Source organism: Xylanibacter ruminicola 23, from assembly GCF_000025925.1.
GTDB classification, from domain to species: Bacteria; Bacteroidota; Bacteroidia; order Bacteroidales; family Bacteroidaceae; genus Prevotella; species Prevotella ruminicola.
Window position 1 is genome coordinate 978,062 of sequence record NC_014033.1, and the last position, 115,343, is coordinate 1,093,404.

Below are 115,343 nucleotides of genomic sequence, written 5' to 3' on the forward strand. Positions count from 1 at the left end.
GAGTGGGGTAGATGTGTTGGCGCTGAACAGAAACGAAACCCTGTCGCAACCATTTACGCCCAGCTCGATAGTGGTAAGTTGGATGCTGAACCTTACGTGTGGCATACCCAGTGGTACCAGGCGCTTCTGCATCTCGTCCTCAATCTTCTTGACAGCCTTGGTGCGCAGTTTGGTAAGTGCCTCGGCCTCCTTACGGGCCTGGGCTTCCAACTGGCTGACGCGTGCCTTTACCTCGTCGAGCGATTCGTCGCCGTTCTCGATGGCCTGCAGCTGCTGGTGCAACATTTCGCGTTTCTCAATCAGCGCCTCGATAGCGTCAACGTGGTATTTCTTCTCTAACTCGTAGATGCGGTCCAAGCGGTTGTTAACCTGATCCAGTTCGGCAGGATCGAAATCAACCGACTCTAACAGGCTGCTGATTTCGTGAGCCACATCCTTCAGATCGATATAACTGCTGTCGATACGCTGAATCAAATCGCCCACCTCGGGATAAACAGCCTCGATGCTGCGTAAGGCCGAGAGCGACGAGCGCAACTGTTCTATCACACCGTTCTGATCGGCCGATAGGGCATTGTCGGTGGTATAGAGGGCGCTCTTGATATCCTCGGAGTGCTCCATCGTGTCGCTGCGCTGTTCCAACTCTTCCTGCTCGCCTTCAACCAGGTGCGCATTCTCCAGCTCCTCATACTGGAACTGCAGGAAATCGCGGTTCTCGCGGTTACGCTCGATAGCTGCCTGCAGCTCTGCCAGTTCCTTTTCGGCAGCCTGATAAGCAGTGTATGTCTGCTGGTATTTGGTCAACTGGGCGGCATCGTCGGCAATGATATCTACCACCTCTAACTGGAAGTCTTGCTTGTTAAGCAACAGGTTCTGGTGCTGCGAGTGAACATCCATCAGCTGGTCGCCTAACTCCTTGAGCATCGAGAGTGCCACGGGCGTGTCGTTGATAAACGCACGACTCTTACCGGCTGCTGTCAGTTCGCGACGGATGATACAGTCGTCGGCATCGTACTCGATATCGTTCTCATCAAAGAAAGCCTGCATGTTGTAACGCGACAAATCAAAATGCGCCTCAATCACACATTTCTCGGCTCCCTGTTTGATGGTCTTCGAGTCGGCACGCTGTCCTAATAGCAAGGCGATGGCGCCCAGGATAATACTCTTTCCGGCTCCGGTCTCACCGGTAATCACCGAGAAACCTTCGTAGAGCGAGATGTCCAGCTCGTCGATCAGCGTAAAGTTCTTGATATATAAATGCTTAAGCATAGCCTTATTTTACTATTTGACAATTTACGATTTGACAGTTATTGTTTGATGGCTTCCCAACTATTGTTCTGGGATGCATTCAATCCCATCAGAATATCGTAGATACGTTGTTTCTCTTTTTGTGTACCTTTACCTTTGTAGATATTGGCCAGCTCATCTTTCTTGTAGTCGGTCCATGTCTGCGGCAACAAACTCAGCGGTTTGTTTTCGTGGGCCTGCTTCAGGTCGTTCTCGAGTGCTGCCGATATTTCTGTTCGGCCACGTTCGGCGTTATTGGTCATCTCGTCCAGCCCCTTGCGATAATAATCGTATTGCAACTGGCGGAAGGGCTTCATGCCTTCGTCCATATAGTCGTTGATAACGGCAAAGCGGTTGCGGTTGTCCTCGAACGATTTCCAACCCGTAAAGCCCAGGTTCTGAGCGTTGTTTACCAGCACCAGGCAGCGCTGCAGCACATCGGTTCCACCCATGGGCGCAAAGCTGTCGAGATCTAAACCAATCATCAGCAGGGCGTAGTAGGCTAGGAGAGCGGTCAGTTGGTTGTCGATGTTCTCTTCGGCAAAGCTCAACTGGTCGAACTGCTGGAACACGAAGTTAAAGTTGGCATCCCTATTATTATATAATGTAGTGTTATAGGCTGCATTAAAGACAGGGCGGTTGGCTTGTATAAGGGCGGTACACTCAAAGCGGTTCTCATCGCGAAGATACTTGTTTACGGTCAGGTTCAGGTTGCACTGGATACGTTCGTTTTTCTGAAACTGCAGGTCGGTCCATGCGCGCTCGTTCATAAACTGCTCGATGGTTTGCTGCAGGTTCTCAAACACGCTGTTATCGGTGCCTTGTATCTGACTGTGGTTCACACTAACCTTAACTTGCAGCTCTTGGGCATGTACGCCAAGAACTGCAAGTAGTGCTAGTATGGTTAAACAAGTATTCCTGATCATCCGTTAAGTTTTGACTCGCGAAGACGAATTCTTGTAAGTATTTGCTTGGTGTTATACGTGAAGTCGCCCGACAGAATCCAGCTGTAGTAGCCTGGGTCGATATGCAGCACGTCGGCTACAGGAATGCCCTTGTGCTTACCGAAGTTGAACACCTCGGTGAGGCGTGGGTTGCCCTGTTCGTCGAGTAGGGTGTTACCGTTGCGGTCCTTCATCTCGCCCCAAACGATACGACCGGCAAAATCCACGTTGTTGTTTACACGTGAGAATTCGGCCAACTTGTTCATATCGTTCTCAAGCACCTTCTCGGGATCCTCGTTAGCACCTGGTGCATACTTGTCCAGCTCGCCCATCAGCACACGGTAGGTGGCTTCGGTATCCTGGTCGGCACGGTGTGCTTCGAAGTCTTCCTCCATCTTGCGTCCGCAGTAGAACTTGTAGGCAGCAGCCAGATTACGGCGCTCCATCTTATGGAAGATGGTCTGTGCGTCGATCATCTTGCACTTGCTGAAATCAAAATCTACGCCAGCACGCAGGAATTCCTCAGCGAGTAGGGGAATATCAAAGTGGTTTGAGTTAAAGCCCGCAAAGTCGCAGCCAGTAAACTTCTCGGCCAGCACGGCGCCCAACTGCTTGAATGTGGGCTTATCCTTTACATCGTCGTTCGAGATACCCGTAAGCTGGGTAATCATCGGCTCGATGGGCTTTTCGGGGTTTACCAACTCGTTGCCACGCTCTTCGTGTCCGTCGGGATATACTTTTATATACGAGATCTGGATAATACGGTCCTTAACCAAGTCAAGGCCCGTAGTTTCCAGATCAAATATTACCAGAGGTTTAGTTAAATTCAGTTTCACCTTTACTTCTCCCGCTTTTTAGTCGTTAATAAGCATAGGCATCATCAGCATCACAACCTCCTGATTCTCAGGCTGCTCTGAAGGCAGAACCAAACCGGCACGACTTGAGTCGGCCAACTGGATAATCACGTCAGAACACTCGATGTTGCCCAGGATCTCGATAAAGGCGTTACCCTTGAAACCAATGCTCATTGGTGTACCGTTATACTCACAGGTCATGCGCTCTGTAGCGGTCTTCGAGAAGTCGTAGTCCTCAGCATCCAGCTGGAATGTAGAGCCTTCAACGTGGAAGCGTACCAGATTGCTCGAATCGTTAGCAAATGGCTGTACGCGGCGCAGGGCAGCCAGCAATGACAGACGATCCAGACGAACCTCGTTAGGATTGTTCTGTGGGATTACTGAGTTATAGTTGGGGTAGCGACCCTCGATCAGGCGGCACAGCAGCACACCATCGCCGTAGTTAACCTCGGCGTTGCGCTCGTCGAAGCGGATAGTAACATCGCCACCATCTTTACCCAGCAGGTTCTTCAGCAGGTTAGCGGGCTTCTTAGGCAGGATAAATGCCGATGGCTCCTCGCTCTTAATGGTGAATATCTTGTTGCGAACCAGCTTGTGCCCGTCAGAAGCAACTACTGCCAGGTGATCGGGAGTAAGATCGAAGTAGATACCGTTCATTACAGGGCGAAGCTCGTCCTGAGCGGTAGCAAAGATGCTGCGGTTGATATTCTCGGCCAGGATGGCATTAGGCAGAACGATGCTCTTAGCAAAGTCGCTAACTGGCTGTGCCACAGGGAATTCGTCGGCGTTGTCGACAGGCAGAGAGAACAAACCGTTTTGGTAAGTGATCTTTACCAGATTCTGCTCCAGATCCACGTCGAATGTGATGGGCTGCTCAGAGAAGCCTTTTACGGCCTCAAGCAGGTCGTGGTTGCCGATAGCAAAGCGGAAGTTGCCATCGCTTTCGGTCAGCTCCAGCTGTGTCTTCATCACGTTCTCTGAATCTGATGCAGTCAGATGCAGAACATTGTTTTCGATCTCGAATAAAAAGTCACCCAGGATGGGTAGAGCATTTTTACTGTTAATCACTCTCGAGAGTGCAACGAGCTTAGAGCTCAGTGCTGTGCTTGATAATGTAAAACGCATAGTTTATAGTTATTTTATTATTCTACATATTATATTATTGGTTACAAAATTACAAAAAAAAGTTGTAATGAGCAAAAAAAAGAGCAGAAATGTGCGTTATTCAAACTATTTTTAGTAATTTCGCACTCTGAAAACGATAAATTCAACAAAATAAAACAAAAAAGATAATGGAATTAACAGGTAAAATCATTGCGGTAATGGAAGCCCGCGGAGGTGTTTCGGCCCGTACAGGCAATTCATGGAAGACTCAGGAGTACGTTTTGGAGGTTCCTGGTCAGTATCCTAAGCGTTGCGTATTTAACGTATTTGGTGAGGACAAAATCAATCAGTTCAATATCCAGAATGGTGACGAGCTTACCATCCAGTTTGATATTGATGCTCGCGAATATAACGGTCGTTGGTATAACGATGTACGTGCTTACAGCGTTATTCGTGGTCAGCAGCCTGTAGCCGGTGCTCCTGTAGCAGCAGCTCCTTCAGCAGCTACATCGCCATTCCCACCAGCACAGGAGCCCGCTAGCGAGGGTTCGTCTGACGATCTGCCATTCTAAGAGATTTATTCCAAGAAATAAGGCGATAGTCCTCACGTTTGTGGGGACTTTCTTTATTTTACGAGAATCGGCATTATGATAAATAGGGGTTTAGTGGAGGGATTGGGAACCAGAATTGGATGCCGAATGTTTGGTGCCTGAAATGAGGCGCCTTATTTGAAAGATGATTTAGGGCACGAAATGGCGCTTTATTTCTGCGATATTTCGAACCAATGGTCAGGTTGGTTCAAAATATCGAAGTTTTGAAGCATTGTTAGATTATTTGATGTAGAAATCCTTAGTAAGATTATGATACCAATCGCTGCGCTGACCTGGGCATGATTCTAATACTTGCTCCTCGAAATTAACTTGTTCTACGGGATGCTTTCTGAATTCTACCAGATGACGTTTCGGGAGTTTATTGGGCGTAGTTTTAATCAGACAGATTCTAGTTAGGAATAATCCCTCGAAAGCTGCGGCAGACTCTACGTTATCCTGATTGTCGGCAGGAATAACCAGCGACAGAATGCCGTTTGGTTTCAGCAGTTTGCTGGCAGCGTGCATTAAGCTTTCGTACGTTAAACTTACAGCGTGACGGGCCAGTGTGCGCTGATCCTGCGGACACGTGAGAGAATCAACGAAATATGGCGGATTGCACACGATGGCATCATACCCTGCTTTGTCGTCTATTTTTGTAGCATCTTCTCTATTTATCATAATCCGGTCGGAAAATGGAGAACCTACTACATTTTCCTGGGCTTGCTGGGCGGCATCTTCGTCGATGTCAATGCCTGTAACCTGCGCCTCGGGAAAGCGCTGAGCCATCATCAGGGCTACCAGTCCGGTGCCCGTTCCAATGTCAAGAATACGTGCTGCTGCAACGGGTGCATTTGCCCATGCGCCCAGCAGTGTGCCATCAGTACCCACCTTCATGGCGCAACGGTCCTGATAAACAGTGAATTGTTTGAATTGAAAGCTGTTTTTTGCCATAATCGCGGCAAAGTTACTAATAATTTGTTAATTCTTGCCCCTTTCGTACGTATTTCTTAATTTTTATTAGTAACTTTGCACCCCGATTTAATAAATTTGAAAATGAGTAATCAGAATAACAATTCAGCATTTCAGATGATTGCTGATGTAGATGGAGATTTGAAGGATTTTTTGAATGTTCACACGCCCGACCGTGTGCCCATTCTGGCTTTGCGCAATATGGTTCTGTTCCCCGGTGTGGTAACGCCGATTCTTATTGGTCGTCAGACCAGCAAAGCTTTGGTTGAAAAAGCTGAGAAGAAAGGTTTGATAATTGGCGTTGTAGCCCAGCGCGATCCTGATGTGGACTATCCCGATAAGCACGACCTGTATGAGGTGGGTGTTTATGCCAAGGTGATGAAGCTCCTCACTCTACCCAATGGCAATATTACCGCCATTCTGCAGGGTCTGGGACGTTTGGAGCTGAACGAGATTGTATCTACCTCGCCTTATCTTGAGGGTGATGTAACTGCACTCGAGGAGGATCTGCCCGATCCAAAGGATCGTGAGTTTAATACGGCTGTGGCCGATCTTCGCGATATGGTTAGCAAATACGTTACGGTCTCGGATGAGATCCCCGACGAGGCCAGCTTTGCTATCAAGAATATCTCGAACACGGTGATGATGCTCAACTTTGTATGCACCAACATGCCGTTCAACTACAAGGAGAAGCAGAAACTGCTGGAAATCGGTCTCGTAAAGGAGCGCCTGTTTACCACCATGAAGATGCTGAACCGCGAGATTAACCTGCAGAACCTGAAGGCTGATATCCGTAACAAGACCCGTGAGGATATCGACGAACAGCAGCGTAACTACTTCCTGCAGCAGCAGATTAAGAATATGCAGGCCGAGATGGGTAACGGTGAGTCGCCTGAGAAGCACGAACTGCTTACCAAAGGCCGCTACAAGATGTGGAAGTACGAGATGGCCAAGTATTTTCGTAAGGAGTGCGATAAGCTGGATAACCTGAATCCACAGAGTCCTGAGTATAACGTGCAGCTTACTTACCTGCAGACGCTGGTAAACCTGCCTTGGGGCGAATATACCGTTGACGACCTGAACCTGAAGCGTGCCAAGCGTATTCTGGATAAGGACCACTATGGTATGGAGAAGGTTAAGGAGCGTATCCTTGAGTATATGGCTGTGCTGGCCCTGCGTGGCGATCTGAAATCGCCTATCCTGTGCCTCTATGGCCCTCCAGGCGTTGGTAAGACATCGCTGGGTAAGTCGATTGCCGCTGCCATGAAGCGTAAGTACGTACGTGTTTCGCTTGGTGGTGTACACGACGAGGCTGAGATTCGCGGTCACCGTCGTACCTACATCGGCGCCATGCCCGGACGTATCATCAAGAGCATCCAGAAGGCTGGCTCTAGCAACCCCGTGTTTATTCTCGACGAGATCGACAAGGTAACACAGAATACCCATAATGGCGACCCTGCATCGGCCCTGCTCGAGGTGCTCGATCCTGAGCAGAACAATGCCTTCCACGATAACTATCTGGATGTGGATTACGACCTCTCAAAGGTGCTGTTCATCGCAACAGCCAACAACCTGAGCACTATTCCTCGTCCCCTACTCGACCGTATGGAGGTTATCGATGTAAGTGGTTATATTACAGAGGAAAAGATTGAAATCGCAAAGCGTCACTTGATACCACGCGAGCTGGATAATACCGGTTTGAATATCAATTCAAGCCTGAAGCCTTCGTTCAATAAGGCTGCCATCGAGATGATTATTGAGCGTTATACCCGTGAGAGCGGTGTGCGCCAGCTCGAGAAGCAGATTAACAAGGCCCTGCGTAAGATTGCCTTCAAGCGCCAGATTGAGGACGGTGCCGAGTACAAGAAGATTACCCCCAACGAGCTGGAGGGACTGCTTGGCAAGCCACCTTTCTATCGCGATATCTACCAGGGCAACGATTATGCCGGTGTGGTAACTGGTCTGGCCTGGACTGCGGTTGGCGGCGAGATTCTGTTTATCGAAACCTCGCTCTCAAAGGGCAAGGGCTCTAAGCTCACACTTACCGGTAACCTGGGCGATGTGATGAAGGAGTCGGCCATCCTGGCTGTTGAGTACGTAAAGGCCCATGCCGAGACGCTCAACATCGACTACCGTGTGTTCGACAACTGGAACATCCACATCCATGTACCCGAGGGTGCTACACCTAAGGACGGTCCTTCGGCAGGTATCACCATCGCCACTTCTATCGCCTCTGCCCTCACCCAGCGTAAGGTGCGTAAGAACACCGCTATGACCGGTGAGATTACCCTGCGCGGAAAAGTGCTGCCCGTAGGTGGTATTAAGGAGAAGATTCTGGCCGCTAAGCGTGCCGGTATCACCGATATTGTGATGTGTCAGGAGAACGAGAAGGATATCCTGGAGATTCCTGATATGTACCTGAAGGGCGTTAACTTCCACTATGTGGAGAACGTGCAGGATGTATGGGATTTTGCCCTCACCGATGAGGTTGTAAAGAATCCGCTTGATTTCACCATTCCCGAAGAAAAAGAAAAGAAATAAATGAAGTTTGAAGTACAACATACCGATGCAGCCAGCGACGCCCGTGCGGGATTGATTACCACCGATCACGGACAGATCCAGACCCCTATCTTCATGCCTGTGGGCACAGTAGGTAGCGTAAAGGGTGTGCACTTTAGCGAACTGCGCGAGCAGGTTAAGGCACAGATTATCCTTGGTAACACCTATCACCTGTATCTGCGTCCCGGTCTCGACATTCTGCGCCAGGCTGGCGGTTTGCATAAGTTTAATACTTGGGATCGCCCTATCCTTACCGATTCGGGTGGTTTCCAGGTGTTTTCATTGACAGGCATTCGTAAGCTTCGTGAGGAAGGTTGTGAGTTCCGTAGTCATATCGATGGTTCGAAGCATATTTTTACCCCCGAGAACGTGATGGACACCGAGCGTGTGATTGGTGCCGATATCATGATGGCGTTCGACGAGTGCCCACCGGGACAGAGCGACTATAAGTATGCCGAGAACAGCTTGCGACTCACCCAGCGATGGCTGGAGCGCTGCGTAAAGCGTTTTAACGAAACCGAGCCCCTGTATGGCTACAACCAGACGTTGTTCCCCATTGTACAGGGCTGTACCTATAAGGATCTGCGCCAGGATGCTGCCAAGCACGTGTGCGATGTGCTGGCCAAGCTGAACGACGGCGGTGGTGCCTCGATTGGTGGACTGGCCGTGGGCGAGCCTACCGAGGTGATGTACGAGATGATCGAGGTGGTTAACGAGATTCTGCCTAAGGATCGTCCACGTTACCTGATGGGTGTTGGTACACCTCAGAACATCCTGGAGGGTATCGAGCGCGGTGTGGATATGTTCGACTGCGTAATGCCTACCCGTAACGGTCGTAATGCCATGCTCTTTACTTACGAGGGTACGATGAACATGCGTAACAAGAAATGGGAGAACGATTTCTCGCCTATCGATCCCGATGGCTGCGAGATCGACCGCATACATAGCAAGGCCTACCTGCACCACCTGTTCAAGGCCCAGGAGCTGCTGGCCATGCAGATAGCCTCGATTCATAACCTGGCATTCTATCTGCGCTTGGTGGGCGACGCCCGACAGCACATCATTGCAGGCGACTTTGTACAGTGGAAACGTTCGGTTATCGATCAATTAGGAAGAAGACGATGAAAGAAGCATTTCGTAAGATAAAACATTGGCTGCGATGGCTGCGCTGGCTTAAATGCCTGAGATGCCTGAAGGTGCTGAATCCGTTCAGATACCTTAAAAGGCTCGACCGCTACATCATAGCCAAGTTTATTGGTACTTACATCTTCTCGATTATCCTCATCATCTCTATCTCGATAGTGTTTGATGTGAACGAGAACCTGGCTAAGTTCTCTACCTATAACGCACCGCTCAAGGCGATTGTATTTGATTACTACGCCAACTTTGTGCCCTACTTCGCTAACCTGTTCTCACCGTTGTTTGTGTTTATTGCCGTCATCTTCTTTACCAGTAAGCTGGCGGGCAATAGCGAGATTATAGCCATGCTGGCAGCCGGTGTAAGCTTTAAGCGCCTGCTGCGCCCTTATATGATATCGGCGGCATTGATTGCTGCCGTTAACTTTTATCTGGGTGGCTATGTGATTCCTAAGGGCAACCAGGTTAAGATGGATTTCGAGGCCAAGTACAAGAACAAGGAGCGTAACCTTTCGGCCAGCAACGTGCAGCTGATGGTGCAGCCGGGTGTGATTGCCTATCTGCAGCAGTACGACGATGTGACCAAGACGGGTTACGGTTTCTCGCTCGATAAGTTCGAGAACAAGAAGCTGGTGAGCCACATGACGGCTTCGGTTATCCGCTACGATTCTATCAGCGACAGCCGTTACCACTGGAAGGCTCAGAGCTATAAGATACGTACGCTGAAGGGCCTGCGCGAGGAGATCGAATCGGGTGCCGTTATCGATACCCTGATACAGATGGAGCCTATGGACCTGGTGTTCTCGAAAGGACAGCAGGAAACCCTTACCTCTACCGAGCTGAGCGATTATATCTCGAAGCAGGTTGAGCGCGGATCGGTTAACGTGGTGCAGTACGAGGTTGAGTACCACAAGCGCATAGCCACCTCGTTTGCATCGTTTATCCTCACCATGATTGGTGTGTCGCTGTCAAGTCGCAAGCGTAAGGGCGGCATGGGTATGTACCTGGGTATAGGTCTGGCCCTGTCGTTCGGTTACATCCTGCTGCAGACTATCAGTGCCACCTTTGCCATCAATGCCGACACGCCTGCGCTGTTGGCTGCATGGATACCTAACTTATTATATGTAATCATAGCATACTTCTGCTACAGACAAGCCCCTAATTAATGAAATTTGAAGAAACATATTTGAACGATAATATTCTCGATGCGCTGTACGACATGCACTTCGAAGATATGACACCCATCCAGGAGCAGTGTATACCTGAGATTTTGGATGGATACGATGTGCTGGGTGTGGCCCAGACTGGTACCGGAAAAACCGCAGCCTACCTGCTGCCAATCCTTTCAGAACTCGACGATGGCGACTATCCCAAGGATGCCATCAACGCCGTCATCATGTCGCCAACCCGCGAGCTGGCACAGCAGATCGATCAGGCCATGCAGGGCTTTGGTTATTACCTCGATGATGTGAGCAGCGTGGCTGTTTACGGTGGTAACGATGGTAACCGCTACGATCAGGAGCTGCGCTCGATGCGTATGGGTGCCGATGTGCTGATTGCCACACCAGGCCGATTGCTCAGTCACCTCAAGGTGGGTAATCTCGACCTCTCTCGTTGCTCGTTCTTTGTGCTCGATGAGGCCGACCGCATGCTGGATATGGGCTTTATCGAGGATATCATGAAGATTGTAAAGGAGTTGCCTGCCAGCTGTCAGCGCATCATGTTCTCGGCCACCATGCCAAAGAAGATACGTGAGCTGGCCGTACAGCTGCTGCACAACCCCGTTGAGATACAGATTGCCGTATCAAAGCCCGCCGAGAAGATTCACCAGATGGCTTACGTGTGCTATGAGCCACAGAAGCTGAAGATTATTCAGGACATCTTTAAGAAAGGCGACCTGCAGCGCGTCATCATCTTCTCAGGTAAGAAGGAGCGTGTAAAGGAGGTTACCCGCAAACTGAAGTCGATGCACATTAACTGCGACCAGATGCACTCCGACCTCTCGCAGGCCGAGCGCGATGAGGCTATGTATCGTTTTAAGGCCGGACAGACCGATGTGCTGGTGGCTACCGATATTGTGGCCCGTGGTATCGATATCGACGATATCCGACTGGTTATCAACTACGATGTGCCTTCTGATAGCGAGGATTACGTACACCGTATCGGTCGTACCGCCCGTGCCGATCGCGATGGCGAGGCCATCACTTTTGTGAGCGACGATGACATGTACCGCTTCCAAAGCATCGAGCACTTCTTAGGTAAGGAAGTTGAGAAGCTGCCCCTGCCCGAAGGTTTGGGCGAGGCTCCCGAATATAAGAAACGCGAAAAGAAACCTACCAGTCGCCGCAACGGTCGCTGGCACTCCAAGGGCCACGGCGGTCACGGAGGTGGTGGCAAAGGCCACGGCACTGGCAAAGGCAAGGGCCAAGGCAAGCAGGGCCAAGGCAAACCCCAAGGCCAAGGCAAACCACAAGGTAAGCCCAAAGCCCCTAAAAATAATGTTTAATGTTTAATCTTTAATCTTTAATGATAACATTTCCTATAGCAAAGATCAATCTCGGTCTGAACGTTGTCGAGAAGCGTGCTGATGGTTATCACAACCTGCAGACGGTGTTCTTCCCCGTGCCCCTGCTCGATGCGCTCGATGTGCAGGAGATGGGCGCCGAGTTCCCCTCGCAGTATGATTGCGACCTGAAGGTGTCGAACATCCATATCGATGGCGACGAGCAGCGCAACCTGGTAGTTCGTGCCTACAACCTGTTGAAGCAGGATTTTCCTGATATGCCTCGCGTGCACGCGCACCTGTATAAAGGTATCCCCACGCAGGCTGGTATGGGTGGCGGATCGAGCGATTGCGGCTTTATGATTACGCTGCTTAACAAGATGTTTAACCTAGGGCTGAGCGATGAGCAGATGATACAGTATGCCGCCCGTCTGGGTGCCGACTGCGCCTTCTTTATCCTCAACAAGCCTTGCTATGCCGAGGGTATCGGCGAAAAACTGCAGCCCATACAGCTCTCATTATCAGGCTGGTATCTCTCGTTGGTTCGACCAGACATTCCGGTTTCTACCCGCGAGGCCTTCGCGCTCATAAAACCCCACTACCCCGAGTTTAACTGTAAAGAGGTAGTACAGTTGCCCGTTGAAGAGTGGCGTGGCAAACTAACTAACGATTTCGAGGACAGCGTGTTTGCTGTGCATCCCGAGTTAGGTGCCGTTAAGGATCGCCTGTATCAGCTGGGTGCCACCTATGCTGCCATGTCGGGTTCGGGCTCTACCCTGTTTGCCCTGTCAAAGCAGCCGCTTAATCTCGATGAGTTCGCTCAAGAGGGAACATTTATTACAACTATATCAATATAATTTAAAACATTATGAAACAAACAATCCTTGTTACTGGTGGAACCGGTTTTATCGGCAGTCACACCACTGTAGAGCTGCAGGAAGCAGGCTACGAAGTTGTTATCATCGACAACCTGTCGAACTCAAACGCAAATGTAGTGGATGGTATCGAGAAGATTACCGGCATTCGTCCTGCTTTTGAGAAGGTTGACTGCTGCGACATGGAGGCTCTCGAAGGCGTGTTTAAGAAGTACCCCAAGATCGAGGGTATCATCCACTTTGCAGCCTCGAAGGCTGTGGGTGAGAGCGTTGAGAAGCCACTGATGTACTATCGCAATAACCTCACATCGCTCATCAACCTGCTGGAGCTCATGCCTAAGTACGATGTCAAGGGTATCATCTTCTCATCAAGCTGCACCGTTTACGGTCAGCCTTCACCCGAGAACCTGCCTGTTACCGAGAACGCTCCTATCCAGAAGGCTATGAGTCCTTACGGCAACACCAAGCAGGTAAACGAAGAGATTATCCAGGATTACATCCACTCTGGTGCACCTATCAAGAGCATTATCCTGCGTTACTTCAACCCCATCGGTGCCCACCCATCAGCACTCATCGGCGAGCTGCCTAACGGTGTGCCCATGAACCTCATTCCTTTCGTTACACAGACTGCCATGGGTATCCGCGAGCAGCTGAAGATCTTCGGTAACGACTACAACACACCTGATAAGACCTGTATCCGCGACTATATCTATGTAGTTGACCTGGCTAAGGCTCACGTAAAGGCTATGGAGCGCGTGCTTGATAAGCCAGAGTGCGAGGCTGTCGAGGTATTCAACATCGGTACCGGTAAGGGTCTTTCAACCCTCGAGGTTGTAGAGGGCTTCGAGAAGGCCACTGGCGTAAAGGTTAACTGGACCTACGCTCCACGTCGCGAGGGCGATATCGAGCAGGTTTGGGGTAATGTCGACAAGGCCAACAAGGTACTTGGCTGGAAGGCCGAGACGCCTACCGAGGAGATTCTGCGCACCGCATGGCGCTGGCAGCAGCAGCTCCGCGAGCGCGGCATCCAGTAACTTCAAGATCCAAAGGAAGAACATCAGTGTTCTTCCTTTTTTAAATCCATTTCTTTTTTTTGCATCCCGGTAATGCGGTGCGCCTATTTTTGCAGGTTTCACCTGCCGGGGGATACCCCCGTACCCCAGTGCAGGGTTCACCCTGCACTCGTCCCAACCTCCTTAGTCCTCCTTATCTTAAGGAGGATCTCAAACCACTCCCCAAACCCCTCGCCAATCTTTGGCAAGGGGCTTAACCGCTCCTCCTGTCGCTCTTTCATTAAGGTACGCTCAGGGCATCAAAGCCCTGGCGTGATTGTTTTTTAATAGGGGCTCTGCCCCTAAAAACCCGTACGATTATGGCGGTAGCGTGAGCGAAGCGAACAAAGCAATATATGGCGAACCCAGAATTGGGTCGACGAAGTCAACCTGTAAGGGTGACGTAGTCAACCCAATTTTGGGCAAAGGCTCGAGAGCCATACCAAAACTTTGACGGAGAGGGTCTTCCCTCGTAGTCAACTACATCCCCTCCATATAGGGAGGGGCTTGGGGAAGGTGGATGTTTCTTTTAGTTCTTTTCTTTGCGCCAAAGAAAAGGACAGACTCGTGGCTGGGAGGGTTGTGAAGAAAGGTAGATGGTATTGGAGGAATTGAAAATGAAAACGACAAGGTTATTTAAAAAAACACCATAAATTTTCATTATATTTAAAATAATTTGTATATTTGCAGCAAAATATATAAGTATTACCGATGAAACGATTTATCTATACCTTACTGCTAAGCCTTATTGGCACTTGCAGCATACAAGCACAAAAACAGTTGGTGTTCACACCTACGTGGACAGCCCAGGCACAGTTTGCCGGGTTCTACGTGGCTGATGCCCTTGGATTCTTCAGGGACGAGGGACTGGATGTGATTATCAAGCATCCGTCGGCTTCGAACACCAGTCTTAACCGTCTGAAGAGCGGCGAGAGTCATTATGTGGCCCTGCATCTGGTGTCGGCACTCGATATGATTGATAAAGGCGACGAGCTGATTAACGTGATGCAGTGCTTTCAGCAGAGCGGCGAGATGATAGTATCACACAAGCCCCTGCGAGGTCTGAAGAGTCTCGATCGCAAGCGTGTGGGCTGCTTTAAGTCGGGCATCTCCAAGCTGCCCATTGCCCTGGCACGCCGCGAGAAGGTTAACATCGAGTGGATACCGTTTATCTCTCACACCAACCTGTATGTCTCGGGGGCCATCGATGCTACGCTGGCCATGAACTACAACGAGTATTACCAGCTGATTATGGCCGGACAGCGCCTGAAGAGGAATCAGATTATATACATGCGCGACATCGGTTGCAACGTGCCCGAGGACGGCGTCTATGTTACCAGGGAGTACTTCACCAAGCACAAGGCCGAAGTAGATAAGTTTGTGAAGGCCTCGAAGCGCGGTTGGGAGTATGCCATCAGTCATCCCAAGGAAACGCTGGATATCGTGATGCTGTACATGCGACAGGCAGGCATTTCGGGCAATGAGGACGCACAGAAGTGGATGCTGAAAGAGTGCCTGCGCCTGCTGGTAAGTCCCAGAACCGGCAAACGCACCTATAAGCTTGAGTCCGAAGGTCTGAACCAGGCCAACAGCATTCTGCTGCAAGGCGGCGAGATAACTAAACCTATCACTTACAAACAAATCACCGAACCATGAAGTACAACAGTTATATCAAACCTTTCCGGACCCTCTACGCCCGCATCACCATGTGGATCATGTTAACGGTGCTGGTGGTGTTCGTCATCATCACCTATCTGGTTACCTACTTTGGTGCCAAGGGTGTGCTGTTAGGCTCAACCGAGAATGCCAAGAGCCGCATGGAGATCACTAACCAGCGTATCAACACCGTGATGCATGCTGTAGAAGTGGCCGTTTACAACACCATCCCCGAGGTGGAGCTATCGCTGGACAAACCCGACGATATGTATCGCATCGTGCGCCGATTGCTCGAAATCAATCCTTATATCGTGGGCTCAACAGTGGCGTTCGAACCCTACTACTACAAGGAGAAGGGCGAGCAGTTCTCGCCTTATGCCTACAGGAGCGTCGACAACAATATCCAAACCAAACAGCTGGGTACGTCCGACTACGAGTACCACTATATGGACTGGTATCAGATACCCAAACTGCTGAAGAAGAACTACTGGAGCGAGCCTTACTACGATCGCGGTGGCGGCGAGCAGATGATGACCACCTTCTCGCACCCGCTCTACGACAAGAAGGGCACCCTGTATGCCATCATCACGGCCGACATATCGCTTGAGTGGGTTTCCGACCTGCTCCGTAAGAGCGATATCGATTTCAACAATAAAGCCCTGGAGCTGAATATCAATAGCGAAGCTGAACTGCAGGCCGAATTGGAGAACGACAGCGATTTCTTCTATCACTACGCCTACTCGTATATCATCGGCAAGGGTGGCACCTATATCGCCCACCCCATGCGCGAACGCATTCTGAACGATACGTATTTCAACCACTCGATGAAATACAACGACAGTATCGACAACCTGATAGGCTACGAGATGATCGACGGTAAGAGCGGCATGCGCACCATCAATCGCGACGGCACCGATTTCATCGTCAGCTACAGTCCGATAGAACGTACAGGCTGGTCGATGGCTACGGTCATCCCCAACAACCTGATTACCAACCGTTCCTTCAAGTATGCCACCATCATCGTGGGCGTCATGCTGCTTGGCTTACTGGTGCTGTTCATCATCTGTCGCAGCATCCTCAAGCGTGCTACCCGTCCGCTGGCCTTGTTTGCACACTCGGCCGACAATATCGCCAAGGGTAACCTGAACGCCTCGCTGCCGGTGATACGTACGCACGACGAGATGAAGCAGCTGCACGACTCGTTTGCCATGATGCAGACGTCGCTGAAACAGCAGATCGAGGAGTTGAAGACGGTGAATGCCCAGAAGGGACGTATCGAAGGCGAGCTGAAGGTGGCGAGCGACATCCAGATGTCGATGCTGCCCAAGATATATCCGCCTTATCCCGACCGCCAGGATATCGACATCTTCGGCAGTCTGACCCCCGCCAAGGCCGTGGGCGGCGACCTGTTCGATTTCTATATCCGCGACGAGAAGCTGTTCTTTGTTATCGGCGACGTGTCGGGTAAGGGTGTGCCGGCATCACTGGTAATGGCGGTATCGCGCACGCTGTTCCGCATCGTGTCGTCGCACCTCGAAGAGCCTAGTGGGATCATGCATCAGATGAACGAGGCGCTGTCCGACCAGAACGACTCGAACATGTTCGTCACCCTGTTCATCGGTTCGCTCGATTTGAGAAACGGTCATTTGCAATACTGTAATGGTGGTCATGATGCTCCGTTGCTGGTGAACCTGAAGGAGAAGTCGCACCAGCTGTTGGATTGTAAGTCGAACCTGCCTGTAGGTGTAATGCCTGGTTTCGACTTCGAGTCGCAGGAAACGGATATCGATACCGACACGCTGATATTCCTGTATACCGACGGACTTACCGAAGCCGAGAACATCCAGCATCAGCTGTTTACCGAGGCCCGCATCTTCGAAGTGGCCCAGCAGCTGTTGACCGACGGAACGGCATCGGCTGATGGCGAACCCGTTTCGGCTCAATCGGTTGTTGAGCGCATGGCGCGGGCTGTGCATCAGTTTGTCGGCGATGCCGAGCAAAGTGATGATCTCACCATGCTAGCAATAAAAAGGAAGAACATCTAACGTTCTTCCTTTTTTAAATCCATTTTCCAATTTTCCTTCAATAACCATTACCTTCTTTTTTCACAACCACTCTTTTTTCTTCACAACCACCCAACCCTCCTTATCCTAAGGAGGGCCTCAAACCACTCCTAAATCCTCGCCAATCTTTGGCAAGGACTTAGTTGACTACGAGGGAAAACCCTCTCCGTCAAAGTTTTGGTATGGCTCTCGAGCCTTTGTCCTCAGCTACGCTTCGGATTCGCCATATATTGCTTAATGGGGGCTCGCCCCCATACCCCGCACTTCGTGCTACATGTTTACTCACTACGTTCGAAAACATTCTTCGACAAGCGAAGCGAGCAGAGCTCGTAACCGCACTTCGTGCTTCATGCTTTCTCGTGATAAATCACTCGAAAACATTCCGCACGAGGAGGTCTTTAGAGGAATGCAAATTCTTTGAATCGATATTGAGTCTCGGATTGCGGTACGCAATCTGAGCAACGAAATGCGAAATGCTGTTTGAGCGTAGCGAGTTCATTGAGCGATTTGAAGAATTTGTGTTCCGGCCTCCGAGCTCAGGACGTTTTCGCACTCTTTCTTTTGTTTCGGTTTTCTTTCTGGTGACAGAAAGAAAATGAAAAGCCCTCCTTAGGATAAGGAGGGTTGGGTGGTTGTGAAAAAAGATGGTGGTTATTAAAAGAAGAATTGGAGGGTTGTGAAATAAAAAAACCTCCTTAAGACTAAGGAGGGCAAGGGTGGATTTGAAAAAGAATTATTGACTATTTCTTTTTGCTTTCTTGAACTTCGCCATGTACCCGTAGGTGTACGACAGGATGATATACGATATTAATCCTGTCAGGATTCCGTCACAGATACTGCCCGTAATCGACATGAGCAGGATGGTGAGGAACGCCGGCATCGACTCGAGGTAGAACGTTACCTTGATGTGTCGTACCACGGCAAACATAAAGAATCCCGCTACTACCATGGCTGGTGCTGTGGCCGATGTGGGGATGGCCAGGAAGATGGGCGAGAATACCAGACTGACGGCAAAGCACAGGGCTGTTACCAGTGCCGATACACCAGTGCGACCGCCCTCGGCAAAACCCGTTGAGCTCTCAACAAACGTGGTTACGGGACTGCAACCTAAGCAGGCACCTGATACGGTGGCCAGGGCATCGCTCAGCATAATGCTACGCATATGGGGAATTCGTCCGTTCTTACGGATGATACCCGCACTGGCCATCACACCTACCACGGTGCCCAGAGTGTCGAACACATCGAAAAACAGCATCGTTGTTACACATACCCAGAAGTCGGGCCACATCAGATACTCAAAGTCGAACTGACATAACAGTGGTAGTGGCGATGCGGGCATCGAAATCAGCTCTTCGGGTATCATGGTAACGCCAGCGGGCAGTCCTACCACGGTTACAATCAGGATGCTCAACAGCAGTCCGCCTTTGATGTGCATCACGGTAAACAGTCCCGTCAGCAGCAGTCCCAGCAGGAACAGCAGCGATGTGGGTGTGGTCAGCGTCTCCATATGGTTAAAGATGGTACCCTCGGCCAGGATGCCGCTGTTCTTGAAACCAATCATCGCTACAAAGAAGCCTATACCGGTGGCAAAGGCATATTTCAGCGTGGTGGGCACCATCTCGAAGATAATCTGTCGCAGGTTGCTTACGCATATCAGCACAAACAGCAGTCCCTCTACCAGTACCGCCGTCAGTGCAAACTGCCACGAGTAGCCCATGGTCAGGCATACCGTCTCAACAAAAAAGGTGTTCAGTGTCAGTCCAGGAGCCAGTCCGAAGGGGCGCTTGGCGATAAACGCCATGAACAGCGTGCCTACGATGGCCGAGAGGGCTGTGGCGGTAAACAGCGACTGTATGGGGAATCCCTGTTCGCTCAGGGGGGCAAAAATCACCGGCATCAGTGCCAGGATGTAAACCATGGTGACAAACGTGGTGATGCCCGATATGATTTCGGTCTTCAAACTATCTCTCTGCTGAGAGAATCCTAAGAGGGTGAAGAATTTTTCTTTCATGCTTTGGGTATGTAGGGGATAATCAGGTCGAACTTAGCGCCCTGGGTGTATGTGGTATCGAGTGTGAGCGTGCCGCCCATGTGCTGGGCCACCATGCGGGCTATCGACAGACCGAGACCGGCACCCTGACTAAAGCTATCCAGCTTGGTGAAACGCTCAAATATCAGCTCGCTCTTGTCGGCTGGAATACCGCAGCCGGTATCGGTTACGGCAAAATGCATCTTGTCGGCCTCGTGGTCCAGACTCAGTGTGATGCTGCCCTGCTTGGTAAACTTGGCGGCATTGTCTAACAGTTTGGCCAGGATGATGCCTACCAATCGTGGGTGGCACATCACCTTCTCCTCGGCGGGGATGTTACATTGGCTGTCTACCTTTACGCCCTTCTCTACAACCGTTGCGATAGCATCTACGGCACCTGCCATCGTCATCAGTGGCATGCACTCCTCGGCTGGTGGCAGCTCGGTGTCGCCCTCCATGTGCGATATCAGTATCAGGTCGTCAAGAATGTTTGTCAGCAGTCGGGTGTTCACCTGTATGCGCGTGCTGTAATCCTGTCGGTCCTGTTCGGGCAGCTCCATGCCGGGCATGGTAAGTATCTGCGTAAAACCGCTGATGGCGTTAAGTGGCGTGCGTATCTCGTGTGTCATGCTCTGCAGGAATGCCGTTTTGGCTTTCGATGCCGCCTCGGCACGGTCGCGCTCGATAGACAGCTGCTTGTTTTGTGCCACCACCACGTTACGTTCGCGCTCCAGCTGTCGGTTTTTTATCTCCAGGGTGTGGCGCCAACGGTTGTTGGCCGACAGGAACAGCAGGAAACCGATAATGCCCAGAATCATCACCACGCCACCCGATGTGAATCGTGATCGCTGCTGCAGCTGTTGGTTCTGTCGGCGCATCGCCTCCATCTCTTCGTGCGAAATCTGCTCCTTTATAGGCGCTTGTTGTATGTTGTTGGCAGCTGCCTTTTGGGGCACACTATAAGTCTGAGGTTGAACATTCGGTGCTTGATGTTCAAACTTACATGCCGATAAAGCGATGATAATCAACAGCATAGCTATAGTAGCCGTTGTAGCCGTTAGTAATTTCTTAAGTAATTGTTCCATTGGTCTGACTCTTTTCGAGTGCAAAGGTACAAAAAAAAGATGGCACGAACAAATATCCGTGCCACTTTTTTAAGCGTTATTTTGGCTTAGATTCCAGCCTTGTAACATGGGGATGGGATTGATGTCGGTGGTGCCGTTTTCGTGGATGGCCATGGCTGCGGCGACGGTTATCCAGCGCAGTGGTTGCTCTGCTGGGTTGCCCAGGCACTCCAGGGCTCCGATACCCGATAGCTGTGCCACATGATCGATATACGCGCGGGTGTTGTTTTCGGCCACCGGTGCCCATTTATGGATGATGTCGCGGATGTTGTACAACCGGTATTTATGATAGTACGTGCGCGTAAGCAGTCTGAAGGCGGCGCGCCACCCCCACTCCATACTCTCAAACTGGCAGAAGTCGCCATCCTGTTGCTGTGCCTTCATGCCCTTCCACTTATCGCCGCTAAGTCGGATGTTAAGTGGGTTGCAATTACGTAGTCCTCGTGGTGTGCTCATGATGGTAGTCGTTTGCTGATGATGTTTACATAGTGGTTAAGCCCGAAGATAGAGGCGGCAAACAGGAATGCCTGTGCCACGTAGAATAGCAGTCCGGTGGCCACATCGTTGATGCTCACCACCTGATACGTCACCAGCCCGATGCTGCTCACAATGAGCAGCACGGCACTGGCATACTGAGAGGTTTTAAAACTTGTGTTTTCCATGGTACTTAGATTTAGTAAGTGCTGCAATGACATAGATTACAACCCTGACGATTACTTTTACTGTTTTGTTCATAATTCTGTGTGTTTAATGAGTATCTGTTTACGTTACAAAGATACGAAAAATAATCGAAACGGCCAAGGGTTTTATGATAAATTTTTGTGCAAAAACTTTATTTAAAGTAACACTATAGTTTACATATAATAAAATATTGTTATCTATGTGTTTACAATGTTTATATTTTTGTTTCTTTTGTACATATTGATACACCAAACACTTGTACATATCAATATTTTTTAGTACCTTTGTTGCTGGTTGGGATTTAAGCCTGAGCACGGGCCCCAGCAATCGCTGAAAAAACGTCTATGGCGATTGTAGTGCAAGACACAAAACTAAACCAAATGTAACAATCATTATGACCCAAAACTTATTAGAGAAAATCTACGACCATTCAAATAATGGTCTAGATATCATTTTCGACGTATGCCCTCAGGCCGTCGATGCAGTAGCCAACAAGCGTAAGTTCCGTTTGCGTAGCAACGAGCACACCCCTTCGGCTTGTGTTTATCCGCCTACAGGAAACGTCGCCTACTGGCACGTAAAGGACTTTGGCATGGGCGAAGGCGAAGGTTACTTCTCGCCTATCGACCTGTACATGTGGGATCGCGGCTACACGCAAGCCCAGTTTGCAATAGCTGTTCAGGAGTTGGCCGAGCAGTATGGTGTACAGGACGAACTGAAGCAGGGTGCTAACAAGCCCGAGGTGATTAAGCGCCCCGCCCTGCCCTGCGAAATTGGCAAGCCCGTTAGGGTTACCTATGGCGATGGTTTTACTGCTGCCGACCTGAGTGTTTGGGGACCTTGTGTAAAGGCCGAACACCTTATGGAATTGGGTTGGCGTACAGTGGCGGCCATTACCCGTACCAGCGATGGCACCACTACCATTAAGAAACCCACCGACACCTATCCTATATATGCGCAGGTATGCATGTATCAGGATGACGATGGCAATATGCAGTCGTTTATCAAGGTTTACGAACCCAAGAACTTCAACAAGTCGTTCCGTTTCAGTATCATCGGGCATAAGCCCCAGCACTATCTCTTCGGACTGGCAGCCCTGCGCCGCAAGTACGAGGAACGTGGCGAAGTTAAGCTCGACGAGGTGGTGATAGTTTCGGGTGGCAGCGATGCCGCAAACTGCTTAAGCTTGGGCTATCAGCCCGTATGGCTGAGCAGCGAGACCGAGACACTGCAGGAGTCCGATCTGAAGTTGCTAATGAAATACGCCAAGCGCGTGGTTAACATCCCCGATATCGATGATACCGGCATGAAGGCAGGTCGCCGACTGGCACTTAGCCTGCCCACAATTCATACCGCTTGGATGACTGCCAGCGACATGCACCTACTGCACGACAACCGTGGTCGCTATCGCAAGGACCTGAAGGATTATATCCAGCTTAATCCCCATCGTGCTGCTATGCGACGCCTGATTAGTCGTGCCCAATGTGCACAGTATTGGATAGAGCGCCACGATAAAGATGGCAACATCTCCTATTCCATCTCAGCTGCCCGGCTTAACTATTATCTGGCACTTAACGGCTACTACACGTTGAAGGACGACGCGCACAAGGACCCCGTTTACATTCATATAGATGGTATTAAGGTTACGCGCGTGATGGCCAAAACGATTACCAACTTCCTGTTCACTCAGGCGCAGCGCGAGGGATTAGACGAGGCATTACAGAATCGACTGCTGCGCAGCCACGATTTGCCAACAAACAGCGTGAGCCATCTAATAGAGTGCGACAACCTCGACTTTAATAATTCCACACCCACATCACAGCGATTTTATTTCCGTAATGGTTGGGTTGAAGTAACGGGCAGTGACATCACACGGCATCCCTACTCTAATCTGTGCGACAGTTATGTGTGGGCCGATAATATCGTGGAGCATGATTATCGTAACATGCCGGCGATGTTCACGGTTGATAAGAATAGTGAGGGGCAGCTTGTGGTAGCTATTACCGAAAATCAACCTAGCAAACTGTTTCAGTTTGTGATAAATGCCTCCAGGCTGTACTGGCGCAAGGTTGATGAGGGCCATCAATCACTTACCCTCCAGGAGCGCAACGACGAGAATCAATGCCTGCTGGCCAAGCTGGTTAATATTGGTTATCTGCTGCATGGCTATAAGTCGGAGTCGGCTGCATGGGCCACATTCTGTATGGACTCTACGATGGGCGAAACCGAGGACGAGTGCAATGGGCGTAGCGGCAAGTCGTTCTATCTCAAGGCACTAGGCCAACTGCTTAACACTTTTAGCATCGAGGCGCGTGTAAAGTCGGTGGTCGAGAACCGATTCTTGTTTGATGGTGTGAGCGAGAAAACCGATCTTATCATTGTAGATGAGTGCCACAAGGCCCTGAACTTTGATTATTTCTTTGGCAGGATCACCGGCACCTTCCGTGGCGAGGCCAAAGGCGATCACCCGTTCGAGATTCCATTCTCCAAGAGTCCTAAGTTTGCCTTTGGTACCAACTATACCATCCGCAAGAACGATCCCAGCACCATGGGACGTGTTTGGCCGCAGATATTCTCCGATTACTATCACGAGAAAACCAAGCAAAACGACTATCTGCAAACACGTAAGATTAGCGACGACTTTGGTTGCAACCTGATGGGCTCAGAATATCCCGAGAACGACTGGCAGGCCGATATCGCCTTCCTCATGCAGTGCGTAAAGCTTTACCTGTCGTTGCCCGCAGCTGAGCGCAAGATAATGCCACCAATGCAGCAGGTTGAGCGCCGTGCTGAGCGTGCCGCTGTGGGTAAGGACTTCGAGGAGTGGGCCGAGGTGTATTTTGCGCCTGATGGCGGTAATCTCGATCGCGAAATTAAGCAAGACGAGATGTATGCCAACTTTAGTCGCGAGATAACATATCGTGTATCCAAGAACGTGTTTACCAAGCGCCTCAAAGCCTACTGCGATTATGCCTCGCACATCCATTGCCTTAATCCCGCATCAATTACTGGTAAACCTAAGGATGGCGAACGTATTCTGCGCCGCGCCGATGGAGTGCTTTCGTACTTTTACTATGTGCAGTCGACTGAGGAATATGAGGCTAAACTAGCCGAGAGAGCGCAGAGAGGATCCGAGTCCGAAGAGCAGGTCATCATATTCTAACGGTACTGTTTTTGTGCTTTTTTGTTTCAGGCCTGCCCCGTTTGGGGCGGGCTTTTTTATGGGGTGTTGCAAATATTGCAGTTGCAATAGCAAATATACTATCTTCATACTCATTTTTAGAATACTATATATACCCTGTTTTTTAGATTTTAATTGCAACACCGCAACAGATAGTCATTCTAGAAATCTATCTATTTGTTAATCAGACGTATATGCAGTCGTCTTGGTATTGCAAATAGGTGTTGCAATTGTGTTGCAGATAAAAACCGCCGCATATTTGCAACACCCAATCCCCCTTTTCAGCGCCTCTGCGCATCCCCTTTTACCCTAACACTAACCCCGCTCTACTATCATAGTAAAGCGGGGTTAGTATTAGTGGGGATGTTATTTTATTCTTAAAATAAGCGTTTCGGGGTTCATCCTTACGTCCCAGATATCAACTACATGTACTGTGTCTGCTGCTTCGTCGTAGTAATGAATAAGTTTAAAACGGCGATTCATAAGATGTCTACGACGATACGATACCGATTCGTTGGCCAACAGTTCTTCGGGGGGATATGATTCGGGGAATAACTTTACACGCTCTTCAAAAGCGGCTATTTCTGTTTTCCAACGTAAGGCTGTTGATTTTCCGAATTCTAAGTATGCATAGTTAATGTGCTCATCAAGCAGAATCAGCACATTTTCGTGCCAGATTATCTTAGCCATGGGTATTTTTTCGAAAGGCGGTTCCACATCTGTTCCGACGTAGCCCATTTACTGGGATTGTTGCGATCCTCCCATGCCTGATTAATTCTGGCTTTAGCTTCGTCAATGTTCTTAGCTCCGAATACGGGCATGCTATCCCAATTCATATCATCAATCTCGTCGTGTACATAATGCACACCGTCATGATGCTGCGTAGCTAATTCTGCAGCGGGTTCGCTGGCAGTTTGGCATTTAGTTTCTATGTCTTTTATGTCTTCACTCATTTTTTTATGCTGTTGAGTTATCTTTCGTGTGCAAATATACGATTAAGTATGCAAACTACAAAATAAATCACGATTTTTTTTAGTTTCTGCTGAAACTAGCACCCCCGCTCTACCATGATAGTAAAGCGGGGTTAGTGTGATTGGGCGGGGAGTCATCGCCTGGGGGCGATGGCTGGGTGATTAGGGCACCTTAGGGGGTAAGCGTCCAGGTAAGGTTGTTGCTACCAGTACTTGAGCTGGCGAAATTCAGGTCAGTCAATCCCGTGCCATCCCATGTGTTGCTGGTTACGGTTACGCCGTTAATGGTCACAGCGCCAGTGCTGCCATGGTCATAATGTCCTTTTCCTATCGGCCAGGCAGCAAAGTGGTTTCTGGTAGCCTGAACCTGGGTGATGCCTGCGGTAATGGTGATACTGCCAAAGGTGCTACTTACTCCGCTGCCGATGCCAGCGCCATGACCATATGAAATGGCAATAATAGTGCCGCCACTGATGGTGATAGCGCCACATGAGGAGCCACTGAAACCGCTGCCGATGCCGGCACCTTCCCCACTATTGGCATTAACCGTGCCGCCACTGATGGTGATAGCGCCACATGAGGATTTAAAATCACCGCTGCCGATGCCGGCACCATTCATACTAGAACTGGCATTAACCGTGCCGCCACTGATGGTGATATGGCCGCATGAGGCGCCATCGTAACCGCTCCCAATGCCGGCTGCCAAATCACCACCGGTGGCAGTGAGAGTGCCTGTGCCATTAATGGTGAGCGTTTTGCCTATGGGGCCTGCCTGGATGGCGGGATATTCCCTGTAGAAGCCCTTAACAGTGTTGGTGCCTGTAATGGTGATGGTGGCATTGCCATCACAGGTAAGGCCTGCCCAATTGGTGCTGGAGTTGTTACCGCCATTGATGGTAACATCTTTCAGCTCTACGCTGGCACCTGCGGCTATGCTAATCTTGTAATTGCCGGTCAGAGTGCCCGTAAGCACATCGCCATTCTGGGCTATGTAATCACCACTCAAAGCTGCAAGATTGATAGCTGGATCCACTGTCAGCGTATAGCTGACTGTCTTTGTGTTATAAGTGTATTCGTCGCTGTCGGTAATGATGGCTGTAATAGTAGCTGTTCCAGCACCTTTTATTGTTACATCGCCGTTTGTGGCATTAACTTCAGCCACTGTTATATTATTCGAAGTGTATGATACCACTCCATCACCCACAATGGTTAGAGGGTTATTAAATGCAACATCGTTAATATACTTGGGTACGCTGGCAGTAGCAAAGCTGATGCTACCCTCCTTCTTGGTGACCGTTACTTCTACCGTGGTGGTGTTCTCGCTGAAGATTTCGGTGCGGTAGTAGTCGTCCTCGCCTTGGGCCTTGATGGTGATGCGGGCGGTGCCGGGGCTGACGGCGGTGATGAGGCCGGTGGCGTCGACGGTGGCTACGGCGGGGTTATCGGATGAGTAGAGCAGCACTACATGAGCCTGTGTAGAAGCCTGTATGGGCTTGCTCTCACCTACTTTCAGCGTTAACTGGGCTCTTAGCACCTGCAAGGCAGGGGTAATGGGATTGTCGAGCATGTCGAACAGCTCGCCGCAACTGGTCATCACAAGGGGCAACGTGAGCATCATGCCCCACCCCAAAATCTGTCGGATAATACGTTTCATGTTGAAATTTAGTAATATCTTAATAAGTTAATTAATTTTGCCTGCAAATTTACGAAATAGTTGATAATCAGCCAAATAAAATCGGGAAAAAGTTTGGTAGTTTGGCAATTTTTTTGTATCTTTGCAATGGTAATAATACCACAAAACACATTTAATAAAAACACACAATTATGGCAACAAACGAAATTAAGTTGGGCATCAACTTGCGCCAGAACAAGAATGCCCGCAACTCGGGGTACGGTAAGTACTATCCCGAAATCGACACGCAGACCACTCTCTCGCTGCGAGGCTTTGCCAAGCACATGAGTGATCATGGTTCAATCTATTCGCTCGACATCATCGAGGGCGTGTTGAAGAAAATCACCCAGTGCCTGCCCGAACTCATCAGTCAGGGCGTGCCAGTACGCATGGAGCCCCTGGGCACATTCCTGCCCACCTGCGATGTAGAGAAGCCCATTCTGAACATCGCGGCCATGGAGAATGCCGACCCTAACGAGGTGGTAAAGGGCGTGCACATCCGATTCCTGCCCTACGGTGTGGAGGACGACAACATCACCTCGCGCCGATTCAAGCAGGAGTTCTGTTCGCTCGAGTTCCGCAACATTGTGGATACGGTTAAGGTTACCGTGGATGGCAAGGAGAAGAAGGTTACCACGCTGAAGCCTATCGCCACGGCCATAGCCGAGTATAAGTCGGGGCACGAGGCCAGCGCGCCATCAACCGGCGGTGGTAGTCAGCCATCAACCGGCGGCGGTAACACCGGTGGCAATACCGGTGGCGGCAGCAGCCATGAGCCTATCGGTGATTAAAAAAAAAGAAGGCCGGGAGCTTATATAGCTCTCGGCCTTCGGAAGTAAATACTTAAACAATTAGAAGAACAGGTAGCGGTTGTCTACCACACCAGCCTTCTGATACAATTCCTGCATGAAGATGCGAGCAGCCTGAGTGGCCTGCATCTGGAGCTGAGCCTCGGTCTGAGCAGCGTCGAACTTAGCGCCGGCGCGGTTGCTCTTCTTAACTACCTTGAACAGGTAAGCACCACCGTTACCCTTAACCACGTGCTTGCTGAACTCGCCAGCCTTAGCAGCTGCAACGGCACCAGCCAGAGCGGGCTCTGAAGCACCTGTGGCCTGTACGAATACAGGAGCCGAGAATGTGATCTGATTAACCGCGTCGATGCGAGCACCCTTAGCCTTAGCTGCAGCCAGGTCGTTAACACCGGCCAGCTTAGCCTTGATCTGCTCGAACTTCTTATCGCGGATAACCTCGGCCTTAAGAACATCCTTCAGGCTGCTCATGTCGCGGTAGCCTACAGGGTTGATCTTAGTGAGGGCTACAACCAGCAGGTGATCGTTGTTACCGCACTCGTACAGTGGGCTAACCTCGCCTGGCTTAGCGTCGAAGATCCACTTCATAGTCTCACGGGTAGAACGCAGGTTGGCTACGTTGTGCTCGTAGTTGAACAGATCCTGACGTGGAGTAACCTTGAAGCCGAACTTAGCAGCGTTCTTCTCCATATCCTCGATAGTCTTGTTCTCGCTTACAAACTGGCTGAACTTGTTGTAAGCCTCAGAGTATGTCTGCTTAGAGAAATCGATAGTGTGCTTGATAACAGCTGCATCGTACTTGTCAACCATAGCCTTGCGAGCGGTAACCTGCAGGATGATGTTGCCCTGAGTAAACTCGAGGTTCTTAACATCGTTTACAGCCAGGTTGTTGATAGCTGCGAGGTAGGTCTTCGACTCCTCGTCGATAGAGCTGCTGTTCTCGTACATAGCTGATGTGAGCCACTGCTTGGTGCCTGGCTGACCGTACTTCTGAGCCAGCTGCTCGAAATCAGCACCAGCCTTCAGAGCTGTGTAGATGCTGTCGGCAGTCTTCTTAGCGGCCTCTACGGTAGCACCGCCAACCTGAATCTGGCGATACTCGATAGAGTCAGGAGCCTGAGTCTTGGCAATCAGCTTAACAACGTTGAGAGTGTTATCGAAAGCGGTCTCGAATACAGCTGAAGTCTGACCTACAGCCATTGAATCGAGCTTAGCAGCGATGTCTGATGGATAAGCGCGCTTGGTAGCAGCCATGCCAGTGTAGGCAAACTGCGACTGGGCCTTGCGAGCCACCTCGGCAGCGTTAGCACCGCTCTGCAGCTTCTGGGCTGCGTCGGTCATAGTCTTCATCAGCTCCTTGCGGTCGGCTGCTGAAGCTACTACCTGGAAATCAACATACTTAATATCGCGGCTCTCAACGTCCTGCTTAAACATCTCCTTCTCCTCGTCGTACTTAGCCTTCAGATCCTTGTCGTCAACCTTTACATCGTTGTCGTTGATTGAAGAGTAAGCGATAGAAGCCAGCTGGATGTCGCTCTCGGTGTTCTGACCCTCGAAAGCCATCTTAGCTGAGATGGGGTTAGAGAGCAAGCAGTTGCTGAGCAGAGCCTGGTACTTCTGAGCCAGGGTGTTGGTGCGCAGCTGCTTCTCGATGAACTGCCAGTACTTGTAGATGGTCTGGTAGCTCTCAGCCAGCTGAGGATTTGAGCCTGCCTTCTTGTAATCGTCCAGGAACTTGGTGAGCATGGTAACGTCGAAACGACCAGTCTGCTGGTTTACGAATGGGCTCTGCATCAACATGGGGTTTGTACCCTCCTTCATGATGTTCTGCAACTCCTCGTCGGTAACTGTCAAACCAAGCTTCTCTGCCTCGTTGGCAATGATCTGCTCGTTAACGTACTGACTCCAAACCTGATCCTTAATCTGGTTCAGCTCCTCCTCAGAGAAGTTCTCGCGGTTCTGAGTAATCTTCAGAACGTCCTGATACTCATCAACCAGGGCCTGGAAGTCCTGAACATTGATTTTGTTTCCTAACACTTCGCCAATCTGCTGTCGCTGCTGGTTCTTGGTTGCTTCGCAAGAACGGAAAGCTTCCTCAGCAATGAAGGCGAAAAGGCCTAAGCCGATAATGCAAACGAGGGCTACGCCTCTTTTACGGATTTTTCCTAATGCTGCCATAATGTATTTAAATTTTTAATTATTATTCATAAAACGGGTGCAAAATTAATAAATTTGTTCGAAACGACCTAATTTTTTCGTATAAATTTTGGCTATTCGGTAATGATTAATCGCACCAATTCGATTTTTGTTGCCGTATTCTTGATGATTTTAAACTCGTAGCGGCCCATTTTTACTACCTCGTTCAGTTTTGGGAACGACTGATACTCGTGCAGAATCAGGCCTCCAAGGGTCATGTATTCATCGCTTTCGGGCAGGTCGAGATCAAACATCTCGTTAATCTTGGCTATCTCCAGTCGGGCTGATAGCATGTATTCGTGGTCGCTCAGTTGTTTGGCCACGTGGTTAGTATTGTCGTGCTCGTCTTCAATCTCGCCTGTAATCTCCTCCATGATATCCTCGAGCGATACCAGTCCGCTGGTGCCGCCAAACTCATCTACCACCACGGCCAGCGAGCGTTTCTGCTGCATCAGCTGGGTCATCAGCTTCGATGCCAGCATGGTCTCGGGTACGAAAGAAATCTCACGTACCAATTGGCAATTTACAATGGACGATTGATAATTGTTTTTGTCCAGTCGGAACATGTCGCTGGAGTGTACATAACCGATGATATGGTCGATATCCTCGTGATACACCAGAATCTTTGAGTGGCCGCTCTCGATAAACACCTGTCGCAGCTGTTCGATGGTGTCGGTATCCTCTACCGCATCAATCTCGGTACGGGGCACCATACAGTCGCGAATCTTCGTCTCCGAGAAGTCGAGCGCATTCTGGAAAATCTTTACTTCTTCCTCGATTTCATCGTCATTATCGGCGTTATCGATACTGGTCTGAACCAGGTAGTCGAGGTCTACTTTCGTAAACTCCTTTTCCTCGCCGGCACTCTTCATGCGGATGCCTATCAGGCGCAACAGTCCCTTCGACAGCAGCGTGGCAAAGCGCGATATGGGGTAAAGCACCACATAGCATATCCACGCAGGCACGGCAAACACCGTGAGCAATGTGTTAGGATTGTTCTTAAAGATAGATTTAGGCAGGAACTCGCCTGTAAACAGCACTACCAGTGTAGATAGCAGCGTATCGGCCGTAACCCTCACCCCGTCGCTTAGTGGCGCAAACAGTGTGGCGTCGAACAGCTGGGCAAACAGGATACCGTAGATTACCAGTGCGATGTTGTTGCCCACCAGCATGGTTGACACAAAGTTGTTTGGATGCTGGTAGAACACATGGATGATGCGCTGCGAAAAACGGTTCTTTTCGCGATCCATCTCGGCACGCAGGCGGTTGGACGAAATAAAGGCTATCTCCATACCCGAAAAGAAGGCCGAGAACAGCATCGAAACCAGTAGCCAGATAATCGTTGTAGTCATATCATCCGTTCTTTCTATGTTTCTGCAGCTGTGGGCGCAGCGATGGCTGTACCTGTGCGGTATCGGGCTGGGCGCCTGGTTTCTGCGTGGTGGTATCGTTCTGCTCGCCGGTCATATCCTCGCGCTGGAACGATCCCTTCGAGTTGCTGACGGTATAGTGCGTCATATGCTCGTCCGACAGGAAATAGGTGCCCTCCATGCTGCGTTCGGGGGTGGTAACCTTCGAGTATACGTTAGAGTACAGTTCGTGGCGCATACCGTCCCAAAACAGCTCCTCGCTCTCGAACAGCAGGCCGTTAATGTTACGTATGCGTACGCGACCGCGCAGATGCCACAGCTTCTTCTGATCGTAATACTTGGCTGAGTCGGCCTGGATATAGGCTTCTACGTGGAATTTCTCGTCGAACTGCTCGAAGAAAACACCCTTTTCGAACAGCCAGTACGAGGGATTCTTAACCACGTTCACATCCCAGCGCTCGGTTACAATCTTGTATTTGATCACGCCGCTGTCGCTAATCAGCGTATTAACGCCATACGACGTCATCACCGACACCGAATCGCGGTCGTGTATAGCAGCTGCCGTGTGCTCGTGCACCTCGGTACAGCCGCCTAATATCATTGCTGCAAACGCGGCTACGGCTATTATTCTACCTTCCACTTTGCAAACCATCTCTCGTTGAATGTCAGACCGATGTTCAGGCGGAACATCGTTTCCTTAATCATATTATCAGCCGAACGGTTTACAACCTGTCCGCTGATATTCAGATACGAACGGCCGTTGTAACCGTTCATGATGGGAATACCGAAACCAAGACTGGCCGAGAGCTCTTTGGGGCCCTCTTTTCCGTTAATATAATAATAAGGTGTGGCCATACCTACACCCGCACGATAGCGCACGCGCTGCAGGAACTTACGACCCATAGGGCGTGGTGTCCACTCGGCACCCAGGTTAAAGCGATAGCTGTCTTTCAGCAGGCCCGACTTCATGGTATAGGTCTTGGCCTGTGAGTCGAACGAAGGATAATCTACGCTACCCCACTTCTGCATGGTAAAGTCGGCACCCATACGGAACTGCTGTCCGTGGTTGTAAGCCAAACCAAAACCAAAGCTGGTAGGAATGCTCAGTGCATCGGCAAGCTTATAGGCAGTGGTATCGGCCTTGCTGATAGTAGAGTTGCTGTTGATGACCGAGCACTTGGCATCGGCCTTCAGTGAGTGGCCTGGTGTCCAGGTAGCACCCAGGGTGATGTTATCCTGCTTGCTCAGAGGCAGTTCCAGCTGCATACCAAAGTCGAGCTTGTAGCTGCTGATATCGGCAGTGTACAGCATCTGCAGGGCGCTTACGTTGCTGGCACTGCTACTGCTGGTAATGCTGCGGTTGTAGTCGCCCCAAAGGTACGACAGGTTGGCACCGATGCTCAGGGGCTTGAACAGGCGGATACCGGTACCGATAAACAGCTGGTGTATACCGCCATCACCCTTGTTGGTGGTAGTCATCTTGGTGATGCTGGCATCGTTCAGATATTCGCTCTGTGAGTAGTTATAGCCGATGTTAGAGTAAGGCAGTACGCCGAAGGTAACACCCACGCCCTTAAAGGCACGGAACTGACCTACCACGTAGTCGAAACCGCCACTCTTACCATTCATTTTCTTGCCGTTTTCCTTATAGTTGGTAATCTGACCCGACAATCCGGCATCGAACAGCATGGTAAGTGAGTCGACAGCCGAATACGAAGCGGGGTTCATGGTGTTAACCTCGTTACCGCGACGCATGGCCAGGCCCACGCCGTTCATACCTTTATTAAAACCTACACTCTGATCAGTCAGATCACCTAAGCCGAACTGGCTATAGGGAGAATTAGTGTTGCTCTGGGCAAAAGCCGATGTCGTCATGGTTGCTAAGACGAAACTGGCGAGAATTTTATTCATATTTAATCTTTTAATTCAGTTGAAAATCTTTTCAGCGTGCAAAATTATCAAAAAAAAACGAAGAAATGGCTTTTTCTTCGAAAATATAAGTTATTTTTGCATCGTGAAACATTTAAAAATGAAAATTAAGAGCCTGCTAACCGCAGCTATCCTGCTGAGTGTCAGCTATATAACGCCAATTTATGCGCAATCGGCACCAAATGCCGAAAATGGCGCTTTTGTGGCCGTTGAGTCGAATATCGACCCGATGGACTCGGTTGAAGTGAGTTTACTGACCTGTTCGCCCCACGAAGAGATTTACAGTTTGTATGGTCATGCAGCCATCCGTTGGCATCAGGGCGACACCGATCTGGTGTTTAACTGGGGTATGTTCAGTTTCAGTAAGCCATACTTTGCCCTACGCTTTGTGTTCGGACTAACCGATTACGAGCTGGCCGCCTACCCCTTTGAGCGTTTCTGGCCCTACTACCAGCAATGGGGCAGCAGCATTACCGAGCAGGTGCTGAACCTGACCAACGACGAGAAGCGTACCCTGCAGCGCCTGCTGGGCGAAAACCTGCAGGAAGAGAACCGCGTGTATCGCTATAATTTCTTCTACAACAACTGTTCAACCAAACCTAGAGATGTAATCGAGAAAAGTATTGATGGACAGGTAGTTTACGAAGAGCGAAGTGACTATCAGCCAACCTTCCGCGAGATGGTGCGCGAGTGCAATCGCAACCACCTGTGGTCGAAGTTTGGAAACGATATGCTGCTGGGTGTGAAAGCCGACCTGGCTACCACCCGCGAGGAGCAGGAATTCCTGCCTATGAATCTGATGACCGACTTTGCGCATGCGCAGATTTATAAGGATGGCGAATACCGCCCCTTGATAAAGGAGCAGCGCCTGCTGGTAGCACCGGGCGTACAGGTCATCGAACAGGACTTTTTCCTCACACCCACCGAAATAGCCGTACTGCTGCTCATCATATCCGTATGTATTGCCCTCTACGAGTGGAAAAGCAGTCGCGTTGTGAAATGGTGGGATGTAGCGCTGATGACCGTTCAGGGACTTGTTGGTATCGTGCTTACGGTGATGATATTCTCGCAGCACCCCACTACATCGCTTAATCTTAACCTGCTGCTGTTCAATCCTCTGGCGCTGGTGTTTATACCCGCCGTTATCAAAGGCAAGCGCAACCTGTGGACCAAACTGCTGCTGGTAATGCTGATACTGTACGGACTGGGTGGCATACTGCAGAGCTATTCGGAGGGTATGTGGATTGTGGCACTATGTTTGCTGATACGTTGTAAGAAATGAAGAATAGATATCTATACGTTACGCTGCTTACGATGCTGGCGCTCAGCTCGCAAGCGCAGCAACAGAAGGGAGTAAGCCCCCGGCTGGTGGTAAATATTACCATCGACCAGCTGCTTACCGACTATCCCGCTCTGTTCGACGATGGATTAATCTATGAGCAAGGTTTCTATCCCTACAGTCAAGTTGACCTGTCGTCTGCCATTTCGTCAGTCGTAACAGGCACATCGCCATTCTATCACACCATTACGGCCGATAAATGGCTCGACCGTCAGTCGTTGCAAACCGTAGCGGCTACCCCCGATGAAATCGCCGTTTCTACCCTGGCCGATGAGCTGAAGATAGCTACCAAGGGTGCCGGTAAGGTATGCGCCGTGGCTGCAAAAAAAGAGACAGCAGCGCTGCTTGCAGGGCATAACGTGGACCGCCTGGCATGGAACGATGACAAGCGTAGAAATCAGGATGCTACCAGCCTGACGGTTAAGGCTTTACAACTGGTTGTTGAAGAAAGGCTTGGGCAAGATTCTATCCCCGATCTGCTATTTCTGCAGTACGAGAAAGAAGATTACCAATCGGCCCTGCAAAAGCTGGTGGTTGAGATACAGCGCATGGTGGGCAAGCAGCACGCCCTGTTTGTGCTCACCTCTACCGGCTATCGCGATCTGAATACCGATGAATACGCCAAATATCACATCCCCACGGGTGTATATTATACCAACCGCACTGCCAACCTGCTGAACATGTACCTGGGTGCCCTGTGGGGCCAAGGCAAGTACGTTGAGGGCAGCTACCGTAACCAGCTGTACCTGAACCACCAGCTGTTGGAACAGAAACGCATCGCCCTGTCCGACGCCACACAGAAGGCTAAGGAGTTCCTGCTGCAGATGGCAGGCGTAAAGCGTGTAAACATCCATCTGTACGAGGCCCACATGGGCGATCTGCAGGTAGAGTTGGCACCTGGCTGGCAGATGCAGAACGACGACACTCACGAGCAACTTAAAACCAAGCAGCCACTGGCCTGCTTCCCCATTATATTCTATGGTGCCGATATACCCGCACAGAAGGTGCAGGCACCCGTTAGCATAGAGCGTATTGCCCCCACAATTTCGAAGGCAATCCGCATTCGTGCCCCCAATGCATGTATGGCTACACCTCTTTTTTAATAAAAAGGCTTGGTGGTTAAAAATTTTTTTTGTAATTTTGCCGCCGTTTTATAACGACATACATCAACAATAAGTAAAAAAATAAAAATTAAATATGAATTTCAACAAGTTATTGAAGTCGCTGTTTGGTGACAAATCCAGCCGCGACATGAAGCTTATCCAGCCACTCGTTGAGCAGGTAAAGGCTGTTTACCCCGAGGTACAGAAGCTGGATAACGACGCACTGCGCCAGCGCACTAAGACACTGCAGCTGCAAGTACAGAACTCTGCCCAGGAGCAGAAAGCCCGTATCGAAGAACTGAAGGCTACAATCGAAAACACCCCTATCGATGAGCGTGCCGATATCTTCGCTCAGATCGATAAGATCGAGAAGGAAGTATTGGAGATTTACGAGCAGGCCCTGAACGAGGTAATGCCCGAGGTATTCGCTATCGTAAAGGAAACCGCACGCCGCTTTGCCGAGAATGAGGAGGTGGTTGTTACAGCTACCGATTTCGACCGCGAGCTGGCTGGCGATCCTAAGAAGGACTTTATTACCATCGATGGCGACAAGGCTATCTACCACAACCACTGGACTGCTGGTGGTAACGACCTGAAGTGGGAAATGGTACACTACGACGTACAGTTGTTTGGTGGTGTTGTACTGCATCAGGGAAAGATTGCCGAGATGGCTACTGGTGAGGGTAAGACCCTGGTGGCTACCCTGCCTGTATTCCTGAACGCACTCACCGGTAACGGTGTACACGTGGTAACCGTGAACGACTATCTGGCTAAGCGTGACTCAGAGTGGATGGGTCCTCTCTATATGTTCCATGGCTTGAGCGTGGATTGTATCGATAAGCATCAGCCTAACTCTGAGGCCCGTCGTAAGGCTTATCAGGCTGATATCACCTTCGGTACCAACAACGAGTTCGGTTTCGACTATCTGCGTGATAACATGGCCGTATCGCCTGCCGATCTGGTACAGCGCGCACATAACTACGCCATCGTCGATGAGGTCGACTCAGTATTGATCGACGATGCCCGTACACCTCTGATTATCTCTGGTCCTATCCCCAAGGGCGACGATCAGATGTTCGAGGAGTATCAGCCACTGGTTGAGAAGCTGGTAGGTGTTCAGCGCCAGTTGGCCACCCAGTATCTGGCCGACGCCAAGACCCTGATTACCGAGGGTAACAAGCTGATGGAGGCTGGCAACAAGAAGGAGGCACAGGAGAAGCTGGATGCCGGTTTCCTGTCGCTCTACCGTTCGCACAAGGCCATGCCTAAGAACAAGCCACTGATTAAGTTCCTCTCGGAGGAAGGTATCAAGGCTGGTATGCAGAATACCGAGAATATCTACATGGAGAACAATAACCGCCGCATGCCTGAGTGTGTTGAGCCTCTGTACTTCGTAGTAGATGAGAAGATGAATAGCTGCGACCTGACCGATAAGGGTACTGCCTGGCTGGCTAAGCAGGTAAACGATAACGAGCTGTTTGTGCTGCCCGATATCACTACCGAGCTGTCGGCTCTCGAGGCTGAGACCGGACTCACCGATCAGGAGCGCCTGGATAAGAAAGATGAGCTGATGAGCCACTACGCTGTACAGAGTGAGCGTGTGCACACCCTTCAGCAGCTGCTGAAGGCTTACTGCATGTTTAATAAGGACGACGAGTATGTGGTTATCGACGGCGAGGTGAAGATCGTTGACGAGCAGACTGGTCGTATCATGGAGGGTCGTCGCTGGAGCGACGGACTGCACCAGGCTGTTGAGGCCAAGGAGCACGTAAAGGTAGAGGCTGCCACACAGACATTCGCTACCATCACCCTGCAGAACTACTTCCGTATGTATCACAAGCTCTCAGGTATGACCGGTACCGCTTCTACCGAGGCTGGTGAGTTCTGGGATATCTACAAGCTGGATGTGGTTGAGATTCCTACCAACCGCCCAGTAATCCGTAACGACCAGGACGACCGCGTTTACAAGACCGCTCGCGAGAAGTACAAGGCTGTAATCGAGGAAGTAGTAAAGATGAGAAATCAGGGCCGTCCAACACTGATTGGTACCACATCGGTGGAGATTTCAGAGTTGCTGAGCCGTATGCTTGATATGTATGTGAACCCTGAGACCGGTAAGCGCGAGGGTATCCCCCACCAGGTGCTGAATGCTAAGCTGCACCAGAAGGAGGCCGACATCGTAGCATTGGCCGGACAGAGCACTAACGGTAAGGGTGCCGTTACCATTGCCACCAACATGGCCGGTCGTGGTACCGATATTAAGCTTTCGCCTGAGGTAAAGGCAGCCGGTGGTCTGGCTATCATCGGTACCGAGCGCCACGAGAGCCGTCGTGTTGACCGTCAGCTGCGTGGTCGTGCCGGACGTCAGGGCGACCCAGGTTCATCTGTATTCTATGTATCGCTCGAGGATAAGCTGATGCGACTGTTCGCCTCTGAGCGTATCGCATCGGTCATGGACCGTCTGGGATTCAAGGATGGCGAGATGATCGAGAGTCCTATGATCTCTAAGAGCATCGAGCGCGCCCAGAAGAAGGTTGAGGAGAACAACTTCGGTATCCGTAAGCGTCTGATCGAGTACGATGACGTGATGAACAAGCAGCGTACCGTGATCTACGAGAAGCGTCGCCACGCCCTGATGGGTGAGCGTATCGGTATGGATATCGCCAACATCATCTGGGACCGCGTAGTAAATATCATCGAGAACTCTACCGATTACCAGAGCTGTAAGGAGGAATTCCTGCACATCCTCTCGATGGAGGTGCCCTTCAGCAGCGACGAGTATCTGAACCAGCCACGCGAGGTACTTACCGAGAATGCCTTCCAGGCTGCCATCGGTAACTTCAACCGCAAAACCGAGCGTATCCAGACTGTTGCCCAGCCTATCATCAAGCAGGTGTACGAGGCTCAGGGACAGATCTACGAGCGTATCATGGTGCCCATCACCGACGGTCGTAAGATGTACAACATCCCTTGCAACCTGAAGGAGGCTTACGAGAGCGACTGCAAGAGCATTGTGAAGGAGTTTGAGAAGAGCATCCTGCTGCATATCATCGACGATAGCTGGAAGGAGAACCTGCGCCAGTTGGATGAGCTGAAGCACTCTGTACAGAATGCCAGCTACGAGCAGAAGGATCCACTGCTGATCTTCAAGCTTGAGAGTGCCAAGGTTTGGGACGAGATGATTAACGATATGTACAACCGTATCTGCTCGATCCTTACACGCAGCGGTATCCCCGAGATGCAGCAGCAGGAAGTACAGGAGGCTGCCCCCGAGCAGCCCGCCCAGCGCCAGCAGTACGTAGAGACCAAGCAGGAAGTTGAGCAGTTGGTTGACCGCAACCAGCAGGCCGCTGCACAGCACGACACACGTGCCCAGCAGAGCCACGAGCCCATCGTAAAGGATAAGCTGCCCGGACGCAACGATCCATGTCCCTGTGGTTCAGGTAAGAAATTCAAGAATTGTCACGGTAAAGGAATAGTATAATACGATTATGATTACAATCAACCATTTGAAGAAGGCGTTTGGCAACACCGTTGCCTGCGACATTGAACAGTTCAAAATCAACGACGGCGAGATTCTCGGCCTCGTAGGTAACAATGGTGCAGGTAAGACCACGCTCTTCCGCATGCTGTTAGACCTGCTGAAACCCGATGAGGGTGATGTAGCACTCGATGGCATTAACCCCGCCCAGAGCGAGGAATGGAAGGCCGCTACAGGCTCGTACATCGACGAGGGTTTCCTTATCGATTTCCTCACACCCGAGGAGTACTTCGCATTTATCGGTAAGATTACTGATAAAACGCAGGAAGAGGTTGACGAGCGACTGAAGGACTTCGAGAAGTTCGCTGCCGGTGAGATTTTCGGACAGAAAAAACTGATTCGTAATCTCTCGGCTGGTAACAAACAGAAGGTAGGTATCATCTCTGCCCTGTTTAACAACCCCAAACTGGTGATTCTCGACGAGCCATTCAACTTCCTCGATCCTTCGAGCCAGAACACGCTCAAGCATGTGCTTACCGAGTACAACAGGCGTACTGGCGCTACTATTCTGGTTTCGAGTCATAACCTGGCACACACCATCGACATCTCTACACGCATTGCGCTGCTGGAGAAGGGTCACATCGTTCGCGATCTGGCCAATGCCGACGGAAGTGCACGTGCCGAACTCGAAAATTACTTTGAGACAGAATAACCTATCATCATTTTTAGGTATTTTATAAAAACTTGCGACCTTTGCAATCGGGTTGCAAGTTTTTTTTCGTACCTTTGCACTCAAAATAAATAAGTTATGAAACTGTCGGAACTGAAAACAGGCGAAAAAGGTATAATAGTTAAGGTGCTGGGACACGGCGGATTCCGTAAGCGCATCATCGAAATGGGTTTTATTCGTGGTCAGGAGGTTGAGGTATTGCTTAACGCCCCGCTACAGGATCCCGTGAAGTACAAGCTGATGGGGTACGAGGTGAGTCTGCGTCACCAGGAGGCTGATAACATCGAGGTGGTGTCGGCCGATACCCCATTCGAGGCTACTACCTTTAATCTGGCTACCGACAGTAATCGCCATGAGGATGATTATATCCGTCATGAGGCTATGAAGGAGCGCCGTACCATCAACGTAGCGCTGGTGGGTAATCCTAACTGTGGTAAGACCTCGCTGTTCAACTATGCATCGGGTGCCCACGGCCATGTGGGTAACTACAGCGGTGTAACGGTGGATGCCACCGAGGCCCATGCATCGATGTTCGGTTACGAGTTTAACCTCACCGACCTGCCTGGCACTTACTCGCTTTCGTGCTACTCGCCCGAGGAACTCTATGTACGCGAGCATCTGACAGAGAAAATGCCTGATGTGGTGATTAACGTCATCGACTCGTCGAACCTGGAGCGTAACCTGTATCTCACCACCCAGCTGGTTGACATGAACATACGTATGGTGTGCGCGCTGAATATGTACGACGAGTTTGAACGCCGTGGCGACCAGATTAACCTCGACACGCTGAGTACGCTGTTTGGTATGCCAATGATTCCTACATCGTTTAAGAGCGGACAGGGCGTAAAAGATCTGTTCCGTGCCGTCATCCAGGTGTACGAGGGTACCAGTAAGTTCTCGCGACACCTGCACATCAACTACGGTCATGAGATCGAGGACGGTATCTCGCATATCCAGAAGTACCTGAAGGCCGACGAGCATATCACCCAGCACTACTCTACCCGATACCTCTCACTGAAGCTCCTGGAGCACGATAGTCAGGTGTTGGAGTATCTGGGCAACCACATGGCTGGCGAGCAGCGTATTCAGGATTTCCGTAACCTGACAACCGAGCGCGATAAGGCATCGGCCCGTGTAAAGGAAGAGACAGGCAGCGATAGCGAGACAGCGATTATGGACGCCAAGTACGGTTTTATTAACGGTGCACTGAAAGAGGCCGACTATAAGACCGGACATAAGAAAGATACCTATAAAGCTACACATAGGATTGATGGGCTGCTGTCGCATAAGTATCTGGGATTCCCCATCTTCTTCTTCCTGCTTTATATCATGTTCCAGACTACCTTTACACTCGGTCAGTACCCCATGGACTGGATTGAGGAAGGCGTACAGTGGTTAGGCGAAAAGATTAGCGAAGGCATGACCGACGGACCACTGAAGGCCATGCTGGTAGATGGTGTTATCGGTGGTGTGGGTTCGGTTATCGTGTTCCTGCCACAGATTCTGATACTCTACTTCTTCATCTCGTTGATGGAGGATTCGGGCTATATGGCGCGTGCTGCCTTTATCATGGATAAGCTGATGCACAAGATGGGACTGCACGGCAAATCGTTTATCCCCCTTATTATGGGCTTTGGCTGTAACGTACCTGCCGTGATGGCTACACGTACCATCGAGAGTCGCCGCTCGCGTATCATCACCATGATGATTCTGCCGTTTATGAGCTGTTCGGCCCGTCTGCCTATCTATATCATGATAGCCGGAACGTTCTTCTCGTTGCAGTACCGCTCGTGGGTTTTGCTGTCGCTCTATGCCATCGGTATAGTAGTGTCGGTAGTTGTCAGCAAAATCTTCTCATCGCTTGTTATCAAGGGCGAGGACACACCATTTGTGATGGAACTGCCACCTTATCGCTGGCCAACACCAAAGGCCATCTGGCGCCATACCTGGGAGAAAGGTAAGGAATACCTGAAGAAGATGGGAGGCATTATCCTGGTGGCCAGTATCATTGTATGGGCATTGGGCTACTTCCCACATAACGAGGACCTGCCACGCGAACAGCAGCAGGAGCAGAGCTATATCGGACGCATGGGTAAAACCATCGAGCCCATCTTCACCCCACAGGGCTTTAACTGGAAACTGGACGTATCGCTGTTGGCTGGTGTAGGTGCCAAGGAGATTGTGGCTTCTACCATCGGCGTACTGTATAGTGGCGACGACAGCTTTGGCGACGACGACAGCTTTAGCGACGACACCGAGAAATACACCCGTCTGCGCCAGATGATGCTGAACGAGGGTATCACCCCACTGGCAGGCTATGCCTACCTGATATTTATTCTGCTGTACTTCCCCTGTATAGCTACCATTGCCGCCATCAAGCACGAAACAGGCTCGTGGCGCTGGGCCAGCTTTGCAGCCGTTTACACCACTGTGGTGGCCTGGATAGCCAGTATGCTGGTGTTCCAGATTGGCAGTTTGCTGATATAAGTAGAATAAATTTGGTACTTTCGATATTTCTTTGTATCTTTGTCGCCGTTAAAACAATTTTACTAACGATGAAGAAAAGATTACAATGGTTATTGGCAGCACTCTTGCTGGGCACGCCAAGCATCGGCTATGCCCAGAAAGGAAATCTGCAGAAAGGTGACTATGGATTCCTGTATTGTCACATGAACGATCATGGGCGCGCATGGACAGCCTATGCCTTGAGTCGCGATGGTTTTCATTATAAGGACCTGCTGAACGGCGACTCTATCTTCAGCGATGCTGAGCATGCCCGTATCGAAGGCGCCACACGCGATGCTTACATCTGTCGTAAGCACGATGGCAAAGGTTATCTGATGGTATGCACCGATATGAACGTAGGTGCCCGTAAACGTCTGGGTAAGGTTGAAACCTGGGATAACTACGGTATCGACCTGCTGCGTAGCGACGACCTGATTCACTGGAAGTCGGTTACGTTCGACTATCGTAAGGGTACGCAGATATTCTCGGATCCCAACGCTCCCAGCGTATATAAGGACTGGAGTACCATCAACCGCGTATGGGCACCACAGATAGTATGGGACGAGGATTATGTATGGCCTAACGGTAAGAAGGGCGGCTATATGGTTTACTACTCGATGCGTAACCGTGGCGAGGACCATTACGACCGCATGTACTACTCGTATGCCGACGAGACCTTTACTACCCTTACCCAGCCTAAGCTGCTGTTCGATTGGGGCTATGCCACCATCGATGCCGATATCAACTGGGTTGAGGCCGACCAGAAGTGGCACATGATGATTAAGAAAGAAGGTGGTAAGGCCGGTTTGTTTACCGCTACAGCACCAAAGCTGACTGGACCATGGAGCGAGCCGGTAGAGGACGATTACGTGAACTTTGAGGGCAACAAGGCTTGTGAGGGTGTTAGCGCCTTCCAGTTGCCTGGACAGAAAACCTGGGTGATTGCCTACATCGAGTACTCGTCGAACCCACGTAACTACCGTCTGTGCCTGGCCGACGAGTACATGCGCAACTTCCACTCACCCCGTAATATCGAGGGTGTGAAAGCGCCACAGCACGGATCGTTTATGCGCCTGACTAAGAAGGAGTACAAACGACTGGAGAAACTGTTGAAGTAATCGTTGTTATCCGAATACAAAACGCAACGAGGCGTACAGCTGGATAGCAAAGAAATAGATGATAATCAGGGAAGAGCCCTGACGTAAACCATAGGAGAGGATGTCGAGCACATCTTCTCCTTTTTGTTTGTTGCCCGAGATAATGCCATACACCACCGAGAACAGTGTAATGCCAAAGCAGATGATAGGCACCAGACCACGACTGAATGCCGATGGGAACAGATGGCCGCTGAACGACAGAAGTATGGCATGGGGCATCAGGGTAAGCATGGAGATAACCAAGGCGTAGAGCACCACAAAAACGATGGCTACACGCAGTGCCAGACGGTTACGGAACGATGCCTCGCCCCTGGCGGTGAAATGCCGCAACACCCCACTCTGCTTTAAGCTACCGCCAGCAATGAGTGCTAACAGTAGCCAAGCCAGCAGTGGATTGGCAATGATGTTGGAGAACCCGCCAAAAAACCAGCGTATGCCCTCGGATGAGAGCATAGAGCGTACACCCTCGATACGGGCTGCGGAGAGCAACCACGACACGATGACCAGCACACACTCGGCCACCAACAACCCCATGCATACACGACTACTCTTCATCGGCTTCGAGATTATCGATATCCAGAATACGCAGCTCTAAAGCACGTACCACCAAACGGGTGGCGTTGATACCGCTGGCACCCTCGGGGAACAGCTTCTGAATCAACTCGTTCTGACGCTTTTCCAGGCTCTTCACGCCAAAAGGCATGCCGCGCAGGTTGGTAATCTGCTCCTTGGTAAAACCTAAGGCTAGATGGCGCAGGAATCGCTCGTCGTACTCGTCTATCTCGTAGTTTACCAGGGCCTCCTGCTTAACCAGTTCGCCACTAACGGCACGCTTAAAGCGCTCTACAATCTTTTCGAGGATAGGCTCGTTGAACACCAGCTGTTTGCCATCCATCACGGCCGATACATCGCGACGTGTGAGCAGCTCGCCTGTCTTCAGGATGATACCATCGGCACCAGCATCGAGCACATCAACCCACAGCTTCTCGTTCAGTATCTCACCAGTAAAAATCAGCACCTTTACATCGGGATGTACCTCCTTGGTGTGGCGGCAGATTTCTACACCTACGGTAGTAGAACCACCCAGACCCAAATCGAGCAGCACCAGGTCGGGCTTCTGCTGCTTGATGAGGCGCCAGTAGGCCTGCTCGTTCTCGGCTGTTCCAATCACTTCGGCCTCGGGAATATCACTCTTCACGATGCCAAGGGTGCCCTTAAGCTCCAGGGGCACATCTTCTACTATTATTACTTTGAAGTTTTCCATACGCTTGGTAATGTTATAATCATATTTGTTGTATTGTCTTGTATAGTGGCATAGATACCGCAGCCACGGCGGTTGGTGGCTTCACCAAGGTCGCGTACTATCTGGCGGCACAGCAGGTAAGGCAGATGATCCTTCGAGGGCGTGAACAGATCGGCAGCCTGACTCTCGGTAAGCTTGAGTTGAGGCATGGGCACACGCACCTCGATATAACCGCCATCGCGTGGCGTATATTCGGGCTGCAGCTTGGCACCGGCCTGTTTGCGCAGGATATCAAAGAGATAGCGCACCAAAGTTTCGTCGCCTAGGATACTATGATGCAACGGCTTGAGATGCAAGCGGGTGCGCTCGGTTTGGCGTAAGGCCTGCTGCGACAGAACACCGTAAAGCTCACGGTAATAGGTGGTTACCTCGCCTAACGATTCCATGTCGCCCGTATCAAGCAGCTGCTGGATGCGCGAGGGATAGTACATGGTTTCGTGCTTAAGAGCCGACAAGCAGTTGTCGAGTACGGCATTCGATACATGCAGGTTGCTATCGTCAAGCTCGGCACGGCGCAACTCATCGTCGAGCAGTTCCAGATCGGTAATACGCTGCTGTTCGCGTAAGAACCTGTCATACAGGCGGTGACGGTAATACAGCAGGTAATAAGCGGGCACGATGGATATCATCAGCAGTATCAGCAGGATGATAGCTATCGTTTTGTTGGTTTGCGACTGCTGCATGTTTCTACAGTAATCGCCCAATGTATTATCGGCCGACATCTCCTTAAACAGCTGTGTGTAGATGCGGTTGTTGTAGCTGTAAAGCTGCCACTCGTGCAGTGCCAGGGCTGCCACAGCACTCTCGTTACGGATGTCGAGAATGATGTGATAGTTGGTGTTGAGGCTATCGTGGAACCACTTGATTTCGGGTGGCATGAGCGATGGGTTACCCATCCGTCGCATCAGGTATCTACCACGTGGCACTTGCTGACGGTAATGCAGGTTCAGGTAGTATCTACAGGTATCGGCAAAGCGCAGTGTACGCTCGTAATTGCCGTTGATATTGCTGAAGTAAGCCGAATCGGAATAGATACTGGCCATACCTAAGGCGTCAATCTCAGGCTGCTGGGCCATCATCTGCATGGGCAGCATCGACAGCAGCACAATAATCAGTCGGGCTATGCCGCGTGGCAGTCTGAAGAACAGTCGTGAGCCCTTGCCCAAACTGCTGGTAGCACCAATTTTGCACACAGAGAATATCTGACTGATCTTACGGTACTTCTCGATGATACCCTTACAGTTAAGCAATCCAAAGCCATGACCTTCGACTATTTTATGATCGAAGAGATGATCAAGCTGCTCCTGAGTCATACCCATACCGGTATCCTCAACAGCTATCTCAACATAATCATTGGTTTGTGTAGCTGATACATTCACCCTACCCTCACGGTCGGTAAACTTACGGGCGTTATCGGCCAGGGTGTTCAGCATAAACAGTGTCAGCACGCGGTCGGCCTTTACAACGGCCTCTGTGGACTCTACGTTCAGTTCTACGCCCTTCATTTGGAACGAGGTGCGCCCCTTAAGCAGCACATCAAACAAAGGCTGTAACGGGAAACTCTCGATGTGTAGACTGAGTTCGCCCTGGCGTAGCTGTATCCAGTACGTCAGCACATCGTTGTAAGAGTTAATCTGATTGATGAGCTCACGGATATAAGTTAATCGTTCCTCGCGGTTAGAACTATCAGTTTCCAGCCTAGAAACCTCGTGGATGATGCGATCGATGAATGGTGTGGTATTGCATACCAACGACACCTTAGCGCGCTGCTCCAGGTTGCGGCGCTCGTTGTTCTCAACCTGCAACAGCTGGGCAGCCAGTTGCTCGTTCTTTTGCTCAAACAGGTTATCGGGCTCATCAGGCTGCGATTTCTTCTTGTTCAGGTAGTTAAACAGCCACAACGAGAATAACAGCAGGATGATGGCCGCTACAACGAGTATGAGCATCAGGTTAAGCTGTGTAAGCTGTCGTTCGTACTGGTAGGCACGGGCCTCAAGCTGACGGTCCTGACGGGTAGTCTCCTGCAGGTCGAGGTACAAATTGCGGTTCTCGTCGCTCTGCTGCTTATCATCAATGGCAGCGTAAGCCACACTGAGCTGTTCGCGGATAGATGCCACCAGGTCAGGAGCCTGATTGATGATGGAATCCGACAGAGCCTGCTCCAGATTAAAAAGTGCCGAACGGTAGTCGCCTATCTGTCGGAAACACGATGCCAGCGTACGGTAGGCACCGGCTATCTGGTACACATCGCCATAGCGCTCAAAGATATTCAAGGCATTCTCGGCCAGGAAGCCTGGCAGTACCTCCTCTTCTACCCCTAAGGGATTGATAAACTTGAAAGCAGGCAGGTTATCGTCGATCAGTTGACGACGATATGTGGGATCCATCAGATGCTCTGAAAGGGCCTCGAGGGCATTGGCGGCAAAATATGGGTAATCGCCTTTACGTGCCGTGAGGAAGCAGCGCATCAGCTTATCGAACTCCTCTTGGTTAATCTCCTGTTGGGTTCCCTGCGTGATAATACCACCGGCACCGATGTTATACAGATAGTTGAGGTATTGTGCTGTATCGCGCTGTACTTCTTCGGGATTGATGGCATTAAGTGCATCAATCGACTGCTGCTCGAGTCCTACATAATAATAGTAGGTAGAGTTTACGATGGCATATTCGGTTTCGGCATACAGCAGCAAACGTTCATCGCGCTCGGTAAGCTGGTTGCGCTCTTCGTTGATACGCTGCATGGTACGGTCGGCCATCTCACGGAACTCGTGGAAAGCACGGTTGTTGGAGCGGCGCTGACAAAGGCGCATCTGCTGAACGTAAGCTATCAGGTGCTGCAGCTGGTTATCGGTTGTTTCGATAACATCGTTTAATTGCTGTTCGGCATCATTGTAACGCATACGTACAATGTTGACGAAAGCCATATTGTTGAGAGCCTCTGCACGACCAGCTGGATAATTGGCTGCCAGTTCGTACGAACGGCGTGCAATGGCTTCGGTAGAGTCGAGATTACGATAGTGATAGGCATAGGATTGAGAATTCAGCTTGTCGACCGCTTGCCTATCAGGGCGTGCACAAGCTGAGATCAAGATGGTTGATAATATGAATAGCCAGAATTTCATGTTAGTTAAAAAACGAATCCCCCTCGCTCACTTTTTCGGAGCGAGAGGGATGATATTGTATTAAGCACGGGCCTTAGCGATGTAACCGAGTGCCTCTTTGCACTTATCGGTAACATACTGCCAATCGCCGGCCTTAACCTTATCGCTTGGGAAGAGCTTTGAGCCCATTCCAACGCAGTAAACACCTGCCTTGAACCACTTAGTGAGGTTCTCCTCCTCAGGAGCAACACCACCAGTAACCATGATCTTCGACCAAGGCATTGGAGCCTTCAGACCCTTAACCATGTTAGGACCTACTACATCGCCAGGGAATACCTTGGTGAGGTCGCAACCCAACTCCTGAGCCTTACCAATCTCGCTAACGGTCATACAGCCTGGGCAGTATGGAACCAGACGACGATTACATACAGGCGCAATCTCGGGGTTGAACAGAGGACCTACAACGAAGCAGGCACCCAGCTGCAGGTACATAGCTGCTGTGGGGGCATCAACAACTGAACCGATACCCAGAGCCAGCTCAGGGCACTCCTTATCGGCCCACTTTACCAACTCGCCAAATACCTCCTGAGCAAAGTCGCCACGGTTAGTGAACTCGAAAGCACGAACACCACCCTCGTAGCAAGCCTTTACTACATTCTTACAAACTTCGACGTCCTTGTTATAGAAAACAGGAACCATAGGTGCTGCGGCAATCTTTGCCATCACCTGCAATTTATCAAACTTTGCCATAATTGTCAATCTTCAATTTTCAATTTACAATTAACGCTGTACACGTCCATTGGCATTACCACCAGCCAAACTCTCAACCTCGTCAACTGATACCAGATTGAAGTCGCCATTGATAGTGTGCTTCAGAGCCGAAGCAGCAACAGCAAACTCGAGAGCCTCGCCCTGAGTAGCCTTGGTGAGCAGACCATGAATCAAACCACCTGAGAAAGAGTCGCCACCACCAACACGGTCGATGATTGGATTAATCTCGTAGCGCTTGCTCTGGTAGAACTCCTTACCATTATAGATAAGAGCCTTCCAACCATTGAAGGTTGCGCTGTAGCTCTCGCGGAGTGTAGAAACAACATACTTGAAACCAAACTCCTGCATCATCTGCTTGAAGATGCCCTCGTAACCGGCTGCATCAGTCTGACCACCCTCTACATCAGCATCGGGCTTGAATCCGAGACAAAGCTCAGCATCCTCTTCGTTACCAATACAAACATCAACATATTTCATCAATGGGCGCATGATTGAAATGGCCTTCTCGCTGGTCCACAGCTTCTTACGGAAGTTCAGGTCAACTGATACTGTTACACCATGGCGCTTTGCAGCCTCACAAGCCAGCTTGGTGAGCTCGGCAGCCTTATCGCTGATAGCTGGGGTGATACCACTCCAGTGGAACCAGGCAGCACCCTCCATGATAGCGTCGAAATCGAAATCTGAAGGATCGGCCTCGGCGATTGATGAATGAGCACGGTCGTAAATAACCTTTGATGGACGCATTGAAGCACCTGTCTCAGCATAGTACAAACCTACACGGTCGCCACCACGAGCAACGAACTGGGTGTTTACACCATAACGACGAAGTGCGTTAACTGCAATCTGTCCGATTTCGTGCTTAGGCAACTTAGATACGAAGTAAGCCTCGTGACCGTAGTTGGCCACCGAAATTGCTACGTTAGCCTCACCACCACCAGGGATGATGCGGAATGACTCACTCTGAATGAAACGGTCGTTGCCCTGAGGCGAGAGGCGAAGCATAATTTCGCCCAAAGTTACAATTTTTGCCATTGCTTTGTTTGATTTTTTTGATATATTTTCAACTTATTTTGTTCGTTTGTGAGGCAAAGATAGGAAGTTTTTTTGAGCCACGCAAATTTTTAGCAGGTTTTGTGCTAAAAAACTTACGGAAACGATTTCGAAGCAAATAAATGACTAAGAAATTTGGAAAATCAGAAATTATTTGTACCTTTGCACAAAAATCTGAGATTATGGCAAAGGAGAATATTACGATTAAGGATATTGCTGCACGCGCAGGTGTATCGACAGGTACCGTTGACCGTGTGCTTCACAATCGTCCTAATGTGTCTAAAGCAGCATTGGAAAAGGTAAACAAAGCCCTGGAGGAAATGGACTACCGTCCCAATATGTATGCCTCGGCTTTGGCATATAATAAGGAATATACATTTTATTGTGTATTGCCTAAACACGAACAGGAAGCTTACTGGGATGAGATCGAAGAAGGTGCAATGGCTTGTACCGAATTCCGTCGCGACTTTGGTAGCAAGCTCAAGTTCATTTATTATGAGCGATTCAATCCACCTGCATTCACCAAGATGGTTCGCGAATTATTTACCGCCAAGATTGATGGCGTGATTATCGTACCAGCCACATTGGAGCAGACTGCCCGTTTTACCGAAAAACTAATCGAAAGAAATATCCCCTATGTGCTGCTCGACTCGTATATGCCTGATTTGAAACCACTGTCGTTCTTCGGTCAGGATTCGTTTGCCAGTGGCTATTTCGCAGCTAAGATGCTGATGCTGATTGCCAATAAGGAAAAGGAGATTGCCCTGATGAAGCAGACACGCGATGGTATCGTGGGTTCTAAGCAGCAGGCTAACCGTGAGACAGGGTTCCGCCATTATATGGTCGATCACTTCCCTAAGATTAAGATTACCGAAGTGGATCTGCCTCTGGATGAGGATCACAAGGATTATGATGGCATCCTCGAGAAGTTCTTCTCTACCCACCCTCACGTACACCATTGTATCACCTTTAACTCGAAGGCCCATATCGTGGGTGAGTTCCTGCAGAAGAGCAACCGCCGCAATGTACAGATTATGGGATATGATATGGTGGCCAAGAACGAGGAGTGTGTACGTAAAGGAAGCATTTCGTTCCTGATAGCCCAGCATGCTTACCAGCAGGGATATGCTAGTGTTGATGCACTGTTTAACGCTATCGTGATGAAGCGTGCCGTGAATCCCGTGAATTACATGCCTATCGAGATCCTGACCAAGGAAAACGTAGATTTCTATCGTAGAACAGCAATATAAACTAAAACAAAACAGTAAATAAAAGAATGAAACAAGCTACATTTTTAAAGATTAACCCTGCCGATTCGGTAGTGGTTTGTTTGCAGCCCAAAAAGAAAGGAGAGATTATTGAAGTAGATGGTAAGCAGATTACCGTGAATCAGGATACACCAGCAGGCCATAAGGTACTGATAAAGGACGTGGCAGCTGGTGCCGACATTATCAAATATGGCTATCCCATCGGTCACGCTATGCAGGATCTGAAGGCTGGCGACTGGGTGAACGAGAATAATCTGAAGACCAATCTGGCTGGTACTCTCGAGTATACATATAATCCTGTAAACGAGCAGCTTAATATCAAAAACGACAACCGTAGCTTTAAGGGCTATGTACGTAAGAATGGCGACGTGGGTATCCGTAATGAGATTTGGATTGTGCCCACCGTTGGTTGTGTGAATGGTATTGCCGAACGTCTGGTTAAGGAGTTGAAGAAAGAAACCAACGAGCAGGGTGTGGATGCTATCTATGCCTGGCATCATAACTATGGTTGTTCGCAGTTGTCGGAGGATCATGAGAACACTCGTAAGGTGCTGCGTGATATCTGCTTGCACCCCAATGCTGGTGCCGTATTGGTGCTGAGCTTAGGTTGTGAGAACAATCAGCCCGAGGACTTCATGAAGATGCTGGGCGATTATGATAAGGATCGTATCAAGCTGCTGGTAACCCAGCGTGTCGACGATGAGATGGAGGCTGGTATGGAAATGCTGCGCGAACTATATCAGCTGGCCAGCAAGGATGTGCGTACCGAAGTGCCTGTTAGCAAACTGCGTGTAGGTTTGAAGTGTGGTGGTTCCGACGGATTCTCTGGTATCACCGCTAATCCACTGGTTGGCGAATTCTCTGACTGGCTGGTAGCTCAGGGTGGTACATCGGTTTTGACCGAGGTGCCCGAGATGTTTGGTGCCGAGACTATCCTGATGAATCGTTGTACAACCGAAGAACTGTTTAACCAGACAGTTTCGATGATTAATAACTTCAAGAACTATTTCCTGTCGCATGGTGAACCTGTTGGTGAGAACCCAAGTCCTGGTAACAAGGCTGGTGGTATCTCAACCCTCGAGGATAAGGCGCTGGGATGCACACAGAAGTGTGGTAAAGCCCCTGTGAACGGTGTGATGGAATATGGCGACAGACTGCAGAACCCAGGCTTGAACCTGCTTTCGGCTCCTGGTAATGATTTGGTAGCAGCTACTGCTCTCGCCTCTTGTGGTTGTCATCTGGTATTGTTTACTACTGGTCGCGGTACGCCATTCGGCACATTTGTACCAACCATGAAGATTGCCACCAATCCTGATCTGGCTTCGCGCAAGAAGAACTGGATTGACTTCTCGGCAGGTCAGCTCATCGAGGGTCGTACCATGCAGGAGCTGGTACCTGAGTTTATCGACAAGGTATTGGCTGTGGCAAGTGGCGAGAAAGCCAAGAACGAAGAGAACGATTATCGTGAAATATCAATCTTTAAAAACGGTGTAACACTGTGAAGAAAGGAATCATCGCATTATCACCCATCGTGGTGTTTATCTTATTCTACTTAGTCACCAGCATCATTGCTGGTGACTTTTACAAGATTCCCATTACTGTAGCCTTTATGGTTTCGAGCATCTACGCCATTACTGTATTTACCGGTAGGCCACTGATGCACCGAATCAACAGCTATAGTCGTGGAGCCGCCACCGAACAGATGATGCTGATGATTTGGATATTTGTGTTAGCAGGTGCCTTTGCGCATTCTGCCAAGCAGATGGGTAGTATCGATGCTACCGTAAACTTGGCATTAAGTCTGCTACCACCACAGATGATATTTGCGGGTATGTTTCTGGCAGCCTGCTTTATCTCGCTTTCTATCGGAACAAGCGTGGGTACTATTGCAGCCCTGACACCCATTGCCGTAGGTCTGGCCCAGGAAACAGGGGCCGACTTGGCTATGATGACCGCTATTATTGTGGGTGGTTCGTTCTTTGGCGATAATTTGTCGTTTATCTCCGATACCACTATTATGGCCACCCAAACGCAAGGATGCCGGTTGAGCGATAAGTTCAGGGTTAATGCATTTATTGTGATGCCTGCTGCATTGGTGATACTGGTTGTATATTATTTCCTTGGTCAGGATACCATTGCTCCACAGCAGATTCCGGCTGTTGAATGGGTAAAGGTAATACCTTACTTAACGGTGCTTGTAACGGCTGTATGCGGCATGAACGTGATGGCTGTATTAACTATAGGTATCGTGCTGTGTGGTATCATTGGCATGTTTACAGGTTCTTTCGATATCTATGGATGGTTTGGCGCCATGGGCGACGGTATCATGTCGATGGGCGAGCTGATTATTGTAACGATGATGGCAGGCGGTATGCTTGAGCTGATTAAACAGCAAGGCGGTATCGACTTTATCATTAATATGCTTACACGTCGTGTTAGCAGTAAGCGCGGTGCTGAACTGAGTATTGCCACACTGGTATCGCTGGTAGATGTTTGTACTGCTAATAACACGGTTGCCATCTTGACTGTAGGCGATATCGCCAAACAAATTGGCGATCGCTATGGTGTAGATAATAAGAAGTGTGCCTCGATATTAGACACATTCTCATGTACGGTTCAGGGGTTGATACCTTATGGTGCTCAGTTGCTGATTGCAGCTGGTTTGGCATCGGTTAATCCTGTTGCCATCCTACCCTATCTTTACTACCCATTTGCACTGGGTATTGTAGCCATTCTATCTATCTTACTGCGTTATCCCAAAAGATACTCATGAATATTATTCAGCGAAACTTTTTCAGACTACTTCGATGTGGTGCTTTCCAGACAACTGAGGTGCTGGAGCCGATGTCGGTACATAAATGGAACAAACTGTATCAGCTTGCCACTGTGCATAGTGTTCAGTCGTATGTATATCAAGGTCTTAAGAGCTGTCAGGATCAGTTCGCTCTTCATTTAACCGATGCGCAGTGGAAACAATGGCTTACGGCTAAAGAGAACGATGAGGATAACGACGAAGATGAACTGTTGCGCCCCGATAAGTTGACTAATCCTTTGCTGAACCGACAGCTGCAGAATATTCTCGACGATGAACAGTCGGATATTAATACGCGTAGAATGTTAATCCGTATTATCAGTATAGCACGAAGAATCTTGAACGAGGGTCTGCCTTTGAAACTGCTGATTGAATTAGGTTTGACGCTTCGTGCAAACAATAGCAAAGCGGATTACGAGGTGTTGGGTAGCTGGCTGAAGAAATTGCATTTTGAGCAGATGGCACAGCTTGAGGCTACACTGCTGATGGATTTGTTTGGTTTGGAAGCAAAGGATATTCCTTTTGCCGAAAGTGATGCCGACCGCAAAACAATTGTTGTAGCAAAGGAACTGGCCGAATATACTAATATCCGTCAGGACTTTTATTTCTCACAAGGCTCGGATAGTATTTTTGTACACACCAGCAACGGCGGTGCCTTGATTAATCATATCAAGCGCTCTGCCCGTTATATGCGTTTCATACCTTCAGAGGCATTTACCAATTTCTTTGCATCATTTGCCCATTCGCTTACGCATATCGAAGAATGATACATTCTTCCCTACATGGCGTATGTGATTGAACCTGATTTCGCGCAATCCATGATTGCCCATGAATCGGCTTTTATCCACGCTTCCACGGATACCTACAATGCGTCCATGACTGGTGTATTGCCACATGGTGATATCGCGTCCGTCGGCCAATACGGGCTCTTCTTCGGTGTACATCGCAATCATCAGCTTGTAATCATTAATCTTGCCTACAAGATGCTTATTGTAGAAGTTGCGGAACGTATATATCAGTGGTTGCTGATGATAGGCTTCTTCGATTAAATCCAGAAAAGCATACAGCGAATCGCAGAATTCCTCAGATGATAGTCCGCCTGTGGTCTCAACATCAATCATCGGTATCAGGTCCTGTTCGCCTGGTCGGCATTGTGTCATAAAGTTTTCAAGCTGAGTCAATACAGGCGTTTTAGGACGGAAGAAGTGATAGGAACCAACTTTCAGTCCGTGGCGATGAGCTAAGTCGATATTGCGCTCGTATTGGGCATCTATGCGGTCGCCGCCCTCGGTAGCTTTCAGATACACATAAGCCATCTTGGTGTTCTCGCCTACTGTCTCCCAGAATACTTCGCCCTGGTAATGCGACAGGTCGATACCATGCACATGGCTGCACGTATCCTCGCATTGTAAGAATGGATCGTAATTAGGATCGGTAAGCAAACGTGGATCAGGACGGTATTGGGCTACCGCACGTTTCTTTGTTTTCTTACCTTTTTTATGCTTGCTCACCACTCTCTGTGTTCTGTGCTTAGAGTGGTGTTTGTTGTATCTTGAACGTTGAGCAAATCCGTCGTTGGCGCCGAGCATTAACATGCATAATGTCAGCAATATATATAGTTTCTTCATTATAATCCTTGTTTTGCGATGCAAAGATACTAAAAAAACAAATAAAAATGTAGGATATTACATATTTCTTTGTAACTTTGCCGCAAAATTTGATTATATGCATAAGACTATTATAGGACTTTTAGGGATAGCGTTACTATGCTCGTGTAATAAAAAAGACGATCCGGAACCTACACCTGAACCAACGGTTTACGACCGAACTGTACTTGTATATATGTCAGGCGAGAACGACCTGACAACAAGCGGCTTTATGGCTGATGATTTGCTGGAGATGGACGAGGGCTCGTATCAGTTGAACGATAACCAGCATCTGATTGTATTTATCGATTCGGTAGGAACAACCAATCCGCCACATATTATTGAGATTGCAAAAGGTAAAAGAAAGGTGCTGTATCAATATGACAGCGAATTTGCTGCCAGCGATCCCAGTAAATTCCGTGAAGTAATACAATGGACGATAGACAACTATCCGTCGAAGGATTATGGCTTGGTACTCTGGGGCCATGCTACAGGATGGGCAGTAGATGCCGATTCTGTTGCCAATGTTCAGCGAACCAGAGCCTATGGTTACGATTACGGATATGATTCGTATATCGGTAGAAAGGCCATGAATATTACGCAGATGGCTAAAGCGCTCGAGGATATGCCAAAGTTTAAGTATATCTTTGCCGACTGCTGTTGCTTTATGTGTGTAGAGAGTGCCTACGAACTCCGTAATGCAGCTGATTATCTGATTGGTTCGCCTGCCGAGATTCCTGGCGCTGGTGCACCATATGATAGGATCATGTCGTCGCTTTTCTCTAACTCAAATTCTTTCTATCAGAATATCTGCGATATATATTACGATTTCTATCTTGATGCTTATAATTCAAGTACTTATGATTACTTGAACTTAGATGGATACAGTGTACCTATGTCGGCAGTAAAACTCTCAGAGATGGAATCATTGGCTCAGGCCACAAATCAGATCCTGGCTACCATTTCTTCGGAAATAACCAGTCCTGCGGTATTAGACCTCTCTAAGTTGCCATTCTACTTTGCAAGTACTACTTACACCGATATGAAGGTGATGTACGATATGTCGTCGGTATTCTACAAATATGCTTCAGTAAGTGATTATACCCAATGGTTGACGACATATAATAAGGCTGTGCCCTACTCTCTCGTATCAACCAAATGGCAAACAGTTTATAATACTCTTTATAATAGCTTTGATAGTTTTCCTGATAACAACGCTATGTGGGGAGGCTTGAGCATGTATTTCCCTCAGCAGGGATACGATAATTTTAACTACAAATTCAATACACGCATAAAAAACTACCAATGGTATTATAGCGTGAACTGGAGCAAATACGGCTGGTAGAAAGATTGCTAAAATAGATGTTTTTGCAAAGTACCTGAAGAATTTTTGCGCTTTAGGTACTTTGCATATGAAAAGTACTTAGGAAATATTCTCATGGATTACAACTTTAATCTTCGAAATACGATGACCATCTAACTCCGTAACCTCGAAGGTAAAGTTCTTGTAGTCCAAACGCTCGTGCAGTTCGGGGAAATCACCCTTTATCTCAAGCAGCAGTCCTGCCAGCGAATCTGCATCACCCTCAACATCTTCGAATGTCTCGTCATCGATGTCCAGAATCTTGTAGAAATCGCTTAGCAAGGTCTTTCCCTCGAATATATAGGTGTTGGCATTAATACGTGTGTACGACTTCTCTTCCTCGTCGTACTCGTCATTAATTTCGCCTACAATTTCCTCCAGGATATCCTCGAGCGTAATAATACCGCTAGTACCGCCAAACTCATCTACCACAATAGCAATGTGTACCTTGTTCTCCTGGAAATCGCGCAGCAAATCGTCGATTTTCTTTGTCTCTGGTACAAAATATGGTGGACGTATCAATGACTGCCAACGGAAAGTGGCAGGCTTTGACAGGTGTGGCAGCAAATCCTTGATATAAAGGATACCGCGGATATTATCAATGGTATCCTGATAAACAGGAATACGCGAATAATTATTCTCGATAATACATTTCAATACTTCGGGGAAAGGCAGACTAAAGTCGAGGTCAACCACATCCTGACGACTGGTCATTACCTCTTTGGCAGTTTCATCGCCAAAGCGCACAATACCCTCAAGCATATTCTTTTCGTCCTTCAACTCCTCTTTATCGGTAAGTTCCAGAGCCTGCTCCAGGTCGTCTACGCTCAGTGCACGATTCTCCTTCTGTACCACCTTCTCGGCGATGATACCCGAGCGGATGAGTACCGATGATAATGGATAGAACAACTTGCGCAGCACCATGATGCTACCTGCTACCCTACGGCAGAAAGATAAGGCACGCTGACCTGCATAAACCTTTGGCATAATTTCGCCAAACAGCAACAACAGGAATGTGAGCAATACAGTAATGACTACAAACTGCAGCCAATAGGCACCGCCGAAATCCACTACATGTGCAAAGAAATAGTTGCAGAGCATGATAATGGTTACGTTTACCAGATTGTTAGTAATCAGTATCGTAGCCAGTGTACGCTCCGAATCCTCGCGTAATTGAAGAATATTCTTATCCGAATCGTTCTTCTCGTCGTTCAGCTCATTCAAATCGTTAGGCGACAGTGAGAAGAATGCAATTTCAGAGCCAGAGGCAAAACCGGAAAACAAAAGAAGTAAACCTGCTATTATAATAGCTATCACAGCACCCATGGTTGGTGCTGTGACAGTTACTTCACTCAGGATTTGTTGAAGATAGTCCATTGTCTGATTTTGGTGAAAGCATTTCCATATTATCCGCCCATATCTCGGTGGCATAACGACGCTGACCTTGTTTGTCATCGTACGTAGTATAGCGGATGCGGCCCTCTATATAAAGCTTATCTCCCTTATGTACGTATTTCTCTACAATCTCAGCCAGTCGACGCCAAAGAATTACATTATGCCAATCTGTATGATCGGGCACCTGTGTGCCATTCTGCAGCGTATAACCACGTTCGGTTGTTGCTAATCTGATACGAGCAACTGCTACACCTTGGTCAACATATCTTACTTCGGGGTCTTGGCCAACATTGCCAATAAGCATTACCTTATTCATAATAGGAGCGTTTATATAGATTGATTACTTAGCTTTGCCGAGAAAACGGAACTTAAAGTTCTTACCCTTAGGTGATGGGAACTGACTACGCGAGTCAACACGGTCGCGCAGATAGTCGATCATGCGCTCATAGCACTCCATACCCGAGAATGCCTTTACACGAGCAGCAAACTGGGTGTCGCGATACTGGAACTTACCAGTACCAGGTACTAAAAGAACGCGCTTAAAGTCTAAATATCCTTCGTACCATCCTTCGTTAATCTCATTCAGTCGCATCAAGGTAGGTGTTACCTTCGAAGGTTGTTCGTTCGACTCTGCCGAATGAACAGCTTTCTTATCTTTGAAGTCCTGCATGGTAGCAGCTTCGGTCTTTATAATGATAAAATAAACACGAGGATGAACTTTATATCTTTTGGGATAGAAAACGTCGCTTGATGCATACTCACGAATATCTGCTTCAAGAAGCGGATTCATCTCAATCTCGTCTATCGAACTTAAAAATTCTATAGCCTCGTCTACGGTTGGTACGAGAGTTTCTCGATCAAAATATCTTAAGTATAAATTCATGTTTGTTTTGAAAAAGATGTTGTTTTCCTATAAAGAAGAGCGGAAAACGGGACTCGGACCCGCGACCCCAACCTTGGCAAGGTTGTGCTCTACCAACTGAGCTATTTCCGCAAGAATATCAATTAAAAAATGGTGAAGAGGAGGAGACTCGAACTCCCACGTCGCAATTGACACTACCCCCTCAAAGTAGCGCGTCTACCAATTCCGCCACCTCTCCAACATACGCTGAATAAAAAAGAGTGCCCAGAACAGGACTCGAACCTGCACGCCTTGCGGCACACGCACCTGAAACGTGCGCGTCTACCAATTCCGCCACCTGGGCATTTTGTCATTAAGGCCATTCCTTAACGTCTCTTTTTTGTTCAACAAGTGAGCGGAAAACGGGACTCGGACCCGCGACCCCAACCTTGGCAAGGTTGTGCTCTACCAACTGAGCTATTTCCGCGTTGTTCTCTTTATCAGAGGCATCTCTCTTGATTGCGGGTGCAAAGGTAATGCTTTTTTTTGAACTGACAAACTTTTCAGCGATTTTTTTTTGAAAAAAGTGCCATTTTATCGATTTGTTTACAAAAACAGCACTAATCCATGCGATTTCGGTAGTCTTCGTACCCAAAACTGCGTAAAATCTCTAATTTGCCATTTGCATGCAACATACCTATAGCTGGATGTGAAATTCCGTTAAAAGTGCAAGTTTTTACGGTTGTGTAGTGAATCATATCCTCGAAAATAATTTCTTCACCAACTTTTAATTCGTGATCAAAAAGCCACGAACCCATAAAATCGCCACTCAAACAACTGTTACCTCCCAAACGATAAGTCATAGGTTCGGTAGCTTTTTCCATCTCTACTATCTCGGCACCTCGTACTTCGGGCATGTATGGCATCTCCAAACAGTCGGGCATGTGGCAGGTAAAGCTTACATCAAGAATGGCAGTTTTAATACCTTTGTCTTCTACGATATCTACTACGTGCGATACCAAAGGGCCGGTTTGCCATGCAAAAGCACTACCTGGTTCCAGAATAATCTTCAACCATGGATAGCGTTTCTTAAAGTCGTGTATGATTTTAATAAGCAGTTCTACATCGTAATCTTTGCGAGTCATCAGATGACCGCCACCAAAATTAATCCATTTGAGTTGTGGAAACCACTTGGCAAATTTCTCCTCGATGTGTACCAGTGTGCGTTGGAATACATCTGGTCCGCTTTCGCAGAGTGTGTGACAGTGGAAGCCTTCGATGTCGGCAGGTAACTGCTCGGGTAATTTGTCGGCAGTAATACCAAAACGGGTACCAGGTGCGCATGGATTATATAATAAGGTACTAACCTCGGAGTATTCGGGATTAACACGCAAACCTAATGATGCCGATTTGGCTTGCTCGTGGAATCGCTCATATTGCGAAAGCGAGTTGAATGTGATATGCGATGAACATTTCACAATCTCGGGGAACTCCTCTTCGGTATAGGCTGGCGAGTATGTGTGGGCGGGTGCCTTAAACTCCTCGAATGCCAAACGGGCCTCCGACAGCGAACTTGCTGTGGTGCTGTTAATGTACTCACGGAAAATGGGGAATGTCTTCCAAAGGGCAAAAGCCTTGAAAGCAAGTATAACCTCAATATCGGCTTTCGCCGCAACTTCAGCAATCAAACTGAGGTTACGGCGAAGCTTTGTTTCTTCTATAATATAAATAGGTGTATTCATTATTTCTTTAGTGGAACAGTAAAACTAAAAGTACTACCTTGACCTTCGATAGATTCTACATAACAATCACCGCCATTCTTACGGGCAAAGTCCTGACAGAGTTGGAGTCCAAGTCCCGAACCTTCTTCGCCGCCGGTTCCGTAGGTGGTGTCGCCCTTGCGGAAAATAGAGCCGATACGATCGGCTGCGATACCCACACCATGGTCGGTTACGCTGATCTTTGCGAAATCACCTTCGGCAACCATGCTGATCTCGATGGTAGAATTCTCTGGTGAGAACTTGATGGCATTCGACAGAAAGTTACGCATCACTGTTTTAAGCATATCGTTATCAGCAGTTACAATCAGATTGCTTGCTGATGGCTGAAGAACTAACTTGATGTGCTTGGTTTGTGCAATCATCTCGAATATCTCAACCACACCAGGAATGATATCGTTCAAATCCAGATCCTGAACTACCACGCTCAAACGACCTGTCTGACTCTTAGTCCATTTCAGCAGATTGTCCAGCAGGTCGTGAACATCTTCTGATTCACGATTGGCTTTATCAAGCAGTTCGTAAAGTTCGGCGCCTACGGTTTCGGGCGAAGTTGATGCAACTACCAGATTCAATACCATTCGGATGCTGGCCATTGGCGAACGAAGATCGTGAGCAATTACCGAGTACATCTTATCGCGGTTCGAAAGTGTGGCGCGCAGGTCGCGGTTCTGCTGCTCGATGATACGCTTGGCGGCTACCAGCGAAATCTGCTGCATCACACGCATAACCAGTTCTTCCTTATTAAAAGGCTTGGTCAGAAAGTCGTTAGCACCTACCTGGAATCCATGTACCAGATCCTGAGGTGTATTCAATGCCGTGAGGAAGATAATGGGAATATCCTTTGTCTCTTCGTCTTTCTTCAGGATTACTGCTGTATCAAAACCGCTGATATCGGGCATCATTACATCAAGCAGAATCAGGTCGGGATGTTCCTTCTTGGCCTGCTCAATACATGTGGTGCCGTTATTGGCGGTACATACCTGAAATTTCTCGTTTGTCAGCAATATCTTCAAAAGTAAGACATTACTAACAACGTCGTCTACAATAAGTACTTTGTACTCACTGCGGTTTATTTTGGATTCAAGTGTATCTGCTACGTCCATGCCTGTAGGGTCAGTAATTGTTGATATTAACTTTGCAAAAATAGTGCAATAATTTGAAATAACCAAATTATTACACCATTTTTTTGCGTTTTAGGGCGAATATAGGCCTTTTAGGCCCCTATTCTACCTATATTCTGACCAAGATTTGATACCAATTTCGTTCAGTTTAATGCTACAGAATGCATGGATAAATGCACTTGCCAGTCGACTGTTGGTAATCAGTGGTACGTTCAGATCGATGGCTGCACGACGAATCTTGTAGCCGTTGGTAAGCTCATGGGTAGTAAGATTCTTAGGAATGTTCACTACCATGTCGATCTTGTGCTCATGCAGCAGATCGAGTGCCTGTGGCTGGGCGTTGTCAGATGGCCAGTGTACCAGTGTGTTGGCAATGCCGTTGTCGGTAAGGTACTTTGAGGTACCGCCTGTAGCATACAGCTCGTAGCCGTTTTCAACCAGCTGTCGGGCGGCATCCAGCATCTCTGCCTTCTGCTTGGCCGAACCTGTTGAGAGCAGAACTGTCTTCTTTGGAATGCGATGACCAACGCTGAGCATAGCCTTGAGCAGTGCAGTGTTGGTGTTATCACCGATACAGCCTACCTCACCGGTAGATGCCATATCTACACCCAGTACGGGGTCGGCCTTCTGCAGACGGTTAAAGCTGAACTGCGAAGCCTTGATACCTACATAGTCGAGGTCGAACAGGTTTTTCTTGGGCTTCTCTACAGGCAGACCGAGCATAACCTTAGTGGCCAGATCGATGAGGTTCAGCTTGAGCACCTTGCTTACGAATGGGAAACTACGCGATGCGCGCAGGTTACACTCGATAACCAGGATGTCGTTCTCGCGAGCCATATACTGGATGTTGAACGGACCATTGATGTGCAGGGCCTTGGCAATCTGGCGTGAGATACGCTTGATACGGCGAACGGTCTCAACATACAGTTTCTGTGGTGGGAACTGGATGGTAGCGTCGCCTGAGTGTACACCGGCAAACTCGATATGTTCGCTGATGGCGTAGGCCATAATCTCACCGTCCTTAGCCACGGCATCCATCTCGATTTCCTTGGCGTTCTCGATGAATTTCGAAACCACTACAGGGTGATCCTCTGATACGTTGGCTGCCAGCTGCAGGAACTTCTCAAGCTCCTCCTTGTTTGAACAAACGTTCATGGCAGCACCCGAGAGTACGTATGATGGACGAACCAGTACAGGGAATCCTACACGGTCAACAAAGTTGTCGATATCCTCCATCGATGTGAGTGCGCTCCACTCTGGCTGGTTTACACCAATCTCGTTCAGCATCTGCGAGAACTTGGCGCGGTCCTCGGCGCCATCGATATCAACGGCCTGTGTACCGAGAATGTTCACGTGCTGCTCATCCAGATATACTGCCAGGTTGTTAGGAATCTGACCACCGGTAGATACAATCACACCGTGAGGCTGTTCCATATCGATGATATCCAATACACGCTCGAATGTAAGCTCGTCGAAGTACAGACGATCACACATGTCGTAGTCGGTAGATACCGTCTCGGGGTTGTAGTTAATCATCACGCTGCGCCAGCCTTCCTTGCGGATAGTGTTCAGAGCCTGAACACCGCACCAGTCGAACTCTACCGACGAACCGATGCGATAAGCACCTGAACCAAGTACGATGATACTCTTTTTGTCGTTCTCAAACTGTATGTCGCTGGCTACACCGCTGTAGGTTACATACAGATAGTTAGTTTGCGCGGGGTATTCGGCAGCCAAAGTGTCGATCTGCTTTACTACAGGCAGGATACCGAACTGCTTACGACGGTTGCGAACCAGCAACGAGGCTTCGTGCATGTTGCGGCTCTCGCCCTCCAAACCAATAGCGCGGGCAATCTGGAAATCGGTAAATCCGTAAACTTTAGCCTGGCGCAGCAGGTCCTTCTCGATGGTGTTGATATTCTGTTTCTTCAGCTGCTCGTCGATGTCGATAATGTGCTTCAGTTTCTGCAGGAACCACTTGTCAATCTTGGTCAGTTCGTGAATACGATCGATATCGTACTGCTTGTCGTGCATGGCCTTCGAGATGACGAAGATACGCTTATCGGTTGGCTCGCGCAGGGCAGCATCGATATCGTTAATCTTCAGTTCTTTGTTCTCTACAAATCCGTGCATGCCCTGACCAATCATACGCAAGCCCTTCTGGATAGCCTCCTCAAAGTTGCGACCGATGGCCATTACCTCGCCTACCGACTTCATCGATGAACCGAGCTCCTTATCTACACCATGGAACTTTGAGAGGTCCCAACGTGGAATCTTACAAACCACGTAGTCGAGAGCAGGCTCGAAGAAAGCACTTGTTGTCTTGGTAACCGAGTTCTTCAGCTCGAACAGTCCGTAGCCCATACCTAATTTGGCAGCTACGAAAGCCAAGGGATAACCAGTGGCCTTTGATGCCAGTGCTGATGAACGGCTCAAGCGGGCATTTACCTCAATTACACGATAGTCTTCCGACTGTGGGTCGAAAGCATATTGTACGTTACACTCACCTACGATACCGATGTGACGGATAATCTTGATGGCCAGTGCACGCAGCTTATGATATTCTGAGTTGGTCAGAGTCTGTGAAGGAGCGATAACGATCGACTCACCTGTGTGGATTCCCAGGGGGTCGAAGTTCTCCATGTTACATACGGTGATACAGTTATCGTATTTATCGCGTACTACTTCGTACTCAATTTCCTTCCATCCCTTCAGCGATTTCTCAACCAGCACCTGTGGCGAGAAGGCAAAGGCTTTCTCGGCCAGCTTGTTGAGCTCCTCTTCGTTGTCGCAGAAACCAGAACCCAGACCGCCGAGTGCGTATGCTGCACGCAGGATAACTGGATAGCCCAGTGCCTTAGCGGCCTTACGTGCGCTCTCGATATCAGAGCAAGCCTCGCTCTTGATGGTCTTTACGCCAATCTCGTCGAGCTTCTTTACAAACAGCTCGCGGTCCTCGGTATCCATGATAGCCTGTACAGGTGTACCCAGTACCTTTACGCCATACTTCTCCAGTACGCCGCTCTGGTAAAGCTCAACACCGCAGTTCAGAGCAGTCTGACCACCGAATGCCAGCAGGATGCCATCGGGGCGCTCCTTCTCGATTACTCGCTCTACGAAATAAGGCTGAACAGGCAGGAAGTAAATCTCGTCGGCTACACCCTCTGATGTCTGCACGGTGGCGATGTTAGGGTTAATCAAAACTGTTTTTACACCCTCTTCGCGCAGTGCTTTCAGAGCCTGCGAACCACTATAGTCAAACTCTCCGGCCTCGCCTATCTTCAATGCGCCGCTACCCAGCAACAGCACTTTCTTTATATTATTATCTTTCATAATGTCTCAATAAAACGGTCAAACATAAATTCTGTGTCAACGGGGCCTGAGCAAGCCTCGGGGTGGAACTGGCTCGAGAACCAGGGCAATGAGAGATGACGGATACCCTCGTTCGAACCGTCGTTCATGTTTACAAACAGCTCGCGCCAGTCGTTACCCAGTGTGGCAGCATCTACAGCGTAGCCGTGGTTCTGTGATGTAACGTAGCAGCGGTTGGTGCCTACCTCGCGAACTGGCTGGTTGTGCGAACGGTGTCCGTACTTCAGCTTGTAGATGGTTGCGCCGCCGGCCTTAGCCAGCAACTGGTTACCCATACAGATACCGCAGATAGGCTTGCGCGATGCCGACATCTGTTTTTTCAGAATCTCTACAGCGTCCACGCACATGTCGGGATCGCCAGGACCGTTAGCCAGGAACAGTCCGTCGAACTCCATGTTGGTGTAGTCGTAGTTCCAGGGCACGCGGATTACCTCAACGCCGCGGTTAACCAGGCAGCGGATAATATTGTTCTTTACACCGCAGTCAACCAGCACTACCTTGCGGCCAGCGCCTTCGTTGTAGCGGATAATGTCTTTGCAGCTTACTTTGTCTACCCAGTTGATGCCCTCGTACTCGGCTGTAGGGATGTTGTCGGGCTCGTCGTCAAAAATAATCTGTCCCATCATCACACCGTGCTCGCGCAGTACTTTGGTAAGTTCGCGTGTGTCGATGCCTGTAATGCCGGGTACACCCTCGCGCTTCAGCCAGTCGGCCAAGCTCTCGGTGGCATTCCAATGTGAGTACTGCTCGCTGTAGTCGCTCACGATGATGGCCGAAGCATAAATCTTGTCGCTCTCCATAAAGGTTGCCAGTCCATTATTTTCAATGCTGAATGGTGGTACTCCGTAGTTACCTACCAGCGGATAGGTAAGTGTCATCAACTGTCCGGCATAGCTGGGGTCGGTAAGGCTCTCGGGATAACCCATCATAGCCGTATTAAATACCACCTCACCAGCTACGGGTTTCTCGCTACCGAAACTCTTGCCGTGAAATTTAGTTCCGTCCGAAAGGACCAGTGTTACATCTCTCATATTCTTTCCTTATAATCTAAATATATTCTTTATAAAAAAGGCGAAACGTTTAAAAACGAATCGCCTCAAATATCATTCAACTGTCACCGATTTTGCTAAGTTTCTTGGCTGGTCAACGTTCTTACCTTTGCAAACGGCAACGTGATAAGCCAACAACTGCAGAGGAATCGTTGCAACCAGCGGTTCCAAACACTCAAGCACGTCGGGAAGTTCAATCACCTCGTCGGCAATTTTCGCAATGGTGTCGTCGCCCTTCGATACGAGCGCAATCACCCTACCCTGACGGGCTTTTATCTCCTGAATGTTCGACAGCACCTTCTCGTACATCGCGTTATGGGTGGCGATAACCACTACAGGCATGTCGGAGTCGATCAGGGCGATAGGTCCGTGTTTCATCTCGGCTGCGGGATAACCCTCAGCGTGGATGTACGAAATTTCTTTCAGTTTCAAGGCGCCTTCGAGTGCTACCGGATACGAGAATCCGCGACCCAGATACAGGAAGTTGTGTGCATAGGTAAACGTGCGGGCCAGGTCGGCTACCTTATCGTTTGTCTGCAGCACCTCGCGAATCTTCATAGGTATCTCGCTCAGACCTTTTACTATCTTCAGATATTCATCGCGCTTAACGGTTCCCTTTGCCTCCGAGAGTGCCAGGGCTATCATCGTGAGCACGGTTACCTGTCCGGTAAATGCCTTGGTTGATGCCACGCCAATCTCAGGACCTACGTGGATGTAAGTACCTGTATCGGTAGCACGGGGGATTGACGAACCGATGGCGTTACATACACCATATATAAATGCGCCTTTTTCTTTTGCTAACTGTACGGCTGCCAGTGTATCGGCGGTCTCACCGCTCTGACTGATGGCGATTACTACGTCGCCTTTGCCTACTACTGGGTTGCGATAGCGGAACTCAGAAGCGTATTCTACTTCTACAGGAATACGGCACAGACTCTCGATAATCTGCTTACCAATCAAACCGGCGTGCCATGAAGTACCGCAAGCTACGATTACTACGCGCTTGGCGTCGAGCAGCTGGCGGCGGTAGTCGATCAGTGCCGAAAGAGTTACATGGTCGGCCTCTACATTTACACGTCCACGCATGCAGTTGGTCAGGCACTCAGGCTGCTCAAAAATCTCCTTCAGCATGAAGTGTGGGTAACCACCCTTCTCAATCTGGCCCAAGTCGATGTCTACGGTCTTAACGGCCAGCTCCTGATCTTCACCCTGGATATTTACCACGTGCAGATCCTGACCGCGACGGATAACAGCGATGTTACCATCCTCCAGATAAACCACTTTATCGGTATATTCTACGATAGGACTGGCATCTGAACCAAGGAAGAATTCGTCTTCGCCGATACCTACAACCAGCGGACTCTGCTTGCGGGCGCAGATAATCTGGTCGGCATCACGCTTGTCAAGTACGGCGATGGCATAAGCACCAATCACCTGGTACAAGGCTACCTGTACTGCTGTGAGCAGGTCGAGATTCTTATGTTCCTTAATATATTCTATGAGCTGAACCAGCACCTCGGTGTCGGTATCCGATACAAAGTGTACACCCTTCTGCTGCAGTTTCTCCTTCAGCTCGGCGTAGTTCTCGATAATACCGTTGTGGATGATGGCTAAGTTCTTACTTTCTGAATAATGTGGGTGTGCGTTACGCGATGATGGTTCACCATGAGTGGCCCAACGCGTGTGCGCTATACCTATAGTACCACTTACATTCTTGTCGCTGCAGTATTCACAAAGGTTGTCGACTTTTCCTTTCGACTTGTAAACATTCAAGTCGCCATTGTCATTAATCAAAGCTACGCCAGCGCTATCGTAACCACGATATTCCAGACGGCGCAAGCCTTTAATTAGTATGGGATAAGCTTCCTTATTCCCGATGTATCCTACGATTCCACACATATACTGTTTTGTCGTTTTGTCGTCTTTGATTCAAATTCGGCTGCAAAATTACAACAAAAATCTGAATCTACAAACGTTTTGCCCAAAAATATTTCTAAAAACTTACACAAGATAATATAAAACAAAAATCCACCAAGATTCACATCTTGATGGACCTCTGCGGTGCGTACGAGATTCGAACTCGTGACCTCCTGCGTGACAGGCAGGCATTCTAACCTACTGAACTAACGCACCATTACTATGGAACGAATGAAAAAAAACTTTTTAGCGGTGCGTACGAGATTCGAACTCGTGACCTCCTGCGTGACAGGCAGGCATTCTAACCTACTGAACTAACGCACCAAAGAACGCTTTTTCTTATTTGCGGGTGCAAAGGTAGTGATATTTTTGGAACTACCAAAACTTTTTGGCGATTTTTTTGCGATTTAATCGCATTTTTTCTGAAATACGTACTGAATTAGCACAGAATCGCGATATTTTGCTCCATCGAACAGCCAATCGCCTATTTTTGCGCATACTTTGTAACCGGCTTTTTCGAATAGGCAAAGTGATGCTTTATTCTCACAATCCACGTAGGCATAAAGCTGATGAAGATGCAAAATGCGCTGGGCGTAATCGGCCAAAGCCTGTAGCATGGCGGTGCCATATCCCTGTTGGCGATAGCTGTTAAGTACTATCAGTCCCACCTCGGCGCGACAGTTGGCAGGGTCGAAATTCACCAAATCGGCCACACCTACTACCTCGCCTGCCTGGTTCTCAACCATCATACGCACCTGGCGGTCGGTATAGATGTCGTTTTTGCAGTTAGCTACATAGTCGTGCAGCAGGTATCGCGAATATGGTACGTTGGTGTTGCCAACGTTCCAAAGCTCTACGTCGTTTTCTATACGGTATAGCAGATCGAGATCTTCGGGTTCGATAGCGCGCAGTGTAATCTGTTTCATCCTAAATGCAGTTTTTTACGTACGATATCAACTAATGCCAGCGAGGCGCGGAAGTAGATGGCCACTTTAACTGGCAGCGAAAAAAAGAAACTGAGGTGACTGTAGTGCTTGTGGAAGAATATCAGCATGGCCTGATAGAACACATGCACATAGCGGAAATCTGATTTGCTGGTCGACTGACCTTTGTAATGTACAATATCGTAAGGCAGATACCAGTTTTGCCATCCGCCTTGAAGCAGACGATACGACAGGTCGATATCTTCGCCATACATAAAAAAGTCCTCGTCCAGCATGCCTACCTCGTAGATGGCCTTGTGGCGCAGCAGCATAAAGGCGCCGCTCACCACTTCGATCTGTGCAGGCGCATCCCACGACAGGTAGCTCATATAGTAGCGCTTGGTGAAGCCTAACATCTTACGGGCAGCGACAAAAGGTGTGGGAATAGCACGTCTACTTTCGGGTGCCAGGGTGCCATCGGCATTGTGCATTCTTACACCTGCCCCACCCGCCTTAGGGTGCTGGTCCATAAAGTCGATAACACCTTTCAGTGTCTCCTCAGCCACCACGGTGTCGGGGTTCAGCAACAGAATGTACTCACCTTGTGCCTGACGGATAGCTATGTTGTTGGCCTTCGAGAAACCTAAGTTCTCCCTATTATTAATAAGGTGTACCCACGCGTAGTCGCGACTGATTACCTCTACACTATCGTCGTCGCTATGGTTATCTACCACAAACACCTCGCTCTCGATATCCTCGAGAGCGCGCTGTACGCTGTCAAGACATGCCGTAAGGTACGGGCGTACGTTGTAGTTTACGATAATAACCGATAGCTTCATATTTTTCTTTTGGCGGTGATATTATTTATCGTCTTCAACCTCGGCCTCGCAACGGCTCATGGTTGGAAACACAAATGGCAGGCACAGCAAACCGATGATGGCCATATAACCAAAAGTGGTGTTCATATATAAATAATATAAATAGGTATTAGCAACCATGGGTGCCAGTATCATTACCAGGCGCAGGGTGCCCCACTTGCTTAAGGCATTATGCTTTTTGCTTACCAGTTCGGCGTGCACCTTATTAAACTTAAACAGGCGCAAGCCCAGGAACACGCAACCCAGTGTGAGCAGTTCCATAAAGGCGGTCCAGAAAAACTCCGATTGTGTTTCGCCTGTATACAAACCTGCAGTCATGGTATCGGTCTCAAACAGAACTACAATGCCCAGTGCAAACACTACGGCAAAAACCAGAATGGTCATCAAGTGATTTCTTGTTTCTTTCATATCTTCCTATTTTTCTTCAAACAATGTTCGGTTAGTAATCGATCGGCCCAGCGTAACCTCGTCGGCATACTCCAGTTCGTTGCCCACGGCTATGCCTCGGGCTATCACGCTTACTTTTATGCCAGTAGGCGCCAGTTTTCGGTAGATGTAGAAGTTGGTGGTGTCGCCTTCCATAGTTGGACTCAGGGCTAATATCACCTCCTGTACCGTGCCCTCGCCTACGCGCTGTATCAGTGAGTCGATCTCGATGTCGGCAGGACCCATGCCGTCCATGGGCGATATCACACCACCTAATACGTGGTACAGACCATTGAACTGTTGGGTGTTCTCGATGGCCATCACATCCTGTATGTTCTCAACCACGCACACCGTTGTTTGGTCGCGGCGCTGGTCGGCACAGATGGGACAGATGTCGGTATCGCTGATATTGTGGCACACTTTACAGTACTTTACGCCGCACTTCAGCTCGTTTACTGCCGCAGTAAACTGTGTTACGTCGCTATCGTCCTGACGCAGCATCCAGAGTACCAGGCGCAGGGCGGTTTTCCTGCCGATGCCCGGTAGCTTCGAAAACTCCTGTACAGCCTTTTCGAGCAGTTGCGATGGGTATTGTTGTTGTATCATATTTCTGATAGTTCCAGCCAGCGCATGCTCTTCTCGTCGAGTTCGTCGTTAAGCACGGGCAGACGCTTGCTCATTGTTGTTATTTCCTCAACCGATGTGGTGCCACCACAAAGGGCTTCTTCTATCTGTTTCTTCTCAACCTCGAGTGCCTCGATGTCCTTTTCCAACTGCTCCAACTCGCGCTTTTCCTTAAACGTAAGCTTGCGTTTCTGCTGCGGATTGTTGGCGGACTGTTTTGTGGCCTTTTCGGCTTTTTGCTCTTTGGCTTCTTTAGGCTCATCGGGCTGCAGTTTTTCCCATTCGCGATACTGTGTGTAGTTGCCTGGGAAATCCTTGATGTCGCCCATGCCTTTAAATACCAGCAGATGGTCAACCACCTTATCCATAAAGTAGCGGTCGTGACTTACTACAATCACGCAGCCTGGGAAGTCCTGCAGGTATTCTTCCAGAATCTGTAGTGTTACGATGTCCAGGTCGTTCGTAGGCTCGTCGAGCACCAGGAAGTTGGGGTTCTTCATCAGCACTGTACATAGGTACAACTTACGGCGCTCGCCACCGCTCAGCTTGTACACATAGTTGTGCTGCTGTTCGGGTGTGAACATGAAATGCTGCAGAAACTGCGAGGCAGTTAAGTGCTTGCCGCCACCCATGTCGATATACTCAGCTATATCCTTTACTACATCGATAACCTTCTGTGTATCATCAAAATGCAGACCTTCTTGCGAGAAATAGCCGAAGCGTACGGTGTCGCCGATATCAAACTTTCCGCTATCGGGTGCCACCTGGCCTAACAGCATTTTTATGAAGGTAGATTTGCCTGTACCGTTATTGCCCACGATACCCATCTTCTCAAAGCGTGAGAAGTTATAATAAAAGTCCTTGAGTATTGTCAACGGTTCGGCTTCTGGGCGCTCAAAGGCCTTCGATACATATTGGCACTCAAAGATTTTTGAGCCAATATATACGTTGCGGGATTTCAATCGTACTTGGCGTTCCTCTATGCGCTGCTTGGCTATCTTCTCTAGTTCGTAGAAAGCTTCTTCGCGGTAACGGGCTTTGTGACCACGGGCCTGAGGCATGCGACGCATCCACTCCAACTCGGTGCGATATAGGTTGTTGGCGCGTGCTATTTCGGCACGGCGGTTGTCGATACGTTCCTGGCGTTTCTCTAAGTAGTAGCTGTAGTTGCCACGATAGGTATAAACAGTCTGATCGTCCAGCTCCAGGATTACCGAGCACACACGGTCCAGGAAAAATCGGTCGTGTGTTACCATCAGCAGCGTTTTGTTGCCACGGTTCAGGTAGCCCTCCAGCCATTCAATCATCTCCAAGTCCAGATGGTTGGTTGGCTCGTCGAGTATCAGAAGATCGGGATCGGTAATCAGCACGTTGGCCAGTGCCACGCGCTTCTGCTGTCCTCCGCTCAGCTGGCGCATAGGCTGTTCCAGGTCGCGTATCTTCAGCTGTGTCAGCACCTGCTTGGCTTTCAGTACTTTCTCAGGGTCGCCCTGATGATTAAAGCATGCATCCAGCACACTCTCGTTAGGGTCGAATGCGGGACTCTGCTCCAGCATGCCCACGCGCAGGTCGCGACGGAAGATAATCTCGCCCTCGTCGTAACCTTCCTTACCGCTCAGGATAGATAACAGCGTACTTTTACCGGTACCGTTCTTGGCTATCAGTCCTACCTTTTGTCCTTCGGCTATCGAAAAGCTTAAATCGCGAAACAGCACCAACGATCCAAACGACTTCGTTAAGTGCTGCACGTCTAAGTATGGATTTTCTTTAGCCATTATTCCTTCAATCCTTTATTAATTTGTTCAATGTAATCCAGTACCTCGTCGCGGCCCTGTTTCTTTTCCGATGAGGTAACAAAAATCGGGGGCAGCTCCTCCCATGTTTCGCTCAGCACCTTCTTGTAAGCATTCAGGTTCTGAAGCACCTTGCTGGCGCTCAACTTATCGGCCTTGGTAAATATAATGGCAAATGGCACGCTACTGGTTCCCATCCACTCCATAAACTCCAGATCTATCTTCTGGGCCTCCAAGCGTATGTCAATCAGCAGAAACACGTTTACCAGCTGCTCGCGCTGCAGTATATAGCCGTTAATCATCTGCTCCAGCTTCTGCACCTCTTTCTTCGAGCGCTTGGCAAAACCATAGCCGGGCAAATCTACCAGGTACCACTCATTATTAATAATAAAGTGGTTAATGAGCAGTGTTTTACCGGGTGTGGCACTGGTCTTAGCCAGATTTTTCTTGCCGGTAAGCATGTTTATCAGGCTCGACTTACCCACGTTCGAACGACCAATAAAGGCGTATTCGGGTTTGGTATCCTTCGGACACATCGACTCCATCGGAGCGCTTAATGTAAATTCGGCTTTCTTAATTTCCATAAGTTATATCAATTTTGGGTGCAAAGATACGAAAAGTCGAGAGCAAAACAAAAGAATTCATTCTTTTTTTTGCCGAGACGGAGTATCTTCGCGGTTTTTAGCGCAAAGATACGAAATTTTTCCGAAAAAGTTTGGTGGTTCGCAAAAATATGCGTACCTTTGCAACGATTTTTCTAATCAGTGCTTCCGTTCGCGAAGCATTTCCACAAAATCTTTTCAGAATCATAAATGTAATTTAAGTACATAATTGTATGTATACAAAAGAAGAATTAGAATCTATGGACATACCCCAGCTTGTGGGTATTGCCGACGAGCTTGGTATTAAGGTTTCGCCCGACGACCAGCTTACTGACGTGGTGTATGCCATACTCGACAAGGCTGCTGAACAGAGCGCCACAGCCGAGGATTCACCTAAACGCAAGCGTACACGTATTGCAAAGAAAGATACCAGCAAGGTTTATACAGTAAATGGCGAGGACGGTGAGAATCTCGACTCGAAGAGCAACCGTACCCGCAAAAAGGCCGAGCAGCCACAGCTGTTTGCCGATATGCCTGCTGCCCCCGCTGCCCCTGCCGAGGCTGAACCCGAAGAAGCACCTAAACCTAAGAAGCGCGGACGTAAGAGCAAGGCCGAGAAAGAGGCCGAAGAGGCTGCTGCACGTGCTGCCATCGAGGCCGCTGCTGCCAAAGCCGCTGCCGAGGCTGAGGAGTTTGTTGTGCCCGAGGCTGCCCAGTTTGCTGTTGGTGCCGATGATGCCGACGATGAGGTAGCACCTAATGCTATCGAGCAGCTACGTGAGAAAATGGCAGCTACAAAGGTTGCTGCCCCCGAGTCAGAGTATGAGCCCGAGGAAGAGCCTGAGCAGGCACCTGAAGCCCAGGAGGTTGCACCCGACCCAATGACCGACGAGGTTGATGAGAATGGTGTATGGATGGGCGACCCAGGCGATGGTACCGATTTTATTACCATTCTGGATATCCCCATCGAGGACCAGAGCGCTATACCTACACTCGATATGTTCGACCGTCCGGTAGCACCTGTTGCCACCGAGCAGCCCGTTCTCAATCGTAATGTCGTTCCCAGTTCGCAGCCACGCTACGACTTTGCCGACCTGATTGATGCTAACGGCGTATTGGAGATACTTACCGACGGTTACGGTTTCCTGCGTTCGAGTGATTACAACTACCTGTCGTCACCCGACGATGTATATGTAGCTCCCCAGCAGATTAAGCGTTACGGTTTGAAGACTGGTGACGTGGTAGAGTGCACCGTTCGTCCACCACACGAGGGCGAGAAGTTCTTTGCCATGACCGATGTTCGTAGCATCAACGGTCGTCACCCAGATGAGGTTCGCAACCGTGTAGCCTTCGAGCACCTTACACCACTGTTCCCCGAGGAGAAGTTCACCCTCTGCGGCGATCGCGCCACTACCAACCCATCGGTTCGTATTGTCGATCTCTTCTCGCCAATCGGTAAAGGTCAGCGTGCCCTGATTGTGGCCCAGCCTAAGACCGGTAAAACCGTGCTCATGAAGGATATCGCCAACGCTATTGCCGCCAATCATCCTGAGGCTTATATCATGATGCTGCTGATCGATGAGCGTCCTGAGGAGGTTACCGATATGGCCCGCACCGTAAATGCCGAGGTTATTGCATCAACCTTCGACGAGCCTGCCGAGCGCCACGTAAAGATTGCCGGTATCGTGCTCGAAAAGGCTAAGCGTATGGTAGAGTGTGGTCACGATGTAGTTATCTTCCTCGATTCAATCACCCGTCTGGCTCGTGCTTATAACACCGTAGCACCTACCTCTGGTAAGATTCTTACCGGTGGTGTGGATAGCAACGCCCTGCAGAAGCCAAAGCGTTTCTTCGGAGCTGCTCGTAACATCGAGGGTGGTGGTTCGCTCACCATCATTGCAACAGCTCTGGTTGATACTGGTTCTAAGATGGACGAGGTTATCTTCGAGGAGTTCAAGGGTACAGGTAACTCTGAAATCCAGCTTAACCGCTCGCTGGCCAACAAGCGCATCTTCCCAGCTATCGATATCGTGCTGTCTTCAACACGCCGCGACGATCTGCTGCTTGATGATACTACACTTAACCGCATGTGGATTATGCGTAAGTTCATTGCCGATATGAATCCTATCGAGGCCATGAGCACCGTTCGCGATCGTCTGGTAACCACCCGCACAAACGAGGAGTTCCTCCTGTCGATGAACGGATAAATGATGAAGAAGATTCTTTTCGTTTGTCACGGTAACATCTGCCGCAGTCCGATGGCAGAGTACGTGATGAAATACTTAGTAGAACAGGCGCAGCTGACCGATCAATTCCTGATCGAGTCAGCTGCAACTTCTACCGAGGAGATTGGTAACCCCGTTTATCCCTCAGCCCGTCGCAAACTGGCCGAACACGGCATCAGTTGCAACGGCCACGCCGCCCGCCAAATGACACGTGCCGATTATCTGCGTTACGACCTGTTGGTAGGTATGGATTCTGCCAATCTTCGTAATATGACCCGTATAGCCGGTGGCGACCCCGAGGAAAAAATCCGCCCCCTACTTTACGATAAAGATGTTGCCGACCCATGGTACACCGGCAACTTCGAAGTCACATGGCAAGATGTTCTTCGTGGCTGTCAAGCTTTACTCGAAGAACAAATTCAGTGTATTTGATGATCAAATTCAGTGAATTTGTTGACCAAATACACTGAATTTGTTTTTAAAGATATTAATTCTTTTAGTCTTTCTTCAGAAAGTCTAAAGGATTTATTTCCTCAAGTTTCTTTTTGATGAGTTGGCGGGCTTGATCCTCGTCGAGGGTGTACACGTGGTTAAACACACCTACGGATACCATGATAAACTCGCCATCGTAATCTACAAAGCCGAGACTATAGAAGCGGTGGTCGCGAACCAGGAAGTTGGTGTTCAGGAACTGATCAACGGCTGTGGTGGCGGCTACCGAGGCAATAGAACCAATCGGACCATCGATGTTGTTTTCGCGCAATTCGGCACTTACAGCGCCTTTCATGACCGATTTAATGGTATCAACATGCTGCTGACGATCGGGCGTGGTGACCATCAAACCTAATGCAATGGCGCCTATAATCACCAAAAAGATAACTAACTTTTTCATAACCTATCTAAAAAGTAACTGTTATTCGCAATACGTTTGTGGTTTCTTTGCTTACACAGAAACGGTTGTCGGTGCGGCGACCGATTAGCCACACAATGGCGCCTGTGGCATCGGTTACTACCTCCTGGTGGCGCTTATCCAAGATACTGACCTTCTGGTCGGTAAGATAGTCGCTCACCAGTTTGCTGCCTTTCATACCAAAAGGTACGAATCTGTCGCCCTGCTCTACAAGGCGCACCGTGAGCGGGAACTGCACCTTGTCGGCATCGAGCGTAGCCACATAGGGCTCACGCGATACGGTGGTGTCGGTGGTTATCTCGAACTTAAAGGCCGTTTGGTCTTCGTCACGATAGGTACCTGTCTCGGGTATTTTAAGCGGTTTAATCGGATCTGTAATAGGCTCAACCTCAAAGAATTCGCGATCAACCACTAACCTATGTGTTGCCGAAAGAAATTCACGCCCAGTTTCGTTCATGCAATCGAGTATCTGTTCGGTTTGCGTAGAGTTAAAACCAAAAGGCGACAGCCACTCGTGAAGTATCGACGGCATCGACGGTGTTATGTCTGAATCTTTGTAGAATTTATTATCAGATATAAAGTTATCTTTATAATCTTCGATTTTCTTATTATATACCTCCTCGGCCTCGCGCAGGTAATTGGCGGTTTTATAGATGTTGGCCATAGCGCCAGGGGCGATTTCTTCGAGAAGGGGCAACACCATAAGACGCAGTTTGTTACGCAGCACGTCGGCCTCGAGATTGCTTGAATCGGTAACATAAGGCTGACCGATGGAATCGAGATATTCTAGGATCTCCTGTCGATTAATACACAATAATGGGCGGCGCACGATATCGTTCTTAGGGCGGATGCCTGTAAGGCCGTGTATGCCAGCACCACGTGACAGGTTCATCATCAGCGTCTCAACAGCATCGTCGCGATGATGGGCGATGCACACATCTGTGGCTCCGATATCCTGACAAAGCTGACGGAAATAGCCGTAGCGCAAATCGCGTGCAGCCATCTCAATACTTACTTTATGTAGTGCGGCATATTCTTTTGTGTCGAAATGAATTACGTGAAGCGGAATATCGTGCTGCTTGCAGAGGTTACGTACAAACTGCTCGTCGCGATCGCTCTCTTCGCCACGTAAACGAAAATTACAATGCGCAGCCTCGATTCTATAACCCAAATCCTTTAAAATCAAGAGCAAGGCTACCGAGTCGGCTCCACCGCTCAGGCCCACCAAGTGCAGATCGTAGCGATAAAGAAGCTTCTCGCGCTCAATAAACTTTCTAACCTTATTCAACATACAGCACCAGTCCTTTCAGATACTCGCCCTCGGGGTGATAGATGTTAATAGGATGGTCGGCTGGCTGGTGCAGCTGGTGCAGAATACGAACCTTGCGACCTGCCTGGGCTGCAGCTGTGAATACGGCGTTGCGGAAGTGGTCTTTAGTAACCACCTGCGAGCAGCTGAACGTAAAGAGTATGCCGCCTGGCTGAATCTTCTGGAAAGCCTTGTTGTTCAGGCGGGTGTAACCCTTCAATGCATTGTGCAGGGCACCACGGTGCTTGGCAAATGCAGGAGGGTCGAGAATAATCAGATCGTAATTGTTGCCTGCCTGCTCAAGATACTTGAAGGCATCTTCGCAGAAGGCCTCGTGGCGGTTGTCGCCCTCAAAGTTAAGGGCTATATTGCGGTTGGTAAGCTCGATGGCCTTAGCGCTGCTATCTACCGAGTGTACCAGTTTGGCGCCGCCGCGCATGGCGTAAACCGAGAATCCACCGGTGTAACAGAACATGTTGAGCACGCTCTTGCCGGCCGAATAACGCTCGAGCAGCGAACGGTTGTCGCGCTGATCCACAAAGAATCCGGTTTTCTGTCCGCGCAGCCAGTCTACATAGAACTTCAAGCCGTTCTCGAGTGCCACGTTGTCCTCGCTGCCGCCATATACAAAGCCGTTCTCCATATCGTCCATAAACGGCAGTGTGGTTTCGCTCTTGTAATATACATTATCAATACGGCTGCCCATTACCTTTACCAGCTGCTCGGCTATCTGCTTGCGCTGCAGGTGCATGCCAATACTATGAGCCTGCATAACGGCGGTACGGTCGTAAACGTCGATAATCAGTCCGGGCAGGTTGTCGCCCTCGCCGTGTACCAGACGGTAGGTGTTGTTCTTGGGATTGTCGGCAATGCCGATGGATTGGCGCACTTTAAGTGCCGAGGCCAGTCGTGATGCCCAGAAATCGGCATCGATATCAACATCGCGGAACGAGAGAACACGTACGGCGATAGAGCCCATCTGGAAGTGGCCTACAGCGATGAAATCGCCATGATTTGTTAATACGCGTACCAGGTCGCCATCCTTCAAATCGTCGTCGGCCTGCGCAATGGCACCCGAGAATACCCATGGATGGAAACGCAATAAACTCTCTTCCTTACCTCGCTTAAGATATAGTTTCTTCATTATTCTTAGTTGTTATTTCTGGCACGATAACCAGTTGATAATCATTATTTTCAATCATTCTTTTAAACTCATTATAAAGCTGTACGCAGGCCCACGCATCGGTGGCTGCATAGCGCTTCTGATGGTCGTCGAGTACGTCGCGCTCCCAGTTGGTTAGCTGCTCGCGTTTGCTGATGCGTTCGCCAAACACGTTGGCGTAGAGCTTAGCCAGACTCTGATCCTCGATACCTATCTTGCGGGCCATATCCTGCAAATCTACAAACTCGCCCATCTCAAAATCGCCTAACTGGTGCAAGCCTAATGCGTCGTTTCGCCATGCCAGACCTACCTTGGTTACGGTGTTGTCGGCCAACAAGCGCTTAACGGCAGGGCAAAGACCAATGTGATTCAAACGGAACAGGAAACAGCAGTTGCTGGTTGAAACCTGCAACAACGAGCACTTGTGGTGTACGCCTTTTTTAAAGCTGGGGCGCGTTTCGGTATCAAACCCAAGCACGGGTTGAGCCAGCAGGTAATCAACTGCTCGCTCGGCTTCGGCTTGTGACACCACTACCACAATCTTTCCGTCGAAAATTGCACGTGGAAATTGCGAAATTGCCTTCTTATCTACCTTGTTTTGTATTAACTTTTTCATTTCTGCGTGCAAAATTATAAAAAAAATCCCGATTTATGATGAAATATGAGCGATTTTAGCTACTTTTGCACGAAAATATCATAAACTATATGAAGAAAGCAAAGAAAAAGAACTCAAACAACGATCATAAAGAGCGCTTGAGCTTTATACTCGGTGCCATCATATTTGGTATTTCTATCTACCTGTGTTTCGCATTCGTGTCATACTTTACAACGGGTGCGGCCGACCAAACCCTGATAGAGGAACCGCGTGCCGGTGAGGTGATGAACGAACATCATGAGTTTGCCAACACCTGTGGCTCGTTGGGTGCTTATGCATCGTGGTTCTTTATTAAGCACTGCTTTGGCTTGCCGGCATTCCTGATTCCGGTACTGCTGTTCGTGGTTGCTATACACCTGATGAAGGCCTATCGTGTAAACCTGCTTAAGTGGGCACTCTCTTCGATGCTGCTCATGATTTGGGCATCGGTTGCACTGGCCACATTCCTGGAGCCATTGTTTACCAACGCTAGCTACAATCCTGGTGGCGATCACGGTTTGTATATCAGCAGCTTTATTGGCAACTTGGTGGGTGCACCTGGTCTTACAGCCTTGCTTATTCTGGTGGCTGTGGCATTCCTCACCTACTTCAGTGCCGCTACAGTTATCTTTATCCGCAAATTGCTTAACCCCGCCATCTATTATAATAAGGTAAAGTTTACCGTTAACAAGGGCGCTGAGCAGACGGATACTAATGAGTATGAGGACGAGGAAGCCGAGACACTGGTGTTCGACGATCCTGCCAAGCAGGAGGTGATTTTCGACGATAATGGCGGTGCTGTGGTTATCGACGAGGGCTACCAGAACGAGGATATCAACATTAAGGAAGGTCCGATGCCTAAGCCTGTCAAGCCCGAGCCTAAGCAGCCCGAAGCTAGTGGTAGCGAGATTGAGATGGTGGTTGAAGAGGCCAAGGGCGATACCGAGACAGCAAATGCCAAGACCGTGGCTGATGCTGTTGAGAGCAACGAACCTTACGATCCCAAGCGCGATCTGGAGCACTATAAGTACCCCACCCTCGACCTGCTGAAGAAATACGACAACGATGGCAAACCCTATATCGATATGGCCGAGCAGAATGCTAATAAGAACCGTATCGTGGATGTGCTGCGCACCTTTGGTGTTGAAATCAGCAGCATTAAGGCTACCGTTGGTCCTACCATCACACTTTACGAGATTACATTGGCACAAGGCGTACGTATCCAGAAGGTGAAGAACCTTGAGGATGATATCGCCCTGAGTCTGGCTGCACTCGGCATCCGTATCATCGCTCCTATGCCTGGTAAGGGTACGGTGGGTATCGAGGTACCAAATGCCAAGCCTTCAACTGTATCGATGGAGTCGATCCTGAACTCTAAGAAGTTCCAGGAGTCGAAGATGGAACTGCCTTGTGCTATCGGTAAAACGATTACCAACGAGGTGTTTATGTTCGATTTGGCCAAGGCGCCACACTTGCTGGTGGCTGGTGCTACCGGTCAGGGTAAGTCGGTTGGTTTGAACGCCATCATTACCTCTTTATTATATAAGAAACACCCAGCCGAGCTGAAGATTGTGCTGGTTGACCCGAAGAAGGTGGAGTTCAGCTTCTACGAGCCTATCTGCAATCACTTCCTGGCACAGGTGCCCGACGAAGAGGCCGATCCTATTATTACCGACGTAACCAAGGTGGTACGTACCTTGAACTCGCTGTGTAAGGAGATGGATACACGTTACGACCTGCTGAAGGTGGCCCGTGCACATAACATCAAGGAGTACAACCAGAAGTTTACAGCTCGTCAGCTGAATCCTAACAACGGTCACCGTTTCCTGCCATACATTGTGGTTGTGATCGATGAGTTCGGTGATCTGATTATGACTGCCGGTAAGGAGGTTGAGTTGCCTATCGCACGTATCGCCCAGCTGGCACGTGCCGTGGGTATCCACATGATTATCGCTACCCAGCGTCCAACAACCAATATCATTACCGGTACCATCAAGGCCAACTTCCCCAGCCGTATCGCCTTTAAGGTTTCGGCAGGTATCGACTCAAAGACCATTCTCGACCGTACAGGTGCTCAGCAGCTGATTGGTCGTGGTGATATGCTGGCGCTGGTAGGCGGCTCAGAGCCCGAGCGTGTGCAGTGTGCCTTTGTGGATACTCCCGAGGTTGAACGTATCAACGAGTACATCAGTGAGCAGCAGAGCTACGGTGCACCATTTGAGTTGCCCGAGCCTGATATGCCCGAGGCCGACATGGGTGATGCTGGTGATAGAGATGTGGATATGGCTCATCTCGATCCGCTGTTCGACGATGCAGCCCGATTGATTGTTATGAATCAGAGCGGTTCTACATCACTCATACAGCGTAAGTTCGCTATCGGTTACAACCGTGCAGGCCGACTGATGGACCAGCTCGAGAAAGCCGGTGTGGTTGGTGCCGCTATGGGTTCGAAACCTCGCGAGGTACTGATTCAGGATGAGAATAGTTTGAATAATCTTTTAAATAGTTTACGATAAAAATGAAACGATTAAGCATGATGCTGGTTGCTGCGCTGCTGGCCGTAGGAGGCTATGCGCAGACAGCAAAGAGCGTATTGGACAAGGCTGCTGCCACCATCACTGCCCCACAGGGCGTAAAAGCAAACTTTAAGATGAGCGCCACCAGTGGTAGCACCAGTGGTACCATCGCCATCAAAGGTAAGAAGTTTTATGCTACCACACCTCAGGCCACCGTATGGTTCGATGGTAAAACACAGTGGACCTACATGAAGAATAACGATGAGGTGAATGTGAGCAATCCTACCGAGGCGCAGTTGCAGGCCATCAATCCCTACAACTTTATCAATCTGTACAAGCGTGGTTATAACTACACTATCAACACGACTGGTAAGGATTATGTGGTGCATCTGCTGGCCAACAGCGGTGAGCGCAAAATCAAGGAACTGTTTGTTACCGTTGATAAGAAGAACTATCAGCCCAAGCAGGTAAAGATGTTGCATGGTAAGAAGTGGACCACCTTCGATATCAGCAACATTAAGAAGGAGAAGCTGGCCGACGGTCAGTTTCGCTTCAACTCAAAAGACTTCCCCAAAGCCGAAATCATCGATCTTAGATAAAAACAAAACTTAAACAATGAACAAATTTCAACTGTACCGACTGCTTCGTAAGAACACTAACCTGAGTTATAAACGTAGTCCTGCCTTCGAGCAGAATAAATGGGCCAAGCTACTTATTTATTTTGGTGCTGGCATGTTTGCCCTTTACCTTATTATGTATGGTTGCATAGTTGGTATGGCTGCCAAAGGCGAGGCTGGCATGATGCTGGCGTTTGCGCCTTTTTATATGGCCATCGATTTCCTGCTGCGTTTCATCGTGCAAACCACACCTGGCATGATGGTTAAACCCTACATTCTGCAGCCCATTTCGCGCTATACCGCCATCGAGTGTTTCTTGATTGGCGAGCACGTGAGTGGCTACAATCTGCTGTGGCTTTGCATGTTTGTGCCCTACTCTATCATCCAGCTGTTTGCTGGCGAGAGCTTCGCACTGGTACTGCTCGAGCTGGTAACCTGCGAGCTGCTCATGATCTTGAACAGTCAGATTTATCTGTTCTTCCGTACACTGATTAATCGCAGCGTGCTGTGGCTTATTCCTGGTTTGGTGTTCTACGCTCTGCCATTTACACCGCTGATGCTGTCGCCAAAGGCCGACACCTTCGATAAAATGGTAGATATGATTATTGCTCAAGGTTTGTCGTGGTACGCACTGCCTATCGTGCTGCTGGTTATCTGCGGTTTGTTCTTTGTAAACCGCCACATGCAGTTTATCTTTGTGTACGAGGAAATCTCGAAGAAAACCGAGCGTGCACTCAAGCATGTGTCAGAGTTCGCATTCTTTAATCGCTTCGGATTGGTTGGTGAATATCTCAAAATCGAGCTTAAGTCGAACATCCGCAATAAAACCATGCGTACACGCTGTATCTATAGTCTGTGTGCCGTGATTGCTTTCTCGCTGCTGGTGGCTTATACCACTATTTACGACAGCGAGCTGATGCAGAACTTCTGGTGCCTGTACTGTTTTGCCCTTTATGGCGTAACTGCCCTGATTAAGATTATGGGTCAGGAAGGCAACTATATCGAGCTGCTGATGATGCACCGCGAAAACATCATCGCCCTGCTGCGTGCCAAGTTCATTTTCTATAGCGCTGTGCTCATTATTCCATTTGTTATCATGTTGCCTGCCGTTTTCACTGGCAAGTACACCATACTGATGCTGTTTGCTTACATGTTGCTAACGGCCGGATTCCTGCATTTCGTCATCTTCCAGCTGGCGGTTTACAATAAGCAGACTCTGCCTTTGCAACTCAAGGTAACAGCTAAGGGTAACTTCGAAAATGGAATGCAGTTGGTCATCGAGTTATTTGCACTTTTTGGTCCTGTGCTCATTACTGGTCTCGGATATTTGTTAGTGGGTCTTACATATACCTATATTTTTATGTGTATTGTGGGTTTGGCATTCATCATTGCACACCCCATTTGGATTCGCAACATTTACACTAGAATGATGAAAAGAAGGTATGAAAACCTCGAAGGATTCATGAATACACGCGATTTCTAGGCTTTTTTTGAGTTTTTTGAAAGAAAATCGCGAAAAAGTTTGGTGGTTTCAAAAAATAGTCGTACCTTTGCACCCGCAATTCAGCAAGAGAGCTGATACAAAGCAAAAAATGATGCACCCGTAGCTCAGTTGGTAGAGCACCTGACTCTTAATCAGGGTGTCCAGAGTTCGAGCCTCTGCGGGTGTACTTTTTGCAAGAAAACAGGCCCTAAAAAGCCACCAAAATGATGCACCCGTAGCTCAGTTGGTAGAGCACCTGACTCTTAATCAGGGTGTCCAGAGTTCGAGCCTCTGCGGGTGTACAAGTGAAGAAAAAAGAAGCAGACTTTTTAAGTCTGCTCTTTTTGTTTAGGAACCAGGCACTTATGCCCCAACTCCTACTTATGATAAGCCAGTTCGATAATTTTAAGTTATTGTTGAACCCCGCAGTCCATTTGGACAGACTTGGAATTAACTGGAACGGCTTGGACATACCTGGACATTTTTTTGTTACCAGTTTTGTTACCGGCCACGAGCGGATTTGTTACCGCTTGTTACCGCTTGTTACCACTGACCTAAAGTTTTGTTACCAGTCTTCCGGTGGCTGCACAAAAAAACAAAATTATGAAACAACATGTAAGAGTGGTCTTTGACCGCAAGAAGGCCTCGGCCAAGACAGGAACTGGTAAGATTGAACTGTGTGTTTACCTGAAAGAAGGTGAACGCAAGTGGATCACTGTTGGTACAGCATCGCCAGAGAATTGGATGTCTGTATCAAACTCTCGCAGCATCACCTCAAAGGTGGAGCACTACGAACAGGTTATTAAAGCCATGGAACTATTGAAGGAGGATATGACAATATCCAACTTCAACCGCTATGTAGAGTTTGAGCAACTGGGACTTAATCAAGATAAAGTGCTCTTCAATGGCAATGATTTGCGACAGAGCTTCGTGGAGTTTTGTCGTAAACATATGGAGCAAGAGAATCTGGCTCAGAACTCTATTAAGGATATCAAGGTCGTTTTAAAAAGTGTTGAAGAGTCTGGATTACTCAATACATTAGCTGATCTAACACCTGCCAATGTCCGAGCTTATGATGCCTGGCTTAGAAAGCCAAACACCAGAACTGATTATACAATTAATGGGTATCATAAGAAGGTACGCAAGTACACAAAGATTCTTTGGCAACAGGAGATTATTTCAATTGACCCTTATGACCATGTAAAGTTTCCAAAGGGCACAAATAAGGAGCGTCATCCACTTACTGAGAATGAAATCATCAAGATTCGTGATGCAGAGTTCTATGGTCGTAAAGACCGCGCAAGAGATTTGTTCGTCTTCATGGCATATACTGGACTTGCTTATTGCGACATGTGCTTGTTTAACTTCAAAACGATGACAGAATTGCATGATGATTATTATTATATCGACGGTGCTCGTCTGAAGACCGGTTCGAACTTCTTCACTCCTATCCTACCACCTGCTTTGGCCGTGCTCGAAAAATACGACTTCAAGTTGCCAATTATCAGCAATCAGAAGTTGAATGATTATTTGCATCTCATCCAAGATACATTGGATATTAGAAACGAAGTAACCTGTCATATCGGTCGCCACTCGTTTGCTACGCTTATGCTTACTTATGGCATCCCCATCGAGAAAGTAAAGAGAATGCTCGGACACAAGAACATTGCAACGACTCAGATCTATGCTAAGATTCTGAAGAAGAATGTAGAGGATAGTGTCAACGAGATTCTCCCTACACTCAGATAATTCGATAGAATGTACCTTTGAGTAACTGCGACTTTCCTGTTGATTCATGGAAAGTCGCTGTTATTTTCTCACAGATATAGCGGCTGCCTTCAATGTAGAAGACGGCTCGCGGATTAGGAATTTCGTCAGCCAGGAAAGAGAAGCTATACTTCTTCCTGTTGTCGATATTGTAGGTATATTGATATGGGATATTCTGCGCGTCGAGACCTTTCTTGGGCTCCAGTCGCAGTGAGTACGGGGGCTTTACAGCGGAAAAGTCATCGTCTATCTCCACCTTATCTACAATCGGACGAGGCAACTTTCCTGAGGTGCGGATATTGCCGTCCCAGAAGGCCACATAAAGCTTGTCGAAATAAGCCTCTGCCTTTTTCTGATCCCCTTTTTCTATGGTCTTTCCGGCCATACTCTGCGCTAAAGCGCCGTCGCCATATTCTGTTTCTGTATCGCCTTGCCTATCATCGTCGCGACTTCCTGTAATACCTCGTGTTCGCTGCCCTCCCATCCGGCTGCCATCGCCAGTATCGACGGAACCACCTCCAGAGGTATCCTCGTTCCATGTCGTAGCGTTTCCCAGGTCGCCACACTCCAGGAATAAGCACGGACCTAAGGTTTCCTCTGTTTCATCAATCCAGGCAGGAACCATTTGCAATTCCACTTCTTCTGCATCCTTACTGACGAATAACTTACCAAACTGGTTAATAGGCATCAAACGGTTGTAGTACTTATACCAATGATAATCCTGGCCACCGATATGTGTTGTTTCGTATAACTCTGACTTGTAGCAGTACATAATAAAATAGGTATCTACATCCTTGGCATAGAAGAGCTTGTTACCATCGGAACCAGCCGGATAGCCTCGTGAATAACGCTTATGTGAACCTCCATCTGTGATGTAAATTCCGCTTTCCTTAAGTGTTTTGGCAAAGTTGAGTAATGCTGTAAGCGTGCTATATTTTAAGGCGCTGTCTTTGTTCTTAGCGATGTACCATTGGCAGCTGCGATAAGGCCAAAGGCGGTTGTCATTGTCTGCATAGGCAATGTTTTTCGAAGCGATGTAGTCCGATTTGTCCTCCTGAGCCACGTCCACAGAGTACTTGCTGACGATACGGTCAATTTTCATCGATTTGATGTTATGAGCAATCTTGTGCGAGAAGTCAAATCTGATAGTGTGGTTCTTATGGTTGATGGTGAACTCACCACCCATCAGCAGCTCCAATTGCTCGAAGAATTCAGTGAGCGACCAATGCGGCATGGCATCAGCGAAGTTTGCTAGCGACCATGCTGCAGGGAGTGTGTTACAAATAATAAGGTATTTCCAATAACTGTTGTTGATGACGTTGAAACTACCTGAATACTTTATGGCGCTGCAGATTTTCTTCAGGATGTACAGCAGATACGGCTGGAATGAGAGATTAGCGAGCTTGCTATCCCATTGGAAACTGCCGTCCGAGGCTTTTGTAACGGCGTTCTGAAGATTTCCAGATGTGTTGTTCACCCATGGCAGAGCAACATAATCAACCAATGGATAGCTTGCTTCCCAAGCTGTTGAAATATCGTAATTCTCAGCACTACGTTCTGATGGTGTGCCAAGATCGAGCTGGTTCAAATAGATATTGTCAAAAGTATCGTTGAAGTTTTGTTCGCTGCGGCCCTCCAGGAACTGTGTCTTCACTTCTACTTCCGATATTTGTGTGATGGTGATGCAACCAGCTTTATAAAACTGTTTGTCACGGATTTCACAGTCGAATACGACCTTGTTCTTCAAAACGTCCTGACGATAAAGGTGCCCGAAGATATCGATGTTCTGCGGGCATCCTTTCAGCGGGAAAGTGATGGATAGTGTATAGCTGTCAGAGCCTGTAAACAAGGGGTTCTCTGCGATATATTCAAACGATGTGTTCTTTTTGAGATAGGCAATCTTGCCGTTGATAATGATTTCCATATTGAAATGCTTATGTTTTATTTCCTGCGACTTTTGGGTGATTTGTTACGGATGAGCTGGGCGTATTCGTCCTGGGCCTGTTTGATGCCGGTGTCGCCAGTGACGGTGTTGACTGTCACAAAAGGTTCGCTGAGACGATCCTTCAACTGGCGCATGATATCGGCATACTCCTTCATCTGCTTGTCAGACTGTTCTGACTGCTGCTGGGTGGGCTGCAGGATAACTGTCGGCGATGATGGTGCGGACTGTGCGTACACGCTCGGAGCCACGATACTTCGTGAAACGTCATCCGAGCGTAATGAACCGATGGTGTTCGTTCGCTGGGCATAGTCCAAAGCCTCAATCATCGGGCGGGCTACGGGCGACTGCAGTAACTCCTGACTGGCCACCCACTCCCCTTTATGTACGATGCCGGCCACCTCGTATTTACCGCCGTCGCCGGTGAAGCCACCCTTGGCGTAACCCTGCGCGGCCGATGCCTCCTGCTGCTTCTTGATGGCAGCCACCTGTAGCATGCCTGCAGCTACAGCCGAAGCTGCTGCGATTGGTGCCAGGATGTAACCGATAAGTGGTACTGCAGCCGCTGAGCTGTAGGCATTGATGGCAGAAGTAGCTGTCTGTGCGATGGCCTGCATCACCTGCATCTTGAACATTTTCTTGTTCGCGTCGGACTTGACCTTGGCCACCTCCTGCTCCTTCTGCTTCTCAAGTTTCTTCACGATATAATTGTTACCTTCGGCGTTGGAGATTTCCGCCTGGTATCGCTTTTCGATGGCAGCGATTTGTATATCCGCTTCGGCCTGAATGAGCGAAGACATCTGTTGGAAGATGCTGCTCATGCCGGAGCTGATGACATCCAGGGAACCAGTGACCGCCTTACCCATATCTGATTGCAGCCACTCCTGAGTGGCGTCGGTCCATTCTTCGAGGAATGACTTGTTATCGTCGAGTTCGTCGATGCCGTACTTCTTACGCAGGGCCTTTTTCGCTTTCTGGTAGTCCTCTTCGATACGCAGTTTCTCTTGGGCGTTGTTGTCGGCTGCTTGTATCTCCAGGTCATAGACTACTTTGAGTGCTTCCAGGTCGGTCATATACTTATTTGTACGCTCAGAGCGGCTGTCCCCGAAATATTCCTCCTTGATTTTCTTCAGTTGGTCCTGATGCTTCTTCTCGGCGGCTTCCGTCTCCTGTTGGCGTCGCTTCTGGTCGGCAATGAGTTTGTCCTGATATTGGGTCTGCGCCTGCGTGTATTCTGTCGTGCCCTCTTCATAGATCGACGTCATGCGCTTCAGGTGATTCAATTCCAAGAGCTCCATTGACTGCTGGTAAATCTCCTGGTCTATCTTCCCATCGATATAGCGTTGCTTCTGGATGGACATTGCTTCGTTGTAAAGCTGTGTCTCCTGTTCCACAGTGATTTTTGTATGCTGCTCCGATTGCTTCTTTTCAGCCTCTGCATATGCTGCCTGAGCCTCCAGCTTTTCTATTTCCGTGAGGTCGCTGTGTTGTAGGATCTTCGTCTGGTATTCGATTTCGATTTCCAGAATGCGCTTCTGGTACTGTTCGTAGTTCTGCTGACCGGTGGCATAACTGATTCGATTGAGGGCTTCTTCCTTGGCTTTCCAGTCCTTTTCCTCCTTGAAGCGCTCCTGTTTTTTACTGTCGTCAGTGGGAGGTGGTGTTGGGGTCTTCTTTGGGTCTTCGGCCTTTGCTAACTTCTCCGCTTCGTCTGCCAGGCGCTGATTGTCCGCTGTGAGGGATTCGATGATGTTGTTGTACTGTGTCACCGTCTTGTCCAGACGGGACTGTTGCAGCTTCCATGCCCTGTAGGCAGTAGGACTTACATTAGCGCTGCGGATGGCCTCCGATTCCGACTGGCCCTGCTTTTCGTTGAAATAGGCGTCCTGGATGTTATGTGGCGCATCGTTGAAATGCACGTCGCGCTGATGCTCAGCGTCGGGCAGCTTGTCTAAAGCGGCTTTGATTTTGGCAGAGTTCTTCAGCTGTTCCGTATAGTTTTTCAGGATCTTGATGTTGTGACCATAGAGCTGGCCCTCCTCGCTGATGCTCGCGTGGTAGTCAGGTATGATCTGTTGCAGCTCCTCGATGGCCTTGCGGCGCTTGTTGACAGATAGAGACTCGTTTTCTATCGTACGTTTTAGCTGCTCAATGCGGTTGATTTCCTCGCGTGTGTTGCGGTCGGCTTCCTCATTGATATCCTTCAGGCGCTTCTGAGCTGCAGCGGCCGTGCTGCTTGATTTGGCAAACTTCACGTACATTCCAATCAGGAGTGTCATAGCTGTGATGGCCACACCCATGGGGTTCATCTTCAGTACCTTGTTAAAGAATGTCTGTGCTGCTGTAGCGGCGGTGATTTCCCCTCTTAGTACCTTGTGTTTGAGGATAGAGGCTGCCAATGCCGTGTTTTCGATGGCTATTGCTGCAGCCTTCAGTTTGGCGACGGCAATGTATCTGAGCGACCAAAGATGTTGCAGTTTGACGGCTGTATAGTAGCCCACTACAGCAGCAGTAAGTGTGATGAGTGTGCCTTTGTATTTCAGGATAAAATCTACTAGCGTAGAGAGAACTTTCAGTATGAGTGTTGTACTGCTCAGAACGTGACGCATGACGGGCTGCAGCTTTTCACCCAGTTCGATGGCCATTTCCTTGACACGCTTGCGTGCCTTGTCGAGTCCGGCCTGTACCGTAGTGTTCTGTACGTTGTATTCCTTGGTGACCGATGTTGCTTCCTTGAAAGCCTTCGCTGCTTCCGACTGTTCCCAACGAATCATATCCAAATTACCTGCCAACGCAGATATGACCTGAGCAACTCGGGCACCGTTTTCTCCCATATCCTTGAAAATGGGTGCCAGAACGTCGATGTTACCCAGTTTGTCGAGCGTGTCTAGGAGCATCAGCAGGCCCTCGTTTGTTCCCTTGGCCAGCGTCTGCTTGAACTTCTCCGCATTCATGCCCGTAGCCTTAATAATCTTATCCTGCTGCTTGAACATGTCCATGATCAGCTTCGAGACAGCTGTGGCCGACATCTCAACGGCCTGTCCCTGAGAGTCGAGGACAGCGGCCAGACCCATAATCTGTGGGATGGTCATTTCTGCCTGGGCACCTACGCCTGCCATACGCTTGGCGAAGTTGGCCAGGTATGGAGCTGATGCGGTGCAGTTCTGTGAGAGCTCGTTGATGACAGAACCAACAGACAGCAACGCTTTTTCTGTGCCTAAACGCTCTTCGTCGCCGAAGATGTTGGTCAGTTTGGAGAGTGTGAGTGTGGCCCCGTCGCCGAGCTCGTCGAGTGCGACATTGATCTGGTCAGCCGCTTTCACGAATCCCATGATATCCTCTTTCGACTGCTTGCCCAGTTTACCCGCTTCCTCTGCAAGGATGTTCAGCTGTTCACGGCTGGAGCGTGTGTCCATCTTCTTGAATTCCTCGTTCAGGTCCTCGACTTGTTCCTTGGCCATGCCCGTGAACTTGCGGACATTAGCCATCTCTGCGTCGATGTCCGCATAGGCTTTCACAGCGGAACGGCCGGCCATAATGATACCTGTTGCAGCAGCTATCATGCCCATGAGTGTGGTCTGCCAGTCGTTCATCTTACGGTTGAAGCGGTCCCAGAATCCCTCGCCAACGGTCAGCTCGGTGTTGACCTTGGCGAGTTCCGCTTTTACCCGTTTGATGGCTTCCGCCTGCCGGTACCACTGCTCTGTACCTCGTTCGATACCGTTGAGCTGCTTCTTGAGAGTGGCTAGTGTCTTGTTCAGTTCCTTGGGTGTTGCTCTGTCGAGGTTCTTCAGGACCTTCTCCACGCCGGCAGTAGCACTCTCTATCTGGGTTATCTGCCGGTTGGTCTGCTTCAGTTCCTTCTGAAGTCGTTTGAGTTCTACCTTGTTACCCGCTTTTGCTGCGTTCTCGATAGCATGTTCCAGGTCTTGTGATTTCTTTTTGAGGTTGTCCAGCATATCCTGCGCCTGTTTGCCGTTGACAGTCAGGGTGACAGTTGCGTTTGTGTTGATTGATGACATGATTTACAAGTTTAAATATGGATTTACAAGTGCAAATATAGTTTCGTGCGTGTTTATGTGAAAAGACGTGTCTGATGCCCATGCCTGAGACTTGACTGGGTGAAGGTATGGGGCGCACATCAGGCACTTTTCATTGATTATCCCACAGTTATTTGTTAAAACTGAAAATAGTTAAGTTAATAACCCTTTCGGTTGCTGATAATCAATGACTTACGGGATTGTTAAGGGCTGTGCCCTTAACCCGTCGGGATAGACACCCCCCACGCGCCCTGCCCTCGCCTCCCGCTCCCAACGCTCAGAAGAAGCGGAATATGTAAACAGATGTTAAGAAAATGGGGCTTGAAGTCGGATATTGTTAAGAAAGCCCCCGAAGTTGCGCATAGGCTCAAAAGCCCTTGAAATTCAGCTAAAATGACGAATGTGCGGTACTGAGCCACAGGTGCGACACGAAATCCCTTTGACTTGGCAAAGGGTTGCGTGGCGTACTTGTGGAATGGGCGAATCAGACACTCTTCGGCTTGACCTCAATCTTTGATTGAAATCATAGCCGATGTGTGTCCGCCCTGGCGCACGGATGTGCGGTACTGGGCAGGGGTGAACAGGCATAAAGAAAATCAGAGGCAGAGTGTTGGCTCACCAGAGCCTTAACGTGCCCCTGACTTTTCTGTTGACTGTTCTCTCCTGCTTGCCTCCAGAGCCGAATGTGGCTGGGCTTTATGCGCTGCCTCTTTCGGCTGGAACTACTGTTTTAGCATGGCTTTGCCGTACTTGTACCACCAGTAAACAGAATTGTAGAGTGCGTAAACACGCTCTTTGAAGAAGTCTGGATACTTTGGTGTTAGCTCTTCTGCATTGTAACCTGCAATGACACAGATGAAAGAGAGGTCGGCCTCGATGTAATCACACCATTTGTTCTGACCAAGACACCAACCGAGGATGTTATCAAACTCGGCTTCGCTTTTTGGCAACTGCACGTGCACGACAAGGTGCGGCTTGTCCTGCTGGTACAGGAGCCAATAGGAACCATGTCCTTCGATGTGTTTCAACTCTGCCTTGAAGGACTCGAAGGCAACATGCTTAGGCTTTAGCCCAGGCTTCTGTAGGCGTGGGAACAATACTAAATCACTTTTTTCAATCTTTCTGATTTCCATCATCGTAAATTTTTAGTGGGTTAAACAATCTCACTCACATCATTTTACCACCGATGCCTACGACAGTTGGCCGGTTGGTGGGCAAATTGTGCCACTCTTGATGCAATTTTCTGCTGCAAAGGTATGGATTTTATTCGGAATGAACAAATGTTTTGAAGGAAATGTATTTTTAGAGTGAGCCGTAGGCTTAGTGTTGGCAAGCGCTTGCTGGACTTTTAAGTACAGATTTTTGTGTGCCTGTGGTGAGCTGTAAGCCATTTGTGGAATGAAAACGGCAGGAGTGCGTAGGTGCTGCGCGACATACAGCAATCGCTGTCCACTTGTGGCAAAACAGTGTGTATGTGCTTGCACATTCTCTCTATTTTGAAGCGTTGCCGTATGCCGCATTAGCAGCACCTTCGCTCTCCAGAGTGTCATGTAACAAGTGGCCAGCCCACCTCAGGCATACAAAAAGCATATCGCAGATATGAAAGCACGCAGGGGTGTGTGGGCTGGGTGCTCACGGATGTGCGGTAAAAAAGAGGCTGGGGTGAATTTGATTCACTCCTGCTTATTGATGATAGCCGAATGTGGCAGGGCTTTATGCGCTGCCTCTTTCGGCTGAGTGCCAGCGGCTAGGAGAGGACACGGGACTTGATAGACTTAGAACTTCGTTTCTATGAATGATTATTGAAGGAACGCAGGAGATTGTGAGTGGGTTTACTGCAAGGATGAGTGGTATAAGGATACTTATGCCGCAAGATTCCCTTTGTTTTGGAAATGAGTTCGAACTGTACTGTTGGATTGGAATTTATTTCAATTTGAACCTAGTAAATATTTTCTACCCTCATCTGTTTTTAGTAATGGTATAATTTTCTCCAACAAATCGAATAAATAGGATTTAAGAAGATCTTTAGAGTCGCACTCTCTTCTCTTTGCCATCCCCGCAATGGGCTCTGACTTTGTCCTATATTGACAATAATAACAGAAATCACTCTCCAGATATTCCAATTTAATATTTAATGTTTTATTAATAATACTTACTAAAGATTCTGAAGGCCTAAATTCTGATTCTGCAGAAAATAAGACAGTATATTCATACCACCCATAATCGTCTCTACCAGCTCTGTAATTGCCGTCTTCAAAGCAAGTGACTTTAAGACTTAAAATAAAATTCATTAGATTGCGAATATCTTTGTCTTCAATAATATAATCCTTACATATCCCTATTGGAACTTTATACTTGAAGCCTTCTATCGCTTTTTCTTGATTAAACTTAAGAAATAGTTGAAGATACAATTTTCTTTGAAGATATCTTTTAAAAGCTTCTAAGTCATACATATAATACTTGGGGAGGTTTTTGATTGTTCCAATGTATTGAACAGTTTTTTCAATAGTTACTATTTTAATGCTTGAATTAGTAATAACTTCCAACATATTTGCCAAATACAAATTTGGCAAAACATTTTTGTTTCCATAGAATTTGACAGTGCATTCTTTATGTTCAACCGACCAAATATCAAGATCATCTCTGACATTTACTTCCAAATTATAAACCATAGATAAAACATTCCTTATATTTATTGAATGGCTTTTCCTTAAAGCTTCTTTATCTACAAAAGAAGAACTATCTGTTAACTCATTTATTTTCCGATCCCAATATTGGAAATTTATATTATGTGTAATAATACCTTTGTCTAATATTTCATTTATCTCTGGAATAACATTAGAAAAGAGAAAATGTATTGGGCTCTTTATACCGGATTCTTTTTTACCATCCTTAAAAAATATAGATTGATTTACATCGAAAATATGCTCTATCGGTTTCTTCCATTTATTACTTTGATAGTCGGAATCATAAATAGACGTATGAATAGAATAACTATAAAAAATGATATAACTATTAGGATCGCCATATGGAGACTCTCTCTTGTTTACTTTAATAGTTATCTTAGAAATCTTTATATTACCTATCATTATCTCCACCTCTACCTTTTCTTTCGTGTTGATATTTATGTAACCTAATGAACAAATAAAATTATTTTTTTTATGTTCAATTTCAACAAAAGGAACATCATCAGCTATAAAATCATATTCCTTTATTTGTTCATAAAAATCCGTATAATTAGAAACTTCTATTACCTCTTGATTATTTATTAGAATCATACCACTAAGAATTTTTATGGGTCAAAGATAGCTTTTTTTTTTGGAAAATAAATATATTAATCCAAAAATATGATAGAAATTTTATACTATTTCATATTTTAGGATATTTTTTAAAGATCTATTATTCATTATAAGATTTTATATAATTAAACAAATCATAGGACAAAATTTACAGAGGAAACTACAAATAGATGAAAATTTATGAAATGATAAATGGCCAAGCGTAGAAAGAATATGATTGTTTTTATTAAGCAGAAATGCGGAACCGATGAATTATATATAGGACAATAGTAAAGATGAAAATGAGAGCGATGTATTCGTGAGCTGATGCAGGAGCGGACTTGTCCGCTTTTGCCGATTTGAACTTTTGGGACTGGGTGGCTACTGCTACGCTGTCCTTCAAATCGGTGGCGGTGACGGACTTCTCCTTGGTGCTTGCACCGAGGTGTAGTCCGTAGATGTGGAGAGACTTTGGGAAAGGCGAAGCGAGGACGGGACGCGAAGCGTCTCGTGGGCGCTGATGGCTATTGGGGACTTGTGGAGTGAGTGAGTCAGAGGGAGTTTCCAACCAGCTTTCTATCGCTGATGGAAACGCTGTTGGAAACTCCTGAGACTCATTAAAGAATATCATTGAGATGCTGTCTGCAGACAAGGAAAACTGTCTGGAGAGCGAATCGATTGTGCGGTAAAAAGTGAGACGGGATGCCGTCACGGCTGCCGTCTCACTTGCACTTACCGCCTTTTCGGACGTGCGCACTGTCTTACAAGCGGCAAGTGACAGACAAAATGAAAACAAAATAACAGAGTAAAGTGAGCGAGAAAAGTATTTCATATTTTGTGTTGTCTATTTAAAGATGTAGTCATACTCGTGAACATTGAACGAAGGACAGGCCTTGGCTGCGAATTCGCGGTGGCCATGAAGAGTGGCTTGTGGGTAGCGTTTGTGAAGTTCCGTCAGGATCTTCACGAATGCTTCCTTCTGGGCTGGTGTTCGGGTATCCTTCTCGGTAAGCTTAGCGTCTCTAGCGCAACCGCCGACATAGCATACTGCGATGGAGTGCTTATTGTAACCAGAGCAGTGTATGCCAGGGATGGACTCATCCAGGCATTGATGGATGGTGCCGTCGAGGTATATCAGATAGTGATATCCGATGTGGGACCAGTGATTGTCCTTGACGTGCATACGTCTGATATCTTCGACAGTCTGGACTCGGCCTTCGGGCGTAGCTGTGCAGTGGCAGATAATCCTATTTATCTCTCTCATTGGTTTCCTCCCTCCTCTATTGTATCGAACTTAGATTTTAGTTCGGCAAACTTGGTGTGAATATAGATACTTACACCAAAGATAGAGCCTGCGTATATCAGACACTGTGCGAAGAAAAGGAGTACGGAGTCAGAGATGACACCAGTTGGTGCTACGATGAAGCCCGCTGTGGCGAGTGCGACTCCTGCGATGAGCATCGCGATTGCCGAATAGATTTGGATGTCAGTTCTAGTTTCTTTGGTCATGTTGTGTTGGATTATATTTCGATGGTGCAAAGGTAGGAAGCATATTTGATTTAAAAAAAGACAATATTCTATTGGATTTTCAAAATTATTATGTATTTTTGCAGTAGACTAAAGCTATAAAATATGAGAATAAGAGATATAGATGTGAATTTTGATTTTACTTCTGATACCAAAGGATTTTGGGAAGGCTTTTGGGAAAGAAACGATGGACTTGGGGCTGGAGGCGCAGATCCTGATTCCAGAAGTAAAACGCTTAGACTATATAGTCAGCTATTATGGAGTAAGCCATTACCTAATGGTGAATTAATGGAACTAGAAGATGGCAGAAGTAAATTCTATCTAAAATGGAAGGATTTCTATTTCGGAAACGATTCTATTACTGCTTCTTTTAGATATTATCGAAACAGACCGCTTTTGGAAGAAGTAAAGAAGAATGTACCCGATTATCATCAGTTCGTAGAAACGTATCTTCATCAACTATATCAGATTGGTGGTGAAGTCATATTGCCATCTGCGGTCGGGGGAATAAATCAGACTAGGGGATTTCGGGCTGATATACGTGACCGATGGGATTTGACATTAGAATGTATTCGTCGATTCTATAATGGAGATGACAGCCCATTAAGTGATGTATTGAATAAGAATAAAGCTTTTTTTGAATTGTTTGTGGACTTTAAGGGCTATGTGGATTTCTTCTTTTTTCAAGATCTTGTCGATAAGAATTATGCAAGTGTCAAACTATGGTTGGATACTCCGCTGTTTGTAAAGAACCCCATCCCAAAGACTGTTGATGAATACTTTAATTTCTTGAACAAGGAAATAGAATTTGTAGAAAGTAGGAATATAAGAATTCAGCATTACATTAATTCTGTGACTAAGAAGGATGAATTTACAACTATGATGCACGCTGACCTACTAGCTGAAGACGGTTGGTCGAGATTAGATGTCATGGTGCTCGGTGCCTATGCAAATATTCTAAAAGGAATAAAGAAAGCCGATGCCTGTAAGAATCACGGTATCACGATAGAAGAATATGATGAGAATATAGAGCGAGTCAAAAAGCTTTAACTAATGATTGTACCTCCTGTAATTTTCGTCTATTGCTTTGGCTACGATGCCGACGAAGGACTGGCCGATGTTATCAGCCAGGAAATCACGGAGGTTGAGAACTGAGGAATAATACTTTCGAGAGAACCACTTCTTAGCGACACGTCGCTTTTCACGACCTATATCCCCGGAGTTGCCTCTGGGGATTTCCTTTCCTGTACCGAAATCTTGCCAAAGTCCGTATTCGAGGAAGGCCTGTGACAAGCCTATCTCGATAAAACGGCCATCGGCTCTTACTGGCAAAGCGCTGACGGAGTGCAGCAGCCGGCCTGTGTCGATGACATCCAGCAGTGTAATCTGCTCCTGCCAGATTTTAAGCATAGTGTCGTTGAAAGCGAGAACGTATTTCTCGCGCTCGCCTTGTGGATCGGGATGCTGATTCAAGTCCATTCCTCCTGGTTGAATTGTAAATCGGTGTAGGTGTCAACGGCGATTTGGAAGTACGCACAAGCGCATCCTGAGAAGAAATAGCGGTCGATTTCTTGGAAGGAGATACGAGGGTCGATATAAATAGATTGCTGCTGCAGACGAGTGTGCTCCTGGATCAGGACAGACATAAACTGTCGGAATAGCTCGCGCATGGCGTCCATACAGGACTGGCGGACCACCATGTTGTCAATGGTGTGGCGCATGGCTAGGAACACTGTCTTCACACGGCGAGTGTGCGGTGTGTTATTGATGTCCGTAAATCCCTGTGAGATGTCGGACACGCAGACGAAAGCCGCTTTTGTCTGCATTTTGGCCAGTGCTTCTTCGAAGCCGTCAAGCCCAGAAACTCGACAGAAGGTGAAGTGCTTGGACTGAGCGAACTTGTTGCGCTTGGTTAGGTCTTCAAAGAACGATGTGGCATCCCAGTTGAAGGAGTCGTTGTTCTTTGTTTGTGTTGGCTGTTCAGGCGTATGTGGAAGAAATGGTAACATAAGTAAGAGTATAAGGAATGTATGTAAATGTTTGGTAAGTAGGCTATTGTGTGATAACTGTGTAACAAACTTGCTAAGGTTTCTTATAAGCCTTTCGAAGCTCTTCTGCTTCCTTTGCCTTAGCATCAAGCTCGGTGAGCGCGCGCCAGGTATCCATCTTTAGGATGCGCTCTTCTTTGGTGATATCGCCACCTGTTAGGGCGCGGATCATGGCATTCGTACTGTCACGCAACTGACTGTAGATATCCGGCTGGCTGGAGCCCAGCAGATTGGCCTCGCCCTTAGCGGGGGCTGGCTTATAGAAGTTCGTGAAGAGCGATGCGAAGTACTGTTTGAGTGAAGCCATCCAGTAGAAGATACCTACAAGATGGGCTTTCGAGGGCTTCACATGGTCGCTTCCGTATAGGATTTGTGCCATCTGAAGCAACAGTTCATCCTGCTGAGTGTTGAGATAACCCTGGAACAGGTTGTCAACATACAGATACTGCTCAAAAGGAACTTTCTCGAAGTCCGCTGGCAAAGCGCGGTGCTTGCCTATTCGTGAGATACGAATGGGCATAGGTGCTAATGAATCAAGATAATCAAGAACTGAGGTGGCTTGCTGAATCTGCCTGACTTTGAGCACAACCTGCTCTTTTCCTCGCTTTATGAGGAAACGATGGCTCGGCAGAGTGGCTAGCACCTTTAAGTGATTCCACTTCATGAGGCAGAGGGACTTGACCTCTGCTGCAGACAAGTCGCGTGCGAATAGTCCATAGACCATGAGCAGCTGCTCGTCTGTCAATTCGGGCCAGCTGGTGGGCAATGTGATATTGAACATTTTCATGGGGCAAAGATAGATATTCTATGTGGATATTGGAAAGACACGGGAAGCTATATTCTACTAGATAACTTAATCCTACAATTTATTGAAGAAATATAAATATACAAAATTATATTTGTAGGTTGAGATTTATTATTTATATTTGCAACGGATTTATCATCCACCAGGGGCTTAAAGAATCGAGTAGCAATATTCGTGGAGGGCTGGGTGATTCCCAAGTGGATAGCGCGGCTGCCAGTCTTGAAGGAATTTTTGTATATAAAAAGAAACTAAAAAGTACTAGTATGACAATAGAGCAAATAAAAGAGATTTTCATTGGAATGGGTAATAAGCCATGTCCATTGACAGAGAAATTGGTATATACTGGATATCAACAAGTAAGTGGTGGCTATATTGCACGTGCAAAGAAAGAAGGGATATTAGTTGATTACAAGAAGAATTCCCCCTCCCAATATTGGCATTTAATGACATATTGTGATAGCAACGATGGTAATAAGAAGTTCAGCAAAAGCATTGTTTGTGGTGAATTGATTTTTTGGATGGCAGAGGTGTCAGGTGCTGTGGACAAAGCGAGATTGGAACAATTGTTGGAAGAGATTGTCGAAAGCGCAGATCGGACAAAAGGCATTAAACCGACTTACGATAGAAAAAAGTGTAATAGAATCATTCAAGAAGTTTGTTTTGTTTGGAAATGAAAGTTGAACTTGAAATAATCGGAAATATTTAGGGCATTTCTTTGTTTTATCGATAGAATTAACTATCTTTGCAGCGCGGGATGAGAGAGGGAGGTAATGCCCCCGCATTCTGCACCTAAGTTCGGGCAATCCTTTTTTGGAGTGCCCGAAGCTCTTTTTCTGATTTGATTCTCGAAGACATTTGGGGTGTAGAGGGCGCCGACTGGGGAGGTGTGTCAGCGGGGAACTCTACAGTATGTTTACAGATGAGGTTAACTAGGCCGTAGAAACATAGGGATAATTTGGTTGTGTTAAACTTATACTATCTCAGAATTGTTCAGGGATTATTTGTTAATGTTTGATTCCCATTCCTGATGGAACTTGGTCCATTTATCGCTATGGGCACCGAGAGCACCAATTTGGCGAGGGTGTGCCAATGGGAGAACATTTACGGTGTGACCGTCAACGGTAGCAGCCGTGATAGTGCCGTATCCATAAAGCTCAACATACTCCTGCAGGGATTTATAAGGAACTTCAGCAACCTTGTTTAAGAACTGTGCAATGGGGATATCCCCGAGGAGAACCAAAAGACTAGCTTTTGATTCCTTCAGTTCTGAAACGATTTCTTGGCGTCTCTTGTCATCGCAGAATACTGTTGGCCGTTTTGGTATGTTCACTTCATTGAGGCCATACTTCTCTATTAACGGATTATATTCTTTCTCGATCACTTTTGCTTGGCCGTCGTTGATGCGTGTTTCAGGAAGAAGGTCGCACAACCATGCGTTTTTCCTTGAGTAGCCAAGAATCCCGAGGATATGTTCATCGAGGACTTTGGCAGAAGGGCCGTTGAGATGTTCTCCGGCCGGTTCTAGCGTTCCTACTTCTGTAGGAATCTGTATCTTAGATATTATTTCTTTTGCTTCATCGATGTTGCCGTCCCAGAAGATACGTGGTTCACTTGCAACAGCCAAAGCTGGACATATAGTTTTGCCGTCTTTCTTCCAACGCGCATGAACTGCACTTGCATAGACACCTAGAACGAAAACTTTTTTAGGAGTACGGTCTTGCTGTACTAATGATTGGACCTGTTGGCCGAATGGGTATTGGTATGACATAATTAGATATTTATAATTTTGTGGCAAAGATACATCTTTTTGTTGGAATGTCCAAGGATTATGTGAAATAATTACAATTCGTCGAATCTTAGGAGATCATCTGTTTTTACGTCAAGAAGAACAGATATCTTCATGAGGGTTTCAATTGATGGCTGGGCATCGTTTGTGCACCACTTGCTTACTGTGGATGGTGTAACGCCTAGCTGTTCGGCTAGCCATTTGTTGGTTCTATGTTTTTCAACTAGAACCACTTTAATTCGGTTTATATTCTTCTTCATATTTGCACTATTTGAATTTTTTGTGTGCAAAGGTACGAAAAAAGAAATGAAACGTGAAAGCGAATGCTTTAAACAAGAAAAATATTGTTAATAATTAGCTGTGTTTTTTGTTTTGCAAATATTATCTTTGTAAATTTGCAATAATAAACATCATCAAAACAAAACTTTTAATAAAAGAATACAATTAATAAAAATGGGATTTATTGCTTTGGTATGCTGGCTTATCGTTAGTGTCATAATCATTATAATAGCTATCTCTATAGGAGGATGGGGATATGCTTTATTTCTTTTTATTTTCGCCATTTTTTATTTGTATGTTAAAAGAAACGATTATTAACAACTTTTATTATGATCTTTGGCGGAATACATCCCCTCTCCCCAAGGCTATAGGGTAAGTCATTGACATGTTTTATGTGCTAATACAAGTATTCTATTGACTATACTTAGTATTGTCATACCTTAGGTTAGCATCATCAGCATAATAATTGATTTGTTATTGATGTACCAGTATGTTGATGGACTGGAAAAAGGATTGTAAAAGACCATTTTTAAAATCTATCTTGTCCCCGCTCACTATTATTAGTGTAGCGGGGATTATAATATTTGTATTTATAACCAGTAACCACCAGATGACTTTTGGTTCACGAAGACTTTGGGGGTGTAGAGGGCGGCGACTGCGGAGGTGTGCCAGGCGGGGAATATTTCTTCGTGTTCGCGAATGATAGTGATTAGATCGTAATAACATTGGGGGTGAACTTGGATGTTGTTTAGAAGCTCCAACTCGTAGGACTGCAGGGATTTAATCACCTGCTCTTCGAGGGGTGATGCGCTGCGGTGCTGGGTGAATACGTGGGAGCGGAAGACTTGCATCTGCTCGTGAGAGAAGTATGTGTCGGCAAGAACGGACTCTATCTTTATGAGACGTTCGTGCAGCTGCTGGTAGGAGTCCCAGATATGTTCGCGGATGGCGAGACGGCGGCAGAGGCTCAGGAACGGGAACATTGTGGCGGCGAAGTATTTACCTGGTTCGCTTTGCTGCCAGTCCGTTCTACTGGATAGACGAAGGATGAGAGCTTCGATAGCGGCGTCGCGCTGAGACTCGAGAGAGGCGATCAGAGCGGCGACGCGCTCACGAGAAGCGGGAACAACTGTCTGATTTGAGACGATACCGAAACCATTAGGGGTCAAGACTAAATCAAGCGAAGGGATGGCTGTCATATAGGCATGACAGGCTACGAGCTTTTCCAAGGGGAAACGGAAACGCTCGTTAGGACCTGAGCTGTCAGCTTCAGCTATCTCGGCAAAATTGGCTTCAGGAACGAAAGTGTCCATTACCCATTGCTCGGCAGACTCGAGATATGGGTAAAGCTTTTCAATCAATGTAGGCTCACCCTCAACGGTGGCCAGTACGTTAGGTATGAGCAAGCGCAGCTGCTCGTCGGTGGTAATCAGTTTCATTATTCTTCTTCAGTCTTATTCGGTGTAACAAGCTTAGCGTCTCTATTTTCATCAAGCGTTGAAAGCATGATGAATGGACAATCGGGATGAACGCCTTCCCAACCGTTGAACCTTATAATGATATGGTGAACGGTGAAAAGAAGGTCGTGATATGGCTTCTGCAGAGCCTGAGCGATGGTATAGAGCTCACGCTTGTCAGAACCGGAGTTGTTTGTCTGACTCTTTCCTGGTACTGAGCCGACGAGGTTAGAATGAACGCGCATCGTAAAACACATCATGTTGACGGCTTCGATAATATCTGTCGACCAGTCGCCACCTTCCTTTTCCGTTTCTACCTTATTAATAACTACGTCATGTTGTTCGTGACCATCTGGGGAGATGTAGAACGTAGAGAAAAGAACCTTACCAGAGTTCTCCATACCCGTCAGGAAGTTGATGATTTTTTCCTTCTCCTCCACTACCCTATCCATCTGCTTCTTACGGTCGGTAATTCCTTCGGCTTTGAAGATTCCGTCCCAGAATCGATTGGCGATCTCGATGTGATACTTGATAGGTGCAGAATTCTTCAATTTAGCTTCCTTTGCCATGCCGATGAGACGCTTGATATTATACCAGTTGCCCTTAAATAGAGAACCATAATAAGGGATGGGATAATAGGTGCTGTCAGGTGTTGGAACACGGCTGACGATGGCGAACTTGCGGGTGCTGGATTTGGGCTTATTACCTTTAGCGGGCTTGAGACGCTCCTGCAGATCTGCCCAAGGAGAATGGAAATCCAGGAGCTCTATCTTCTCGACTTCGTCCTTACTGGAGATAGACTTTCGCCAGTTCGCATACAGGATATACGGTATGCGGCCAGACTTGTCTGCAGGAGCAAAACGGCAGTAGCAGGCCTCTTTGCGAAGAATACGTACAACTTTTGAACCATCAGAACTCAGAATGATGATAGACACACAAAAACCGAAATGTTTGAAATCCTGGCAGACACCGAGGAAATACGAGGCCAGAGAGTTATCCATCAGGAACTCCTGGACTTGTGACTTGGTGGCAGCACTGGCCTGGGATGTGTCATAGACCAGGCCGGAACCATAGCAGACTTCAGCGTTGAAGATCTGACAGGTGGATAGTGTCTCGTCGGACTCAATAAGCTCGAGAATGCGGTAAGGCATCTCGTTGTCTGCGCCCCAGGGCATATACTGGTAACCTTCGACCAGTGTACGGGGGATGATATCATACTGCTCCTTGAAGACTTCGGAGCTGTTGACAGTGAATGCGGCGCTGGCTTTGAGGTCCGGGATGGATTCAACAGAGTTGAAGGAAACGAAATTATTCATATCGGTGATTTTTCTGGCAAAGATATGAATATGACTAGGGATGAAAAAAGACACAAAAAATGGCGAGCTTCACAGCCAGCCATAATCTATACAATTATATAATCTAACCCGAGGCAGGAATAAAACCTGTACTCACTCATTCTTGCCCTTCACAGGGGTATGAATGAAAAAATTTAGGTATGGGCAAAATGCCCATGGTCAAAAACCAAACGCAAAGGTACAAAGAATAAATGAAATACAAACATTTTGGCTAATAATTCTTGGAATTAGTGAGAAAATTGTAATTTTGCAGCAAAATGAAGAAAATGAAAGAACCAGATATACAAAAAGCAGATGTATCTACGGAGCTGGAGCTGCCGATGTACGATGCGATAGCAGCCGGTTTCCCTATTACCAGTGACTATCCTGCAGACAGGCTGGATTTCAATCGCGACTTTATCAAGCACCCCGAAAGTACTTTCTATGTGCGTGTGAAAGGCGATTCTATGAAAGAGGCCGGCATCTTCGATGGCGACTTGTGCCTGGTAGACAAAGCAGAAGAGATGGTACACGGCAATATCGTGGCTGCGTATGTTAACGGTGGGTTTACGGTGAAGTACCTGGATACGTCGACTAAGGATCAGGGCTTTATCCGATTGGTGCCAGCCAATAAGGATTTCAAACCGTTTATCATCGATTCATCAGACGAGTTTACTGTCTGGGGAAAAGTAATTTTTACCATTAGAGACTGGAGGAATAGCTATTGTTTGCCATTATAGATTGTGATAATTGCTTCGTGAGCTGCGAGCGTGTATTCAGGCCCGATCTCAACGGAAAGCCCGTCGTTGTATTGTCGAACAACGATGGCTGTGTTGTTGCGCGCTCAAACGAAGCAAAAGCAATGGGCATCAAAGCTGGAACTCCCTACTTCCAACTAAAAGACCTCTTTCCTGGACAGGAAATAGCGGTATTCTCGTCGAACTACGAACTGTATATCGATATGACCGACAGAGTGATGTCGCTCATCCGAAAGGAGGTGCCTGAATTCTATCGTTACAGTATAGATGAAGGCTTCTGTATGCTGAAAGGTATGGAGCATCTCGACCTGAAAGCATGGGGCGAGGAGATGCATCAGCGCATCAAACAATGCACGGGTATGCCGGTAAGCATCGGCATCGCCTCTACTAAGACCTTGGCAAAGATGGCCAGTCATTATGCCAAGAAATATCCCGGATTTCATCATTGTTGCTATATTGACAATGTGACAAGACGCGATAAGGCCTTAGAACTGTATCCCATTAGCGAAGTGTGGGGCATTGGCCGACAGTATGCTAAGCGCCTTGAAGCTATAGGCATCAAGACAGCCTATGATTTTGCAACGCTCAGCAGAAGCTGGGTTCGGTCGACCTTTAACGTTGTGGTAGAGCGCACCTGGCGTGAACTCAACGGTGAGGATTGCATTCTTCTGGAAGACATGACTAAGAAGAAAAGCATCTGTACCAGCAGAAGCTTCCCCGGAATGGTGCCTGACTTTGAGACGCTGCGTACCAGCATCAGCAACTTTGCTGCCCATTGTGCAGAAAAGCTTCGCAAGCAACAGTCAGCAGCAGCGATTGTGAGTGTGTTCATCGATACAAACCATTTCCGAGAGGACTTGCCACAGTACTGGAACTATGCCGAGGAACGACTGTTGACACCCAGCAGTAGCACCCAGGATATCGTGCAATGTGCTCTGCGCTGCACCCAGAGGATATACCGACAAGGGTATCAGTACAAGCGTGCTGGTGTAATCGTGATGGGCATCTGCCCTACTTCGGCTGTACAGACCAATTTCATCGACTATGATTCGGAGAAATATGAGAAAAAGCGAAAACTGGATGAAGCCATCGACCGTATCAATCGCATAAATGGTAGTGAGACTGTCGTGCTTGGCTCGCAACAATACACGGCTAAAGACGGCATTGGCAAAGCGAGTGTTTTCCGAGACAGCATCAAGCACGACTTCCGTAGTCCAAGCTACACTACAAAGTGGAGCGACATTCCTGAAGCAGAATAAAAAAGTGGCTGGCTTTCACAAGCTGGCCACTTTACTCATTAAAATTTACTTATAGCTTAGTCAATTTCTAAAAGAAAAAGACTGTGGATCATACATGCCTTCACAGGTGGTATGGTCCCAAATACAAAATATCTTTTTGCTGATGCTTCTGGCTAGTTTGATTTGTACAAAAAGAACGTGGGCTTGCGTATCCCACGTCTTCACACTCAGGCTCTGGATTGCCGTAAAGAAAAGAACATGAGACGACAAGCCCACGAATATATACGTGAACCGTCGTACCCCGTCTTGTTCTTTGTTTGAATTTTCCAGATTCGAGTGTGCAAGACAGAAGCGCGTCAGCTTCGTTTACCAATAAGATGCTGCAGAAGCACAGATGCATGAGCAGCAGGAACAGCGACGACCTTTTTAGCCCGCTTGTTCTGGGTGCAAAGATACGAAATATTTCCGAATAAGCGATAATTCTTCGGAAAAAGTTCGGCATAAAGGCATGCTACAGGTAGACTTCCATGCCGTTGAGCATGAAGATACAGCACTCGCGAGTCTGACGGATCTGATTAGAATCGAGGAGTTTGAACTTGCGTGTGCCTTTGTAGTGGTCGTACTTGATACAGATACAGCGGTGCCACTCCTGGATCTCGCCTTTAGATGTCCATAGACGGATATCGACAGGCTCAGGACGGTTGAGAATCAGCCGGGCTGTGGTAATGTGGATACTATTCATGGGAGAAACTCGTTTTGTTCCGCATAAGTCCAGGTGAACTTCAAGCGGATGGGGTTAGAATTATTATCTGATACTTCTGATGAGGTATCTGAAATTATGACTGGAGCGAAGACTCCGTCAGCAACTTCTCGAGTGATTTCCTGGGAAGAGAGAAGCTGAGTAAGGAACTGTGCTTCGGATAGTGTAAGTGGTGCTGTTTCCACTTCGTGTTTGACTTTGACGGAAGTGTCGTAATAAGCAACCTTATTACCGCATATCGCTTCAGAACGGTCGATCTCCGTTTTTGAAGTAGTAGCGCCGAAAAGGCAAACCGTTTCCCAAAGATTAAAATTACCTTTGAACTGGAATGTATCAGATGGAGCGGTGGGTGAGAAATATATATTGAACTCGCGCTCCCCTATTCTATAAAAGACCCGATGTATGGTGGCGTTGTAAATGCCACTAAGCGCCAACAGATTCTGGAACCGCGCATAACTGGCCTCAGATGCGATGATTTTGGGTGTGTCGGACTGTTTATTGCCGAACGTGACTGTTGATTTGAGCATCGACTGTACTGATGGCATGTTGTAATAGATATCGCAATAGTTTGAACTCTGCTGATATGGCTGGGCATAGTTGTATAGCGTAAAGGGGCATGTTTGTGATAGCAATGCACTTTTGCGTGTAGTGAGGAAAGCGCCCAAAAGTGCTTGTTCTGCGCCTTTAAGTGATTTCAAATGACTGTATACTACCTTGATGACACCCGATGTGTAGGTAAAGTTCTCGTAGTCCTTGACATTAAGGACGAACGAGGCGATGGCCAGCTTCTTTTGCAACATAGCTGACTCGACGATAGACTGGATGTCACGTACATATGCCTTCAAGCCGTAGATATAGTACGCTGAGGAAAAGACTTCCACCTCGTCGATGCTTATAGTGACAGTGACTAGCGGTGTGAGCGATTCTATCTCCACCTCTTCAGGCAAGTCAGCTGTGAGGCATATGGAGGAAAACTTTGTATTGATAACGGTGGCCATATCTTTTTTCTGCAAAGATACAATTGGGCGGTGGGCGGGGAAAAGACACGAAAAGATGTTTAAATTCGGCGTAACATTGTTTAATCTGCGCTAAATAATGTAGAATGAACAAAAAATGACGAAAAATAAACATCAATTCCGAAAGAAATGTATATCTTTGCAGTGGTTAAGGTTTATGGTTGATTAATTTAGTTTTTTAAGTAAATTTTTTCAGGAAAGGTTCGCTGGGAAGCGAGCCTTTTTTGATAATATATAGCAACTTTTTCTAGTACAGAAAAAGATAGCACTCCTTAAAGGAATGCTATCAATTCTTGCTGTGGCTCTGGAGCCATCTGAACCACTTTGGGCTCCTTCTTTGCGCGGGGCTTGCGCTGCTTCTTAGGCTTCTCTTCAGCCTCTGGCTGCTGAGCTTCCTGCTCTGCAGGCTTCTCTGGCTCGGCAGCAGCTGCTTCAGCTTTCTGCTTTGCAATTTCCTCTGAGAGGGCCTTGAGGGATGCATCCTCGATGCTATATCCTGTCTGCTTCTTCAGGAGAAAAGCGAAACGCATGGCTTTGTAGGGGCTCTTGCAGTATGCCTTACCTTGTTCTTCACCTGTGATGGCCACCATCCAAACATTGTTCTCACTCTTGTTAGACTTCACTACTGAAATGATAATAACTTTTGCTTCCATAACTTTAATATTTTTAAATTGTTAGACTTATCTTTGAAATACTTTATTCTTAAACTTTATATACTTCGACATATGTGATATCTGCCATCAGATCATTGGCCATGCTCTCAGCTATCTCTGTAGCCTTAGCAAATGTATCGGCTTCAACCTCGTACTCGTAATACTCACCACCTTCGCAATTAACAACTACATTGTAGATATTGCCCAGATAATAACGCTTGTTATACAATCTGCTGTGGGTGAAAACTGATGTTTGTACATTCTGTGTCATAATTCTTATTTTTTAAATGTTTGACTTCTTGTTAATGATAAGCTCCGAGGAGCTTTTGTAATTTTTACGTGCATATAAGAGCAGCAAGCGGCAAGTGCTTTAATGCAAGGAATTACTAGCAAAAATAACGGAATACCCCATTTTCTTTAGGTCCTGACGTGAAGAAGAAAATGCGGAAGGCTGCTGTGATTTTTGAGCAGGAATCGGGAGCCTGTGACCAGTACTTGCAGAGCACGGGATTGCGCTAAATTTGCAAAGGAAAAATAAGTAAAGGGCCTCATAGGTAGCTATCATGAGAAGTCCAACATGTATAGAGTATGTCAATGACACAGATTCAGCAAACATCCAACCCACGGCAGGTACTAACAAGTGCTATTGCTACCCCATCCTATTTTGGGCTATATCTGCATTGTCTATCCTTTGTGTATAAGGTGTGGTGAGTGTTGTACGAGGTATGTGTGCTGATTTTCCTATTTACCTTGTGGTACAGGGGATAGCTGAGAGTGGCCACTACCCTACTTTACTGGCAGATTACATCGAAGTACAGATAAGTTTTAGAGATCTGACGATAAAGTATCAAAGTAAGGAAAACAAAAATGTTGAAGTGGAAAGCAAGTGATATCTTTAGTAGATATGAAGGTAAGTGAGAGGGTTATGAACGATGGATGGTAGCGATTACAGGTGTGTAGAAGAACAGGACTTGCTAGGCTATGCCCCATTTGCAGCCATGCATACTTTTTTGAATCTGACGCAGAAGGGATATAAAGAGACAGCGGGCCTCACGGCTCACTGTCTCAGATTTTTGGGTAATAATAAAGCGTTTGCTATTATTCTGCGTCCAAGAAGCCTCGCAGGAAATTCAAGACAGAGTCCAATGAATATGTCAGCGATGCCTACGCATTTGCAAAAAGTAGAGTCTCACGACTCATATGAGAATGTCTTATTGTACTGCAGATAAGAGTTTCTCCCAAATTTTGACCATTGCAAATGTATCTAGGCCGCAATATGCTAGTAATGCTTTCCTTGTTTTTGCCTGTTCCTCAGGATCCATAAACTGAATCTTTGGGAATATGGTCATTGCCTCGCTACCATTATGAACACAACCTTCTAGATTATGGTAATCCAATGATGGATCGTTAGGGAATAAGGTAGGCAGTACTACCTTAATGGAGAACGAGCCTCCCATCGCTGGCAGGTAATACTGACCAGCAGCAAACGGGTCAAGTAAATCCTTGATGTTGTCTTTGATGTTCAGCAGATGCTCAGCCAGGTCAGGATACCACCCTGCCAGTTCTTTGATGCGCGTGCACTCAAAGGATTTATTAAAGGCAAGGGTACATACATTCATAGGAATATCCTTGCATAGCTGCTCTGCCAAAGCTCTTCTTGGGTCGGAGCCAGAAATTCCCAGATGTTCTTTGTGTATTAGTTCACCACCTTCATTTTCAATGATATGCAGTGAATACTGGAACGTAATCTGCTGGTAAACCTTTGTTCCTTCAAACTCTGGAACAACCTGTTGTATAGTTTCAAAGTCCAGAAAATACAATGGATAGGTCAAAGTGTTCAAGAACTCTTTAATTTTGTCTGGCTCAATGTGTGGTTTATTGGCTAATGCGCTTTCTATCTGTATTCGCCTCACAGGAGTCAGCTTCTCATTCTTAACATCATTGTATGATATTATACCCTGACGATAATACTTCAGCTTGTCTGAGAAGCGCATACGATAAAGGTCGAATACTGATGGGGATGGAATGTGTCGAGAGCAGTATTTGAAGAAACCGCAGTCGTATGGAGCCTTACATCCTTCCCAGATATCCTGCTCGGGCTCTTCGCAGCTTTGCAGGAGTTTTAAAGCAGCAGTTTGTCTTGCTTCCACCTGAGCATATTCGTCGGCTATCATTTCAGAAACATCGTTGATAACGAACAGACGCTTCAAATCAAGTTCGCCCTCTCTTACATAGTCTGAATTAAGGCAAACCAGATATGTGCCAGTAACGTTGATTCCGCATTTTTCGAGTACCCATTTCTGATAGGCGATATCTGGCAGGAATTTGCCCAGTTTAGCTGGTTTACCATCAAATTCAGGATAGCTAACACTCTTTACTTCATAGATGGCATATCCATGCTCTGTGCGGTGAAGTATATCCACAGCACAGTAGTTGCCTTCGAAAGAGAATGCAGCTTCACATATATTGTCTTGGCCTTCAGCTATCAAATTCTTGGTGTTTTGAATCATAGCAGACAAATCAAGACTTCCATCAGCTCGCTTTACTGTAACATCCACATAGGGACCAAGGACACCTTTGGCAAGATTTCCGACTTCCGTACCTTTTTCAAAGCGCCCTTCAGCAGATGGGTCGATCACTTCTTCCTCTGGCTTATACACGCTCATCCATAAGCACTTGGGGCACTGACAATACTTAGCGTACTTCGACTTTGATAGCTGTTTCATCGTTATTTCTCGTTTAAATAGTTTTCGATTATTTCTGATTTAAGCGCTCTGCGCACTACGTCTCGGGTAAATGGGCAACCATCTACATATTCTTTTGGGTATGCGTTAGCCATTTCCAGTAGTCCATTGTATAGTTCACGCACCACATCCTTGCATCGTGCAAATCCTTTGAAAGGCAGGCTTTCCTTACTTACTCGGCTATTAAGAGTAACTGTGATATCCATCATATCGCCAACCTTCTTCAGCTCTATCTTAGTAGGCTCCTCTTCTTCGCCCAGTTCGATTACAGTCCTGGGATGATTTACTATTCTCTCCAGGCAAGTACTAATGTAACTCCACTCTATGCCCAGGTTTTCGATAGAATCTGTCATAATCATCGTTCCCAAGCTTATGCGATAGACGATGCATTTCCAATCATTGCTATCATTATGCAGATAGTTGAATGCGAATAACTGCGGCTCTAAGTCTTCTATATTCAGGCTATCACCTTCTACATTTTTATATGATTGTTTACACCACTCAAGACGCTCCAGCATCTCGTCGCGAAACCATTCAGGTGATTTAACCACGAGACGGTCGCCATAGAACATCAGTTCCTGTATTATTTCGTAGTTTAACATCACATCTAGCGATACCTTGATGTTTCTTTCGCCCTCTATCTCAAGCTTTTGTGTTTCGCTGATGGGATACGAATATAGATAAGGATACAATGAGATATCTGCCCATAGCTCGATGTGCTCCACCGTTTTTTCAGGTGGCACCGTAACACCTACCAGATGTTTGAAATATTGCTTAAACGATGTTTTGGTGGCTCGGTATTTTACCTCATTGTTCTCCTTTACAGCACTCATGCAAATCAGCGGATAAGCCTCAATCTTATCGCAGCCTTCCTGCTGTGCCATCAGATACCAGCGACGCCAGTACTGTTTCAGATAATATGGATGTAAAGTAATCGTTTCTGCATCGCGAAAATCCTTTCTATATTCCACATCTACCACCTGTCGATTGCGTATAGCTTTGAATAGTGGCATAAGGAATTCTGCATCCCATGGCGTTCCACCTTCAAAGCGTGCTATCTCTTTCTGCTTACTCATGATGTTCTGGTCAAGACGAGTAAGCATCTGGTCGATCCAGCCAAACTCCGACATACCCTTGAATCCCTGCAACAGACTACGTACCTCTTGCAGCTTCTCAATCTCATTCTCCGTCAACTCACGGTTATATATCGAGTCGAATCCGTCGCGATAGCGGTAATAGCGTTTCTTGTGTCTGTCTTCCCATACGATTCCCTCCTGTCCAAACACCTTAAAGAACTTGGCATTCATCTCGGTAATATCCTGACTAAAGGTAGTTCTCGACTGGATAGGCAGCATTCCTCTATCCTCCAGCTTCCTGTTTACGATAGCCATCAACTGTTCGCGTGTATATTCACGTCCAGTACCAAAGCACTGATCGTAAATCATTTCTCGCATTGCATAGTCCTTCGTATTTGCCATATCGCGTAGTATTTTATAGTTTATAGTGCAAAGATACAAAAAATCTGTTCACCTAAAGCGAACAGATAATATTTTTTTTAAAATAGAGCTGGCCGCCATACTCAAAAACGTCAAGTGGGTGCCAGCTCCAACAGAACTCGTTCCCTCAATAACGGGCATGCGATATTCTGTTTGTCTAACCATTTCAAAGAAATCTTTTCCTTATTAAAAGGCTGGCCGCCATACTCGATAATGCCAAGTGGGAGCCAGCCCCAATCTGCACTTAGCCGCACCAATTGCGGCAGCCACAGATGTAGATGGAAGTAAGCGACAGAATCGAACTGTTACTGAAAGCCTTGCGGCTTGCCCACCTTTACCATACATCGTGGTTCTACTTGATCTTCCATCTCCGACAGGACTCGCGCCCTTACATTGGGCATTGCGATATCTTGTTTGTCTAAGACTATAAGAAAGGCGGATTGGCGAAGGAGTTGAACCTTGCAATATACTGCCATTACAGGAAGCCCCGCTACCGCTGCGACCATCAATCCGCCTTTTTTACGATGATGTTGCAAAGGTAATGTTTATATGTTCAGCCATAGCGAACAGACTGAAATTTTTTATTTACATAGTATTTATTTCCGCCAATTCTTCAGGTGTATGATGCTGCATGTCATAGACAAGAGAATCGTCAGAATAGCCATTCACTATATCCTTAGCCTGTTCTTCAGTAAGAAATGGTTTTCCTTTATCTTTGATATTCAACAGAGCTTTTAAGAAATCCTGGCGATAGTGTTCGAAAATCTCTGTAGTATAAGGAAGACTTCTGACGCTATAGTATAACTTCTTGAATTCCTCAACGGTATATATCTTACCATCTATGCACGACATGGCACAGGCTTTAGGAAATGTGCACCAGCGTTTCAGTTCAAGATTAACAAGTAAAGATTTCTGTCCTTCTATCTGTTCAACACAGAGAAAACACTTATCCGTCAAATACTTGATAAACTCTTCCAGTTCTTTTTCGTCTTTACATCTAACTGCATAAGGAAGAATACAACGCCCTTTTCCCATGTAGTCTTCATTTAACTCTTTATAATATACTTCTTCAAACATAGTCCGATTCTTTTAAGATTGCATTTCTCCAAGTAAATAGTAAACGATTTGAGCTTTAATATACTCTTTACTGTTTTCCTCGTAGGTAATCAACTTACCAGATCTATTTGAAAACAGTTCTATCTCTGCTTTTTCGATAGCGAACCAATGAGAACTCTGCCCAGCATTGAGCTTCAAAGCATCATAGTGACGAGGCTGTAAGATACCATCGACATCAATAACGTATCCGTCTTCGTCCAAATCACAAAACAAAGAATTTGTTTCTGGGCGAATCTCACGAGTGAAAATATTAGTTTTTCCACTTATGATTTCATTCAACCTATGTTGATTTGTATCTAGCTGTATAACTTTCATGATTCTGATATTTAAAATTTCGGAACAAAGGTAAGCTATATTTGTTCAGCCAAAGTGAACAGATAAATAATTTTTCAAAAAGAGGCAGGACTCGCGCCCTCACATTGGGCATTGCGAGCCCTGCCCTAACTCCACGACCTCTGTCATTGCCATTGTGGAGAGAAAGGATTGGCGAAGGAGTTGAACCTTGCAATATGCCATAGAAGACCTCGCTACCGATGCGAC

The 115,343-nt window shown here is 47.9% G+C and carries 93 protein-coding genes, 8 tRNA genes, 1 pseudogene and 1 riboswitch (1 of these 103 cut by a window edge); of the genes and pseudogenes, 35 read left to right on the top strand and 67 right to left on the bottom strand.

Features of this window, described 5'->3' with window-relative positions; all coding sequences use genetic code 11:
- The 4 genes in view from recN to dnaN are tightly spaced (at most 38 nt apart) and all read right to left on the bottom strand, a layout consistent with a single transcriptional unit that may run on beyond the window.
- Positions 1–1,266: the 5' portion of a DNA repair protein RecN gene (gene recN / locus PRU_RS04260; RefSeq protein ID WP_013064507.1), read on the bottom strand. Its footprint begins 393 nt before the window's first position; only the first 1,266 of its 1,659 coding nucleotides appear in the window; it begins with the start codon at positions 1,264–1,266; its stop codon lies off the left edge, out of view.
- A gap of 38 nt (positions 1,267–1,304) precedes the next feature.
- Positions 1,305–2,210, bottom strand: a complete 906-nt coding sequence (porD, locus tag PRU_RS04265; RefSeq protein ID WP_013063128.1) for a type IX secretion system protein PorD — start codon at positions 2,208–2,210, stop codon at positions 1,305–1,307.
- Complete coding sequence (locus PRU_RS04270; protein WP_013063885.1) at positions 2,207–3,064, bottom strand: 3'-5' exonuclease; 858 nt, start codon at positions 3,062–3,064, stop codon at positions 2,207–2,209. The genes porD and PRU_RS04270 overlap by 4 nt, the downstream gene beginning before the upstream one ends.
- An 18-nt stretch (positions 3,065–3,082) precedes the next feature.
- Entirely contained in the window at positions 3,083–4,207 is a 1,125-nt protein-coding gene (gene dnaN, locus PRU_RS04275; RefSeq protein WP_013064994.1) for a DNA polymerase III subunit beta, read from the bottom strand.
- 167 nt (positions 4,208–4,374) lie between these two features.
- On the opposite strand from dnaN, the gene PRU_RS04280 reads away from it, so the two are divergent.
- Positions 4,375–4,758, top strand: coding sequence for a DUF3127 domain-containing protein (locus PRU_RS04280; protein ID WP_013065082.1), 384 nt, complete (start codon positions 4,375–4,377; stop codon positions 4,756–4,758).
- Between the two features lie 258 nt (positions 4,759–5,016).
- On the opposite strand, the gene PRU_RS04285 is transcribed toward PRU_RS04280, so the two are convergent.
- Positions 5,017–5,727 carry a tRNA1(Val) (adenine(37)-N6)-methyltransferase gene (locus tag PRU_RS04285; RefSeq protein ID WP_013063371.1) on the bottom strand — a complete coding sequence of 237 codons (711 nt, stop codon included), beginning with the start codon at positions 5,725–5,727 and terminating at the stop codon, positions 5,017–5,019.
- 102 nt (positions 5,728–5,829) lie between these two features.
- On the opposite strand from PRU_RS04285, the gene lon reads away from it, so the two are divergent.
- The 8 genes and pseudogenes from lon (at position 5,830) to PRU_RS04325 (ending at position 17,572) form a co-directional block, all read left to right on the top strand.
- Positions 5,830–8,286 carry an endopeptidase La gene (gene lon, locus PRU_RS04290; protein ID WP_041385662.1) on the top strand — a complete coding sequence of 819 codons (2,457 nt, stop codon included), beginning with the start codon at positions 5,830–5,832 and terminating at the stop codon, positions 8,284–8,286.
- A complete protein-coding gene (gene tgt / locus PRU_RS04295; RefSeq protein WP_013065073.1) occupies positions 8,287–9,429 on the top strand; it encodes a tRNA guanosine(34) transglycosylase Tgt in 1,143 nt (380 codons plus the stop codon).
- Positions 9,426–10,607 carry an LptF/LptG family permease gene (locus PRU_RS04300; RefSeq protein ID WP_013063248.1) on the top strand — a complete coding sequence of 394 codons (1,182 nt, stop codon included), beginning with the start codon at positions 9,426–9,428 and terminating at the stop codon, positions 10,605–10,607. Before tgt ends, PRU_RS04300 begins: the two co-directional genes overlap by 4 nt.
- Positions 10,607–11,761: pseudogene (locus PRU_RS04305) on the top strand (DEAD/DEAH box helicase); the annotation flags it as partial. The gene PRU_RS04300 and the pseudogene PRU_RS04305, both read left to right, overlap by 1 nt.
- A gap of 206 nt (positions 11,762–11,967) precedes the next feature.
- A complete protein-coding gene (gene ispE, locus PRU_RS04310; RefSeq protein ID WP_013064711.1) occupies positions 11,968–12,801 on the top strand; it encodes a 4-(cytidine 5'-diphospho)-2-C-methyl-D-erythritol kinase in 834 nt (277 codons plus the stop codon).
- An 11-nt stretch (positions 12,802–12,812) separates the two neighbouring features.
- Positions 12,813–13,853: a UDP-glucose 4-epimerase GalE gene (gene galE / locus PRU_RS04315; RefSeq protein WP_013063716.1), complete on the top strand. Its 1,041-nt coding sequence runs from the start codon at positions 12,813–12,815 to the stop codon at positions 13,851–13,853.
- Positions 13,854–14,582: 729 nt separating this feature from the next.
- A complete protein-coding gene (locus PRU_RS04320) occupies positions 14,583–15,527 on the top strand; it encodes an ABC transporter substrate-binding protein (protein ID WP_013063916.1) in 945 nt (314 codons plus the stop codon).
- The gene (locus tag PRU_RS04325) at positions 15,524–17,572 is read left to right on the top strand and encodes a SpoIIE family protein phosphatase (RefSeq protein WP_013063287.1); all 2,049 of its coding nucleotides are present in this window, start codon (positions 15,524–15,526) and stop codon (positions 17,570–17,572) included. The genes PRU_RS04320 and PRU_RS04325 overlap by 4 nt, the downstream gene beginning before the upstream one ends.
- Before the next feature lie 751 nt (positions 17,573–18,323).
- On the opposite strand, the gene PRU_RS04330 is transcribed toward PRU_RS04325, so the two are convergent.
- The 4 genes from PRU_RS04330 to PRU_RS04345 all read right to left on the bottom strand — a co-directional run bounded on the left by PRU_RS04330 (position 18,324) and on the right by PRU_RS04345 (position 21,405).
- Positions 18,324–19,601, bottom strand: a complete 1,278-nt coding sequence (locus PRU_RS04330) for an NCS2 family permease (RefSeq protein WP_013065683.1) — start codon at positions 19,599–19,601, stop codon at positions 18,324–18,326.
- Complete coding sequence (locus tag PRU_RS04335; RefSeq protein WP_049769078.1) at positions 19,598–20,704, bottom strand: sensor histidine kinase; 1,107 nt, start codon at positions 20,702–20,704, stop codon at positions 19,598–19,600. Before PRU_RS04335 ends, PRU_RS04330 begins: the two co-directional genes overlap by 4 nt.
- 69 nt (positions 20,705–20,773) lie before the next feature.
- Complete coding sequence (locus PRU_RS04340; RefSeq protein ID WP_013064964.1) at positions 20,774–21,199, bottom strand: hypothetical protein; 426 nt, start codon at positions 21,197–21,199, stop codon at positions 20,774–20,776.
- Positions 21,196–21,405, bottom strand: a complete 210-nt coding sequence (locus PRU_RS04345) for a hypothetical protein (protein ID WP_033150849.1) — start codon at positions 21,403–21,405, stop codon at positions 21,196–21,198. Before PRU_RS04345 ends, PRU_RS04340 begins: the two co-directional genes overlap by 4 nt.
- A gap of 413 nt (positions 21,406–21,818) precedes the next feature.
- On the opposite strand from PRU_RS04345, the gene PRU_RS04355 reads away from it, so the two are divergent.
- A complete protein-coding gene (locus PRU_RS04355) occupies positions 21,819–24,587 on the top strand; it encodes a toprim domain-containing protein (RefSeq protein WP_013063666.1) in 2,769 nt (922 codons plus the stop codon).
- A gap of 384 nt (positions 24,588–24,971) precedes the next feature.
- Here the strand turns inward: PRU_RS04355 and PRU_RS04360 are convergent, their stop codons facing one another.
- From PRU_RS04360 to PRU_RS04370, 3 genes are all read right to left on the bottom strand, one after another.
- Positions 24,972–25,295: a type II toxin-antitoxin system RelE/ParE family toxin gene (locus PRU_RS04360; protein ID WP_013065473.1), complete on the bottom strand. Its 324-nt coding sequence runs from the start codon at positions 25,293–25,295 to the stop codon at positions 24,972–24,974.
- The gene (locus tag PRU_RS04365) at positions 25,283–25,558 is read right to left on the bottom strand and encodes a hypothetical protein (protein WP_013063170.1); all 276 of its coding nucleotides are present in this window, start codon (positions 25,556–25,558) and stop codon (positions 25,283–25,285) included. The genes PRU_RS04360 and PRU_RS04365 overlap by 13 nt, the downstream gene beginning before the upstream one ends.
- A gap of 190 nt (positions 25,559–25,748) precedes the next feature.
- On the bottom strand, positions 25,749–27,230 hold the full coding sequence (locus tag PRU_RS04370) for an Ig-like domain-containing protein (RefSeq protein ID WP_013063961.1): 1,482 nt from the start codon (positions 27,228–27,230) through the stop codon (positions 25,749–25,751).
- A gap of 170 nt (positions 27,231–27,400) precedes the next feature.
- Between PRU_RS04370 and PRU_RS04375 the strand changes: the two genes are divergently transcribed.
- Complete coding sequence (locus PRU_RS04375) at positions 27,401–28,039, top strand: HU family DNA-binding protein (RefSeq protein ID WP_013063318.1); 639 nt, start codon at positions 27,401–27,403, stop codon at positions 28,037–28,039.
- A gap of 60 nt (positions 28,040–28,099) precedes the next feature.
- On the opposite strand, the gene PRU_RS04380 is transcribed toward PRU_RS04375, so the two are convergent.
- From PRU_RS04380 to PRU_RS04395, 4 genes are all read right to left on the bottom strand, one after another.
- Positions 28,100–30,235, bottom strand: a complete 2,136-nt coding sequence (locus tag PRU_RS04380) for a peptidylprolyl isomerase (RefSeq protein ID WP_013064135.1) — start codon at positions 30,233–30,235, stop codon at positions 28,100–28,102.
- A 92-nt stretch (positions 30,236–30,327) separates the two neighbouring features.
- Positions 30,328–31,605: a hemolysin family protein gene (locus PRU_RS04385; protein ID WP_013064875.1), complete on the bottom strand. Its 1,278-nt coding sequence runs from the start codon at positions 31,603–31,605 to the stop codon at positions 30,328–30,330.
- 1 nt (position 31,606) lies between these two features.
- Positions 31,607–32,224, bottom strand: a complete 618-nt coding sequence (lptC, locus tag PRU_RS04390) for an LPS export ABC transporter periplasmic protein LptC (protein ID WP_013065676.1) — start codon at positions 32,222–32,224, stop codon at positions 31,607–31,609.
- 23 nt (positions 32,225–32,247) lie between these two features.
- The gene (locus tag PRU_RS04395; RefSeq protein ID WP_013063490.1) at positions 32,248–33,534 is read right to left on the bottom strand and encodes a hypothetical protein; all 1,287 of its coding nucleotides are present in this window, start codon (positions 33,532–33,534) and stop codon (positions 32,248–32,250) included.
- A gap of 118 nt (positions 33,535–33,652) precedes the next feature.
- On the opposite strand from PRU_RS04395, the gene PRU_RS04400 reads away from it, so the two are divergent.
- The 6 genes from PRU_RS04400 (at position 33,653) to PRU_RS04425 (ending at position 43,828) form a co-directional block, all read left to right on the top strand.
- The gene (locus PRU_RS04400; protein WP_013063115.1) at positions 33,653–34,834 is read left to right on the top strand and encodes an Lnb N-terminal periplasmic domain-containing protein; all 1,182 of its coding nucleotides are present in this window, start codon (positions 33,653–33,655) and stop codon (positions 34,832–34,834) included.
- Positions 34,831–35,994: an alkaline phosphatase family protein gene (locus tag PRU_RS04405; RefSeq protein ID WP_013063951.1), complete on the top strand. Its 1,164-nt coding sequence runs from the start codon at positions 34,831–34,833 to the stop codon at positions 35,992–35,994. The genes PRU_RS04400 and PRU_RS04405 overlap by 4 nt, the downstream gene beginning before the upstream one ends.
- A 94-nt stretch (positions 35,995–36,088) precedes the next feature.
- Positions 36,089–39,478 (top strand): preprotein translocase subunit SecA, encoded by a 3,390-nt coding sequence (gene secA, locus PRU_RS04410; protein WP_013064519.1) that lies wholly within the window; start codon positions 36,089–36,091, stop codon positions 39,476–39,478.
- A 7-nt stretch (positions 39,479–39,485) separates the two neighbouring features.
- Positions 39,486–40,187 (top strand): ABC transporter ATP-binding protein, encoded by a 702-nt coding sequence (locus PRU_RS04415; protein ID WP_013064916.1) that lies wholly within the window; start codon positions 39,486–39,488, stop codon positions 40,185–40,187.
- 96 nt (positions 40,188–40,283) lie between these two features.
- The gene (feoB, locus tag PRU_RS04420; protein ID WP_013063104.1) at positions 40,284–42,692 is read left to right on the top strand and encodes a ferrous iron transport protein B; all 2,409 of its coding nucleotides are present in this window, start codon (positions 40,284–40,286) and stop codon (positions 42,690–42,692) included.
- Positions 42,693–42,760: 68 nt separating this feature from the next.
- The gene (locus PRU_RS04425; RefSeq protein WP_041385670.1) at positions 42,761–43,828 is read left to right on the top strand and encodes a glycoside hydrolase family 43 protein; all 1,068 of its coding nucleotides are present in this window, start codon (positions 42,761–42,763) and stop codon (positions 43,826–43,828) included.
- Positions 43,829–43,834: 6 nt separating this feature from the next.
- Here PRU_RS04425 and PRU_RS04430 read toward each other — a convergent pair whose 3' ends face one another.
- The 5 genes from PRU_RS04430 to PRU_RS04450 are packed head-to-tail and all read right to left on the bottom strand — an operon-like array spanning position 43,835 to position 50,074.
- Positions 43,835–44,422: an AbgT family transporter gene (locus PRU_RS04430; RefSeq protein ID WP_013064388.1), complete on the bottom strand. Its 588-nt coding sequence runs from the start codon at positions 44,420–44,422 to the stop codon at positions 43,835–43,837.
- Positions 44,412–45,131: a DUF5932 domain-containing protein gene (locus PRU_RS04435; protein WP_013064325.1), complete on the bottom strand. Its 720-nt coding sequence runs from the start codon at positions 45,129–45,131 to the stop codon at positions 44,412–44,414. Before PRU_RS04435 ends, PRU_RS04430 begins: the two co-directional genes overlap by 11 nt.
- Positions 45,113–48,292 (bottom strand): ATP-binding protein, encoded by a 3,180-nt coding sequence (locus PRU_RS04440; protein ID WP_013063566.1) that lies wholly within the window; start codon positions 48,290–48,292, stop codon positions 45,113–45,115. The genes PRU_RS04435 and PRU_RS04440 overlap by 19 nt, the downstream gene beginning before the upstream one ends.
- Before the next feature lie 60 nt (positions 48,293–48,352).
- On the bottom strand, positions 48,353–49,021 hold the full coding sequence (locus tag PRU_RS04445) for a bifunctional 4-hydroxy-2-oxoglutarate aldolase/2-dehydro-3-deoxy-phosphogluconate aldolase (RefSeq protein ID WP_033150862.1): 669 nt from the start codon (positions 49,019–49,021) through the stop codon (positions 48,353–48,355).
- 30 nt (positions 49,022–49,051) lie between these two features.
- The gene (locus PRU_RS04450) at positions 49,052–50,074 is read right to left on the bottom strand and encodes a sugar kinase (RefSeq protein ID WP_013065722.1); all 1,023 of its coding nucleotides are present in this window, start codon (positions 50,072–50,074) and stop codon (positions 49,052–49,054) included.
- A gap of 200 nt (positions 50,075–50,274) precedes the next feature.
- Here PRU_RS04450 and PRU_RS04455 point away from each other — a divergent pair, with 200 nt between their 5' ends.
- Genes PRU_RS04455 through PRU_RS04470 form a run of 4 tightly spaced genes read left to right on the top strand, consistent with a single transcriptional unit; the run spans position 50,275 to position 54,939 of the window.
- A complete protein-coding gene (locus PRU_RS04455; protein WP_013063964.1) occupies positions 50,275–51,342 on the top strand; it encodes a LacI family DNA-binding transcriptional regulator in 1,068 nt (355 codons plus the stop codon).
- Between the two features lie 26 nt (positions 51,343–51,368).
- Positions 51,369–52,862, top strand: a complete 1,494-nt coding sequence (locus tag PRU_RS04460; protein WP_013065464.1) for a UxaA family hydrolase — start codon at positions 51,369–51,371, stop codon at positions 52,860–52,862.
- Complete coding sequence (locus PRU_RS04465; protein WP_013063488.1) at positions 52,859–54,133, top strand: Na+/H+ antiporter NhaC family protein; 1,275 nt, start codon at positions 52,859–52,861, stop codon at positions 54,131–54,133. The genes PRU_RS04460 and PRU_RS04465 overlap by 4 nt, the downstream gene beginning before the upstream one ends.
- Positions 54,130–54,939 (top strand): hypothetical protein, encoded by an 810-nt coding sequence (locus PRU_RS04470; protein ID WP_013064227.1) that lies wholly within the window; start codon positions 54,130–54,132, stop codon positions 54,937–54,939. The genes PRU_RS04465 and PRU_RS04470 overlap by 4 nt, the downstream gene beginning before the upstream one ends.
- On the opposite strand, the gene PRU_RS04475 is transcribed toward PRU_RS04470, so the two are convergent.
- Positions 54,904–55,800 carry a glycoside hydrolase family 25 protein gene (locus tag PRU_RS04475; RefSeq protein ID WP_369793393.1) on the bottom strand — a complete coding sequence of 299 codons (897 nt, stop codon included), beginning with the start codon at positions 55,798–55,800 and terminating at the stop codon, positions 54,904–54,906. The genes PRU_RS04470 and PRU_RS04475 overlap by 36 nt on opposite strands.
- A 97-nt stretch (positions 55,801–55,897) precedes the next feature.
- On the opposite strand from PRU_RS04475, the gene PRU_RS04480 reads away from it, so the two are divergent.
- On the top strand, positions 55,898–57,163 hold the full coding sequence (locus PRU_RS04480) for a clostripain-related cysteine peptidase (protein WP_013065158.1): 1,266 nt from the start codon (positions 55,898–55,900) through the stop codon (positions 57,161–57,163).
- 78 nt (positions 57,164–57,241) lie between these two features.
- Here the strand turns inward: PRU_RS04480 and gldE are convergent, their stop codons facing one another.
- From gldE to yihA, 20 genes are all read right to left on the bottom strand, one after another.
- On the bottom strand, positions 57,242–58,558 hold the full coding sequence (gldE, locus tag PRU_RS04485; protein WP_013063201.1) for a gliding motility-associated protein GldE: 1,317 nt from the start codon (positions 58,556–58,558) through the stop codon (positions 57,242–57,244).
- On the bottom strand, positions 58,530–58,892 hold the full coding sequence (locus PRU_RS04490; protein WP_013063962.1) for a single-stranded DNA-binding protein: 363 nt from the start codon (positions 58,890–58,892) through the stop codon (positions 58,530–58,532). Before PRU_RS04490 ends, gldE begins: the two co-directional genes overlap by 29 nt.
- Positions 58,893–58,916: 24 nt before the next feature.
- Complete coding sequence (locus PRU_RS04495; RefSeq protein WP_013064992.1) at positions 58,917–59,459, bottom strand: hypothetical protein; 543 nt, start codon at positions 59,457–59,459, stop codon at positions 58,917–58,919.
- A 38-nt stretch (positions 59,460–59,497) separates the two neighbouring features.
- A tRNA-Gly gene (locus PRU_RS04500) sits at positions 59,498–59,570 on the bottom strand.
- Between the two features lie 19 nt (positions 59,571–59,589).
- Positions 59,590–59,676 (bottom strand) — tRNA-Leu (locus tag PRU_RS04505).
- A gap of 23 nt (positions 59,677–59,699) precedes the next feature.
- Positions 59,700–59,781: transfer RNA gene (locus PRU_RS04510), tRNA-Leu, on the bottom strand.
- Positions 59,782–59,831: 50 nt separating this feature from the next.
- Positions 59,832–59,904 (bottom strand) — tRNA-Gly (locus PRU_RS04515).
- A 133-nt stretch (positions 59,905–60,037) separates the two neighbouring features.
- The gene (gene nspC, locus PRU_RS04520; RefSeq protein ID WP_013065596.1) at positions 60,038–61,159 is read right to left on the bottom strand and encodes a carboxynorspermidine decarboxylase; all 1,122 of its coding nucleotides are present in this window, start codon (positions 61,157–61,159) and stop codon (positions 60,038–60,040) included.
- The gene (locus tag PRU_RS04525; RefSeq protein WP_013063382.1) at positions 61,159–62,301 is read right to left on the bottom strand and encodes a hybrid sensor histidine kinase/response regulator; all 1,143 of its coding nucleotides are present in this window, start codon (positions 62,299–62,301) and stop codon (positions 61,159–61,161) included. The genes nspC and PRU_RS04525 overlap by 1 nt, the downstream gene beginning before the upstream one ends.
- Positions 62,302–62,424: 123 nt before the next feature.
- Positions 62,425–65,652, bottom strand: coding sequence for a carbamoyl-phosphate synthase (glutamine-hydrolyzing) large subunit (carB, locus tag PRU_RS04530; protein WP_041385674.1), 3,228 nt, complete (start codon positions 65,650–65,652; stop codon positions 62,425–62,427).
- Positions 65,649–66,722 (bottom strand): glutamine-hydrolyzing carbamoyl-phosphate synthase small subunit, encoded by a 1,074-nt coding sequence (carA, locus tag PRU_RS04535; protein WP_033150869.1) that lies wholly within the window; start codon positions 66,720–66,722, stop codon positions 65,649–65,651. The genes carB and carA overlap by 4 nt, the downstream gene beginning before the upstream one ends.
- 72 nt (positions 66,723–66,794) lie before the next feature.
- Positions 66,795–68,639 (bottom strand): glutamine--fructose-6-phosphate transaminase (isomerizing), encoded by a 1,845-nt coding sequence (gene glmS / locus PRU_RS04540; RefSeq protein WP_013064592.1) that lies wholly within the window; start codon positions 68,637–68,639, stop codon positions 66,795–66,797.
- A 160-nt stretch (positions 68,640–68,799) separates the two neighbouring features.
- Positions 68,800–68,873: transfer RNA gene (locus tag PRU_RS04545), tRNA-Asp, on the bottom strand.
- Positions 68,874–68,907: 34 nt separating this feature from the next.
- Positions 68,908–68,981 (bottom strand) — tRNA-Asp (locus PRU_RS04550).
- Positions 68,982–69,064: 83 nt separating this feature from the next.
- The gene (locus PRU_RS04555) at positions 69,065–69,583 is read right to left on the bottom strand and encodes a GNAT family N-acetyltransferase (protein WP_013065134.1); all 519 of its coding nucleotides are present in this window, start codon (positions 69,581–69,583) and stop codon (positions 69,065–69,067) included.
- Positions 69,580–70,419, bottom strand: coding sequence for a glycosyltransferase family 2 protein (locus tag PRU_RS04560; RefSeq protein WP_013063138.1), 840 nt, complete (start codon positions 70,417–70,419; stop codon positions 69,580–69,582). The genes PRU_RS04555 and PRU_RS04560 overlap by 4 nt, the downstream gene beginning before the upstream one ends.
- A gap of 21 nt (positions 70,420–70,440) precedes the next feature.
- Positions 70,441–70,866 carry a hypothetical protein gene (locus tag PRU_RS04565; RefSeq protein ID WP_013065008.1) on the bottom strand — a complete coding sequence of 142 codons (426 nt, stop codon included), beginning with the start codon at positions 70,864–70,866 and terminating at the stop codon, positions 70,441–70,443.
- A gap of 6 nt (positions 70,867–70,872) precedes the next feature.
- On the bottom strand, positions 70,873–71,490 hold the full coding sequence (gene recR, locus PRU_RS04570; protein WP_013065562.1) for a recombination mediator RecR: 618 nt from the start codon (positions 71,488–71,490) through the stop codon (positions 70,873–70,875).
- Positions 71,487–73,283: a ribosomal protection-like ABC-F family protein gene (gene abc-f, locus PRU_RS04575; RefSeq protein WP_013063785.1), complete on the bottom strand. Its 1,797-nt coding sequence runs from the start codon at positions 73,281–73,283 to the stop codon at positions 71,487–71,489. Before abc-f ends, recR begins: the two co-directional genes overlap by 4 nt.
- The gene (gene yihA / locus PRU_RS04580) at positions 73,283–73,885 is read right to left on the bottom strand and encodes a ribosome biogenesis GTP-binding protein YihA/YsxC (RefSeq protein WP_013062991.1); all 603 of its coding nucleotides are present in this window, start codon (positions 73,883–73,885) and stop codon (positions 73,283–73,285) included. The genes abc-f and yihA overlap by 1 nt, the downstream gene beginning before the upstream one ends.
- A 251-nt stretch (positions 73,886–74,136) precedes the next feature.
- Between yihA and rho the strand changes: the two genes are divergently transcribed.
- Both rho and PRU_RS04590 read left to right on the top strand, forming a co-directional pair.
- Positions 74,137–76,110 carry a transcription termination factor Rho gene (gene rho, locus PRU_RS04585; RefSeq protein WP_013063615.1) on the top strand — a complete coding sequence of 658 codons (1,974 nt, stop codon included), beginning with the start codon at positions 74,137–74,139 and terminating at the stop codon, positions 76,108–76,110.
- The gene (locus tag PRU_RS04590) at positions 76,111–76,560 is read left to right on the top strand and encodes a low molecular weight protein-tyrosine-phosphatase (protein WP_013063603.1); all 450 of its coding nucleotides are present in this window, start codon (positions 76,111–76,113) and stop codon (positions 76,558–76,560) included.
- Positions 76,561–76,624: 64 nt separating this feature from the next.
- Here the strand turns inward: PRU_RS04590 and PRU_RS04595 are convergent, their stop codons facing one another.
- From PRU_RS04595 to PRU_RS04610, 4 genes are read right to left on the bottom strand one after another with little or no spacing between them, the layout of a single operon-like run.
- Positions 76,625–77,020 carry a hypothetical protein gene (locus PRU_RS04595; protein ID WP_041385676.1) on the bottom strand — a complete coding sequence of 132 codons (396 nt, stop codon included), beginning with the start codon at positions 77,018–77,020 and terminating at the stop codon, positions 76,625–76,627.
- A gap of 7 nt (positions 77,021–77,027) precedes the next feature.
- Positions 77,028–78,329, bottom strand: a complete 1,302-nt coding sequence (gene tilS / locus PRU_RS04600; protein ID WP_013064889.1) for a tRNA lysidine(34) synthetase TilS — start codon at positions 78,327–78,329, stop codon at positions 77,028–77,030.
- On the bottom strand, positions 78,319–79,494 hold the full coding sequence (locus PRU_RS04605) for a class I SAM-dependent rRNA methyltransferase (protein WP_041385677.1): 1,176 nt from the start codon (positions 79,492–79,494) through the stop codon (positions 78,319–78,321). The genes tilS and PRU_RS04605 overlap by 11 nt, the downstream gene beginning before the upstream one ends.
- On the bottom strand, positions 79,472–80,125 hold the full coding sequence (locus tag PRU_RS04610) for a 3'-5' exonuclease (RefSeq protein ID WP_013063622.1): 654 nt from the start codon (positions 80,123–80,125) through the stop codon (positions 79,472–79,474). Before PRU_RS04610 ends, PRU_RS04605 begins: the two co-directional genes overlap by 23 nt.
- Positions 80,126–80,214: 89 nt before the next feature.
- Between PRU_RS04610 and PRU_RS04615 the strand changes: the two genes are divergently transcribed.
- The 6 genes from PRU_RS04615 (at position 80,215) to PRU_RS04640 (ending at position 86,508) form a co-directional block, all read left to right on the top strand.
- Positions 80,215–82,659: an FtsK/SpoIIIE family DNA translocase gene (locus PRU_RS04615; protein ID WP_013065064.1), complete on the top strand. Its 2,445-nt coding sequence runs from the start codon at positions 80,215–80,217 to the stop codon at positions 82,657–82,659.
- Between the two features lie 2 nt (positions 82,660–82,661).
- Entirely contained in the window at positions 82,662–83,258 is a 597-nt protein-coding gene (locus PRU_RS04620; protein WP_013064474.1) for a LolA-like putative outer membrane lipoprotein chaperone, read from the top strand.
- A 16-nt stretch (positions 83,259–83,274) separates the two neighbouring features.
- Positions 83,275–84,759: a DUF5687 family protein gene (locus PRU_RS04625; RefSeq protein ID WP_013064186.1), complete on the top strand. Its 1,485-nt coding sequence runs from the start codon at positions 83,275–83,277 to the stop codon at positions 84,757–84,759.
- 114 nt (positions 84,760–84,873) lie between these two features.
- Positions 84,874–84,946 (top strand) — tRNA-Lys (locus PRU_RS04630).
- Between the two features lie 42 nt (positions 84,947–84,988).
- Positions 84,989–85,061 (top strand) — tRNA-Lys (locus PRU_RS04635).
- 301 nt (positions 85,062–85,362) lie between these two features.
- A complete protein-coding gene (locus tag PRU_RS04640) occupies positions 85,363–86,508 on the top strand; it encodes a tyrosine-type recombinase/integrase (RefSeq protein ID WP_013063568.1) in 1,146 nt (381 codons plus the stop codon).
- On the opposite strand, the gene PRU_RS04645 is transcribed toward PRU_RS04640, so the two are convergent.
- From PRU_RS04645 to PRU_RS04670, 6 genes are all read right to left on the bottom strand, one after another.
- Positions 86,501–88,450, bottom strand: a complete 1,950-nt coding sequence (locus PRU_RS04645) for a hypothetical protein (RefSeq protein ID WP_013065424.1) — start codon at positions 88,448–88,450, stop codon at positions 86,501–86,503. The two genes, PRU_RS04640 and PRU_RS04645, sit on opposite strands and share 8 nt — an antisense overlap.
- A 17-nt stretch (positions 88,451–88,467) precedes the next feature.
- Positions 88,468–92,490 (bottom strand): phage tail tape measure protein, encoded by a 4,023-nt coding sequence (locus PRU_RS04650; RefSeq protein ID WP_013064222.1) that lies wholly within the window; start codon positions 92,488–92,490, stop codon positions 88,468–88,470.
- 740 nt (positions 92,491–93,230) lie between these two features.
- Complete coding sequence (locus tag PRU_RS04655) at positions 93,231–93,644, bottom strand: hypothetical protein (RefSeq protein WP_013063789.1); 414 nt, start codon at positions 93,642–93,644, stop codon at positions 93,231–93,233.
- A riboswitch (SAM-I-IV-variant riboswitch) is annotated at positions 93,640–93,750 on the bottom strand. It overlaps the preceding gene by 5 nt.
- A 686-nt stretch (positions 93,751–94,436) precedes the next feature.
- On the bottom strand, positions 94,437–95,786 hold the full coding sequence (locus PRU_RS04660; protein ID WP_013063093.1) for a hypothetical protein: 1,350 nt from the start codon (positions 95,784–95,786) through the stop codon (positions 94,437–94,439).
- A gap of 247 nt (positions 95,787–96,033) precedes the next feature.
- Positions 96,034–96,618: a hypothetical protein gene (locus PRU_RS04665; RefSeq protein WP_143040168.1), complete on the bottom strand. Its 585-nt coding sequence runs from the start codon at positions 96,616–96,618 to the stop codon at positions 96,034–96,036.
- 12 nt (positions 96,619–96,630) lie between these two features.
- On the bottom strand, positions 96,631–97,050 hold the full coding sequence (locus PRU_RS04670; protein WP_013065279.1) for an N-acetylmuramoyl-L-alanine amidase: 420 nt from the start codon (positions 97,048–97,050) through the stop codon (positions 96,631–96,633).
- 56 nt (positions 97,051–97,106) lie between these two features.
- Here PRU_RS04670 and PRU_RS15800 point away from each other — a divergent pair, with 56 nt between their 5' ends.
- Both PRU_RS15800 and PRU_RS04680 read left to right on the top strand, forming a co-directional pair.
- Positions 97,107–97,331 (top strand): hypothetical protein, encoded by a 225-nt coding sequence (locus PRU_RS15800; RefSeq protein ID WP_143040167.1) that lies wholly within the window; start codon positions 97,107–97,109, stop codon positions 97,329–97,331.
- Positions 97,332–97,418: 87 nt separating this feature from the next.
- Positions 97,419–98,363: a DUF6994 family protein gene (locus PRU_RS04680; protein WP_013063125.1), complete on the top strand. Its 945-nt coding sequence runs from the start codon at positions 97,419–97,421 to the stop codon at positions 98,361–98,363.
- Here PRU_RS04680 and PRU_RS04685 read toward each other — a convergent pair whose 3' ends face one another.
- From PRU_RS04685 to PRU_RS04695, 3 genes are all read right to left on the bottom strand, one after another.
- Complete coding sequence (locus tag PRU_RS04685; protein WP_013064095.1) at positions 98,364–98,792, bottom strand: hypothetical protein; 429 nt, start codon at positions 98,790–98,792, stop codon at positions 98,364–98,366.
- The gene (locus PRU_RS04690; protein WP_013064999.1) at positions 98,783–99,322 is read right to left on the bottom strand and encodes a hypothetical protein; all 540 of its coding nucleotides are present in this window, start codon (positions 99,320–99,322) and stop codon (positions 98,783–98,785) included. Before PRU_RS04690 ends, PRU_RS04685 begins: the two co-directional genes overlap by 10 nt.
- A gap of 73 nt (positions 99,323–99,395) precedes the next feature.
- Positions 99,396–99,947 carry a hypothetical protein gene (locus PRU_RS04695; RefSeq protein WP_187288016.1) on the bottom strand — a complete coding sequence of 184 codons (552 nt, stop codon included), beginning with the start codon at positions 99,945–99,947 and terminating at the stop codon, positions 99,396–99,398.
- Between the two features lie 320 nt (positions 99,948–100,267).
- Here PRU_RS04695 and PRU_RS04700 point away from each other — a divergent pair, with 320 nt between their 5' ends.
- Positions 100,268–100,840 (top strand): hypothetical protein, encoded by a 573-nt coding sequence (locus PRU_RS04700; protein ID WP_041385683.1) that lies wholly within the window; start codon positions 100,268–100,270, stop codon positions 100,838–100,840.
- 323 nt (positions 100,841–101,163) lie between these two features.
- On the opposite strand, the gene PRU_RS16020 is transcribed toward PRU_RS04700, so the two are convergent.
- From PRU_RS16020 to PRU_RS04720, 4 genes are all read right to left on the bottom strand, one after another.
- Positions 101,164–101,934, bottom strand: a complete 771-nt coding sequence (locus tag PRU_RS16020; RefSeq protein WP_074684080.1) for a hypothetical protein — start codon at positions 101,932–101,934, stop codon at positions 101,164–101,166.
- A 71-nt stretch (positions 101,935–102,005) separates the two neighbouring features.
- A complete protein-coding gene (locus PRU_RS04710; RefSeq protein WP_041385685.1) occupies positions 102,006–102,212 on the bottom strand; it encodes a helix-turn-helix transcriptional regulator in 207 nt (68 codons plus the stop codon).
- Between the two features lie 609 nt (positions 102,213–102,821).
- Positions 102,822–103,670, bottom strand: coding sequence for a DUF6712 family protein (locus PRU_RS04715; protein WP_013064018.1), 849 nt, complete (start codon positions 103,668–103,670; stop codon positions 102,822–102,824).
- Positions 103,670–104,863, bottom strand: a complete 1,194-nt coding sequence (locus PRU_RS04720; protein WP_013064093.1) for a hypothetical protein — start codon at positions 104,861–104,863, stop codon at positions 103,670–103,672. Before PRU_RS04720 ends, PRU_RS04715 begins: the two co-directional genes overlap by 1 nt.
- 437 nt (positions 104,864–105,300) lie before the next feature.
- Between PRU_RS04720 and PRU_RS04725 the strand changes: the two genes are divergently transcribed.
- Complete coding sequence (locus PRU_RS04725) at positions 105,301–105,762, top strand: LexA family protein (protein WP_013065053.1); 462 nt, start codon at positions 105,301–105,303, stop codon at positions 105,760–105,762.
- A complete protein-coding gene (locus tag PRU_RS04730; RefSeq protein ID WP_013065633.1) occupies positions 105,747–107,039 on the top strand; it encodes a Y-family DNA polymerase in 1,293 nt (430 codons plus the stop codon). Before PRU_RS04725 ends, PRU_RS04730 begins: the two co-directional genes overlap by 16 nt.
- 490 nt (positions 107,040–107,529) lie before the next feature.
- Here the strand turns inward: PRU_RS04730 and PRU_RS04735 are convergent, their stop codons facing one another.
- The 8 genes from PRU_RS04735 to PRU_RS04780 all read right to left on the bottom strand — a co-directional run bounded on the left by PRU_RS04735 (position 107,530) and on the right by PRU_RS04780 (position 115,118).
- Entirely contained in the window at positions 107,530–107,760 is a 231-nt protein-coding gene (locus PRU_RS04735; protein ID WP_013065682.1) for a hypothetical protein, read from the bottom strand.
- Positions 107,757–108,776 (bottom strand): hypothetical protein, encoded by a 1,020-nt coding sequence (locus tag PRU_RS04740; protein ID WP_041385688.1) that lies wholly within the window; start codon positions 108,774–108,776, stop codon positions 107,757–107,759. Before PRU_RS04740 ends, PRU_RS04735 begins: the two co-directional genes overlap by 4 nt.
- A gap of 290 nt (positions 108,777–109,066) precedes the next feature.
- Complete coding sequence (locus PRU_RS04745) at positions 109,067–109,447, bottom strand: hypothetical protein (RefSeq protein ID WP_013064634.1); 381 nt, start codon at positions 109,445–109,447, stop codon at positions 109,067–109,069.
- Positions 109,448–109,496: 49 nt separating this feature from the next.
- Positions 109,497–109,718: a hypothetical protein gene (locus PRU_RS04750; RefSeq protein WP_013065252.1), complete on the bottom strand. Its 222-nt coding sequence runs from the start codon at positions 109,716–109,718 to the stop codon at positions 109,497–109,499.
- Between the two features lie 940 nt (positions 109,719–110,658).
- Entirely contained in the window at positions 110,659–112,173 is a 1,515-nt protein-coding gene (locus tag PRU_RS04760) for a DUF2779 domain-containing protein (RefSeq protein WP_013063670.1), read from the bottom strand.
- A gap of 2 nt (positions 112,174–112,175) precedes the next feature.
- Positions 112,176–113,669 (bottom strand): helix-turn-helix transcriptional regulator, encoded by a 1,494-nt coding sequence (locus tag PRU_RS04765; RefSeq protein WP_041385692.1) that lies wholly within the window; start codon positions 113,667–113,669, stop codon positions 112,176–112,178.
- Between the two features lie 603 nt (positions 113,670–114,272).
- The gene (locus tag PRU_RS04775) at positions 114,273–114,764 is read right to left on the bottom strand and encodes a PLC family EF-hand domain-containing protein (RefSeq protein WP_041385695.1); all 492 of its coding nucleotides are present in this window, start codon (positions 114,762–114,764) and stop codon (positions 114,273–114,275) included.
- 12 nt (positions 114,765–114,776) lie between these two features.
- Positions 114,777–115,118, bottom strand: coding sequence for a hypothetical protein (locus tag PRU_RS04780; protein WP_041385696.1), 342 nt, complete (start codon positions 115,116–115,118; stop codon positions 114,777–114,779).
- Positions 115,119–115,343 lie beyond the last annotated feature (225 nt).

Coding starts and splice junctions, on each gene's coding strand:
- porD (WP_013063128.1), bottom strand. CDS start 2,210: ATGATCAGGAATACTTGTTTAACCATACTAGCACTACTTGCAGTTCTT.
- dnaN (WP_013064994.1), bottom strand. CDS start 4,207: ATGCGTTTTACATTATCAAGCACAGCACTGAGCTCTAAGCTCGTTGCA.
- PRU_RS04280 (WP_013065082.1), top strand. CDS start 4,375: ATGGAATTAACAGGTAAAATCATTGCGGTAATGGAAGCCCGCGGAGGT.
- PRU_RS04285 (WP_013063371.1), bottom strand. CDS start 5,727: ATGGCAAAAAACAGCTTTCAATTCAAACAATTCACTGTTTATCAGGAC.
- lon (WP_041385662.1), top strand. CDS start 5,830: ATGAGTAATCAGAATAACAATTCAGCATTTCAGATGATTGCTGATGTA.
- tgt (WP_013065073.1), top strand. CDS start 8,287: ATGAAGTTTGAAGTACAACATACCGATGCAGCCAGCGACGCCCGTGCG.
- PRU_RS04300 (WP_013063248.1), top strand. CDS start 9,426: ATGAAAGAAGCATTTCGTAAGATAAAACATTGGCTGCGATGGCTGCGC.
- ispE (WP_013064711.1), top strand. CDS start 11,968: ATGATAACATTTCCTATAGCAAAGATCAATCTCGGTCTGAACGTTGTC.
- galE (WP_013063716.1), top strand. CDS start 12,813: ATGAAACAAACAATCCTTGTTACTGGTGGAACCGGTTTTATCGGCAGT.
- PRU_RS04320 (WP_013063916.1), top strand. CDS start 14,583: ATGAAACGATTTATCTATACCTTACTGCTAAGCCTTATTGGCACTTGC.
- PRU_RS04325 (WP_013063287.1), top strand. CDS start 15,524: ATGAAGTACAACAGTTATATCAAACCTTTCCGGACCCTCTACGCCCGC.
- PRU_RS04330 (WP_013065683.1), bottom strand. CDS start 19,601: ATGAAAGAAAAATTCTTCACCCTCTTAGGATTCTCTCAGCAGAGAGAT.
- PRU_RS04335 (WP_049769078.1), bottom strand. CDS start 20,704: ATGGAACAATTACTTAAGAAATTACTAACGGCTACAACGGCTACTATA.
- PRU_RS04340 (WP_013064964.1), bottom strand. CDS start 21,199: ATGAGCACACCACGAGGACTACGTAATTGCAACCCACTTAACATCCGA.
- PRU_RS04345 (WP_033150849.1), bottom strand. CDS start 21,405: ATGGAAAACACAAGTTTTAAAACCTCTCAGTATGCCAGTGCCGTGCTG.
- PRU_RS04355 (WP_013063666.1), top strand. CDS start 21,819: ATGACCCAAAACTTATTAGAGAAAATCTACGACCATTCAAATAATGGT.
- PRU_RS04360 (WP_013065473.1), bottom strand. CDS start 25,295: ATGGCTAAGATAATCTGGCACGAAAATGTGCTGATTCTGCTTGATGAG.
- PRU_RS04365 (WP_013063170.1), bottom strand. CDS start 25,558: ATGAGTGAAGACATAAAAGACATAGAAACTAAATGCCAAACTGCCAGC.
- PRU_RS04370 (WP_013063961.1), bottom strand. CDS start 27,230: ATGAAACGTATTATCCGACAGATTTTGGGGTGGGGCATGATGCTCACG.
- PRU_RS04375 (WP_013063318.1), top strand. CDS start 27,401: ATGGCAACAAACGAAATTAAGTTGGGCATCAACTTGCGCCAGAACAAG.
- PRU_RS04380 (WP_013064135.1), bottom strand. CDS start 30,235: ATGGCAGCATTAGGAAAAATCCGTAAAAGAGGCGTAGCCCTCGTTTGC.
- PRU_RS04385 (WP_013064875.1), bottom strand. CDS start 31,605: ATGACTACAACGATTATCTGGCTACTGGTTTCGATGCTGTTCTCGGCC.
- lptC (WP_013065676.1), bottom strand. CDS start 32,224: ATGATATTAGGCGGCTGTACCGAGGTGCACGAGCACACGGCAGCTGCT.
- PRU_RS04395 (WP_013063490.1), bottom strand. CDS start 33,534: ATGAATAAAATTCTCGCCAGTTTCGTCTTAGCAACCATGACGACATCG.
- PRU_RS04400 (WP_013063115.1), top strand. CDS start 33,653: ATGAAAATTAAGAGCCTGCTAACCGCAGCTATCCTGCTGAGTGTCAGC.
- PRU_RS04405 (WP_013063951.1), top strand. CDS start 34,831: ATGAAGAATAGATATCTATACGTTACGCTGCTTACGATGCTGGCGCTC.
- secA (WP_013064519.1), top strand. CDS start 36,089: ATGAATTTCAACAAGTTATTGAAGTCGCTGTTTGGTGACAAATCCAGC.
- PRU_RS04415 (WP_013064916.1), top strand. CDS start 39,486: ATGATTACAATCAACCATTTGAAGAAGGCGTTTGGCAACACCGTTGCC.
- feoB (WP_013063104.1), top strand. CDS start 40,284: ATGAAACTGTCGGAACTGAAAACAGGCGAAAAAGGTATAATAGTTAAG.
- PRU_RS04425 (WP_041385670.1), top strand. CDS start 42,761: ATGAAGAAAAGATTACAATGGTTATTGGCAGCACTCTTGCTGGGCACG.
- PRU_RS04430 (WP_013064388.1), bottom strand. CDS start 44,422: ATGAAGAGTAGTCGTGTATGCATGGGGTTGTTGGTGGCCGAGTGTGTG.
- PRU_RS04435 (WP_013064325.1), bottom strand. CDS start 45,131: ATGGAAAACTTCAAAGTAATAATAGTAGAAGATGTGCCCCTGGAGCTT.
- PRU_RS04440 (WP_013063566.1), bottom strand. CDS start 48,292: ATGAAATTCTGGCTATTCATATTATCAACCATCTTGATCTCAGCTTGT.
- PRU_RS04445 (WP_033150862.1), bottom strand. CDS start 49,021: ATGGCAAAGTTTGATAAATTGCAGGTGATGGCAAAGATTGCCGCAGCA.
- PRU_RS04450 (WP_013065722.1), bottom strand. CDS start 50,074: ATGGCAAAAATTGTAACTTTGGGCGAAATTATGCTTCGCCTCTCGCCT.
- PRU_RS04455 (WP_013063964.1), top strand. CDS start 50,275: ATGGCAAAGGAGAATATTACGATTAAGGATATTGCTGCACGCGCAGGT.
- PRU_RS04460 (WP_013065464.1), top strand. CDS start 51,369: ATGAAACAAGCTACATTTTTAAAGATTAACCCTGCCGATTCGGTAGTG.
- PRU_RS04470 (WP_013064227.1), top strand. CDS start 54,130: ATGAATATTATTCAGCGAAACTTTTTCAGACTACTTCGATGTGGTGCT.
- PRU_RS04475 (WP_369793393.1), bottom strand. CDS start 55,800: ATGAAGAAACTATATATATTGCTGACATTATGCATGTTAATGCTCGGC.
- PRU_RS04480 (WP_013065158.1), top strand. CDS start 55,898: ATGCATAAGACTATTATAGGACTTTTAGGGATAGCGTTACTATGCTCG.
- gldE (WP_013063201.1), bottom strand. CDS start 58,558: ATGGACTATCTTCAACAAATCCTGAGTGAAGTAACTGTCACAGCACCA.
- PRU_RS04490 (WP_013063962.1), bottom strand. CDS start 58,892: ATGAATAAGGTAATGCTTATTGGCAATGTTGGCCAAGACCCCGAAGTA.
- PRU_RS04495 (WP_013064992.1), bottom strand. CDS start 59,459: ATGAATTTATACTTAAGATATTTTGATCGAGAAACTCTCGTACCAACC.
- nspC (WP_013065596.1), bottom strand. CDS start 61,159: ATGAATACACCTATTTATATTATAGAAGAAACAAAGCTTCGCCGTAAC.
- PRU_RS04525 (WP_013063382.1), bottom strand. CDS start 62,301: ATGGACGTAGCAGATACACTTGAATCCAAAATAAACCGCAGTGAGTAC.
- carB (WP_041385674.1), bottom strand. CDS start 65,652: ATGAAAGATAATAATATAAAGAAAGTGCTGTTGCTGGGTAGCGGCGCA.
- carA (WP_033150869.1), bottom strand. CDS start 66,722: ATGAGAGATGTAACACTGGTCCTTTCGGACGGAACTAAATTTCACGGC.
- glmS (WP_013064592.1), bottom strand. CDS start 68,639: ATGTGTGGAATCGTAGGATACATCGGGAATAAGGAAGCTTATCCCATA.
- PRU_RS04555 (WP_013065134.1), bottom strand. CDS start 69,583: ATGAAACAGATTACACTGCGCGCTATCGAACCCGAAGATCTCGATCTG.
- PRU_RS04560 (WP_013063138.1), bottom strand. CDS start 70,419: ATGAAGCTATCGGTTATTATCGTAAACTACAACGTACGCCCGTACCTT.
- PRU_RS04565 (WP_013065008.1), bottom strand. CDS start 70,866: ATGAAAGAAACAAGAAATCACTTGATGACCATTCTGGTTTTTGCCGTA.
- recR (WP_013065562.1), bottom strand. CDS start 71,490: ATGATACAACAACAATACCCATCGCAACTGCTCGAAAAGGCTGTACAG.
- abc-f (WP_013063785.1), bottom strand. CDS start 73,283: ATGGCTAAAGAAAATCCATACTTAGACGTGCAGCACTTAACGAAGTCG.
- yihA (WP_013062991.1), bottom strand. CDS start 73,885: ATGGAAATTAAGAAAGCCGAATTTACATTAAGCGCTCCGATGGAGTCG.
- rho (WP_013063615.1), top strand. CDS start 74,137: ATGTATACAAAAGAAGAATTAGAATCTATGGACATACCCCAGCTTGTG.
- PRU_RS04590 (WP_013063603.1), top strand. CDS start 76,111: ATGATGAAGAAGATTCTTTTCGTTTGTCACGGTAACATCTGCCGCAGT.
- PRU_RS04595 (WP_041385676.1), bottom strand. CDS start 77,020: ATGAAAAAGTTAGTTATCTTTTTGGTGATTATAGGCGCCATTGCATTA.
- tilS (WP_013064889.1), bottom strand. CDS start 78,329: ATGTTGAATAAGGTTAGAAAGTTTATTGAGCGCGAGAAGCTTCTTTAT.
- PRU_RS04610 (WP_013063622.1), bottom strand. CDS start 80,125: ATGAAAAAGTTAATACAAAACAAGGTAGATAAGAAGGCAATTTCGCAA.
- PRU_RS04615 (WP_013065064.1), top strand. CDS start 80,215: ATGAAGAAAGCAAAGAAAAAGAACTCAAACAACGATCATAAAGAGCGC.
- PRU_RS04620 (WP_013064474.1), top strand. CDS start 82,662: ATGAAACGATTAAGCATGATGCTGGTTGCTGCGCTGCTGGCCGTAGGA.
- PRU_RS04625 (WP_013064186.1), top strand. CDS start 83,275: ATGAACAAATTTCAACTGTACCGACTGCTTCGTAAGAACACTAACCTG.
- PRU_RS04640 (WP_013063568.1), top strand. CDS start 85,363: ATGAAACAACATGTAAGAGTGGTCTTTGACCGCAAGAAGGCCTCGGCC.
- PRU_RS04645 (WP_013065424.1), bottom strand. CDS start 88,450: ATGGAAATCATTATCAACGGCAAGATTGCCTATCTCAAAAAGAACACA.
- PRU_RS04650 (WP_013064222.1), bottom strand. CDS start 92,490: ATGTCATCAATCAACACAAACGCAACTGTCACCCTGACTGTCAACGGC.
- PRU_RS04655 (WP_013063789.1), bottom strand. CDS start 93,644: ATGATGGAAATCAGAAAGATTGAAAAAAGTGATTTAGTATTGTTCCCA.
- PRU_RS04660 (WP_013063093.1), bottom strand. CDS start 95,786: ATGATTCTAATAAATAATCAAGAGGTAATAGAAGTTTCTAATTATACG.
- PRU_RS04665 (WP_143040168.1), bottom strand. CDS start 96,618: ATGAAATACTTTTCTCGCTCACTTTACTCTGTTATTTTGTTTTCATTT.
- PRU_RS04670 (WP_013065279.1), bottom strand. CDS start 97,050: ATGAGAGAGATAAATAGGATTATCTGCCACTGCACAGCTACGCCCGAA.
- PRU_RS04680 (WP_013063125.1), top strand. CDS start 97,419: ATGAGAATAAGAGATATAGATGTGAATTTTGATTTTACTTCTGATACC.
- PRU_RS04685 (WP_013064095.1), bottom strand. CDS start 98,792: ATGGACTTGAATCAGCATCCCGATCCACAAGGCGAGCGCGAGAAATAC.
- PRU_RS04690 (WP_013064999.1), bottom strand. CDS start 99,322: ATGTTACCATTTCTTCCACATACGCCTGAACAGCCAACACAAACAAAG.
- PRU_RS16020 (WP_074684080.1), bottom strand. CDS start 101,934: ATGTCATACCAATACCCATTCGGCCAACAGGTCCAATCATTAGTACAG.
- PRU_RS04710 (WP_041385685.1), bottom strand. CDS start 102,212: ATGAAGAAGAATATAAACCGAATTAAAGTGGTTCTAGTTGAAAAACAT.
- PRU_RS04715 (WP_013064018.1), bottom strand. CDS start 103,670: ATGAAACTGATTACCACCGACGAGCAGCTGCGCTTGCTCATACCTAAC.
- PRU_RS04720 (WP_013064093.1), bottom strand. CDS start 104,863: ATGCCCTGGGGCGCAGACAACGAGATGCCTTACCGCATTCTCGAGCTT.
- PRU_RS04725 (WP_013065053.1), top strand. CDS start 105,301: ATGAAGAAAATGAAAGAACCAGATATACAAAAAGCAGATGTATCTACG.
- PRU_RS04735 (WP_013065682.1), bottom strand. CDS start 107,760: ATGAATAGTATCCACATTACCACAGCCCGGCTGATTCTCAACCGTCCT.
- PRU_RS04740 (WP_041385688.1), bottom strand. CDS start 108,776: ATGGCCACCGTTATCAATACAAAGTTTTCCTCCATATGCCTCACAGCT.
- PRU_RS04745 (WP_013064634.1), bottom strand. CDS start 109,447: ATGGAAGCAAAAGTTATTATCATTTCAGTAGTGAAGTCTAACAAGAGT.
- PRU_RS04750 (WP_013065252.1), bottom strand. CDS start 109,718: ATGACACAGAATGTACAAACATCAGTTTTCACCCACAGCAGATTGTAT.
- PRU_RS04760 (WP_013063670.1), bottom strand. CDS start 112,173: ATGAAACAGCTATCAAAGTCGAAGTACGCTAAGTATTGTCAGTGCCCC.
- PRU_RS04765 (WP_041385692.1), bottom strand. CDS start 113,669: ATGGCAAATACGAAGGACTATGCAATGCGAGAAATGATTTACGATCAG.
- PRU_RS04775 (WP_041385695.1), bottom strand. CDS start 114,764: ATGTTTGAAGAAGTATATTATAAAGAGTTAAATGAAGACTACATGGGA.
- PRU_RS04780 (WP_041385696.1), bottom strand. CDS start 115,118: ATGAAAGTTATACAGCTAGATACAAATCAACATAGGTTGAATGAAATC.